Below are 114,493 nucleotides of genomic sequence, written 5' to 3'. Positions count from 1 at the left end.
CCGGCCAGCTAGAAGCCATCGCCACTGCCAAACAGGCTGCCCCCGTCAAACCCGCCGTGAACGAACGATGGAACCAACGCGCCAGCCGGAGGAATTCATCTGAGGCAACGACTGCACCTTCCCGGAGGTATTGACATGAGGCAACAGGGCATCCAAAAAATTGATGGCGCAACCCCCTTTCCGCTGCTAGTCTCGCTCGTGTCAACGGCGGGCACCCGGGAGCCGGGAGGCTATCTACCAGGCGCAACACCAACTTCACCGCAAACGCTGGAGCCTGGTAACCGACGCCGCAGGCTCATCACCTTCCGGTACGGTTCCGGCTTCCACAGCAGAGGGAGTCGCATCATGACTGTCGTCGCCACAGCCCAGTTGTATCTCGCCAGGTCCATCGAGCTGGCCACCGCCAACGTCATGAACAGCGGAGGGCCCTTCGGCGCCGTCGTTGTCACCGTGGACGGACAAGCGTTCGACGGCGTCAACCGCGTCACCGCGACCAACGATCCCACCGCCCACGCCGAGGTCACGGCCATCCGCCGGGCCTGCGCCGAACTGGGCCGGTTCGAACTCAGGGGAGCCACGCTCTACACCAGCTGCGAACCGTGCCCCATGTGCCTGGCCTCCGCCCTCTGGGCCCGGGTGGAAGGCGTGGTTTTTGCCGCCGACCGGCACGACGCCGCCTCGGTGGGATTCGACGACGCCGTGTTCTACGAGTTCTTCGAGAAAGGCCAGCCCTCGGCCGTGATGCCGGTGCGCAAGCTGGCGCTGGAGGGCCCCGAGGCGCCGGCCGTGCTGCTTCCCTTCACCACCTGGACGACCCACCATTCCCGGATCCACTACTAGCTTCCGCGGCGTTTTCGGACAGGCGCTGCGTTTTCAGACAGGCGCTGTGCGGATCCGGGGCGCGGAAGTCCGCAATCGCAGCGGATTTCAGGCGTGCCCGGCCGCGGGGGTCCTTTCCCCGGCCCCCGTTTGGAACGACAATGTGCAGATCATCGCCGCAGGGGAGAAGGGGGTGCAGCAATGCTGGACGTGATGCCCGACGTCGGCTCCCTCCGCGAGTTCTTCGGCCACAGCGCCGCGCACGCGTTCGCCGTCGGGCCCACCTGCGGCATCGGGCTGGAAGTCCACCTCGAACACCAGGAGACGCCATGGACATGAACACCATCGAGGCGGTGGTCCGCACCGCGGATCCGGCCGACTGGCAGCCCGGCGATGCGTGGCTGGCCGGCGGCACCGTGCTGTTCTCCTACGGCAGCTTCGCCTTCGGCGACGAACCGCTCCGGCGTCTCCTGGACCTCGGCTCCACCGGCTGGCCTGCCGTCACAGTGTCCGAATCCGGCATCGAGCTCGCGGCCACCTGCACCGTCGCCGAGCTCTATGCGCTTCCCGCAGGCGACACCGGCCGGGCACACGCGGCCGCCTGGCCCGCGCTGGAGCTGATCCGGCCGTGCTGCGATTCGTTCGTGGCATCCTTCAAGGTCTGGAATATGTCCACCGTGGGCGGCAACCTCTGCACGTCCCTGCCCGCCGGACCCATGATCTCGCTTTGTGCGGCACTGGAGGGCGTGGCCACGGTCCTCGGCCCGGGCGGCACCACCCGCACCGTCCCGGTGGCGGACTTCGTCACCGGGGACGGGCGCAACGCCCTGGCACCCGGCGAGCTTCTCCGCAGCATCCAGCTTCCGGCGTCGGCCCTTGCCTCAAGGGTGGCGTTCCGCCGGCTGTCGCTGAGCAACCTCGGCCGGTCCGGAGTGCTGCTGATCGGACGGCTCGACGCCGACGGCGGACTGGTCCTCACCGTCACCGCCGCCACCAAGCGCCCCGTGCAGCTGCGCTTCGGCTTCGCTGCCAGCGCGGGAGGGAACGGCGGCAGCGGACTAGTCACGGCAGCCGAACTGTCCGCCGCGCTCGACGACGCCATCCCGGGCGCGCTCTATCACGACGACATCCACGGCCTGCCCGTCTGGCGCAAGGACATGACCTACCGGCTGGCCGAGGAAATCCGCGCCGAACTGGCGGCCCCGGCGGGGGCGGCACCAGTCCGCGTTTCCGGCGACTTCTGGCCTCCGCCGCGCACGACGCCGCAGGCTTCAGCGCCGCAGGTTCAGGCACCGCAGGCTTCCGCGCCGCACACGTCGGCACCGCAGACTTCCCCACAGCCGGAAGGAGCCTGAGCATGGGCATCGAGATCAACGGCGCAATAGAGATCAACGGCACAATTACGATCAACGGCACCCCGGCGCAGGCCGAACCGCGGCCGGGGCAGTGCCTGCGGACGTTCTTGCGGGAGCAGGGCAACCTCGGCGTGAAGAAGGGCTGCGACGGCGGCGATTGCGGGGCGTGCACCGTCCACGTGGACGGCGTTCCCGTCCACAGCTGCATCTACCCCGCGGTCCGCGCGGAAGGCCGGGCCGTCACCACCGTCGAGGGGCTCGCCAACACCGCGGCCGGCACCAACGCCAACACCAACACGGAAACCGGCGCTGCCCTCCATCCGATGCAGCAGCAGTTCATGGAGCGGCAGGGCTTCCAGTGCGGCTTCTGCACCGCGGGCATCGTGATGACGGCGGCCACCTTCGACGACGAGCAGAAGGCCAACCTGCCGCGGAACCTCAAGGGGAACCTGTGCCGCTGCACGGGCTACCGGGCGATTGCGGACGCTGTTTGCGGCGACGCCGCGCACGGCACATCCAGTCACCCGGACCCCGCCGGGCAGGAATCGGGGATCGGCGGCGGGGGCCAGCCCGGCCCGCTTCCCGGCCAGCCCGGCCCGCGTCCCGGCCAGCTCGGCGACGACGTCCCGGCGCCAGCCAGCCAGGCGATCGTCACCGGCATGGCGCGCTACACCCTGGACGTGCCCGCGGAGGAGCTCCCCGGGCTCCTGCACGTGAAGCTCCTGCGCTCGCCGCACGCCCACGCCCGCGTGCTGTCCATCGATTCCACGGACGCGCTGCGGATCCCCGGCGTGGAGGCGGTCTTCACCCACGAGGACTCACCCGCGCAGCTGTTTTCCACGGCCCAGCACGAGCTCTTCACCGACGATCCGGACGACACCCGGGTGCTGGACGACGTGGTGCGGTTCGTCGGGCAGCGGATCGCCGCCGTCGTCGCCGTTACCGTGGCCGCGGCGGAAGCCGGCGTCCGGGCGCTGAGGGTGGAGTATCAGGTGCTGGACGCCGTGTTCACCCCCCAGGACGCGATGCGCCCCGGCGCCCCGGCGATCCACGGGGACAAGGACGCCGCCACGGCCCGCATCGGCCGGCCGGAACGGAACGTCGTGGCCGAGCTGCATTCCGAACTGGGCGACGTCGCGGCGGCTTTCGCCACCGCGGACTTCATCCACGAGCAGACCTACCGCACGCAGCGGGTGGCGCACACCGCGCTGGAGACCCACGCCGCCATCGCCTCGATCGACGACGACGGCCGGCTCCAGGTCCGCACGTCCAGCCAGGTGCCGTTCCTGGTCCGGCGCACCCTGGGCCGGCTCTTTGGCCTGCCGGAGGACCGGATCCGGGTCGTGACGGGACGGGTGGGCGGCGGCTTCGGCGGCAAGCAGGAAGTCCTCACCGAGGACATCGTGGCCCTCGCCGCGCTGAAACTCCGGCGCCCCGTGCAGCTCGAGTTCACCCGTAGCGAGCAGTTCACGGCAGCCACCACCCGGCACCCGTTCACCATCCACCTCAAGGCCGCCGCCAGCAACGACGGCACGCTGACGGCGCTGCAGCTGGAGGTCCTGACCAACGCCGGCGCCTACGGCAACCACTCCGTGGGCGTGATGTTCCACGGCTGCGGCGAGTCCCTGGGCGTGTACACGTGCGCCAACAAGAAGGTGGACGCGCACGCGGTGTACACCAACACGGTGCCCTCGGGCGCCTTCCGTGGCTACGGGCTGAGCCAGATGATCTTCGCGATCGAGTCCGCCGTCGACGAGCTCGCCACCGGAATCGGCATGGACCCGATGGAGTTCCGCCGCCGCAACATGGTCCGCGAGGGCGACGACATGCTCTCCACCCACGCCGAGCCGGCGGAGGACGTGCTCTACGGCAGCTACGGGCTGGACCAGTGCACCCGGTTGGTGCAGGACGCCCTGGAGCGCGGCCGGGACCGCTACCGGGACGCCGGGCTCGGCGACCTCGGCCCGGACTGGGTCACCGGGGAGGGCTCGGCGCTGTCCATGATTGACACCGTCCCGCCGCGGGGCCACTTTGCGCATTCCAAAATCCGGGTCCTGCCGGACGGGAGCTACCAGGCGGACGTGGGAACCGCGGAGTTCGGCAACGGCACCACCACCGTGCACGCCCAGCTCGCCGCCACCGCCCTGTCCACCACCGCTGACCGGATCGCGCTCAGGCAGGCGGACACGGACCTCGTGGACCACGATTCCGGCGCCTTCGGCTCGGCCGGGACGGTGGTGGCCGGCAAGGCCACACTGGCCGCGGCCGAGGAACTGGCGGTGCGGATCCGCGCCTTCGCCGCCGGCATCCGGCAGGTCAAGGCCTCCGGGTGCGTGCTGGCGGACGACGCCGTGATCTGCGAGGGAACCCGGGTGCCGCTCGCGGAACTGTACGACGCCGCCGCGGCGGCCGGCGTCGACCTTTCCGGCGAGGGGCGCTGGGGCGGGACCCCGCGGTCGGTGGCCTTCAACGTCCACGGCTTCCGGGTGGCCGTCAACACTGGGACGGGGGAGCTCCGGATCCTGCAGAGCGTCCAGGCCGCCGACGCCGGCGTGGTGGTCAACCCGCGGCAGTGCCGCGGGCAGATCGAAGGCGGCATCGCGCAGGCGCTCGGCGCCGCGCTGTATGAGGAGGTCAGGGTGGACGACGCCGGGCGCGTCACCACGGACATCCTGCGGCAGTACCACATCCCGTCCTTCGCGGACGTGCCGCGCAGCGAGGTGTACTTCGCCGACACGTCCGACAAGCTGGGCCCGCTGGGCGCGAAATCCATGAGCGAGAGCCCGTTCAACCCGGTGGCGCCGGCGCTGGCCAATGCCATCCGGAACGCCACCGGGATCCGGTTCGCGGAACTGCCGATCGCCCGCGACAAGATCTACCTCGCCCTGAAGGAATCCGGCCTGGTCCCGCCCGTCGCGTCGCCGTCCCGGCCTATAGTCGGATGATGGAACAGCGCATCTTGGGCAAAACCGGACGGAACGTCTCCATTGTCGGGCTGGGGACCTGGCAGCTTGGCGCGGACTGGGGCAAGGTGGACCCCGCGCAGGCGCAGGCCATCCTGGCCGCATCCGCGGAAGCCGGGGTCACGTTCTTCGACACCGCCGACGTTTACGGCGACGGCCGCAGCGAGCAGGCCATCGGCAAATTCCTGGCGGACAACCCGGGCCTGGACATCACGGTGGCCACCAAGATGGGCCGCCGGGCGGAGCAACTGCCGGAGAACTACAGCCTGGCCAACTTCCGCGAGTGGACGGACCGGTCCCGGCGCAACCTGGGTGTGGAACGGCTGGACCTGGTCCAGCTGCACTGCCCGCCCACCGCCGTGTACAGCAGCGCCGAAGTCTACGACGCGCTGGACACCCTGGTGGCCGACGGCGCCATCCGGAACTACGGCGTCAGCGTGGAGCGGACCGACGAAGCCCTCGAGGCGATGCGGCACGACGGCACGGCCACGGTGCAGATCATCCTCAACGCCTTCCGGCTCAAGCCCCTCGACGAGGTGCTGCCCGCAGCGGAGGCGGCCGGCGTCGGCATCATCGCCCGCGTCCCGCTCGCCTCGGGGCTGCTCTCCGGCAAATACACCGCGGACACGTCCTTCGCGGCGGACGACCACCGGAACTTCAACCGCACCGGATCGGCGTTCGACGTCGGCGAGACCTTCTCCGGTGTGGACTTTGAACAGGGCCTCAAGGCGGTGGCCGAGTTCGAGGAACTGGTGCCCGACGGCGTCAGCACCGCCCAGGCGGCCCTCGCCTGGATCACGGCGCAGGACGGCGTCAGCACGGTGATCCCCGGCGCCCGGAACGTGGACCAGGCCCGCTCCAACGCTGAAGCGGCGCGGGTCAGCGGGATTGATGCCACGTTCGATGTCGGCGTCCGCGAAATCTACGACCGCTACTTCCGCGCATCGATCCACCCGCGCTGGTAGCAGTTCCGTACGGGCCGCTCATGACGTCACCGTCCATCGACGGCTTTGTGGACCGGCTCGCGGCCGTGGCAACAGGGCCGGCGTGCAACAACTTCTTTGACCACTCCGACCCCGGCAATGCGCAGCGCCGGCGGAACCTGGCGATCTACCTGCAGGAAATGCTGGACCGGCGCCCGAAGGTGCTGCTGGTGGGGGAGGCCCCGGGCTTCCGCGGCATGAGGATCACCGGCGTCCCCTTCACCAACCGCACGATGTTCGAGGGCCCTGCCAACGGATTCGGACTGTTCGGGCCGGCCCAGGGCTACGTGCTGCCGGCGGAAGCCGCGGGAGTTGCGGCCGAGCCGACGGCCACCGTGATGTGGGAGGTGCTGGCCGAACTGGACTTCCTTCCGCTGCTCTGGAGTGCGTGCCCCTGGCACACCCACCGGCCCGGCCAGCCGCTGTCCAACCGCACACCGAATGCCTCCGAGGCAGCACTGGGGACTCCGTTCTGGCAGGCGTTGACGGAGCTGTTTCCCATCGAGACGGTGGTGGCCGTGGGCAATGTGGCGCAGCGCAGCCTGCAGCGCAGCGGCCTGGACGTGCCGAAGATCAGGCATCCCGCCCACGGCGGCCGGTCCGGATTCAAGCTCGGGCTGGAGGAATTACTGGCCGCGGGGATGGAGTAGTAGGCCGGCGGGGGCCCGTCCGGATTCAAACGCGGCTGGAGGAGCTGCTGGCCTCGGGGATGGAGTAGTAGGCGCAGACAGTAGCTTGACCGGGTCAGAGCCGGGCGCCCGTTTCGTCAGCGAGGGTTCGCAGGAGCTGGTCCTGGAACGTGTGGTCATTGACGGCGCGGTGTGGCTGCCGCCTTTGCTGGTGGTACCAGTACCCGCCGCTGGTGAGCGCCTCGGGCTGATCACTTGACGAGAGCCATTCCTGGGTTTGGTGTCCCAATTCCAGATCGTCCGGTGCGCCGGGTCCGCCCATTCTGGTGGGCACCCAGCCGGGGTCCACGGCGTTGCTGAGCAGCTCGGGACGCAGCCGGGCAAGGGCTGCCGCGAGCGTGGTGACGAACAGTTTGCTGTCCGAGTACGACCCGGGCGTCGTGCCCTGCCAATCGACGCCGGCCAGTGAGGGCTGCCCGCCGAAATGCGAACCGCTGCTCAAGTACACGTGCCGCCGCGGCCCGTCAAGCAGGGCCGTGAGGAGGTAGGGCGCGATGAAGTTGACCGGCATGACCGCCCGTCCGCGCCAGACCCCGGCGTTGTGAATCACCGCGTCGAGCGGATCCCGGCCGTTCAGCTCGGCGGCGATGCGCCGTACGGCATCGCGGTCACTGAAGTCGCCCACCACGATGTCCGCACCGCGGTCCACGAGGGCGGCGAGGCTGGCCGCGCGGTCCTGGTTGCGAGCATGCAGGACGACGTCGTGGCCGGCAGATAGCAGGGAATCCGCCGCGGCCCGTCCAAGGCCGTCCGCGGAACCTGTGACAAGGATTCTCATGATTGCTGGTTCTCCTTAGGTTGTGCGGGGAGCTGCGGCTAAATCCAACGCGGGGTCAGATCCCGCCCATGTTGGGCTGTTATTTGGACCGTAGGTGACCCCGCGTTGGGGGTGCTTGGTCAGTCGAGGAGGTGCAGCTGGTCGGGGGTGTCGAGGTCCTCGCCGCCGGAGAGGTCGCTGCAGTCCACCAGATCAACCAGGTCCGCGTGGGCCTGCAGGAAGTGCCGCCCCCCGGCGTCGCCCGTCGCTGATTCTGCAGCCTCATTGCGGAGGGTGGCATCCAGTATCAGGGGATGGCCCCGCTGCAGCCTTCCGTCCGGGCCGCGGTAGGCGGCCGCGGTCACCCGGCCGGGCCGGCGGGCTGCCAGCAGCCGGGCGACTATCTCCGCTGTCAGGCCGGGCTGGTCCACCAGCGCCATAAGTACGTGGTCCGCCGGGGCTGCCGCGGCAACGCCAAGCCGGAATGAGCCGCCCATTCCGGTGGCCCAGTCCGGGTTGTCGATGACCCGGTGCCGGCTGAGGTCGGTGGCGGCGCGGACTGTTGCCGCGTCCGCGCCGAGGACGATCACCACGTCCCGGCAGCCGCCAGCGAGGAGCACGTCGGCGAGAACTTCCACGAGAGTGCGGCCGCGGAAGGGGAGCAGCGCCTTGGGCCCGAGTCCCAGCCGTGTCCCGGCGCCGGCAGCGAGCAGCACCGCCGTCGTTGATCCCGCAGTCGTTGATCCAGCCGTCGTTGTTCCCGCCACAGTGAGCCGTTCCGATGAGTCAGCCATGGCCCCAGCCTATGCACCGAGTTGGCAGTTGACGGCAGTCGCGGGCCGGAACATTGCCGTCAACTGCGCACTCGATGGGTCCAAGGGCGTTGTAGCCCAGCCGCGCTAGAAACCAAGGGTCTGCGCGCCACGTCGAAATCCGGCGGCTCAGCTGCCCCGGTAGGTGGAGTAGGCGAACGGGCTGAGCAGGAGCGGCACGTGGTAGTGCGCCTCCGACTCCACCACGCCGAACGTGAGGATCACCTCGGGGAAGAACGTCTCGGTGGCGCTGGCCGCGAAGTACTTTCCCGTGTCGAAGGCCAGACGGTACGTTCCCGTGGGCAGTCGCTCCGGACCCAGTTGTTTGACGCGTCCGTCGGCGTCGGTGGCGCCCTCTGCGATCTGGACCCAGCGCTCGCCGTCGAGCCTGTGCAGGGTGACCGGGACGCCCGCCGCCGGTTTCCCGGAGCCGGTGTCGAGTACGTGGGTGGTGACGTGGGACATGCTCATTGGCCCATCAGTCCTTCGAGTCGGAGCACTGCGATTTCCCGCAGCTGCTGGCCAATTATTGTCTGTTCTTCCCCGGGCGTGTGGGCGAGCCTGGTGTTGAGCGCGGCCAGGATCTCCTCGCGACTGCGGCCGGCCGACCGGATCAGGAACACCTGTCCGAACTTCTCCTCGTAGGCCCGGTTGCCGTCCGCCAGGGCCTGCGCGACGACGGCGTCCGCCTCGCCGAGTCCGGCCTGCTCCGACTGGGACAGCCTGGCCTCCACACTGTTGCCCGGTGCCCGCTCGCCAATCCGCGGGTGGTGGGCGAGGGCCGCCTCAATCTCCGCCGGACTGAATGGGTCGGCTGCGCCGCGGCCAGCCTCAAGCAGCGCCGCGAGGCCGGAGTACGGCCGCGCGTCAACAAGTTCCTCGATCCAGCGCGGGATGTCCAGACAGGGGCGCAGGGCAGCGGCGGCTTCGGTGCGGCTGGCCGAGTTGAACTGTTCAAGGTGCACGGGACATGTCCTAGTGAGCGGCTGCTGGATTCACGGTCTAGGGCCCACGTTAGTCTGGGAAAGGATTCAATCCACGGACGAAAGGCAGTGTCATGAGTGATCCCAACGAACCGGGCACCGATCCCGCAGACCTCCGCGGGCCGGGCGACCCGGACGCCGTCGAAGCCCGCCAGCCGCACGCCGAACCCGGCCAGGCCGGCAATATCCGCGAGGAACAGCAGACCCAGGCCGCCGGAACGGTGCCCGCCGCCTATGTCGGGTCCGGCGACTCCGAAGCGGAGGACAAGCCGGAAGACGCTGCCGCGGACACCGGCATGTGGGACGACGAGACCTGACCTCAGGGCCCTGCTGGGTGGGGTGACAGCTGATTCATAGCTCCGGCATAGCTGGCGTGGCTAGCTTGGGCAACTATGGAACAGCGCACGCCCCGGCAGCCCAGCCACCGTCGCGGCGGCACTGCGTCCCGGCCGCGCTCCCGCACGTTCCGCCGCACCCGGGCGGTCATCTTCGCGCTGTGCGCCGCGGTGCTGGCGGTGGCGGTGAGTGCCGGCATCCACTCCGCCGCGCAAGCCCGCCCGACGGCGGCCGTCCAGGCGGGGAGCGTGACGGACAGCCAGGTGCCGGTGTCGACGTCGAACGGCCAGGCGCCCGCTGCGGCGGCGGCCCTGCCGGCGGCCACGGAAACCGCCGCGCCGGCCGCGCCGGCCGCGGGAGTCATCGACGCGGAGCTGGACGCCAGGATCAACGCCATCATCGACGCCAACAGCGAGTACCAGCTCGGCGTCGCGCTCGTGGACCTGTCGGACGGCGCTGATTCAACCGCTGTCCACGAATACGGCGTCCAGGCGGCGTTCGTCGCCGCCAGCACGGCCAAGGTCCTGGCCGCCGAGGCGTACTACCACCTCGTCGAAACCGGCAAGGCCTCACTCGACGATACGCTGGGGGCCTACACCGCGGAATTCCAGCTGCAGGCGATGATCCAGCAGAGCGACAACGACTCCTGGTCCCTGATCATGGACGCGGTGGGCTACGCGGAGCTGACGGACTACGCGGCCTCGATCGGGGTGGACTACGCCCCCACCCGCAATACGCTGACACCCGCGGAGATGGCCCGCATCCTGGCCGGGCTGTACTCCGGGACGCTGCTGGAACCCGCGCACACTGCGCAGCTGCTGTCCTATATGCAGGACACCAACTATGAAACGCTCATCCCGGCTGCCGTCCCCGCGGGCATCACCGTCTTCCACAAGTACGGGCTGCTGGCCGGGCAACTGCACGACGCCGGCATCCTCGCCCGGGACGGGCGCGCCTACGCCCTGGTGATCTACACCAAGGGCGCCGGCCTGAGCAGCGTCCCCGAGCGGACGGACGTCATCCACCAGGTCACGGCGGCCGTGGCGGAGGGTTTGTTCTAGGTTATGGGTTGTCCGGCCGCCCTATTGGTCAATATAGAGTCGGCGCATGACGGTAAAGATTCAGGACGGCGCGACGTACACGGTCGTGAAGCGCTCCCACCCTGCTGCCGGGCAGCGGACCTACTACTGGCTGGGTGATAACGGGCGAGAGCTCGAGCTCACGGATGAAGAGGCCGCTGATATTCGATAGGGCTGGACGAACCTGCCCCACGACGCGTCGGCTGCCCGGCGGTCCGGGGGCACTTTGCCGGGGTCCGGCGTCGTAATGGACGACGGCGGCCCGGCGTTTCGCGTCGAAGTGCCCCCGGACGGCGCGGCCCGCTGAGGGGCCTACTTCCCCAGGAACCCGAGCAGCGCCTCGTTGACCTCGGCGGCGTGGGTCCAGAGCATGCCGTGCGGGGCGCCCTCGATCTCCACGTATTCGGCACTGGGCAGTTCCTTGGCGAACCGCCGGCCCGTGGCGTCGATCGGCAGGATCTGGTCCGCGGTGCCGTGGACAATCAACGCCGGGACATCGATCTTGGGGATGTCGGCGCGGAAGTCAGTGAGCCAGGTCGGCTGCGCGGCCACCGACGCCGTCGGGCCGCCCGACGTCGCGAGGTTCCAGCCGGCCCGCATCACTTCCTCGGACAGCCGGGGTGTGCCCAGGAACGTGTCGCTGTTGTAGAAGTTCTTGAAGAACTCGCTGAAGAAGGCGTAGCGGTCGGCGGTGACAGCCTCCAGCAGGCCGTCGAACACGGACTGAGGGACGCCGTCGGGGTTGTCGTCGGTCTGCAGGAGGTAGGGCTCCAGCGAGCCGAGGAACACAGCCTTCGCCACCCGGGCCGAACCGTAGGTGCCGAGGTAGCGGCCCACCTCGCCCGTGCCCATCGAGAAGCCCACCAGCACGGCGTCGTTCAGGTCCAGGGTGGTGAGCAGGGTGTTGAGGTCCCCGGCGAAGGTGTCGTAGTCGTAGCCGTCGGTGGGCTTGCTGGACTGGCCGAAGCCGCGGCGGTCGTAGGTGATGACCCGGTAGCCGGCGCCCAGCAGGGCCGTGGTCTGCTTCTCCCAGGAGGATCCGTCCAGCGGGTAGCCGTGGATCAGGACTACCGGCTGCCCGGTCCCGTGGTCCTCGTAGTAGAGCTCGATGTCGGTGCTGTTCTCGGTTCCAACCTTGATGTATGCCATGTCAGCGGTCCTCTCGGTACGGTTCGGAAGTCAGTTCGTGCAGGAGCGGCGCAGCGCTGGTGCCACTGTACGGAACCAACGCCGGCAGGCAACAGGGTGTTCCCGCGAGAATCCCGCCCGTCCAAGCGACAAGCTGTGGGCGGGCGGGATTCCGGGCGCAGGGGACGCCGCTATGTTGCTATTTAATTGCCGCGCAGACATCCACCTTCGTGCCGGAGGTGCTCTTGAGCGTGAAAATACCGTTGGCGTCGATGGTGTAGACAATCCGGCCCACGTACTGCGTGGTTGACGGCCCTGCAGGCACGTCGAGAGGGAACAGGATCAGCCCGTTGTGGCCGGTGGCTGTGACCGTTGAGACGTTGGTTTCATTGTTGATACTCGTCTTGGTGACTGATCCGTTGCCCTTGAATGAAATCGATTTCTTGGTGTCGTAGTTGGTGTAGGTGAGGTTGAAGCCCTTGCCGGCCTCGATGATCCTGACTTTCAAGCCGTTCTGGTCGAAGAATTCCTTTGTATGGCGTTTGGAGTCAGTGCCCTGCCCGATGAGGCGGAAGTCGCAGCCTTGGCCGGCGGGTAGATCGAAAAACAGGTCGTCGGGCGGTCCGCTTGGCGGAGCTGCGCTCGCGGCCGGGGCGGAGAGGAATGCGGCCGCAAATACGGCCGCCGCTGCCATGCGGGCTGTTCTCGAGTGATTCATCGGGGGTTCCTCACGTGCCAAGGAAGCGAAGCTTCCGGTTGGGGCGCACCGCCAAGAGTGAACGGTGGAGACTGCTCGCCGGGGACGCTCAAAAGTAGGACTCGCCCATAGTGATGTCAATGGGCTTTGGGTTCGCCTGCGGACCCGCCTTGTCCTGCCCTTCACCGATTTCCGCCTCCATACCCCAGGGGGTATATTTAGTGCAGCAGACCCACCAACAAGGAGAACCAGATGTGCCGACAGGTTGCATGCAAGAAGTGCGGAAAGACCACCTGGGCCGGCTGCGGCCAGCACGTTGACCAGGTCATGCGGGGCGTCAAGAGCGCCGACCGCTGCAAGGGTCACGAGGGTGAAGTCAGCACCAAGACCGGCTTCTTCGCCAAGCTCTTCGGCCGCTAGCCCCGGTCCTCCGGCTGAAACAGAGCCCCCGTTGCACAAGGTGCAGCGGGGGCTCGGAGCGTTAACCCGGCCACGGGCCCGGCAAGAAAGCGCCCGCCTACTCCCGCAGCGACCTCGCCACCACATCCGTCAACTGGTGGATCACGGCCAGGCGTTCCTCGCTCTCGCCGTCCTCGCCCCAGGTGTAGATGGCCAGCGCGTAGGAGCGCTCGCCGGAGCTCAGGAGGGCCGCGTCGTGGACGTAGCCTTCCAGCTCGCCGTACTTGTGCTGCACCGTGATGTCCGGGCCGACGGCGGCCGGGATGAGCTGTTCGTTGTTGGTCTGCTGCATGTAGCCGAGCAGCTCCTGCGTGTGCTCCGCGTTCATCAGCTTGCCGGTCGAGAGCTGTTTGAGCACCTCCGCCATCTCGGCCGGGGTCAGCAGGTTCTGCTCCGGGTCATAGCTGATTCCGATTGACGCGGCGTACTCGATCAGCTTCGGGTAGCCGATGTCCTGCATCAGCAGCAGCCACGCATCGTTGCTGCTCGCGTTGACCATTGCCTTGACCTGGAACGCGGCGTCGTAGCTGCCCAGCGGCACGTCCAGGGACTTTTCGCCGGTCTCCACCAGGTGGTAATAGGCGGCCGCCGTGATGATCTTTGCGGTGCTGGCGGCCACGAACTCGGTCCCGTCGCCGTAGCTGCGCGACTCCCCGCCGTGCGTGTCCGCGAGGACGACGCCCACCCGGTAGCCGGGGTTCTCGGCCAGGATCCGTTTGATCTCGGTGTCGACGTCGACGGCGGCCTGCGGGACCGGCGCCGCGGGGGCCGGCGCTGCTTCGGGCTGCCCCTCCCACTGGCTCTCCAGGCTGGCGAGGAAGTCCGTCCTGGGTGCCGGCCCGGTGCGTACGACGGCCGCCGTCACCATGCCCAGCAGCACCAAGACCGTGGCCGCCCAGACCAGAAGCAGCTTCCCGCGCGCATTGAGGGATTTTGCGGCCGGACGGGATGATCCCGAGGTATTCATGGTGCAGGACCTTCCAGGTCAGGAGGCGGAGGGGTCTCCTGCAATGTATGCCCGGCCGCGGGGCATGTCCAAAAGACGCGCGGCGCGGCGCGGAGGTGAGGGCAGACTCCCGGCTGTGCCCGAGGCCGCAGGCGCGTGCGTTTCCCAGTCTCGTTTGCCGGGCGCCGCCGTCACCGCCCGGGCCGCCGGCCGCACTAGGCTGGCAGCTATGCCGAGGAAAATATCTGTGAGCCTGCCGGACCCGACCCTGCGCGAGTACCTGACGCCCCACCCCGATGTCACCGTCCTCGAGTGGGACCTGACCGGGGAGCCTCCCGTGCCGCGCCTCGATATCGTGGTCCAGCCGTACATGGGCGGCACGGAGGTCCTGCGCGCCCTGGAAGCGGTGGACTCCGGGCTGGTGCAGAGCCAGTCGATCGGGTACGACGGCGTCGCGGCCTCACTGCCACCGGGCCGGGTGTTCGCCAATGCCGCCGGCGTCCACGAGACCTCCACCGCCGAACTGACCCTGGCCCTGATCCTGGCCAGCCAGCGCGAGTTCCCGCGGCTGCTGCAGAACCAGCGGGAGGGCCGCTGGGAGACCCGGCCCACCGCCAGCCTCGCCGACCGGCGGGTCCTGATCGTCGGCTACGGCGGCGTGGGCAAGGCGATCGAGGACCGGCTCCTGCCGTTCGAGACCACCGTGACCCGGGTGGCCAGCAGGGAACGGACGGACGCCCGCGGCCACGTCCACGGCATCGACGAGCTGCACACCCTGCTGCCGGAGCACGACATCGTGATCGTCGGGGTGCCGCTGAGCGACGCCACCCGCCACCTCATCGACGACACTTTCCTCGCGGCGATGCCCGACGGCGCCTTGCTGGTCAACGTGGCGCGCGGCCCCGTCGCGGACACCGACGCCCTGGTGAAGCACACCGGCTCCGGCCGGATCCGCGCCGCCCTGGACGTCACCGACCCCGAGCCGCTGCCGCAGGACCACCCGCTGTGGCGGACCCCCGGCGTCATCATCAGCCCGCACGTGGGCGGGGCCAGCTCGGCCATGCGCCCGCGGATGGGGAAACTCCTGCAGCGGCAGATCGACCTCATGCTCGCGGGCGAACCGCCGGTGAACGTGGTGCTGGGCGGCTAAGTTTCGGGCGTCGGTCTACGACGGGGAAGCCAGAGGATACTAGGCAGTTTCTTCCAGAGTTACCGGCTGGACGTTCTCGCGTTCCTCCAGAGCTCCGGTTACTGAGGCTGTGAGGCTGTTGGAAATGTGGGTACGGGCGAGTTCGGCGGCGCCCGCGCCGTCGCCGGCGATGACGAGTTCGAGGATCTGGTGGTGCTGGTCCAGGTCGATCGTGCGGGGCTCGTCCCCGGAGGGGAGCTCAAGGCCGATGCGACGGTAGCGGTCGGACTTGTCCCACAGGTCATCCAGAAGCTTGATCAATACGGTGTTGTGCGAGGCCGCGTAGACGGCTCGGTGGAATTCCCTGTGCACCGTGATGGCTTCCTCCCCCCAAACCCGTGTAACAGGGAGCAGCTTCCCGGCCGCGGAGCGCATCGCGGCGATATCAGCCTCAGTCCGGCGGGAGGCTGCCAATTCTGTTGCTGATGGTTCGAGTGATAGGCGGACTTCAAGGAGTTCTCGTGCTTCGGAAGCGCTCATGGTGGCCACCCGGGAATCCCGATGGGTGTCCATGATGATCAGCCCCTCGCTCGAGAGCCGGCGGATCGCTTCACGTAGGGGGGTGATGCTCATCTGCATGCTGTCGGCCAGTTCGTACTGGGAGATGCGCGAGCCTGGGGCTAGGCCACCGGAGAGGATCAGTTGGCGGAGTTCGTTGTACGCCAGGCTGCCCTTGCTGGAAAAAACGTTCGTGGTGCTCATCTGCCGCTCCGGTTCGGTCGCTGGGGTACTGACCCCGTCACTTCAGTGTAGACCGGGAACATCTTATAAGAAATTCCGGAATGGGCTTGTGCTCCCCATCACGGACGGGCTAGCTTTGAATCCAAGTTCTTATAAGATATTCGCTTCGTGCCTCATGCCATCAATGCCCTGGCATGCTTCGAGACCCAATCTTATAAGAAATAAGATATTGACTCAGGAGAGATTCAAAGATGAAAATCGTTTCCGCCCACGTCGGCACTATCCCCATCAGTTCCTCTATCCGGAACGCGTTCATTGACTTCACCAAGATGGACTGCACGATCATCGCCCTCGTCAGTGACGTGTTCGTTGACGGAAAGCCCCTGGTTGGCTACGGATTCAACTCCAACGGCCGCTACAACGCCACAGGCATCCTGAAAGACCGCATTCTGCCACGCATCATGGATGCACCGTCCGAGGACCTTCTCGATGAGGATGGCCAGCTCTCCCCGGAGAAGGCATGGGACCTGATGATGTCCAACGAGAAGCCCGGCGGCCACGGTGAGCGCTCGGTCGCCGTCGGCGTCGCCGACATGGCCCTGCACGACCTTGCCGCCAAGATCGCCGGGGTGCCGCTCTACCGGTGGATCTCAGACCACTACGGCGACGGAAACCCGGACAAGGACGTCTTTGTCTACGCCGCCGGCGGCTACTACGCGCCCGGCAAGAGCCTGGAAGACCTGCAGAACGAAATGCGCGGCTTCCTCGCCAAGGGCTACGACGTGGTCAAGATGAAGATCGGCGGTGCCGACCTCGCCGAGGACCTCCGCCGCATCGAAGCCGTGATCGAGGTCCTCGACGGCGACGGCTCCCGCCTGATGGTGGACGTCAACGGCAAGTTCGACCTGGAGACGGCGCTGGCTTACGGCAAGGCCATCGACCAGTACGGGCTGTTCTGGTATGAGGAAGTCGGCGACCCGCTGGATTACGCCCTGAACGCAACCCTCTCCGAGCACTACAAGAACCCGATCGCGACCGGAGAGAATCTGTTCTCCCTCCAGGATGCCCGTAACCTGGTGCGCTACGGCGGGATGCGCCCGGATCGTGACTTCATCCAGGTCGACCCGGCCCTGAGCTACGGCCTGACCGAATACCGCCGGATTCAGGACATGCTGTCCCAGCACGGCTGGTCCTCACGCCGCTGCATCCCCCACGGCGGACACCAGTTCTCCCTGCACATCGCAGCGGCACTCAAGCTCGGTGGCAACGAGTCCTACCCAGGCGAGTTCCAGCCCACCGGCGGCTTCACAGACGACGCCGTCATCGTCAACAGCCGCGTGGCCCCGGGCGACCTGCCGGGCATCGGGCTCGAAGGCAAAGCGGAGTTCTACAAGGTCCTGCGCGCACTGCACGACTAGCCAATCCGGTAGTGCCCGGTCCCGGGCAGCATCCCTGCCCGGGACCGCACTTCTCCAAAATTCCCTGTCTGACGTGCAAAGGAGCACCCAAGATGTCGTCCCACACCTTACAGAATCCGCAACATTCCGCCCATCCGCCCAAGCAGTTATCCCGGTTCGGCCGGCTGCTGCGCGAACTCTGGTTCCAAGTCGTCCTGGGTGCCGTCCTGGGCATCGCAGTCGGCTTCCTGCTGCCGGAAGTTGGCAAACAACTCACCCCGCTCAGCGACTGGTTCATCGCGCTGGTGAAAATGATAGTGATCCCTGTGGTGTTCTGCGTGGTGTCCTTGGGCATCGCCTCGATGGACAGCCTGCGCAAAGCCGGCCGCATCGGCGTGAAGGCGCTGGGGTACTTCATCGCCCTTTCGCTGGTGTCAATGCTGATCGGCCTGGTCGTCGCCAACGTCTTCCGCCCTGGCGAAGGCATGAACATTGACCCGGACAAGCTGGACGCCAGCAAGGTGCCGGCGGCCGCTAACAAGGGCTTCGACGGCCTTGAGTTCGTCAACAACATCATTCCGGAATCGCTGTTTGGGGCCCTGACCGGCCACACCATCATCGCCGCGCTGATGGTATCGATCGTGTTCGGTGCCGCCTTGAACGTCTCCGGAGAATCCGGCGCGTTCCTCACCAAGGGCATCCAGGCCCTGTCGGTGGTCATTTTCAAGATCGTCAACTGGGTCATGCGCCTTGCCCCCATCGGTACATTCGGCGCGCTGGCGGCAGTGGTGGCAAACTACGGTACAGCCAGCCTTCAGCAGTTGGGATACCTCGTCCTGTTGTTCACCGCGACGTGCGTCCTCTACGTACTCGTGGTCCTGGGCACCATCGCCCGTGCCTGCGGACTGAACATCTTCACGGTGATGCGCTACTTCAAGGCCGAGCTGCTGATCGCCCTGAGCACCTGTTCGAGCGAAGCGGTCCTTCCGCAGCTAATCAAGAAGCTCGAGGCCATGGGCGTCGGTAAGTCCACCGTAGGCATTGTGATCCCGTCAGGGTTCTCCTTCAACCTCGACGGGTCCGCCGTCTACCTGACCATGGCCTCAGTGTTCCTGGCCCAGGCCGTCGGCATGGACCTCTCCTGGGAACAGCAGCTCGTCATGGTTGGCGTCATGATGCTCACCAGCAAGGGCACCGCGGGAATCGCCGGCGGCGCGTTCATCGTCCTGGCCAGCACCTTGAGCTCGGTCGGCGGAATCCCGCTGGCCGCTCTCGCCCTCATCGTCGGCATCGACCGGCTCCTGAACGAAGGCCGGGTGTTCATCAACGTCCTTGGCAACGTGATGGCAGCCGTCGTCGTGGGCAAATGGGAAAAAGACTACGACCCCGAACAGGCCCGCAGAGCCCTGCACGCCTCAGGCCAGATGAAAAACGAAATCGAATCAAAGACACCGACCGTTGTGCAAGCGGACAAGGTCGACGTCCACTAACACCGCACCGGCAGGGCCGCCGCGTACACCGCGGCGGCCCTGGGCCGCGCGAACCCGACGGCAGCTCATCCGCACCACTGGAATAGGAAGCCACCCGCACGATGGCCCTACGCATCTTGATCACCACCGACTACCTCCACCCGGGAGATACCGTTGACCAGCTCCTGCGCGAACACGGTCTTGAACCGGTCCACTCACCTTCCCGGGGGCCGCGCACCCTTGAGGAACGCCGCTCGTTGTTCGACGGCATATCCGGCGCGATCCTCGCCAGCGAACCAGTCACTGCCAGCATGCTCACCGGCGCTGCCTCCCTGCAAATCATCGCCCGCAGCGGAGTGGGATACGACTCCATCGACGTCCAGGCCGCGGCCGCACAAGGAATCAGGGTCTGCAACGCCCCCGGAACAAACCAGCACTCCGTCGCCGAACTGACCATCGGACTGATCATCATGGCCGCACGTCGCCTCTTGGAGGTCACGACCGCGGTACACCAAGGCCGCTGGCCCCGGGAAGCCGGCCGTGAACTGCGCGGTTCCACCCTGGGCATCATCGGCTACGGCCCCAGCGGACGCGCAACCGCAAGCCTGGGTGTCGCCCTCGGCATGACCGTCCTGGTCAGCACCGCCCACCCCGACCGCGATAACAGCGCGGTGCAGTTCACCGATCTCGACACAGTCATTCGCGACGCCGACTACCTCTCCCTGCACACCCGCGGAGGCCAGGGCATCGGCAAACTCATCGACGCGCCCCGGCTGCAAGAGATGAGACCCACCGCCGTCCTCATCAACACGGCCCGCGGCTCACTAATTGATGAAGAGGCCCTGGCCAAGGCAATTTCTGGCGGCACCATCGCCGGCGCCGCACTGGACGTGCTTGAGAGCGAACCCCTGCCCGGCGACAGTCCTCTACGGGGCTTGGGCAACGTGCTCATCACCTCCCACCTCGCAGGCCAGACAGCCGAAGCCCGGACACGGGCCGGACTGGCCGCCGCGCACGCCGTCATCGACGTCCTCGAAAACCGCGAACCGGCACACCCGGTCGACCGCTAACCCCGAACACCCGACAAAGACGAAGAAGGATCCTGATGTCGAAACCTCACCGCATTGCAGTCATTCCCGGCGACGGAATCGGCACCGAAGTCGTGCCCGAGGGGCTACGCGTTTTGGACGCCGCAGCCTCAGCCTTCGACCTGAACCTCACCTACGAACACTTCGACTACGCCTCGGCTGACTACTACACCCGGCACGGGAAGATGCTGCCAGACGGATGGTTCGAGGAACTGAACCAATTCGATTCCATCTTCTTCGGCGCCGTCGGGTGGCCCGACGTCGTCCCCGACCACGTATCGCTGTGGGGAAGCCTCCTGCAGTTCCGCCGCCACTTCGACCAGTACGTCAGTCTCCGCCCGGTCAAACTCCTGCCCGGCGTGCCCAGCCCCCTGACCGGCCGGGTCCCGGGCGACGTCGACTTCTACGTCGTGCGCGAAAACACCGAAGGCGAATACTCCAGCATCGGCGGGAAGATCTTCGAAGGCACCGACCGTGAAACGGTGATCCAGGAAACAGTCATGACCCGCACCGGCGTGGACCGGATCCTCAAATACGCCTTCGACCTGGCGCAAAGCAGGCCCAAGAAACACCTCACCTCCGCCACCAAGAGCAACGGCATCTCCATCACCATGCCCTACTGGGACGAACGAGTGCAGGCCATGGCCGCCGAATACCCGGAAATCAACGTGGATAAGTACCACATCGACATCCTTGCGGCGAACTTCGTTATGCACCCGGACTGGTTCGACGTCGTCGTCGCCAGCAACCTCTTCGGCGACATTCTCTCCGACCTCGGCCCGGCCTGCACCGGCACCATCGGCATCGCCCCCAGCGGCAACATCAACCCCGAACGCAAATTCCCCAGCCTCTTCGAACCGGTCCATGGCTCCGCCCCCGACATCGCGGGCAAGGGCATCGCCAACCCCATCGGGCAAATCTGGTGCGCCGCCATGATGCTCGAACACCTCGGAGAACCCGAAGCCGCGGCTGCCATCACCACCGCCATGGAAGCCGTGCTCGCCCACGGGCAACAGGCACTCACACCCGACATGGGCGGCAACGGCACCACAGAAGAACTGGGCAAAGCAGTGGCATCGGCCCTGACCGCACGCGCAACCGTGGGCGGGCGCAACCCCAGCTAACGCACGCCGCATCCGCCGGCGGCCAGCCCGCCACCATATAATTCGAGAATGCCAATCACCCGCCTTGACCGAGGCAACATCGTCCAGCCGTCCGCCAACAAGCAGTACGGATGCGGGCTGTGAGCGGCGGTCTGGTCGCCCTGCTGGACGACATCGCAGCCCTGGCCCGCATCGCGGCCGCCTCGGTGGACGACGTCGCGGCCGGTGCGGCCAAAGCGGGGGCCAAGGCCGCCGGCGTCGTGATCGACGACGCCGCCGTCACTCCGCAGTACGTGTCCGGGGCGGACCCGTCCCGCGAACTGCCGATGATCAAGCGGATCTTCTGGGGCTCGCTCCGCAACAAACTGCTGATCATCCTGCCGGCGCTGCTGCTCATCAGCGCCTTCATCCCGGGGGTCATCCCGTTCATCCTGATGCTGGGCGGCACCTACCTCTGCTACGAGGGTGCCGAGAAGGTCTGGCACAAGTTCTTCGGCCACCACGAGGCCGAGGAAGACAAGCCCGCGGTGGACCGGGGCCCCGAGGCGGAGGCCAAGGTCACCAAGGGCGCCATCACCACCGACTTCATCCTCTCCTGCGAGATCATGGTCATCGCCATGAACGAGGTGGCCGCCGAGTCCCTGTGGGTCCGCGCCATCATCCTGGTGGTCGTGGCGCTCGTGATCACGGTGGCCGTGTACGGTGCCGTCGCACTCATCGTCAAGATGGACGACATCGGCATGCACCTGGCAGCCAAGGACTCCGCGGGCTCCCAGCGCTTCGGCGAAATGCTCGTCAGGGGGATGCCCGCCGTGCTGGCCGCGATCACCTTCATCGGGACGATCGCCATGCTTTGGGTCGGCGGCCACATCATGCTGCAAGGGGCCAACGACCTCGGCTGGCACCTGCCGTACGACCTGGTCCACGTCCTCGAGAAACCGTTCGTCGGGATCCCGGTGGTGGGCGGCTTCCTGGCCTGGCTCGTGAACACCCTGTGCTCGGCCGTCCTCGGCCTCGCCTGGGGCCTCGTCGTTATGGCGGTCCTGGTCCTGCTGCTCAAGGTGCTGCCGTTCGGCAAAAAGAAGGGCGGCCACGAAAAGGGCGGCGTCCCCGCCGCCGTCGACGGCCATCAGCCGGCGAAGCACGACGCCGATCCCGCCTCTTAGGTCGTAAACCCCGGCAGAAACGGCCTGCGGCTGTCGTTTCCGGCTTTTCAGGGCTTCCGCACGCTACAGCAGCGCCGCCGTTGACCGCCCGGAACGTCCTGAGTAATGTGAGTCCACTATCCATCCGCGCCGTGGAGGCAGCAATGGGCGGCAAGTCCAGGAGCAGCGCCGACTGCGAGGTCAGGACTGCGTGCGGCGACCTGGACGGTACCGGCAGGATGACAACGCATGACTGACGAAAACAAGGACGAGGTCCTCTGGTTGCCGCAGCCTGAAGAGCAGGATTTTCCGGGCGCCGCGGCTTATCTTTCCTTACTTGCATCCGACGACGTCGTTGCCCCCATTGTCGCGTCCCTCAGGTCCGCGCCAATCCAGCACCGCAAGGCGAAGGATATCCTCCGAGCCGCGAGACTGGAGCTGCTGCCTGATCACAACGCCCACGTGGCCTCGGACCTGAAGAAGATCAAGGAAGGCAAGAAGCTCTCGCCCATCCTGATGGTCAGGGGCGACCTGGCGCGGGGCATTCCCGCGCAGGTGGCCGATGGCTACCACCGGGTGTGCGCAAGCTACTACACGGATGAAAACACCGACATTCCACTCAAGCTGGTTGACGTGCCCCGGTAACCTCCGCAAGCCAACCGCAATGCCGGCTGAAGGAGGAACGTGTCGTTCTATCAGCTCGCCCTGATCGCCGCCGTCGCTCTCCTCGGGCCACTGCTGGCGCTGCCCGTGAAGTGGCACCTTCCCGTGGTGGCGGGGGAGCTGCTGGCTGGTATGGCCATCGGGCACACGGGTCTGAACCTGGTGGATGCCTCGGATCCCACATTCACCTTCGTGGCCGACGTCGGGTTCGCCCTCATCATGTTTGTCGCCGGGACGCATGTCCCTGTGCGGGACGCGGCCATCCGCCCCGCGCTGGGCGGTGGAGCCCTTCGTGCCGGCATCGCCGCAGTGCTCGCGTGCGCCGTCGGAATCATCATTGCCTATGCTTTTGGCACCGGGCATGCACCCCTTTACATCGTTCTCCTCGCTTCCTCTTCGGCAGCATTGGTCCTGCCGATCGTCGATTCGCTGCGGCTGAAGGGGCCAAAGGTCCTGATGACAACTGCACAGGTTGCGGTAGCGGACGTTGCCTGCATCGTGGCACTTCCGCTTGCTGTTGACCCACCCCATGCGCTGAGGGCGGCCCTCGGGGCAGCGCTGGTGGCGGTGTGCGCTGCGGTTCTGTTCTTTGTGCTTCGCTGGCTGGAGCGCAGCGGAACGCGCGGACGGGTGCATGATGTGTCCGAGGACCGGAAGTTCGCCTTGGAGCTGCGGATCCAGCTTGCTCTGCTGTTCGCCCTCTCGGGGCTTGCCGTCGCAGGCCACGTGTCCATCATGCTGGCCGGGTTCTCTTTCGGCCTGGTGGTCGCAGCGGTGGGCGAGCCCCGGCGGCTGGCTCATCAACTCTTCGCCGTCACGGACGGCTTTCTGGGGCCGGTGTTCTTTGTCTGGCTGGGCGCATCGCTCAATCTGCGCGTCCTTGCAGGCAGCCCCAGGATGATTCTCCTCGGGATATGCCTTGGCCTGGGAACCCTGGTGGTCCATGGAAGCCTGCGGCTCCTCGGCCAGCCCCTGTCGCTTGCGGTGCTGGCAGCGTCCCAGTTGGGAGTGCCGGTTGCCGCAGCCACTGTTGGCTCGCAACTGCAACTGCTGGAACCGGGAGAAGCCGCGGCGATGATCCTCGGTGCGCTCATCAGCATCGGGGCGAGCACCATCGCGGGCTCACGGGCGGCGCGCACGTTTTCGCAGCCCGCCGCGGCGCCGGTGGGCAAGCCGCCTGAGGGCGGCCCGGCCGTGGCTGCCTGATTCGCCCAAGTCGGCGGCAAGCGTTGCCGGTGCAGGCAGTCCTCACCACCAAGCACTAACTGCCCGCTCGCCGTGCCCGGCACAAACACACAGGATTCGCCCTGAGAGGAACCCGTTCCACTCCAAGCCTGCGGACGTAAACTGACCTTCGGATTACTCGGCGGAACACGTGGCTGGGAGTACGGATGCTCTGGAAACTGCTGGTTGAATACCTGACACCGCAACGCAGGCTGCTGCTCGCCGTCGTCGTCTTCCAGCTGGCGCAATCCATCGCGTCGCTGTACCTGCCCACCCTGAACGCGGACATCATCGACCAGGGCGTGGCCAAAGGGGACACGGACTACATCCTGCACACCGGCGGCGTGATGCTGCTGGTCACCCTGCTGCAGATCGCCTGCGCCATCGCGGCCGTGTACTTCGGGGCGAAGGCGGCGATGGCGATGGGCCGGGACGTGCGCGGGGCGATCTTCAGCCGGGTGGCGGCCTTCTCCGAGCAGGAGGTCACCCGCTTCGGCGCGCCGAGCCTCATCACCCGCTCCACCAACGACGTCCAGCAGGTCCAGCAGCTGGTGCTGATGTCCGCCACCCTCATGGTGGCCGCGCCCATGCTCTGCATCGGCGGCGTCATCATGGCGATCCGGCAGGACGCGCAGCTGTCCTGGCTGATCGCGGTCAGCGTTCCGGTGCTGCTGGTGGGGGTGGGGCTGATCATCACCCGGATGGTGCCGCTGTTCCGGCTCATGCAGACCCGGATCGACACCGTTAACCGGGTGCTCCGCGAACAGCTCACCGGCATCCGCGTGGTCCGCGCGTTCGTCCGCGAGGACGTGGAGACCGCCCGCTTCGCCCGGGCCAATGAGGACGTCACGGACACCGCCCTGCGCGCCGGCCGGCTGATGGCGCTCGCGTTCCCCGTGGTGATGCTGGTGCTGAACGTCTCGTCCGTGGCCGTGATCTGGTTCGGCGCGTTCCGGATCCAGGACGGCTCCATGCAGGTGGGCACCATGATCGCGTTCCTGAGCTACCTCATGCAGATCCTGATGTCCGTCATGATGGCCACGTTTATGGCGATCATGATCCCGCGCGCGGCGGTCTCCGCGGACCGGATCGGCGCGGTGCTGGGCACCGAATCCAGCGTCCGGCCGCCGGAGCACCCGCTGGATTTCTCCGGCCGCACCGGCCGCGGCGAGCTGGAAATGCGCGACGTCGGATTCGCCTACCCGGGTGCCGAACAGCCGGTCCTGTCCGGGATCACCTTCACCGCCCGGGCCGGGAAGACGACGGCGATCATCGGCGCCACCGGTTCCGGCAAGACCACCCTGGTGAACCTGATGCCGCGGCTCTTCGACGCGACTTCCGGCGCGGTGCTGATCGACGGCGTCGACGTGCGGGAGCTGCACCCGGACCTGCTCTGGGGGCACATCGGCCTGGTCCCGCAGAAGCCGTACCTGTTCTCCGGCACGGTCCGCAGCAACCTGCTCTACGGCAAACCCGACGCCACCGAGGACGAACTCTGGCGGGCGCTGTCCATCGCGCAGGCGGAGGACTTCGTCCGGGAGATGGAGGGCGGGCTGGACGCGCCCGTCTCGCAGGGCGGCACTAACGTCTCCGGCGGGCAGCGGCAGCGGATCGCGATCGCCCGGGCACTGGTGAAACGGCCCGAGCTCTACATCTTCGACGACTCCTTCTCCTCGCTGGACACCGCCACCGACGCCCGGTTGCGGCAGGCGCTCAAGCAGCACACCGCCGGCGCCACACTGGTGATCATCGCCCAGCGCGTCTCCAGCATCGTCGACGCGGACCAGATTCTGGTGCTCGACGGCGGCCGGATCGTCGCGCACGGCACACACGCGGAGCTGCTGGAGACCTCGGAGACGTACGGCGAGATCGTGAACTCCCAGCTCGCGGCGGAGGAGGCGGCATGAGCAAGGTCGAGTCCCAGACCCCCGGCGCCGGGGGCGCGGGCGGCGGCCCCGGCGGAGCCACCAAGGAGGCGCCGCTGCGGATCCCCCGTCCCGCGGGCGGGCCGGGCCGCGGCGGGCCGTTCGCCGGGATGAACGTCCCGGCGGAGAAGGCGATGAACTTCTGGCCGTCCGCCAAACGGCTGCTGGGCCAGCTGCGGCCGGAGCGGCTGTGGCTGGTGCTGGTCCTGCTGCTCGCCGTCGTGAGTGTGACGTTCTCGGTGATCGGCCCGCGGCTCCTCGGCGAGGGGACCAACCTGATCTTCGCCGGCGTCGTGTCCAAGCAGCTGCCCGCCGGGGTGAGCCAGGACCAGCTGATCGCCCAGCTCCGCGCGCAGGGGCAGACACAGCAGGCGGACATGCTCAGCGCCATGACGCTGACGCCCGGCGCCGGGATCGACTTCGCGGCGCTGGCCAACGTGCTGTTGTGGGCGCTCGCGCTGTACGTGCTGGCGTCGGGATTTATGTGGATGCAGGCATATATCCTCAACGGCGTGGTGCAGCGCACCATGTTCCGGCTCCGCGAGCGGATTGAGGCGAAGATCAACCGGCTGCCGCTGCGGTACTTCGACTCGATCCAGCGCGGCGAGCTGCTGAGCCGGGTCACGAACGACGTGGACAACATCTCGCAGAGCCTGCAGCAGTCCATCAGCCAGGCAGTCACGTCGCTGCTGACCGTGCTGGGCGTGCTGGTGATGATGGTCATCCTCTCGCCCACGCTGGCGCTGATCGCGCTGGTCACCGTGCCGCTGACGCTGGTGACGACGGCGGTGATCGCCAAGCGATCGCAGAAGCTGTTCGTGGCGCAGTGGAAGCACACGGGGGAGCTGAACGGGCAGATCGAGGAGACGTACACCGGGCACGCGCTGGTGAAGGTGTTCGGCCGGCAGCGGGAGGTGGAGGAGCGGTTCCGGCAGAAGAACGCGGAGCTGTACGAGGCCAGCTTCGGCGCGCAGTTCGTGTCCGGGCTGATCATGCCGGCCATGACCTTCATCGGGAACCTGGTCTATGTGGGGATCGCCGTGGTGGGCGGCCTGCAGGTGGCCGCCGGAGCGATGCAGCTGGGCGACGTGCAGGCGTTCATCCAGTACTCGCGGCAGTTCACCCAGCCGCTGGCCCAGCTCGGCTCGATGGCGAACCTGCTGCAGTCCGGGGTGGCGTCGGCCGAGCGGGTGTTCGAGCTCCTGGACGAGGCGGAGCAGTCCGCGGATCCCGTGCCTGCGGTGGCGCCGAACGGCGGGCGGGGCCGGCTGGTGTTCGAGAACGTCTCCTTCTCCTATTCGCCGGACAAGCCGCTGATCACTGACCTGAGCCTGGTGGCCGAGCCGGGGCAGACGGTGGCGATCGTCGGGCCGACCGGGGCGGGCAAGACCACGCTGGTGAACCTGATGATGCGGTTCTACGAGCTCGACGCCGGGCGGATCACCCTCGACGGCGTGGACGTCACCGCGATGACCCGCGACGGGCTGCGCTCGCGGATGGGCATGGTGCTGCAGGACACCTGGCTGTTCGGCGGGACCATCCGGGACAACATCGCCTACGGCCGGCCCGGCGCTTCGGAGGCGGAGATCCTGGAGGCGGCGAAGGCGACGTACGTGGACCGGTTTGTCCGGTCCCTGCCGGAGGGCTACGACACGGTGCTGGAGGACGAGGGCTCTAATGTGTCCGCCGGTGAGAAGCAGCTGCTCACCATCGCCCGGGCGTTCCTGGCCCGGCCGTCCGTGCTGATCCTGGACGAGGCGACGAGCTCGGTGGACACCCGCACTGAGGTGCTGGTGCAGAAGGCAATGAGCGCGCTGCGGTCCGACCGGACGTCGTTTGTCATCGCGCACCGGCTCTCCACCATCCGCGACGCCGACCTCATCCTGGTGATGGAATCCGGGCAGATCGTGGAGCAGGGCACGCATGCCTCGTTGCTTGAGGCGGGCGGGGCGTACGCGGCGCTTTACGCGGCGCAGTTTGCGGCGCCTGTGGCGGAGGTCTGACGCATCGCTGGGCAGCCCGCTCTGCAGTCCAGGGGCACATCCACCCCAACGGCTTGAGGCGGACGCAAGGGCAGGCAACCGGCTCGGCATAAGGTGAGGTGTCGGCCAATTGAAATGCCTAGTCAACTTTTATCTGACAAAGGCGGAATCGTAAGAGGCGCGAGTGCGCTCCTCACCTCTCGAAGGATGGAAAAACGCATGATGCCCGCTGCCACCCGGAACGCGCCGGAGCGCACTGCCAGATTCGGCTTCGCTTTCATCGGCGTTCTGCTCATCGCAGTTAACCTTCGGGTGTCCTTCGTCAGCGTGGGACCGGTGCTCGGGAGCATCAGCAGCGACCTTGGCTTATCCAGTGCCGCAGCAGGGTTCCTCACGGGCCTTCCGCTCATTGCTTTCGCAGTCTTCTCCCCGCTGGCACCCGGCTTTGCTTCCCGCTTGGGTCTCGACCGGGCACTGTGGACGTCCCTGCTGATCCTCGCCACGGGCATCGTGCTTCGCTCCTTATCGTTGCCCGGCGTCATCTGGGCGGGAACCGCGCTGATCGGCTTAGCTATCGCATTTCTCAATGTGCTGGTGCCCTCCCTCGTAAAGCGGGACTTTCCGCTGCGGGTCAGCCAGGTCACCGGAGGCTACACCGCAACGCAGGCCGCCTTCGCAGCGATCGGGGCAGCCGTCGTCGTTCCCGTGGCACAAACGTCCTCGGCGGGATGGCGGCTTGCCCTTGGAATCTGGGTCGGACTGGCTCTCATCGCCATGGCGGTGCTCCTGCCGTGGCTGCGCCGGCACAGATCAGGCACCGCGCACGCCACCAGGCCGGAGGTTTCCTTCCGGTCGCCCTGGACCTCAGCCTTGGGCTGGCAGGTGACGATCTTTATGGGACTGCAATCGATCGCCTTCTACGTCCTGATGGCATGGTTGCCCACCATCGAACAAAGCCAGGGGGTTCCGGCCACTACTGCGGGCGTCCATCTGTCCGTATTCCTGCTCATCAGCGTGTTCGCCAGCCTTGCCACAGGGGGAATCCTGCACCGCGGTTCGGACCAGCGGCTTGTATCCTTCACGAGCGGCGGGCTCACGTTCGTGACGTTTCTCGGGCTGGCAGTTGCGCCGGACCTCCTATTGCTGTGGGTCATTCTTGGGGCGATCGGGTGCGGGAGCCTCATTGTCATCGCTCTGTCGCTGTTCAGCCTCCGGACCGTGAATTTCCCGCAGGCAGCGTCCTTGTCCGGCATGGCGCAATCCATCGGCTACGGTCTCGCCGCGGTAGGGCCGGTAATGTTCGGTGGTCTTCGCGACGTGAGCGGGGGCTGGACGCTTCCGCTCCTCGTCACCGCGGGCCTCATGGCGGTTCTCGCCCTGACGGGTCTGCTTGTTGGACGTGACCGGGTGATCAGCGGTTCAACATGATCCGCTCTTTAGCCACGCGTTCAGGAGGTCAGGGTGGACACCGCTTCGCCCAGTGCTCAAGGTGAGGTCATGACCTCGGTCGGTTCCGCGCGGCGGGCGACGACGGCCGACGCCGCCGTCGTTGCGCAGTTGCTTCAAGACTTCAACACTGAGTTCTCGACGCCGACCCCGGACGTTCGCGAGCTTGAATCGCGGTTGACGCAGCTCCTGGCGGGGGACGACGTGGTGGTCCTGCTGATCGGCGAGCCGGCGAGCGGTGTTGCTGTGCTGAGTTTCCGGCCCAACGTCTGGTATCGAGGGCCGGTCGCGATCCTCGACGAGCTCTACGTCCGTCCAGAGCTGCGCGGTCACCGCCTCGGCAGTGCGCTCCTGGACGCGGTCCTCGACCTGGTACGCGAACGGGGCGCTGCCCTCATTGAGATCAACGTCGATGGAGAGGACACCGATGCGCGCCGCTTCTATGAAGCACGCGGGTTCACCAATACTGAGCCCGATCAGACAGACCCAATGTTGTACTACTACCGAGAGCTCTGAATTCGGGCACCCGGTGCACATCCGTAACGGTGCTGCGGGGTTGAGGATGGCCGTCGCGCCGGGCGGCGGATAGCATGCATTTGTGATCCCTCGGCAGCCCGCCGGGCAGTTCTCCAAGGAGGAAAACCATGGGTCTGGGTAACAAGATCCGGAATGCGGCGACAAAGCTGACCGGCAGGGCCAAAGAAGCCACAGGCAAGGCAACGAGGGACGACCGCCTCAAGAACGAAGGCAGGGGCGACCAGGTGAAGGCGGGCCTGAAGCAGGCGGCAGAAAAGGTGAAGGACGCTTTCAAGAAGCACTGACGACCGGTAGTGCCGAGAGCTAGTCCCGCCGGTGGGGATCGCCGTGGTGGGCGGGCTGCAGGTGGCCGCCGGGGCGATGCAGCTGGGGGATGTGCAGGCGTTTATCCAGTACTCGCGGCAGTTCACCCAGCCGCTGGCCCAGCTGGGGTCGATGGCGAACCTGCTGCAGTCCGGGGTGGCGTCGGCAGAGCGGGTGTTCGAGCTGCTGGACGAGGCGGAGCAGTCGGCGGATCCTGTTCCGTCCGTGGCGCCGAACGGCGGGCGGGGCCGGCTGGTCTTCGAGAACGTGTCCTTCTCGTATTCGCCGGACAAGCCGCTGGACCTGAGCCTGGTGGCCGAGCCGGGGCAGACCGTGGCGATCGTCGGGCCGACCGGGGCGGGGAAGACCACCCTGGTGAACCTGATGATGCGCTTCTACGAGCTCGACGCCGGGCGGATCACGCTCGACGGCGTGGACGTCACCGCGATGACCCGCGACGGGCTGCGCTCGCGGATGGGCATGGTGCTGCAGGACACCTGGCTGTTCGGCGGGACAATCCGGGACAACATCGCCTACGGCCGGCCCGATGCTTCGGAGGACGAGATCCTGGAGGCGGCGAAGGCGACGTACGTGGACCGGTTTGTCCGGTCCCTGCCGGAGGGCTACGACACGGTGCTCGAGGACGAGGGCGGCAACGTTTCGGCGGGGGAGAAGCAGTTGCTGACCATTGCCCGGGCGTTCCTGGCCCGGCCGTCGGTGCTAATCCTGGACGAGGCGACATCGTCCGTGGATACGCGCACCGAGGTGCTGGTGCAGAAGGCGATGAGCGCGCTGCGGAGCGACCGGACTTCGTTTGTTATTGCGCACCGGCTCTCCACCATCCGCGACGCCGACCTCATCCTGGTGATGGAATCCGGGCAGATCGTGGAACAGGGGAATCATGCGGAGCTGCTGGCCGCGGGCGGGGTGTATGCGGCGCTGTACGCGGCGCAGTTCGCGGCCCCGGTGGCGGAGGTCTAATGGACATGGAGGACCGCCGCAGGGTGACGGAACTGCTGCATCCCGAACGGATGGGCGTGGTCCTGAGCGATGAGCTGATGCTGCACCCGAAACAGTCCATCGACGCGTTCGTGTTCCACCACCCGGAGGCGAAGTACTTCAAGGTGTGATTTTTGGGTCTGAAACGGCCAAAATGCCTTGACCTGCGCATACACTGCCACCATGGGCGTCTTTGATACTTCATTCGACTACAAGACCGACGAGTCTCGGAAGGCTAAGCGGGGCAAATCCGGCGGCCTGGGCGACCCGGACGCGAACAGCGTGAGGCTCCGGGCGGACCACGAACTGCTGTGGACCAAGGAGTTTTGCTCCGGTGACCGTTTCGCCCCGAGCGCCTCCTTGACCCGTTCCAACGAGTACCTCATCTTCACTGACTCCTCTGGAGCGAGGCATTGCTACGGCAGCGACGCCATCACCGCCTCTTACACCAAATGGATGCGTCCTCAGTCTCTTGTCGACGCCATCGCGGGGCTCAGCTACGAGCAGCGGGCCCGCTACCTCGACCCGCCGTACACCATTGGCAGTGCGATGATTTGGCCCGTGAGGAACAAGGACCGACCCACCATAAATCAGGCACGAGGGACCAGGTCGCTGATCTCTGACCGGATCGACCTGACTCTCGAGTGCATCCGGCGCCACTACGCAGGAGAACCGGAAAGCCCGCTTGCCGATGTCATCAACGCGTACGCGGACTTCTTCGCGCTCTTCGGGCAGCGGGAAAAAGGGTTCAGGTGTTTTGTGGACTTCTTCCACTTTCAGGACCTGGTGACGCCCGACTACGACGACATACGGTTCTTCCTGCCGTTCGACAACTTCCAGCGTCGCGGGACACCAGCCACGACCGAGGAGTACGTGGAGTACCGGGAGAACGTACTGGAGTTCATCAACAAACGAGGGCAGCGCATGGCCAAGTGGGTCGTAGAGAATCACCCCGACATTGAGGTTCGCGAGTAGCGCCTTGTGCTCCGCCAGTAGGTCGGGGACAGCGTGCCAGGGCATCCCCGCAGTGCCATTGGACCCTGAGCTGAAGCCGCCCCGTATCCACAGCTCAACTTTGCCTTTCACTCGGCGGGGGAGCAGGCGGCTTCTTCGCCCACCCCACGCGCAGGCGAAGATCTGGAACGGCGTCCACTGCCCGATCCCGCCCCACACAGCGCTCCGCCTCACCGCCCTCATCAAGGACACCACAGCCTTTTGCGATGAAGGGCTTCAAGGAATCTCTCCTGACGAAGGCCCTCTGCATCGTCGACCCAGAGAGGTACGTAACGATCCTCATGTACACCGGCGTGGCCGGCAAGCGGGAAATCGCACGGTCGCTCTGGGGTCTCGAACCGCCCGATCCCGAATAGGTCACCTGGACTAATGGACGCCTCCTCCTATGGAGCAACGACTTTCTGGTTGCCCTTCTCGGCGACGGATACCGGCACCAGCAGCACGCTGCTGAGTTCCTGTGGTGGGCCAAGGACAAGGCCTAGACGGGGTGCACCGCCCGCGGCTGCACTTGAAGACTGGCGCGGGATCGACCCGCGGCCGCTCAACGCCAACGGCCACTCCGCAACGACCACGCTACGGCCTAAACTCAGAGCTGTGAGCACATATGAACCTGCAGAATTGGCTCGGGAACTCGGCTACACCAACGAGCAACGACCGGGGAAGGTCGTCCGGGACTATCTTCGGAAAAAATACCCAGAGCACCCGAAGTATCAGAGGTGGGCACTCAATGAAGCCCAGGCCGCCGACGTTCGCGTCAACGTCCCCCGGAAGCACTGACAGTTCGCACCTAGGCTGAAGGGCGTCAAACAGTTACTGTTCGAACGTGCCGGCCGTCTCGTCCCCAAGGATCCCTGGCTTGCTGTGGACGGCCGTTGGCCCCAGCCGCCCAACTCGGGCGCTCTGCGGAGACCTCGACTGACAGGTTCCAGCAGTTCCGATTGGCGGTAATGTACTCAGCCAGACGCTAATCAGGGACAGCTGTCCAGAAGCCGTTGCCGTCGGGATCGGCGCCGCCGTGAATTGGGCGTCGCCCCCACGGGTTGCGATGCAGCCTTTGGATTTTGAGGTAGGTAGCACCGACTGCTGCCGATGGGTGATATGTGTGTAGGCGTTTACGCGGTTCACTTGATTCGCTTTCTGATTTTGTGTCGGTGATGTGGACATCTAGGCCGATTCGGGGCATAAAAAAAGACCACACGTCGGTGGTCTGCTGACTGGCTTGCCTAGGGTTAGGCGAGGAATTCTCGCCGCATCATGGCGTTGAAGACGTCAAGCGTCACCTGCACCTGTTCTTCCTTTTCGATGCGACTCTGCAAGTTCTTGTGCATGGCCCGAACCTCCTCATACCGGTTGGCGTGGGACTGTTCTATCGATCGGTATGAGCTGCCGTTCATGTCGGCGTTGATACTCTCGGAGAGCAGGGCGTCTGCCAGCGCTTCGAGGACGATGACTGCGGATCGTGGCCCGAACATTCCTTCCACATCCTGCGGACGAAGCCCTTCGCCGTGTTCGGTGGAGATGGTTGCCCACCCGCCATGAAGCGGCAACGAGTCCAAGTCTCTTGTGCTCAATCCCGTATCTTCGAGCGGAATCGTGAGTCCAGCCACGAGATGCTTGCCGTCTACGCCGAAGGCCGGCTTGTCACCTATCATCCCTACGACAACGACCGGATACAGGTTTACCTCGAGCAAGGGAAGCCCGTGTTCGTCCTCGCCGGCAACCACGAATTCCATCTCAAAGCTGCCGTCGACATGTAGCTGGGGACCGTTGTTCATCTTGTCCTCTTTCATTTGTGGGTGGTGGGTTAACACATGAAGAGGCTCTGCTCGCCATGGCGAACAGAGCCTCTTCATCATCTTGAACTGGAATACGCTTGAGGCAGTGGAGTCAACTTCGTTTGCCTATGGCCCAGTTTGCGAAAGCTTCCGTTTCACATTCAAGTTCGCCTGGGCGGTGTCGATGCCAGCCTTCATTGATCGCTCGTGGCGCCTGTTCCAAGAGTCATGGAACTTCCGTGACACTTTCAAGTTGGTCCGAGAATTCAGTTGAGGTCTGTAGTGGGCGGGTCACAGGTAGCTCTTTACGCTCGCGCGGAGCGCTTCCGTGTGCTCGTAGATCTCTTCCAGTGAGCTAATGGGCACTCGGGTTTCTTCCTTGCTGTCGTCGAAGATGCCGATGTACTTCTGGGTGCGGTTGAAGTGCAGGCGCGCGATCGGCTTGCGGTTGTTGTCGTCCAGCAGCACTGCGAAATAGGACTTTGCATCCCTCTGAACCACGCGGGCGGGCTTCACTTCGCTGCAGACGATGGCCCGCACGATCTGGTAGCCCTCGATTTCCTCCAGCGTTGTCTCCAAGCCGTCAGCCTCGGCCAAGTCCGCTTCAGCCACAGGTGCGCTTGTGACACTGGCAGCCACTGATGCGTCCTCATTTTGGGGGAAGGCCGGAGCGCCCAGAGCCTTCTTCAGCCGTTCGTTCACCTGATCGTTTAGGAACTGCTTGGACGCCTTGGCCACCAACGCGGTGAACTGCTCACGCACTTTCTGGGTGTAAGGGCCCGGATACACCCGGCCGGTCAGGAACTTGACCCACTCATCCTCCGGTTCCTTGAATTGCGCGGCGAGGGTCCTCTTGAGTTCACCAATGTATTTCAGTTCACCTGCCGCGTTGATGATCGAGTCGAGATCAAAGACATCCTTGGACAGTTTTTGCAGCTCCGGAATGAGAGATTCGTCGATGTCGTTCAAATCGAGCACGAGAAATGGCTTGGCGTCCATGCGGTTCGGCGCATCGAGGTCCGTGAAGAACTGGTACACCTCACCGTTGGTAAGGATGGCGATCCTGGCGTTGGTCACCGCGAAGTAACGGAAAAGTTGAGAGGCGTGCTCGATCTTCACGGGTTCCGTGGACTTCTTGCACTCGATCAGAATCTGAACCTCGCCGTCCTTGACGATCGCGTAGTCGATCTTCTCGCCCTTCTTGAGCCCAACATCCGCGATAAACTCCGGAACGACTTCCATGGGGTTGAACACGTCATAGCCGAGAATTGTGGAAATGAACGGCATGACAAAGGCATTCTTCGTAGCTTCCTCCGTTTGAATTACATCCCGCTGCTGGCGCACCTTTGCTGCCAACGCTGAAAGCTTTTCTGCAAACTCCATTTGTCCCCCTGAGAATCGATGATGTTGCCAACCGTAGCGCAGCGCTGTGACAAATGGAGGAAAGCAGCCGTCGTGGGCCAGGACCCGGGGTCCCTGCCCGCGACCGAACGCTTCGGCCCGCTGATGCAGGCAACCGTCGGTGAACCTGATGATGCGCTTCTACGAACTCGACGCCGCGCGGATCACGCTCGACGGCGTGGACGGCACCGCGATGACCCGCTACGAGTTTCGCTCGTGGATTGGCATGGTGCTTTGGGGTGTGATCCCTGCCGTCACCGCTGCTTCCAAGGCATTGTGAAGCGTTCGAGGACAGCGAAGAGCCCGGCGAAACCGAAGCCGAAAAGGGCTGTCACCACCAGGCCCACGTACATTTGCTCCACCTTGAACACCTGCCAGCTATTCCAAATGAGGTAGCCGATTCCACTGGACGCACCGGTGAATTCCACGGCAACAATGACCAGCAGGGCCACGTTCATTCCTAATTTGAGCCCCGAGAGAATGAAGGGGAGCGCTCCTGGTAGAGCGATATCGAAGAACATCATGGTTCGGCTGGCTCCGAAGCTGGCTCCCACCTCCAACTGCGTCCTGTCGATGGCCTTCACACCCGCTGCCGTATTGACCAACACGATGAAGAAGACCGCTACGGCCAGCACCATGTACTTGGAGCCCTCTCCCAGTCCAAAGATCAGGATGAACAACGGGAGAATGGCCAGCTTCGGCACCGGAAAAGTTGCATCCACCAGCGGTTGGACGATTGCCCGGATAACCGCCGAGAGGCCCATGGCGAGCCCGAGCATCACTGCCGGCACGGCCCCGATGAGGAAACCGATCACGATCCGGGAGAGGCTGATTCCGATGTGTCCCCACAACTCGTCTCCCATCAAGCCCTTGGCAAGGGCCAGCAAGACTCCGCTGGGGGCGGGGAAGAACCTCGCGTCGACCATTCCGCTCCGGGACGCCAGCTCCCACAACAGCAGGAGGACCACCGGGGAGGCAATGCTCAGAGCCAGGGTGGCACGCCGGCCCAGCGGACGCTTGCGGACCTTGAGGGTGGGTGCATGGCCGGCCGCCACGCTGCGTATTCCGTTCTTTTCCACGGTGGTACTCATTGTGATGCCTCGTCTTCTTGGCGCAGTTGACCCCAAATGCGGCCGAACATGGATCCGTATCTTTCATCCGACCTGACGTCGGCTACCTTGCGCGGCCGCTGGAATACGGTTGCGACGTCAATAACGTCCTTTACTGCTCCCGGGCGTCCACTCATCACCACGATCCGGTCGCCGAGCACCAATGCCTCGTCGAGGGAGTGCGTTACGTAAAGGACCGTCTTGGACGTTTCCTGCCAAATGCGGAGCAATAGTTCCTGGAGCACCAGCTTCGTTTGCTCATCGAGAGCGGCAAAAGGCTCATCCATCAGCAGCATCTGGGCATCCGTGGCGAAAGCGCGCGCCACCGAAACCCGCTGCCGCATCCCGCCGGAGAGCTGGTGCGGATAGGCCTTGGCGAAGGGCGTGAGCCCAACGCGTTCGATGTATTCGTCGGCAATGGCACGACGCTCCCGCCTGCCCATCCGGCTCGCCTTCAGGCCGAAAGCGACGTTCTCGCGGACCGTCATCCACGGGAAGACACCGTGTTCCTGGAACACCATGGCGCTCTCCGGACGCTGGCCGTCCTCGTCGTCGAAAATCCGGACCTCACCTCCGGAAGATTCCTCGAGTCCAGCGAGGACGCGCAGCAGGGTTGTCTTTCCACAGCCGGAAGGCCCCACGATCACGAGGAATTCTCCACGCCGAATGCTCAGATCGATGCCGTCCAACGCCTTGAAGGCACTGCCGCGCATCTGGAACTCCACTTCCAGACCCCTGATGTCCACCTTGACATCGCTGCTGGTTTTCGTGGCACTTGCGGGTATGACACTCATGCGGGTGCTCCTTGGGTTACAACGGCACTGACGTGGTGCAGCACCATGGTGTTGAAGGCGTCCGGCCGCTCCCAATAAGGGGAGTGGCCCGAGCCGGGGACCACCTCGAAAGCGGCACCGGGCAGTGCCTGTGCCAAGCGGGCGTAGGCCGAAGGCGTGGTGTACGGGTCCGCGTCGCCGGTGATGAGATGGAGCGGAACGCCGTGCTCAGTTGCTCCGCCGGGCTCTTGCAGCCAAGCCAGCCCTCGGAGGCCCCGCGGCGCGGGTGCCGGAGACTGAGGCGTGCGAGGCTGGTGGTCGCCGGCCGCCGTCGGAATCGATTTGGCCACCCACTTGGCGGGGTCGGACACAATGTTTTCCGGCACGCTCTGCTCCACCAGGTCCCGCCAGGCTTGTGTTCCGGCAGGGTTGTCGCCGCGGTAGACGGGGCCCAGCTCGCGCAAGTACGGGGGAAGGGCCAGGAACTCGGGCGGGAGCAACGTTGACGTGCCCTCGGGATAAATATCCGCAGCGACGCCGGCCATGGAACACACCAGGGTCAAGGAGGCAACACGGTGGGGGTGGGCCAACGCGAAGTCGGCGGCCAAGCGTCCGCCCGCTGCTGCGCCCACCAAGTGCACAGGGTTGGAGATCCCCTGCGCCTCCAGCAGGAGCAACAGGTCATTTTCCGGGGTGGCCCGCTTCAAACCATGACGGCCGGAAGGAGTGCTGCCGTGGCCGCGCCTGTCATAGGCAAGGGCACGGTAGCCACGTTCAGCAAACCAAGTCAATTGGTGCTTGAAAGTCCCGAGGTTTCCCACCGCCGAATGCAGGAACACCAGGGTTCCCCGTTCTTCCCCGGTGGCTCCGGTATCGCAGACCCAGGCGGAATCGCCGTCGGAAACCGGGGCGAACTGCCCTCTACTTGCCGGAAACAGCTTTTGCGGGAGTTGCCTGGATTCCGAGGGATCCCCAGTGTTCTGTGGGTGGTCAGTCACGAGCGGTAGTCCTTAGCTGTGGATCAATAATGTGAGCCAGCTTACCCAGAAGCGCATAAGTTTGATAGTCTGCACCTGGTTAGAGAAAAACGTTCCGTGGCGTCACCCGGCGTTGGAGGCAAGATGAATGTTCCCGAGTCGCTGGCTGCCCGGCTGGCGGGAAGCTGGGCGGGATCGGCCCCGCATGCGTTGACCAAGTCCGAATATGCCTATGCGCACCTGCGGCGGAGCATCCTTGAGAATGAACTGACCGCCGGGACAGTCCTGGACCAGGAGCCGCTGGCCAAGGAACTCGGCGTCTCCACAACCCCGGTGCGTGAGGCCTTGCGGCGGCTGGAAGCCGAGCACTTGGTGGTCAGCCGCGCCCACCGCGAAACAGTCGTTGCACCGGTAACCCAGGCCTTCGTGGATGAGATTTACCAGATCCGGTTGGCCTTGGACCCCATGGCGGCACAGCTTGCTACAACGCTGGCCACCGAGGAGGAGTTAGCGCACATTGCCTCCTTCCGGCCGGGGCCGCCCGCCCGTGCAACTGGGCTTGAGCGCTTCCACTTCAGCCGCCATCTGCACCGGGCCATCTACAGTGCCTGCGGAAACAACCGGCTGGTGGACATTCTGGAGCAGTTGTGGGACGTCAGTGACAGGCGGCGGTTCTCCGTTCACAAGTCTCAAAAGGCCGTGGCAGCCTCGCACACCGAACATGTGCGCATCATCGACGCCGTGTTGGACCGCGATTCTGAACTGGCCGGGCGCCTCATGCGCGAGCACGTCAGCAACAGCGGGGCAGCCATTACCACCGAATTGGGCGACGGATGCTGAACATCCTCGACGCCGCCCTGGCCGCATGGCGCACCGGAACGCCGGTGGCGATCACCACCGTCATCAGTACTCGCGACTCCGCGCCCCTTCCGGTGGGATCCTCACAAATGACCACGGTGGAGGGCCAAGTGTTCGGCTCAGTCTCCGGCGGATGCGTGGAATCCGCCGTTTATGAAGCCAACATGTCCTGCGTGCAGGGCTCCGGGCCGGTCAACAATGTTTTTGGTTTCAGTGATGACGACGCCTGGGAGATGGGCCTGACCTGCGGCGGAACCCTCGAAACCCTGACCGAACTCGTGGATCGCACCACGCTTCCGTGGCTTGAAGAGCTGGCGGAGGCCGCCGTCGATGGTCCGCCGGCAGCACTGGTGACTGTAGTTTCCTCAGGCGTTGCGGGCGTCCGGCCCGGAGCCAAGGTGTTCATCCGGCAAGAGTCCCACGCTGGAACACTGGGCTCGACGGCCATGGACGCGTGGGCGGTGGACGCCGCGCGGAAGGCACTGTCCGAACGGCGGCACGGGATTGTGGAATGGGGCGGCACCGCGGGGTTAGGTGACAGCGCCGGCCCAGCAGTTGGTGTCCGGGTGTTCATTGAGGTCTTTTCGGCCAGGCCCCGGCTCATCATCTTCGGTGCTGTGGATTTCGCGGCAGCCCTCGCCGAGGCCGGGGCCTTCGTAGGCTACAGGGTCACTGTCTGCGATGCCCGCGCTGTATTCCTTACCAAGGAAAGGATCCCCGGCGCGCACCAACTGGTCACCCGTTGGCCGCACGAGTACTTGGCTGCCGAGGTTGCTGCCGGACGGATAGACGAGCGTTCGGCCCTGTGCGTGCTGACCCATGACGTGAAATTCGACGTTCCTGTGCTGTCCGTAGCCTTGCGCCTGCCCTGGGGGAACTATGTGGGAGCGATGGGATCGCGCCGAACCCATCAGGACCGGAACCACCGGCTGCTGGCCGAAGGGCTGAGCGCCACCGAAGTCGCTCGCCTGCACAGCCCATTGGGGCTTGACCTCGGGGCCGTGACACCAGCAGAGACTGCAGTGTCCATCATGGCTGAAATCGTCGCCTTTGGTTCAGGGCGAAGCGGGACATCCCTTAGCGCGGCCAGTGGACCCATCCACGGGACAGCGTTAGTGACTGTTTAGGTTTGGTCGCGGTTTAGGGGAGCTCGTGTTTTGGGTTGGTCCCTATTTAGGGCAGCGGCATCCGCACGAGGACGGGATCCAGCATCTGGCCAGCCTGATACTGCCCGCCAAAGGTCTGCACCCCAGCCTCCGTGAGGAAGACACTGTCCGCGGACCACACCAGGTCTTCCCCAAGTGCCTCGTAGGCGCCGCCTTCCAAATGGCACAGCGCCATGCGGTGACCCGCACCGTCGTCGATAGTGAGCATGCTGGTGGTACCGGTGATAGCCAACTGCGGCTGGCGCAGGGCCACAGACAGCATGCCGCCGTGGGCCGTCAGTTCCACTGTTCCCAAGAAAGAGAACGTGCTTGAGCCGACAGGAGAGTCCGCTGTTCCCCTGGTGTCGACCGTGTCGATCGCGCTGCCGGCGAGGGGGAAGTTGAAGGCCCCCATGTCCAGCATGGCTGCTCCGCCCTCAAGGTCCACCCGGGTGTCCTCGAGCGCACCGAGATACCGCATGAAGCTTTGCTTGATTCCCCACGTAAGGCCAGGTGGTGGCCCTTGCTGCGGACCGTGGAGCGCTGCTGTCTGGCTGGACACGGTGGGGCCCCTTACGATCATCGTGCTTGGTTGGGTGGACGGCGCGCAGCTATGTAACTTCTGCGTTAGACGGATCATACACGGACTGCCACTACGTCGGCACCCCCTTCCTGGCCCCTTGCTGGTCCGTTTCCAGGAGGGCGGCCACGCGCAAAGCCAAGTGCAACTCCTGGCGCACCCTGCCGTCAGCCAAGTCCAGACCCGTGGTGGCAGACACCCGCTCCAGCCGGTAATACAACGTGCTCCGGTGAAGGTGCAGCCGCCGGGATGCCTCCACGGCATTTCCGCCGGTAGTCAGGTACGCCTGAAGGGCTTCGATCAGCATGGGTGCGTTGCGTGTTGCCAGGAGCCGACACAAACCGGCCGGAAGGTCATCGTGGCTCATCTCGTCCAGCGGGAGCTGGAGCAGGAGGCGGTCATCGCCCAGATCATCCCATGAGGCGCAGTCTCCATAAGTTGACGGATCCCGGAGCACTCCTTGGATTGCGATCCGGGCTTGCCGGTGCGACCGCCGGATCTCGGCCAGCGAATTTACCACGCCGCCCGCTGCTGCGATCACCCTTTCGGCGCCGCATTCTGCAAGCAGTGCCGCCAAATCAGCAGTATCGATGGCGCGGGGGATGATCACCACGGCCCCGCTGCCCAGAACCACTCCGAGCGCGCGTGTGGAGCCAGGGGCTGCGATCCGGTTCAGGGCTTGTTGCAAGGTCAGGCTCGGCGAGCTGGTGGCGTCACCTTGTGATGCCCGGACTCCCAGCAAAAGCAAGGAGTATTGCTGCGCCGGCGCAAGCAACTGGCCGCCGGCGATCTCGCGGACTGCGTAGTCCCGCAAATGTTGATCAGAACCCAGCATGCCCTCGATCAACTGCCGCACATGTTCTCTTCCGCGGCGGCGGTCGAGTGATTTTTGCCAGAGGCGCTCGCCGAGGCCGTGTGCGGCGGCGGTAATGGCATCGAGTGTTTGTTCCGGGATCCGCTCTCCGTACTGATCCGGAAACGAGAGGTAGCCGGTGACGGTGCCGGAGCTCCGCAGGGTCACCACGATGTGTCCGCGGCCCCCGTTCTTGCCCGGGATCCGCACGGGTTCCGTGGAGTATTTCACCCGGTAGCGCTCAAGGCTCTCGATGGCCCCTGTGGTTCCGCGGCGCGAAACAATCATGGCTATTTGCGCGGCGTCGTGCTCAACGTCCGGGTGGATGCTGTGGGCCACAAGCTCCATGTCCGCGTCCAGCACAATCAGTGGGGCCCGGAGTTCGGTGAAGAGTTCCTGGACTATGGCGTCGACGTACATTGCGCACTTCCTCGTACTAATTGACCAACATCCCCACGGACCCGGCGGTTACGGGACGTTGCGGGCTGCAGGTTCCGACATTTTGTAGGAGATCTGGCTCATAGTTTGCCACACAAGTGCGGTTCTCAATAGCGCACTAGTTGGATAGAGTCGATGCAGGCGGGAACGATGTGGTTCCCGTCACACGATGTGGTGAAGATGGAGTTGATCATGCTGGAAGCGAAAACCGCACCCATGGCGCCGGAGAGCTTCGATGTGCAATTGGTGGACCGGCTGAGGGCTTTGGACAGCTGCGCAGTGTCGGATGCTTTGGATACTTTGGGCCTGCAAGGGGCCGTGACGGGGTTGGCGCCACGGTGGAAGCCGCAGGCACCGGCCGCAGGGCGCGTCCGCACCGTGAAGGCGGCACCCAAATCGAGTGCCGGGCCGGCCACCCATATTGCCACCCCCCTCGTCGCGCAGGCCGAGGCCGGAGACATTGTGGTCATTGACAACCACGGCCGGACCGACGTCTCCTGCTGGGGCGGTCTGCTGGCAGAGGCTGCCAGCCAGCGCGGCATCGCAGGAGTCATCATCGATGGTGCCTGCCGGGACGTGCAGGAATCCGAGGCCGTAGGCCTGCCACTCTTCGCCAGGGCTGCCGTTCCGGTGAGTGCCCGTGGGCGCATCGTCCAGGAATCAATGGACCAACCGATCCAGATCTGCGGGGTGGCCGTGGTCTCAGGCGATTTGGTGATCGCCGACTGGAACGGAGTGGTCTTTGTACCCTTCGCTGAGGCGGAACGCGTGATCGAACTCGCGGAACGCATCGCCCACCGGGAAGCAGGAATGGCCGAAGCAGTGCGCTCCGGCAGGAACGTTGCAGAGGTCATGCACGATTCCCAGTTCCCCGCAGTGGTGGCAGAGGCCGGAGCACGCGCATGAGCGTCGAAGCAGGAATCCTGGACATTGACGCCCTCGAGCTTCTTTCCATGGGATCGGCGACCCTCTACGAGGCATCCAAGAACGACCTTTACCTGGACGCGGCTTTCCGCCCATCCTGGGACGGGGCCCAGATCGTGGGCCGTGCGCTCCCCGTTTCCGCCCGCTTGGGCGACAATCTCGCCCTGCATTGGGGGGTGGCGGACGCCGAGCCCGGCGACGTCCTGATGGTGGACGCCGGCGGGGGAGAATTCGGCTACTGGGGCGAGGTCATGGCCGTAGCGGCGCAGGCCCGCGGCATCACCGGGCTGATCATGGACGGCGGCGTGCGGGACACGCGCGAACTCGCGGCGCTCGGATTTCCCGCTTTCTCCACCTCGATTTCCATCCGCGGTACGGACAAGCAGTGGCCGGGAACTGTGGGACGGCACATCACTCTGCGCGGACGGGTCGTTGCCCGCGGAGACCTGGTGGTAGCGGACCGCGACGGCGTGTGCGTCATCCCGGCCGGGGACGTCTCCCGGGTCATCGAGGCCGCCAGGGAGCGCGTGGCCAAGGAAGACACCTACATGGAACGGCTGCGCAATGGCGAACTCACTGTGGATGTCTACGGCTTCCGCGCACTCGGCTCGCCGCTTCGCGATACCGATTCCCCACGTGAATACCGAGCCGAAGGAGGCCGCTGAGGATGGACCGGAAACCGCCCCTGACTTTCGACCAGATCCCTGGAACCTACGTATTTGATGGCAGACGCTCCCGGATGGGTTACCCGCTCAACAAGATGAGCGCGGCGTTGAACACTCCGGCTGAGCGCGAGGCCTTCCAGGCTGATCCCGAAGCCTTTATGGAGCGCTTCGGTCTGACCGAGGAACAGCGGGAAGCCGTAAGAACCCGGGACTGGCTGAGCATGATCAAGCACGGCGGCAACATCTACTTCGCCTACAAGATCGGCGTCATGGACGGACTCACGGTCCAACAGGTCCTCGCAGCGATGACCGGCACCAGCGCCGAAGAGTTCAAGGAAATGATGAGCAACGGAGGGAGACAGCCCCATGGCTGAAATCGTCGCAGGAATCGGCATCTCGCACGTACCGGCCTTGGGCCCTGCAGTGGAAGCTGCGGCCACCGGGCAGGACAGCAACCCGCAGATGAAGGCGTTCACCGACGTCGGAAGCTGGCTCTCCGAGACCAAACCCGACGTTGTGGTGGTCATCTATAACGACCACGGCGCATCCTTCTCTTTTGACCTGGTTCCCACCTTCGCGATCGGTGCGGCGGAGTCGTACATGCCGGCCGACGAAGGTTTCGGACGTCCCCAGTTGCCCGAATACCAGGGTGACGCGGAGCTGTCCTGGCACATCATCGATTCGGTTGTCCCGGAAGGCTTCGACCTCACGGTGTGCCAGAGCCTGGACGTGGATCACGGCTTTTCCACCCCCATGAAGGTGCTGTTCGGCACGCCTGAAGCGTGGCCGGTCAAGGTCATTCCGTTGGCAGTGAACGTCGTCCAGCAGCCGACCCCCAGCGCGCAGCGCTGCTACGACCTGGGACAGGCCATTGGGCGGGCGCTCCGTTCATACCCCAAGGACACCCGCGTAGCAGTGATCGGCACCGGTGGGATGAGCCATCAGCTGCAGGGTGAACGGGCGGGCCACATCAACCCGGACTTCGACCAGCAGTTCCTCACGGACATTGTGAACGATCCTGAGAACCTCGCCTCCCTGAGCAATCCGGAGTACATCAACCTGGCCGGCTCCGAAGGTGCCGAACTGGTGATGTGGCTGATCATGCGCGGAGCCCTCGACGCCGACGTCGAGACGGGCCTCAGCGGCTACGTCATCCCCGTGGCAAACACCGCCGCCGGTGTGGTGGCCATGCAAAACGCAGGATAGCGCCGGGCACTCCGGGCGCCTCATTACAACTTGTCTGTGAAAGGACGAACCACATCATGAACAAGGCTCTCTTGGGCATGCGCCTCGCGGCGACAACGGCGGCCATCGGCCTGCTGGCACTCACCGGCTGTGCCTCGACGGGCAGCAGCGAGGCTGCCAACGGCCTGGCGAAGCACGCCAAAATCAAGGTGGCCTCACTCTCCGCTGCCGCAGACATTCCCCTGTATGTTGCCCTCGAAAACGGCTACTTCGCAGAGGCCGGCCTCGACGTCGAGCTGGTGCCGGTGAAGTCTTCCTCCGATATCCCCGCGCTTCTGGTCTCCGGCGGTGTGCAATTCGGCACGGGACAGCCGAACGCCACCTTCTTCAACGCGGCAGCCTCGGGTATCAAGGATCCCGTCATCCTGGCAACCAACGTGTACTCGGCGGACACCAAGATCCCAGGCCTGGTGATCCGCAAGGACCTGGCTGACGCAGGGAAGGGACCCGGGGATCTCGCAGGTGCGAACGTGGCAATCGTGGGCCCGTCCACCAGCAGCGAGTACTTCGCCAAGTCCGCGATCAAGGCAGCAGGCGGGGATCCCGCAGCCAGCCAGTTCACCGTGATGGGCCTCCCGGACATGCTGTCCGCACTGTCCAACGGCAAGGTGGACGCGGCCTGGATGTTCGAACCCCTGGCCTCGGTGGCAGTGAGCAAGGGAATCGCTGTCCGGGCAACCGGCGTAGGCACCGTTGCGGCAGGCTTCCCCACCTGGCTCCAGGCCTCGGAGAGCATCGTGAAGTCGGACCCCGAGGCAGTGACGGCGTTCTCCGCAGCTACCCTGCGGTCCCTGAAGTACTACGACGATGCGCTGGCCACCGGCAAGCGGGCCGACGTCGTAAAGATCCTCACCAAGTACACCAGCATGACTGACGCCGAGGACTGGACCAACGTGGAACTGCCCACCGTGAAGACCGATGGCCTCTTCGATGAGAAGGCCGTCCAGGCATTCCAGGAATACCTGGTGGCCGGCAAAGTCACGGAGAAGGTCATACCGGCCAGTGAGTTCGTGAACGACACCTTCCGCGCCAAGGCCTTTGATTCCTTGGCCGAGTCCAAAAAATAGCGGCCCAACCGCTCAATCACCCTTCCCCTGAACAGCTAAGGAAATTACCATGAGCACCGAATTGCTCGATGCCAAAGATCTTGTCGGCGCTGACCTGACGTCCCTCTTTTCCCCGGAAAACGTTGTGATCATCGGCGCGTCCGATCGCGGCCCAACGGACAAGGCACACAAGGACCTGACCAAGCTGGGATTCGCCGGCAAGGTCTACCCGGTCAATCCCCGCCGCGAGGAACTCTGGGGCGCCCCCTGTTTCAAGTCTATTGCCGACGTCCCCGAACGTCCGGGGCTCGTCATTATCTCCGTACCGGCCGTCATGGTTCCCGCCGCCTTGCGTGAAGCCATCGCCGCGGACGCCCGGGCCATCGCCATCCACGCCGTCGGCTTCGGTGAAGGCGGGGACCCGGCAGGACTCGCCCTGGGCGCTGAAATACGTGCCATCGCTGAAGAAACCCAGATCCCGATTGCCGGCCCGAACTTCGGTGGCCTGTTCCGCCTGGACTCGGCAGTGATGACTATCGCCCTCACCCGTACAGGTTCCGACGGCGGCTCGAAGGTCGCGCTGGTAGGCCAGAGTGGCGGCGTCCTCATGTTCACCTACGAGGCCCTGATGGACCGTGGCGTGGAACCGTCCACCCTGGTGGCCTCCGGCTCTGAGATGTCGCTGAGCTGCGCTGAGTACATCAAGCATCTGGCCACTGATGACCGTACCGACGTCATTGGCTGCTTCATCGAATCCATCAAGGACGTTGACGCCTTCAGCGAAGCCGCCCAACTGGTACGTGCCCAAGGCAAGCGCCTGGTGGTGCTCAAAGTTGGTGCTTCCCCGGAGGGCCGCAAGGCGGCCCTTGCCCACACCGGGTCCGTCGTCGGATCCCTGCGTGCCTTTGAGGCCCTGGCCGCTGAGCTGGGCGTCGTAGTGGTCCACACGCAGGACGAACTGGTGGACGCGATCGAGCTGCTCCTCAACGCAGGCACGCTGCCCGGCCCCCGCATTGGCGTTGTTTCACACTCCGGCGGTTTGAAAGACCTCCTCATGGACTACGCCTCCGCCCAAGGAATCACCTTCCCCAAGCTCGAGGCCTCCACAGCCGAGGCGCTGGACGCGATCCTCGGCGCCGGTTCCTCGGTGGGCAACCCGCTGGACTCCGGATTCCCGGGCCTCTCTAACCCCGAGATTTACGAAAAGTGCGTCAGGCTCATGGCCGCGGACCCCAACATCGATGTTGTGCTGGTGCAGGAGGAACTGCCGCGCGGCCCGCACAAGGTCCGGGAGGAAAAGTACCTGCGCAACCTTTCGGCCATGACGTCGGGGGAGAACCCGCTGGGAAAGCCGGTTGGCTCCATGTCGCTCTCTTCCTACTCACTGACCGATCATGCCCGCGCCGTGCGCAAGGAACTGCCCGGCATCTTTGTGTTGCAGGAAGCCAGCCGTGCCCTCTCGGTGATCACCAAGGCGGGCCGCGCCGCCGCGACGGCCCGCACCCGTCCCGGCCACGAACCGCATCCCGAAGCGGCACGCATCCGCGCCGAACTTGCCGCCAAGGCAGTGGCAGGCGAAGCAACGAGCCTGTCCGAATTTGAGTCCAAGGCGTTGCTCCGCGAATACGGCATCCCCACCACGTCCGAGCTTCGCGCCGGCAGTGTGGAGGCGGCCGTGGCGGCGGCCGAGGAAATCGGCTACCCGGTAGTGCTGAAGATCAGCTCAGAGACCCTCACCCACAAGTCGGATATTGGTGGAGTACTGCTCAACCTCAAAGACGCGGAAGCAGTACGCACCGGCTTTACCACCCTGGATAAGAACCTTGCTGCGGTGCAGCCAGGGGAAGCGCTTGAGGTGCTGGTGGCCGAGTTCGTCTCCGGAGGCACCGAGCTGATGCTCGGCCTCGCCCAGGATGCCGAAGCCGGACCTGTGGTGGCTGTCGGTTCCGGTGGGGTGACTGTTGAACTTTTCGACGACGTCGCCGTCGGCTTGCCGCCCCTCAACCGCGAGACAGCCGCTGAAGTGCTGGCACGGACCAAGGCCGGAACCCTGGTGACGGGCTTCCGCGGCAGTTCCCTTGACCATGAAGGCGTGCTGGCAGCCATCCAGGGCCTGGGTCGCCTCGCCATTGACCTGGACGGACTGATCGAGGCCATCGACATCAACCCGCTGAATGTCTCCAAGGACAGGGTCATCGCCCTGGATGCACTCATCGTCCTGGCCGCCCGCTAACCGGCACCCACTACAAGAGCAGAAAGAACCTCATGGAAACTTTTGTCAATCACCGTATTGAAGACGGCGTTGGTTACCTGACGCTTGCAGACCCCGCACGCCGCAACGCCATGACCCAGGACATCGTGGATCAAGCCATCGCAGTCCTGGATGAGTTTGCCGAAGCCGGCGTCAAAGTCGGTGTGCTGGACGCACTCGGCCCCGTGTTTTGCGCGGGTGGGGACCTGAAAGCCAAGCGCATCCCCGGCGTTCCGCCAGCAGGCGTCCGGCTCATCCAGGCCTTCGACGATTCACCCCTGATCTGGTTCGCCGCCGTCGAGGCACCAGCCTTGGGCGCCGCGCTGCACCTCCTGACCACCTGCCCCAGGGTGATCATGTCCACCACCGCCTGGCTGTCCATCCCCGAATTCCTGCACGGCCGCTTCCCCCGGCCCATCGTGGCAGCCCTGGCCGAGGTCATCGGCCCCCGCAAGGCCCTGCGCCTGGCCATGACCGGAGAACGCGTCACCGCTGCAGAAGCTTTGGATCTCGGACTCATCGAGGCTGTGGTGGAGCCCGGCACTGCCCTGGAAACAGGCACGCGTGAGGCGAAGGCGCTGGCCCAGATCAACGTTGAGGCACTGGAGAACGGGCGCCGCTCCTGGACCTCCCGACTGGAAACCCGGACGGCCTGATCATGCAGGCTCCGCAGCAGCTTTACCCACTCACCCTGACCGTCAACGGCACTGAGGTCCGTGCCCAGGTGCCCGCAAAGCGTCGGCTGGTGGACTTCATCCGTGAGGACTTGGAACTGACCGGCACCAAGGTAGGTTGCGAGGTTGGCTTCTGCGGAGTCTGCTCGGTCATGCTCGACGGCGAGCCAGTGGCCGCCTGCCACATGCTGGCGTTGCAGGCCAACGGCCGGGACATCACCACTATTGAGGACCTCTCGGCGCGTCCGGCCTGCGCGAGGCTGCAGGACGCTTTCAAGGAAGAGGGCGGCTTCCAATGCGGCTTCTGCACCTCTGGCCAACTGGTCATGGGCACTGCCCTGCTGGAGAACCACGATGTCTGCACTATGGAGACCGCTGAGATCGCTGTGGAAATGGCAGGCACGTCCTGCCGTTGCACCGGCTACTACGGTATCCACCGTGCCCTGCGAAAGGCCGCACAATGAGCACCACGTATGCCACACCGGACACCATCGCCGAAGCCTGTGCACTCCTGGAAGCTCCCGGAGCGTACGCACTGGCCGGAGGCGTCGCCTTCACCATGGCGTTGACCAAAGGACAGATCGACCCCGCGTCGATCGTTTCCCTGGCAAGGATCGACGGCTTGCGCGGGGTCACGGCTGAACCCGCCGGTGGATTGTCCATCGGAGCCCTGGCCACCCACGGGCAGCTGCTGCGCGAAGAACGCATCGCGGCCCACGAGCCACAACTGCGGGAGATGTTCGCCGACGTTGGCAACGTCCGCGTGCGCGCAGTTGGTACCTTGGGTGGCAACCTGGCTTATGCCGATCCCCGGCACGATCCCGCGCCGCTGCTCGGGGCCTTGGGTGCCGAGGTAGTGATCGAGTCGAGCACCAGCAGGCGGACGGTGCCGGTTGTGGACTTCGCCACGGGATCCTTCGCCACGGTCCTGCAACCCGGGGAATTGCTCTGCAGCATCAACGTCCCCGCGCGCTCGGCCGGGACCCGCATTGGGTGGTGCAAGCTCCAAACCAACTCCCTTGACGACTACGCCACGCTTTCTCTCGCACTGGGTTTTGAGGAAAGCAACGGCCGCATCACCCAGCCCCGCATCCTGGTGGGCGCCGCGGACACACACGTACGGACGCAACGGGCGGCGGCCCTGCTGGATGGGGCCGACGTCGACGCCGATGGCCGCGTGGCAGCCGAACTGATCGAAGAAGTAGCCGACGCCCTGGCCGCCGACGTCAAGCCGTGCTCAAACCACCGTGGCAGTGCCATGTACAAGCGCGACCTCGTACGCGTGGCGCTCAACCGCGCCATGGTACGGACCGCGAAGCCCTCCCGCGCCGAAGGTTGCTCCCGGTGACAAAGAACCCAGCCCCCGTCACCGACGACTCACAGGATCGCGTCACAGGACGTGCCCGTTTTGCCCAGGACATCCCCGCGGACGCGCTGCACATGGCAGTGCTCCGCTCACCGTTCCCACACGCGGACATCGTGGGCATCGACACCGCCCGGGCGCTCGCCGTCCCCGGAGTCCACGCGGTGCTTCACGCCGGAGATATTGGCGTGAGGCGCTTTGGACGGTTCACTCGGGATTACCCGGTGTTTGCCGTGGACAAGGTGGTCTTCGCCGGGCAGCCGGTGGCCGCCGTCGCAGCTGATGATCTCGCAACCGCCCAGCGGGCAGCAGGACTGATCACCGTGGAGTACGTGGAGCGTGCTCCGCTCCTGAGCCCGGAGGAGTCGTTGTCGGATGCCGCCGAAGCGATCCATCCCGGCTACACGGAGTACCTCAACGCCGTTCCGGTCCGCAGCCACCACAACATCCAGGGCGAAGACGCGCGCGTCACTGGCAATCCCGAGGCCGCGTTCGCCGAGTGTGACGAGGTCTTCGAGAACACCTTCACTTGGCAACGCAGCTCCTCCGCACCCATGGAAACGCACGGCGCACTGGTGGACGCTTCCGCCGACCGCGTCATCGTCCACGCCTCGCACAAGGAACCCTACAAATTGAGGCGCGACCTCGCAGCCCTCGCCGGCCGGCCGGAAGAGGACTTTGAAGTTCTCCCCGTCAAGATCGGGGGCGACTTCGGTTCCAAGGGAAACCCCTTCGTGGAGTCCATCTGCTACTTCCTGTCGGTCCACAGCGGCCGCCCGGTCCGGGGTCGGCTCTCCTTCGCGGAGACCCTGGGGGCTACCGGCGGACGCCATGCCGGCTCGCTCACGCTGCGAACAGGACTGGTCAACGGCCGCATTCATGCACACCAATCGCGATTCGTCCTGGACGGCGGCGCTTTCGTAGCGCCGAAGCCGATGCCGAAGGGCATCCTGCCCATGCTGGGGTTGCCGTTGGGCGCTTACGACGTCGGCAACCTGGACGAAAGCGCTGTTGGCGCTTACACCACCACCATGCCCGGATCGCATGTCCGCTCGCCCGGTGAGTTCCAAACGATCTTCGCCTCCGAGTCGCATCTGGAAATGATTGCCCGTGAACGCGGCGAGGATCCCTTGGAGTTCAAAAGCCGCCATGCACTGCACGGCATCTCCAGGAAGCTCATCGAAAAGGTGCGCAGCGAATCCGCGCTCTGGAAACGTGGTGGTGAGGGCTCAGGTGACTCGGTGCTTGGAACCGGATACTCCCTCTTCCATCGCAGTGCCGGACCCGGAGATTCCACCGTCAAACTTAGTGCCAACCGGCAACGCGTGGTGTTGGAACTCGCCGTTCCGGACCAAGGCGCAGGCAGCTTCGAGGCCTTTGGCAAGCTCGTGGCCAACCGACTCGGCCTGGAAAGGTCCCGCATCGAAGTCCTGGGACGTGGCACAGGCAGCGGGCTGGTTGATCTGGGCGCCGGAGCAAGCCGTGTGACCGTCGTCGTCGGACGAGCCTGCGACGACGCCGCGGTCAAGCTGCTTGCCGCCCTTCAGGTGAACGCGCCGGGACAGCCTGGGGTTTCAGGCCCGTCCGGGGGCTATTGGATCGCAGACGCACTGCGGGCCGTGGGACGCTCCAACCTCGTGGTGGAGGGCCAAGGTTCCGTGGGTCGCGACGAGGTGGAGGGGCTGGGACACGCGCATGGCGCCCTGGCGGTCCAGGTCGCCGTCGAACCTGACACGGGAATCATCCGGGCGCGGCGGGCGGTCCTCGCCGTCAACGTGGGGCCCGTGCTGAACCCCGTGGGGCTGCGCGGCCAACTCGAGGGCGGTTTCGTCTACGGGCTGAGCCAGACGCTCTTTGAGGACCTTCGTCCCCAGGGCGGCCGCATCCAGCTGGATTCGTTCAACGACTACAAGATTGCCTCCGGCGTGGACATCCCGGAACTGGCCCTGTACCTCGTGGACGAAACCTCCTTGCCGGCGCAGGGACTCACGGGCGTTCGCGCCGTAGGAGAACTGGTCAACATCGGGGTGCCCGCCGCAGTGGCCAACGCGATCGACGACGCCGTGGGCGTACGCCTGACAACACTTCCGTTGAGCGCTGAACGTGTGCTCAGCGGCATCAGGAAAAAGGCCTCCCTGGCCGTGGTTTCGCGCTAAGGGAAACCTCTTCAAACCTTCAAAGCTACATAAGTTCCATACAACTCAAGGAGAAAACCATGACCGAGAAAGTTCTGCTGGAAAAGCGCTACGACGACAAGGTCGCCGTCATCACGCTGAACCGCCCTGAGAAGCACAATGCGCTGGACGGCGACATTCTTGACGGCTACATCGACGCACTCGAGGAAGTCCGCGACGACGACGGCATCCAGGTGGTCCTGACCCGAGCCAACGGTCCGTCCTTCTGCTCTGGAATGGACCTGCACTACCTGAAGGCGTTCCGCGCCGAATACCGCCCACTTTACGACTGGGCCAAGTGGAAGACCCCCGCCCGCCTGTCGCTGGCCGTCAGTGACTACCCGAAGCTGACTGTCGCCTCCGTGCATGGTTACTGCCTCGGTGGCGGCTTCTCCCTCATGCTGGCCCACGACGTTGTGATTGCCGCTGAGGACGCACAGATGGGCATGCCGGAGGTACTGCGCGGAAGCTTCGGCCAAGGCGTCACCGCCCAGGTGGTCAAGTCCGGCATCCCGCGCAAGAAGGCAGTGCTGCTGCAGCTGCTTGGCCGCAACATCAACGGAATCGAGGCCGAGAAGATGGGCCTGACCACGCTTTCCGCACCTGCAGCGGAGCTGGACGCGGAGGCCTACCAGATTGCCAAGGAACTCGGCAGCCGCAACCCTACGGTGCTCGCCCACGGCAAGATCGCCATGCACCTGGATGAGCACCTGCCGCTGAACCACGCGATGTTCTCCGACGACATGGTGGCCGCCCGCATGCGCATGTCGATCGATCCGCTGGGAGACGTGGACGCCTACCTGAAGTCGCAAAAGGGCGGCACCAACAAGGAATACGTACGCAACGCCTAACATCCTTCGTCCGGCAGGGCGCAGTCCGCGTCCTGCAGGCAAACAAGACGGCCGGCGTGGTGTCATTCTTGGCACCGCGCCGGCCCAGGTCTGGAGAGAAACAATGAGTCGTCTGAAGATCAGTGCGTGCCTGTCCCGCAATCCCATGACAACACCGCTGGCAAACCTTCAACCCGAGGGTATCGACTGGCATTTGAGTTATGTGCACCCCTCGGAGATGTTCTGGCGGCAGCTTAAGTTCGCGGACTTCGATGTCTCGGAAATGTCGCTGGCCACGTTGCTGATCGGCTGGGCCCAAGGCAAGCGCGACTGGGTTGCTTTGCCGATCTTCACCACACGGCGCTTTTTCCACACCAGCATCGTGGTGCGCCGCGGCGCGGGTATTGAGACTCCGGCCGATCTCCGCGGCAAACGCGTCGGCGTGCCCGAGTACCAGCAGACGTCGGCGTTGTGGTCGCGGGCGGTGCTGCAGCACGACTTCGGCGTCTCACCCGGCGAGATGAAGTGGTTCATGGAGCGGCCGGCGGAGCTCAGCCACGGCGGCTCAACGGGATTCACACCGCCCCCCGGAGTCGACTTCAGCTATGTCCAACCGGGGGAGACCCTGGCGGGCATGATGGGCCGCGGAGAGCTGGACGCCTCCTTCGTGCACCTGACCGAGAACAATCTCATCGACCGTTCCACCGGTGCGGCCGACCGCAAGGCCGACGTGATCCCGCTCTTCCCCGATCCTCGTGCGGAGGGTCAGCGCTACCTTGCAGCGCATGGTTTGCTGCCCATTAATCACTGCGTCGTGGTGCGTAGGGAACTTGTTGAGCAGTATCCGTGGGTTGCACTGAATCTCTATTCCACTTTCGAGCAAGCCAAGCGCAGCACCTTGGCCAGTGCCGTGGAACTGTTCGGGCTCTACGAGACTGCCGGAATCGTGGACGGAAAGGCCGTGAATCAGGCAGTTAATGGCGATCCTGCGCCGTATGGCTTCCAGGGTGCGGCCGCGGCCTTACGAGCGGCCTCGGGCTATCTGGTGGAACAAGGCCTCCTTGAGAAAGAGGTCGATGTCCGGCAGGTTTTCGCTGACCAAACGCTGCAGTTCTAGCCTTCGCCTGCACTTCCCCCTAAAAAATCGCCGTATTGCGGCGAAAATCTGTTGCATTCTATAGAACGCTCGCCTAGCATCGACAGTGACGCACTTCTCAGTTAGTAGTGATTGAAGTCACGGTTTTTGGAGTCTCAACGATGAGGCACCCAGCAAAGATAGGACCACCCACATGAGCAACGAACTGATTCAGCGGCTCGCGGTTTTGGATACACCAGCAGTCAGTGATGCTTTGGACAAACTGGGCATCGTCGGCCAGTGCGCCGGCATCATGCCGCTGGACCGAAGCTTCAACCTGGCAGGCAAGGCGTTCTGCATCAAATACGTTCCGGCCAACGAACTCGGTGGCACTGTGGGGGACTTCGTGGACGATCTTGGTCCGGACGACGTTGCCGTGATCGACAACGCGGGCCGCCTTGATGCCACTGTGTGGGGGGACCTGATGACCACGGTTGCCAAGAAGCGCGGAGTAGCCGGAACGGTGATCGACGGTGTGTGCCGGGACCTGGACCGGGCCCTGGAGTTCGATTACCCGCTCTTCAGCCGTGGAAATTGGATGCGGACCGGCAAGGACCGCGTGCAGCTCGAAGCGATCGGCGTTCCCGTCATCATCGGCGGAGTCACCGTACGGCCGGGCGACCTGCTACGCGGCGACATCAACGGCGTCCTGGTTGTTCCGGCCGCTCGCGCAGAGGAAGTCATCGAAGCGGCAGAACGCATCCAGGACATCGAAGACAGCATCAGGGCAGGCATCAAGCAGGGCGCAGGATTGCGCGAAGCCCGCGAGCGCGCCGGCTACCACCGGCTTCAGACCCCGGTTTCGTAAGGGAGTTCATCATGAGCACGCAGACACTGGAAAAGGCGGCAGCGGCCGAGGCCGTCATGGAATTGCGGGTTCGCCACGTGAAGTGGGAAGCCGACGGCGTCCACTCGCTGACCTTCGTGGATCCTTCGGGCAAGGACTTGCCGGCCTGGACGCCGGGTGCCCACCTGGAAATCGAGCTTCCCTCGGGGCTGGTGCGCCAGTACTCGCTCTGCGGAAACCCGAACGACAGCTGCCGCTACAAGGTTGCGGTGCTCCGCGATCCTGCCGGGCGCGGAGGCTCGGCAGAGATCCACGACACCGTACTCACCGGACGGATGTTGAAAGTGCGCGGGCCGCGCAACCGCTTCGAGTTGGCTTACGCCTCCAACTATGTGTTCATTGCAGGAGGCATTGGCATCACCCCCATTCTTGCGATGGTGCAGGAACTGCGGGACAGGAAGCCCTGGCATCTGTTCTACGGCGGCAGGACGCTGGAGTCCATGGCCTTCCGGGATGAGCTGACCATGCTGGGGGAGAAGAATGTGACCCTGGTTCCCCAGGACACCGCGGGCATCCTTGACCTGGATGAAGCGTTCTCCCGCCTTGATGAGTCCACGGCCATCTACTGCTGCGGGCCGGAGGGGTTGCTCAGCGCAGTCCTGGCCAAGGCGGAGGCTCTCGGAGTGGCGGACCAGGTGCACTTTGAACGCTTCGGTGCCGCGCCCAAGCCGCAGGTAGCCGATGCGAGCAATACTCCCGCGGAGGCTTCGGCCGGTGGCTTTGAGGTCACGCTGGAGCGTACCGGCACCACCATCCAAGTGGCGCCCGAAGAAAGCGTCCTCGAAGCCATCCGCAAGGTCCGCCCGGGTATGCCGTCGTCCTGCGAAGAAGGATTCTGCGGCACGTGTGAAACCCGGGTCTTGTTCGGAGAGATCGAGCACCGCGACCAAATCCTCAGCAAGGCCGAGCGCGAGGCCAACGAATCGATGTTCGTCTGCGTCTCCCGTGCCAAGTGCCCCAAAATCGTCCTCGACCTTTAGCCCCCTGCATTGCCAGGGAAGGAGTCTCCATGACAGTCATCGATATTCACGGCCACGTCTCGTCACCGGCCGAACTCTACGCCTACCGCTCCATCCTGCTTGCCGGCCGCGGGGCGCACGGGCGCTCCGGGGTCAAGCTTCCCAAGGACAAAGTCCTGGCAGCCGCCGAACGCCACGTCGGCCTGCTCGATGCCGTAGGCACCGACATCCAGCTCATCTCCCCGCGTCCATTCCAACTGATGCATTCGGAGGAACCGGCGGACATCGTCAACTGGTGGACCCGCGCAACCAACAACGCGGTGGCGGACCAGGTAGCTGCTTTCCCTCAGCGGTTCCGCGGTGTGGCGGCGCTCCCGCAGGCAGTGGGCACCTCCCCGGAAGCATGGGTGGAGGAACTGGAACGCTGTGTGGAGGAACTCGGTTTCGTTGGTGTATTGATCAACCCTGATCCCGCCGAGGGCCAGGAACTGCGGGTCCCGCGCATCGGACACGAATGGTGGTACCCACTCTTCGAAAAGATGGTGGAGCTCAACGTCCCCGGACTTGTCCACTCCGCTGGTTGCAAGAGTTGGCGTGAGTCGTACAGCGAGCACATGATCACTGAGTCCAGCCGTAGCGTCATCTCACTCGCGGAGTCCCGTGCCCTGCGCGACTTCCCGGACCTCAAGCTCATCATGAGCCACGGGGGCGGCTCGGTTCCTTACCAGATCGGGCGCTGGCGCTCGGCCCGGTACCTGGAGAACACCGAGGTGGAATCGTACGATTCCAAAGAGAAGAGCGACGTTCCGATCGAGAGCTTCGACGAATCGCTCGCCCGGCTTCACTTCGACTCGCTGGTACATTCCGGCCCCTCCCTTGAACTGCTGATCAAGCTCGTTGGCCCCGGCAAGGTGCTGTTCGGCACTGAAGTGCCCGGCAGTGGGTCTCCGATCAACCCGGATACCGGCCGCAGCTACGACGACCTTCTTCCCCTGATCAACAGTTTCGACTGGCTGGGCGCGGCTGACCGCTCGCTCATCCTGGAAGACAACGCGCGCGCGCTCTACAAGCGCCTCTAGCACTACTCGCCCGCCGGGATACCAGCGAGCTCACTCCCGCCGGCATCCCGGCATGACTTCCCCCTTTCCACTGTATTGCTGCATCCCCTCAGGAGGCCTCTGTGCGCATCACCCCAGAACTTAACGAACGACTCACCCGCGTGGGCCCGGGCACGCCCATGGGCGAACTCTTCCGCCGCTATTGGATCCCGGCCTGCCTCAGCGAAGAAATTCCGACGCCGGACTCACCGCAGGTGCGGGTCCGCATCCTGGGCGAAGACCTGATTGCTTATCGCGACAGCTCCGGTGCGGTTGGCCTGGTTGACGCCTTCTGCCCGCACCGCAAGGCCCCGATGTTCTTTGCCCGCAATGAGGAATGCGGCCTGCGCTGTGTTTACCACGGCTGGAAGTTCGACACCCTGGGCAATTGCGTGGACATGCCCACCGAACAGCCGGACAGCAAGTTCCGCTACCGCGTGAGCATGAAGGCGTATCCCACCTACGAGGCCGCCGGAATCGTGTGGACCTACATGGGTCCGCAGGAGCACACTCCCGAGGTCCCGGACCAGGAATGGATGCGGGCACCTGAGACCCACCGCCGCGTCTCCAAGTCCGGTGAGCATTGCAACTTCCTCCAGGCAATCGAAGGCGGCATCGACACCGCGCATTCCTCCTTCGCCCATAACAACGACCTCGAGAACCCGCGCCTGCTCCGAAACCTGGACCGGCACCCGAAGCTCGACGTCGACTTCACCGACTACGGTTTCCGCTACGCCTCCGAACGAAACGTCGGCGATGAGACCACCTACCTCCGCATCTACCAGTACCTCCTGCCGTCACAGCAGTGCCGCGGATTCCTGGTGGGCCTGGACGGTAAGACGCCGGAAATGCCCGGCTTCTACGGACACATCTGGGTTCCCATCGACGACGAGAATGTCATGGTCTACAACACCTTGGCCTCCGCGGACCTGGACTATCCCATCACCGACGAATGGTGGGCGGCACACGAGTCCGAAATGGGCCGCGGCATTCCTGAACGCATTCCCGGCACTTACTGGCTCAAGCGCAACCAGTCCAACGACTACTTCATTGACCGCGAGGTCCAGCGGACCAAGACGTTCACGGGCATCGAAGGTGTGAACACCCAGGACTACGCCATCCAGGAGGGCATGGGCGCGATCGTTGATCGTAGCACCGAGGCCTTGGGCAGCACCGACCGGGCCGTGCTGGCCTGCCGGCGCATGCTGCTCAAGCTCATGGACGAGATCGAAGCGGGCAAGGCTCCCCTCGGTACCGAGCCGGAAACCTACCGCGACATCCGTGGCGCAGACGCGTTGGTGCCGCACGGCACCGACTGGCGTGAAGCAGCAGAGAAGATGACGCTCGCTCAGTGGTGACTGCCAGTGGCAAACCCAACCGATTGCACCCGTGCACGTGAAGCTTAAAGGAGTAGTACCCACCATGCAGGAACACCATGTTGTAGAGGTTCGCGCCACCGGTTACACCCCGGAATCGGTGGCCCAGAAAGTCCAGGAAGAACTGGACCAACACGACGCCGAGGGGTGGTCGCTGGAAAGCATCCAGCCGATCATCTACAACTCCTCCACCACCGGTTACCTTCTCCTTGTCTTCGCACGCGCCAAGAACCATGCGGCCTGAGCCTTCGGTGGCCTTGGCGCCGGACGGGCGGCAGGCCGCCGTCGTCAATGACGCCTACTCGGTGCTGGCTTCCGTGACGGTGGACGCCAAGCGGAACGAGCTCCGCAGCTTCCCGCTTCCCCACGTTGGTGCGGATGCGGCGTTGCTGCGGATCGAGGCCGCCGGGGTCTGCGGCTCTGATGTGGACTCCTACGGCCGTGACCTGCCGCCAAGGATCATGGGGCACGAAAACGTCGGGACGCTGTTTTCGGTAGGGGAGCTGGCGGCCGCGCGCTGGGGCGTGGGAGATGGCGACAGGGTGCTCCTTGAGGAGTACCTGCCGTGCGGCCACTGCGCCTTCTGCCGCAGCTCTGAGTTCAGGTCCTGCCTCGCCTCCGACACCTCGGCAAATCCGGATGCGCTGCGCTTCGGTTCCACCGGAATCGACGTCGGCCACGGGCTGTGGGGAGGCTACGCGGAAGTGATGTACGTCCATCCGAACTCGGTACCGCACAAGGTCCCCGACGGCGTCTCGCCCGTCCTTGCCACCTTGGGCCTGCCGCTGGGCAACGGTTACCAATGGGCATACCTCGACGGCGGTACGCGGCCAGGTGACTGCGTGGTCATCATGGGCCCCGGACAGGCGGGCATCGGCTCGCTGCTTGCCGCCCGAGAGGCGGGGGCCGGGGCCGTCGTCGTCATCGGTCTGGAACGGGACCAACAGCGGTTGGCGATTGCGCGGGAGTTCGGTGCGGACGCCACACTGGTTCTGGACGGACCCAACCCGGACGACGCCGTGGCAGTCGTTTCGGACCTGACCAATGGTGCGGGCGCGAACCTCGTCATCGACGCCGCTGCTGGTGCGGATGAAACGCTGGGGCTGGCCATCGACGTGGTGGCCAAGCGAGGCCGCATCATAATGGCGGCCGCCTCACGGACGCCGCTGCGTAACTTCCCGGTGTGGAAACTTTCGCGAAAACACCTGGACCTGCAAGCGGTTCGCGGCCACAGCTTCGAATCCGTTGAATGGGCGCTCCGTCTCATTGCTTCAGGCAAGTATCCTCTTGAGAAGATGTCGAACTTCGTTGGGGGACTGGACGACGTTGACGCCGCGCTTCGCGCGACAGGCGGATGGGATGCGAACCCTATTTTGCACGCGACCATCGTGCCGTAAGCGCTCGCAAATACTGCGACCCAACAATGAGGAGTGCAAAGGTGAACGACAACCTGCAAAAAACCGGCTGGTCCCCACCGCATTGGGACCACGAAGCCGATCTGCTCGTCGTGGGCTATGGGGGCGCTGGCGCCACCTTCGCAGCCACCGCGGCCGGCCTCGGCCAGGATGTCCTGGTGCTGGAGAAAGCTGAACAGGGCGGCGGAAATTCCGTCTGCGTGGCAGGATCCCTCCTCACGTACCCAGTGGACGATGTCAAGGCCAAGCAGTATCTGGACTGGATGTGTGCCGGCCAAACCGAGGGCGATGTGCTGGATGCCTTCATCCAGGGCATGAAGGAAATCCCTGAGTTCCAGGCCCAGCTGGGCTTTGACCTGAAAGAGAATCCTCAGCCGTTCAGGGCCGACGGGTTCTTCCCTGAATACCCCGGCGCTCCCGGAGCTGAAGGGCTGTTGGGGTTGAGCGTGATTGCAGCACCCGGTGGTGCGGCACTCTATGAGTCCATTGCCGCCCTGGCACAAGCACGGGGTGCGAGGATCCAGCATTCCACCCGGGTGGTGGACCTGATCCAGCACCCGATCACCAAGGAAATACTGGGCGTGACAGCCCAGACTGCCACCGGCGAGGTGCTCAATATCGCCGGCCGCAAGGCAACGATCCTGGCAACGGGCGGCTTCGAGTTCAATGAGCGCATGCGCCGGCAGTACCTGACGCACTGCCCGGTCCTGTTCCTGGGCAGCCCGCAACTCACCGGGGATGGAATCGAACTGGCCCAGGGGGCCGGGGCGCAGCTCTGGCACATGAACTCGGTGTCCGGCCCGCTGTACTGGGGGGTGGAGGTGGAACCGGGACGCGTTTACGTGACCTACGACTTCATGCGCATGTCCGGCTTCGGCCACCGGGCGCCTGCGTTCAAGGACGGCGGCGGGATTATCTGGGTTGATAAGAATGCCCGCCGCTTCCACAACGAGACCACCGAAACCGGGGATGTGCACCACGGGTACTCCAACCGTGAGAGTTGGTTCAGCCTCGATGTGGACTCCGCCGAGTTCAACCACGTTCCTGCTTTCCAGATCATGGACGCCAAAGCCTTCAACGCCGGCGCGGTGATGACCACCCTCAATTCACGCACGCCCGTCTGGAGCGATGACAACCTGGCCGAGCTGGAGAACGGCTGGGTCCTGAAGGGTGACACGCTTGAGGACCTCGCCCTTAAGTGCGCCTACGCAGAAGTTGTTGGCTCCTACCGGGGCGGTCATCTGGACCCGGAAGCGTTGGCCGCCACCGTTGACGAGTACAACCGCCGGATCGCCGCGGACGAGCCGGATGAGTTCGGGCGCAATGACTACCGTGTGCAACTCGGTGAAGGACCCTACTACGCGGTGGGTCCCATGCTTCCTACGTTCATCAATACCCACGGAGGCCCCAAGCACAACGCCTCCCAGCGGGTTCTCGACCACCGCGACCGTGAGATCGGCCGGCTCTACGCAATCGGAGAATGTGGTTCCATGTGGGGTCCTTATTACAACTCGATGGGTGACATTGCGGAATTCCTGGTCTCCGGCCAGCTCGCCGCCCGCGACGCCGCGGACTTGGAGCCTTGGAAAGATCACCAGAAGCCCGTGAAGCACCAGGAAATCGTGAACAGGGAAGGGGCCTCGGTGTGAACACATTGCTTGCACCCGCCGTCTTCAGCCATCCCCCCGAACTACGCGCGGAAATCGCTGCCGGACGCTGGGACGGAAACCTTGCCACCATTCCGCAGGGGTACACGCAGTCATCGGTGGTGATCCTGCCCTCGTCCTACGCGGCGGACTTCCTGAAGTTCTGCCAGCTGAACTCCAAAGCCGCCGGGTTGCTGCATATGGGTGCCCCCGGGGATCCTGATCCGGGTCCGCTTGCCGTAGGTGGTGACATTCGCCGTGACCTGCACAGCTACCGCATCTGGCGGGACGGGGAATTGGTGGGCACTGCCGCGGATGTGAGCGATTTATGGCGGGATGACATGGTGGCGTTCTACCTGGGCTGTTCGCTCACTTTCGAACACGCCCTGACCCAGGCCGGGGTGGTTCGGGGCGAAGGCCGCGTGTACACCACCGGCATTCCCACCACGCCGGTGGGAAACTTCGCAACCAACCTGGCCGTGACCATGCGTCCCATGGACACGCCAAATGCCATCCGGGCCATCCAGGTCACGTCCCGGTTCCCGGCCACCCATGGTGGGCCGGTGCACTTCGGGGACCCGGGAAAGCTGGGTTTACAGGACCTTGCCACCCCGGACTTCGGGCCTCCGCCGACTTTGGGTCCGGACGAGCTTCCTGTGTTCTGGGCCTGCAGTGCCACCGCCGTTCTGGCCGCCCAGGCTGCCAAGCCGGACCTCATGATCACCTTTGATCCTCCGTACATGCTCATCACGGACCGCAGGGTAGAAGAAACCGCAGTTTTTTAGGAATTATCCTTCCCGGTCCGTTCTCCGTGGGCCGGAAACTTTGAAAGGAACACCAGCATGCGCAAGGCACTTGTTTTATCCGCTGTGGTAGCCCTGGGGCTCACAGCGTGTGGGGCACCAACCCAGCTTGCAACGCAGGCACAGACCACCGAATACGCCAACCTCCAGGACCTCGTCACCGCTGCCGAGGCCGAAGGAAGCGTTCGTCTTTACACCAGCTTGCTGGAACCCGACCTGGTGAAGCTCGTTGCCGGCTTCGAGGCCAAGTACAAGATCGACGTCGAGGCTGTCCGCTTGGGCGGTACCGACGCGATGAACCGTTTCGACTCCGAAAGCGCAGCAAGGGCGCGCTCGGCCGACGTCGTTCTTGTCAACGACACGTCCTACTTCGGTTCCGCAACGGACAAGGGCATCATCACGCCGCTGGACCAAACGGGAGTCTTGAAGCTGGTTCCTGAGTTCCCCAAGAACATGCTGTTGGAGAAGGAAAACACGGCCGTGCTGACCGTGACCAACAACGGACTCGCTTATAATAGCGACCTCGTGGACGCGAAAGACGTGCCCAAATCATGGGAAGACCTGCTGGATCCCAAGTGGAAGGGCAAGATCCTGATGGTCACCCCGGACGCGTCCCTGGCGAACGTCCTGACGTGGGACATTGTCAGCAAATCCCAGGGCGAGGGCTTTCTGAAGAAGCTCGGCGCGCAAGTTGCCCGTTACTACCCCAACCTGGTGCCCATGCATGAGGCATTGGCCGCCGGTGAGGGACAGATCGCCCTGCCCAGCCCCGAGTTCTTCGCAGCTGCCCAAAAGGCCTCCGGAAAGCCGTTGGGCTTCGGTTCACTCTCCCCGAACTACTACCCGGCCCAAGCCGTCGGCGTGGCCGCCGCAGCCCAGCACCCGGCAGCGGCGCGCCTGTTGACCCAGTACCTGCTGAGTGAAGAGGGCGTTGGGACCATTACCGCGGGCGCTGGCGTCTTCTCGCCGTACGACAAGGACATTCCCGCCGATTTCAAGGTGCCCAGCGCCGATGAGATCAAGGAGGTCCAGTCCCGGCAGGAGAAGATCGCCGCGGAATTCAAAGGCTAGCCTTTAGTCCAGTAGCCGGGTCCGTCGCTCAAGGGTGACGGGCCCGGCTACTGGCATGAACGCCGTCGACGATTTTTGATCGATTCGGTGACGAGTCTCGGGTTGTAGAGGTAGATATTGTGGCCGCTGCTGGATTGCGTAATGGTCCCCGCACCCAGCTTCTTGACCATGGCCAGCCAATCGGCATACGTCGTGTGCTCGCCCTTGCTCATATCGGGAGCCTCCTGGAAGGGCTTATCGGACACGAGTACGATTGACGGCACCGTTGGCATTGGCCCCGCAGCATTGATCTGCGCAAAGGCATCCTTGACCATCACGCCCTAACGCACAACGCTGTTAGTTGCTGCATTGACGTTGTCCCACCAGTCGAAGGGGCCCGGTGCGACCAGGTGCCATCTCCTATCGCGACGAGCAGCGCGTGTAGGTCGGTGACGTCCAGATCCACTGTGTGCGGCTGCTGCCTAGGTGTGGTCACCTCGCCGGTGAACCGGACGTCCGGCCGGTCGTAGGCGCAAATCCGGGTAGTTCCTGCGACTGCCCACCAACCCGGCGAAATCCTCGTGCACGTAGCTGGGCTGCGGCCGCGTGGACGATGTTCGGGTGACGGGCTGGCTCGGGGTTGATTGGGCTTGGGTTGATTGGGCCTGCCGGGGATCCGCAACTGACGCGGCGAGGATAAGACTGCAAGCAATAACAAGCCCTGCCGCGATCCGCAGCCGGCGGCGGCGCGGTCGCGGCGGATAGCCACTGCAGGAGTTGCGTCCATGAATCCGGCTCCTGTCCGGGTGCCTGTCAATGACACAACGGTACGCCTTTCACGCCCCGGAGCGGAGGCAAAATTTTTTGCGTATATCAGCAGACATTAACGCATCTATTCGTTAGAGTGACCATAAGTGACCCGCGCCACATCCACCCGTGGTCACGTCCCCGGAGTTTCCAAGGTTTCAATGCCCTGCGCTCCGCTATCGAGAGGAACACCATGAGCAAAGCATCCAGAGTGGCAATCGTTACAGGGGCGGCTCAAGGCATGGGACAGGCGTTCAGCCGCCGGCTCGCAGAGGATGGCGTGCACGTCATTGCCGTGGATCTGCGTGAATCATCGGAAACGGTCCAGCAGGTTCGCGAAGCAGGGGGGAGCGCGGAAGCGAGGGTCGTGGACATCACGGATCACGCTGCGGTGGGTGAACTGATGGAGTCTGTCCACGATGAACACGGTGGTGTGGACATCCTGGTCAACAACGCTGCCCTGCACGGCAATCCGCTGACGCATGTCGTGGACATGGACTTCGCCACATGGAAGCGCATCATGGCAGTGAACCTTGACGCGCCTTTCCTCCTGACCCAAGCAGTGCTGCCGGGCATGATGAAGAAGCGGTGGGGCAGGATTATCAATATGTCCTCATCCTCCTTGAGCTCCATGGCGCCCGGCGGCATGACCCACTACATCGCCTCCAAGGGCGGCGTGGTGGGATTCACGCGCGGACTTGCCAACGAACTCGGCGAGTATGGGATCACGGTCAACGCGATCGCCCCGCATGGGGTTAATTCACCCGGCGCGGCGGCTTTCGAGGGCGCCGAGGAAATCAACAAGATGGTGGTGGCTGGCCAAGCCATCAAGCGACTCACCGAGCCCGAAGAAGTTGCCGGGACGGTGGGATTCCTGGCGTCTGACGAAGCGGGCATGATCACAGCCCAGGTCATCCACGTGGACGCAGGAGTGGTCCGCGCGGGCTGATCCTCCCCGCACCTTCCTTATTTCCTTCTGCTTTACTCTCTGAGTTTTACCTCCCTGAGGAGCCCGGCTGCCGGGGCACCCCAGGGACGTTACAAACGGCCGCCCGCAAAGAAGCGTGCTGCGCCGGGCAAGAACAACTCGCTGCCGAGCCCGTCTTTCCGCGCCGGCAATTCTGCAAAGGAACCCTATGCGTAAGTTGCGTGTTCTCACAGCCGCCGTCTTGGCGCTTTCCCTGGTTGGCTGCGGGGGAGCCAGTCAAGGATCAACCCCGTCTGAAGGCTTCAAAGTGGGGACCATGGACGAACTAGTCGCAGTCGCCAAAGCTGAGGGCGAGGTACTGCTCTACACCACGCTCACTGAGCCGGACGTCGAGTCGCTGTCCAAGGACTTTGAAGCGAAATATGGCATCAAAGTGAACACTCTGCGGCTTGGCTCCAACGATGCGATATCCCGCTTCGATTCCGAATCAGCGGCGAAGGCGCCCTCCGCAGATTTGCTGCTTGTGGCTGAAACCCGCTATTTCGCTGATGGAGTGGCCAAAGGCTATGTCGTGCCACTGGAAGAAAGCGGCGTGCTGGATCTTGTTCCCGACTACCCCAGGAAGTATCTTGTTCCGGACGCGGGGACAGCCATTGTGAACATCACGAACGCCGGTTGGGTATACAACAAGGAGAAAGTATCGCCATCTGAGCTGCCCACCTCCTGGGAAGACTTGCTGGACCCGCGCTGGACCGGCAAGCTCGTGGGTCCTCCGGCCTCTGACGAAATCAACAACCTTATGACGCTGAACCTGGTGGCGGAACAGTACGGCGATGATTTCCTCACCAAAGTCCACGCACAGCTCAAGCGCGAATACCCGGATCTGGTGCCCATGCACGAGGCCGTTGCCTCCGGTGAAGGAGACATTGGGCTGCAAAGCATCGAGTTCTTCGTGAACGCGCTCGCCGCAGGCGGGGCGCCGTTGGGCTTCGTCAGCGTGCCGCCAGGATACTACCCCGTCCATGCCCTCGGTGTGGCTGCCAATGCGAAGCATCCAGCGGCCTCGCGCCTCATGGCTGAATATCTCCTGTCCAGGGAAGGGTCCGAATCTGTGGCCAAGGGTGTGGGCGTCTACACCCCTTACGACGACCGCATTCCGGCCGACTTCGTTGTTCCGGAAATCAAGAAAATCAACGAAGTGGAAGCCAAAAAGGAAACCATCCAAAAGGCCTACAAGTAAACAGTCTCCCCAACGCCCAAGACAGGAAGCGGCCGTGACAACCACCATGCCCACCTTGAACATCGGCAATGCCCGAATTGATGTAATACCTGAATATGAAGGCAATCCCATGCCACTGTCCGCGGCCATGCCCGCGGTGACGGATAGCGATCTGCTGGCCGCCCGGGAGTGGCTCAACGACCCCGGCTTCGCCCTCGCCGCGGCGGACAGCGTCCTCACCCTGAGCTGGCACAGCTATTTGGTTCGCACCAAGGAACATACCGTCATCATCGATACGGGCTTGGGCAACAACAAGAACAGGCCTGACCCCATCGCCTTTGCCCACCGCAGGGCTACTGATTTCCTCGGCGCTCTACGGGACCATGGGGTTTCGCCGGAGGACGTGGACCTGGTGGTCTGCACCCACCTGCACTTTGATCACGTGGGGTGGAACACCACCTTGGATGGTGAAAGGTGGACTCCCACATTTCCCAACGCCCGCTATGTCTTCAGCAGGGCCGACTACCACCACTTCCGAGCGGAGAGCGAGCATGATCCGATCAACGGGCCAGCTTTTCGGGACAGCGTGGAACCCGTTGTGGACGCCGGGCTTGCGTGGTTCGTCGAACCGGGAGTGGCGCTCTTCGAGGAGGGACAGGTGCGGCTATGGCAGGAAGCCGCCGCAGGTCACTCACCGGGCAGCATCGTAATTTGGCTGACTGACGGGAAGGGAAAAGCCGTCTTCACCGGGGACGTCATACATCACCCCATCCAACTGGTGCGACCCGATATCTCGCTGGCTTTCGAGGAGGCACAGGATCTGGCCAGTGCTACACGCCGGCGCATCCTCCAGGGGTTGGCCGAGGACGGCAGTTTGATGCTGCCCGCACACTTCACCGGCCACCCGGCGGGACGGGTACGGGAAACCGACACCGGATTCGCATGGGCACCTGTTGGCGAAGTCTCTACCATTACCAGGGATGTGATGGCCCGTGGCTGAAACACTCATGGAGACGCAGGCAGGACTCTACGTTCAGGGGAAATGGCGCCCCGGTTCCGGCCGGATCGAGGTAGTTGATCCCACTACTGAAGAAGTCATCGGCACAGTAGCCGAAGCCACCGCCCAGGATGCAGCGGAAGCCGCCGCTGCTGCCCGCGCGGCACAACCCGGCTGGGCAGCCATGAGGCCACAACGCCGTGCAGAGATCTTTCACCGTGTGGCAGAGCTTGTCACCGAGCGGGCAGACATGCTGATCGAACTCACCATGCGCGAAGGTGGCTTCACCCGATCCATGGCCAGTGGCTTCGCCATACGGGCCAACGAATGGTTCACCGCGGCAGCCGAAGCCACGGTTTGCAGCCTGGACGTTCCCACCCCGCCCCAGCTGACCAACAAGCCGGATGGAACGGTGGAACTGCTCAACGGGCAGATCCAACGCCGCCCCGTAGGCGTCGTCGCAGCCCTCATCCCTTTCAACGGGCCCCTCTTCGGCGCATCTATGAAGTCAGCCCAGGCGCTGGCGATGGGCAACACCGTGGTGCTGAAGCCGGCACCGCAAAACCCATTGGCTGTGATTGAGCTCTTCAAGATCTTCGAAGAAGCCGGAATGCCGCCGGGTGTAGCCAACCTGGTGACGGCGGCGGACCCGGAGGTCGGGGCAACACTGACCCGATCCCGCGACGTGGACCTCGTGAGCTTCACGGGCAGCACCGCTGTAGGTCGCGCGGTTTACGCTGCCGGCTCCCAAACCATGAAGCGAATGGTCCTCGAACTCGGCGGCAAGGGCGCTTGCCTCGTCTTCGAGGACGCAGACCTTAAAGCGGCCGTAAGGGGAATATCCAACACCTGGACCGTCAATACCGGGCAAATCTGCTCCGCGCCCACCCGTGCCATTGTGCACCGATCAGTGTACGAGGAGGTGCTGCAGCGGCTTGAGGCAGCGGCGCGTGCGGTCGCGGTAGGGTCGCCCTTCGATCCCGAAACCGTGGCGGGCCCCGTTATTTCCGGCGTCCAGCGCCAACGCATCGAAGCCCTGGTGGACAGCGCCAGGGGAGAGGGGGCCACCATTGTCGCTGGCGGGACGCGTCCCGACGTCGATCGTGGCTACTTCGTCTCACCCACGCTGATCGCCAACTGCACCAACCAGATGCGCGTGGCAAGGGAAGAAATCTTTGGACCAGTGGTCTCTGTCATCCCTTTCTCCACGCAGGAAGAAGCAGTAGCCATCGCCAACGATTCGGATTTCGGCCTCTCCAGCTACATCTACAGCCGGGACATTGCACGTGCCTACCAAGTGGCTGGACAACTGCAGGCAGGAACCATCCAGATCAACACCACCTCCATGAAGCTGGACCTACCCCGCGGAGGCGTGAAGATGAGCGGCATCGGACGTGAGGGCGGGCAGGCGGGCCTCGAAGCCATGACCGAGCTCCACTGCGTCGTGTGGTCTTAGGAGAAATCATGGAAAACACTGATTACCTGATTGTCGGGGCCGGATCGGCAGGAGCGGCGCTCGCCGGCCGCTTGGCAGAGGCCGGGGCCGAAGTGCTGCTCCTGGAAGCCGGGATCGACTGGGGCCGCGACGGCGCCTTGGCCGAGCGGCTGCGGCACGCTACGGGCTTATTCAACTTTGACGCCTACAACATCCTGCCGGAATACTACTGGCAGGGATTGGAAATGCGGGCCCGCCCCGAGCGTGAGCCTGCCCGGTACCTGAGAGGCCGTGGAGGGGGTGGCAGCTCCTTAGTTAATGGCTGTTATGCCATCCGACCCCCGCTGGAGGAATTCGACAGCTGGGGCTTGCCCGGCTGGACCGGCACAGAGGTGGCGCCCTACTTCAACCGCCTGGAAAATGACCTTGACTATGGTCATCTTCCGTACCATGGAGACTCTGGTCCGACGCCTGTGCGCAGGTTCGCAGCCTCAGGCTGGGGCACCATGGACGAGGCTTTCGTGGCTGCCGCCCAGAATACCGGGCTTCCGTGGGCGGATGACCACAACGCTCCCGGCGCCTGGGGCGTCTCGCCGTTCGCCGCGAACATCGTTGACGGGATCCGGGTCAGTACCGGCGAGGCCTACCTTCAACCGGGCCGTGCCACCGGCCGACTCCGGATCCACGGTGGTGTCCTGGTGGACAAGGTGCTGCTGGAAGGCGACCGTGTCGTGGGAGTGAGTGCCCTTGTAGGAGGAGAGGTCCGGGAGTGCCGCGCCTCCACGGTGATCCTGTCCGCAGGTACGCCGTTGAGCCCCGGCATCCTGCAACGTTCGGGAATCGGTCCCCGCAGGGTGCTCTCGGCCTTGGGCATCCGGACCGTGGTGGACCTGCCGGTGGGCGAATCAGTGCAGGACCACCAGGGGATGCTCCTGGGCCTCGGCCTGAAGCCCGGGGCCAAGCCGTCCGATGCCGGACAGCGATCGAACACTATGGCCCGTTGGAGCACCGGCATGGCTGGCGCAGGGTTCGGGGACGTTATGGCGTGTGGAATTAACATCAGTCCAACCCCGGAGGTTCCCGGTTCACGCCCCGCCTCACTGTTGGGCGTTCTGAACCACGTCTTCTCCCGAGGAACCGTGCACATTACCTCCGCGGACCCCACGGCGCCTGTCCGGCTGGAGATGGACTTCCTTTCCGATGAGCGGGACCTTGTCCGGTTCCGTGAGCTGTACCGTAGCCTCGGCCGCTTCATCCGCCAACCCTCGCTGAGCAGCATCGTGGAACGGGTCCACGATTCCCAGGGCAACGACGTGGATCTTGACCTGGACGGGCCTGAACTGGATACGCGGCTGTTGTCCTTAGTGCAGGACACAGCGCATGCGGCCGGTTCCTGCAGGATGGGTTTCGCAGGCGATCCGGACACCGTGGTGGACGAGAGGTGCGCGGTACTCGGCCTGGAGGGCTTGCACGTGGTGGATGCCTCAATCATGCCCACCATAACGCGGGCCAATACCAATCTTGCCACCATCATGATCGGGGAGCGGGCCGCGGATCTGCTGCTGGCTTCGGCCCGTCCGGCGGAGTCAACTGCGGTCAGCGGTTCCAGATAACCAGCGGTCAAAAAACGACGGCGGCCACGGTACTTCATGTGAAGAACCGTGGCCGCCGCTGTGCCGGCAGTCGTTCGCTAGCTAGCGCGTATCTCCAAGGGTTGGTAGCCGTTCCTGGCGCTGAGCAGCCCCGCAAGCTGGTTGACGTCCGGAACCTTCTCGAGGTTGAGGACCATGTCTTGAACCCTTGCCGCCGCTTCTTCTCCAAGGGGTCCATCGGCGAGGCTGTGGAATTTGAGGATGACTTCATCCTCATCCATGGGCCGGGCCATGCTCCCCAGGGCCTGGCTCACGTGGGCAGAAAGTTCGGTTCCGTCGTGGAGTTCAAACGTGACTTGGGCCGGGCCGTCGCCTGGGAGCGGCGAGTCTGCCGGCGTCCGTTCATAGGCAACCTTGCGCGCCACTTCGAGGATCTGCTTGTCGTCGAGGGAAGCTCCAAGATAGTCCCCAAAACCGTTTCCGCCCTTCACCAAGCGGAGGCCGATCCCGAAAGCAGCGCTGAACTGTGCACCCGTGATGTCTTTTGGTTCAACGATCCTGCCAACCACGTCCACTTCCCGGGGATTTTGCAGGACGCGGATCCTCCGAAGCGAGGACGCCGTCAAATCGGGCGTCCTGGATTGCAGCTCGGCCACAGCATCGAGCACGCTGTGCTGGCCGGCGCAACAGCAATAAGGTTTCAGCCCGGTGGTCAGCATCTCGTAGTGCTCTCCGAGGCCGCGGGTGACGGAATCCGGATTGGCAGTGTCAGAGACCGCGGCGAAAAGTCCCCGAGGTCCTTCGAGGGCAGCCGTGGGTGCAGTGACACCCGCGTTGGCCAAGGCCATCGCTTCCACCCCCGATTGGGCCGCGAAACCTGCGTGAATCCGCTTCACGGATCCGCCGGACGCAGAGTACTCCGTGATTCCCGAGGCCTTGCTTGCCGCAATCCCCAAGCCGTGGGCTGTACCTTCAGCGGAGAGCTGCATGATCGCCGCGGAGGCCGCTGCAGCGCCGAAGACCCCTGCCACTGCGGTGGTGTGGAAACCCCGCCGCATCATGCCCACGCTGCCCAAGCCCACGCGGATCATCACTTCGTAGCCCACTGACACGGCCCGGAGGAAGTCCGCGCCGGAGGAAGGCCGGGCCTGGCCGGTGGCCAATGCTGCCGGGACCACCACCACTCCAGGATGGCTCGCCGTGCGCATTTCGGTGTCATCCATTTCGAAGCCGTGTCCGAAGCTTGCATTGGCGAAAGCCGCGATTTCCGCAGGCACCGGCGTGCCATAGTGCACCAGGTTGGCCGGTCCGGACGAACGGCCCGTTACCGCGTAATCACGGACTTGCCTGGACCATGGCAGCGCCGCGAAGGCAATCTGGCATCCCAAGGTGTCCAGTATGTGGAGCTTGACCTTCGCTCCAACGTCTTCCGGCATTGCCAGCTCCGGCTTGGCAATGAACGTGGCCAACTCCCGTGTAGTTGAGGTATCTGCTGTGTGAATCATGTCCGTGCCTATCGCTTGCCGGTAGCACGTGGGACCATCCGCAAACTGCGGATGGTCCCACGTGCCACTGCCGGAGGGTGCTAACTGTTGATGGTGATGCCCAGGGGTTCGGTAAAGGCCTCGATGGCGTGCCGTCCGCCCTTGCGGCCGAAACCGCTCAGTTTGCGTCCACCGAAAGGCATCTCCTCGATGCCGTTGCCGCCACCTTGCCAACCGTTGATGTTCACCAGGCCGCTCACCAGTTGTTCCGCTACGGCGGATGCCCGCGCAAGGTTGTTGGAAACCACGTAGTTCACCAGCCCGTAGTCGGAGTCGTTGGCCAGGGCAACAGCTTCGTCGTCAGTCTCAAACGTCATCAGCGCGATGACCGGGCCAAAGACTTCCTCGCGGATAATTTTCATGTCCGGGGTGCAGTCCGTAACGAGCGTGGGTGCAGCATAGAAGCCGGGTTCCAGGTCCGGCCGCTTTCCGCCGGTTGCCAAGGTTGCCCCCTCCTGGACTGCCGAGGCAATGAATCCCTCGATGCGTTCCCTGTGCTGTGCCGAGATGATTGGTCCCATGACAGCCTCCGGGTCATGGCTGGGCCCGACCTTGAGGGACTCGGCCAGCGTCGTCAGGCGTGCAACAAGTTCATCCTTCAGTGACGAGTGCACAATGGCGCGGCTCGGTGCACCACAGATCTGGCCGGAGTTAAATGTCCAGGTCAGCGAGAGAACTTCCACTGCGCGGTCCAGGTCGGCATCCTCCAGGACCAAGCAGGCTCCTTTGCCGCCCAGCTCCAGCAGGAGCGGCTTGAGCGACTGCGCGCAGGATGTGGCGATTTCGACGCCGACTGCAGGGCTTCCGGTGAAGCCGACACCATCAACTCCGGGATGACGGACAAGTTCCCGGCCAATCTCCGGGTTGCGCCCGTTGACCACGTTGATCACGCCCGCAGGAATGCCGGCTTCTTCGGCAATCCTTCCCAGCTCCAAGACGCCCAGGGGATCCTGGGGAGCGGGTTTGACCACCACTGTGTTTCCGGTCAGCAGGGCAGGACCCGCCATGCTGGAGAAATTCACGTACGGAGCGTTGTACGCGGTGATGATTGCCACGACGCCTACCGGCTTGAGCTTAGTTACACCAAAGAGCGCCCGGTCTTTGATTCCCGGTCGCGGACTGTAGGTCTCGCCAAGTTCCTGCTGGCCCAGCCGGGCGTTGATACGGAAAGCCTTGACGGCCATGGCCACGTTCATTCCCGCAGTACCTTTGGCGGCAGCTCCCATCTCCGCAGCCAGCAGCGAGGCCAGAACTCCATGCTGTTCTTCAAGCCGAACGGCAAACGCTTCAAGGAGGCGGACCCGCTCTGCTTGGGGGAGGGCTGCCCAGCCCGGCTGGGCAGCCCGCGCGGCATCAACAGCCAGCCGAACATCGTCGAGCGATGCTTCAGGCGCGAAGCCAACAACTTCCTCCGTGGAGGGGTTGATGACCTCGTAGCTGCCGGCCGAGGCCGGGCGGTAGGTGCCCCCGATGAAAAGCTCAAAGGTGCGAAAGCCGATGAGAGTCTGCGTCACAGCTGCATCTCCTGGGCGTCATCATCGTGCAGCTTCGCGCCGCTCCTGAATTCCTGCAGGCTGAAGATGCTGGTTGAGTCGATGTGGCCAAGTCCGCGCGCCATCAACTCAACGGCGGCCTGTTCTGCCATGTTCACCATGGGCATCGGCACGTTGAGTTCGCGTCCCAGGGCAGTCGCGAGCGCCAGATCCTTACGGCCCAGGGCCAAGGCGAAGGTAGGAGGATCATAGGCATGCTTGAAGGCGATGTTCGGAAGCATGTGTGTGAGAAACACGCCCTGGCCATAGGCGCCGTTCTGGAGCACCTTAAGAAGGGTTTGGTGATCGATGCCGGCCTTCACGCCAGCGCTGATGACCTCGGATAGCAGGACAAGCGTTGTCAGGCCAGTGGCGTTGTTCACCAGTTTGGCCACGGCACCGGCGCCTGCCGGGCCAACATGGATGAGCACTTTGGCGAGGTGCTCCAGAATCGGCTGTGCAGTTTTGAAGTCCAGCTCAGTACCACCCACAAGAACCGTCAGCGAGCCGTCGCGGCAGTTGAACCATCCTCCGCTGACCGGTGCGTCGAGGACACCCACACCCTTTTCCGCGAACTTCTTGCCAATGCGCTGGATCAGTGTTGGGGAACTGGTGGATACGTCAACGTAGACGGATCCCTCCCGAATCCCTTCGAAGATGCCATTGGGGCCGAGTGCAACGGCCTCCACCTCGGGCGGGCCTGGCAGCGAGGTCAGGATGACGTCGGTCTGTGAGGCAACCGCTGCCGGCGAATCGGCCCAGGTGGCGCCTGCTTCAAGCACGGCGGTGGCCGCCTCCTTGTTGACGTCCGTGACGATCAGTTCTTCGCCTTCGTCCAGGAGGTGGAGTGCCATGTTGGCCCCCATTTTGCCCAGACCGATAAATCCAATTTTCATAATGATTCCATTCGTGGGTTGAGTCGGAGAGCGTTGAGTTGGGAAGTTTTGTGTCACGGTCTGCGCAGCCTGTGGGCTGCGTGACTCGTGAACCGGCGCATGCTGGCCTCACCGGAAGGGAAGATTCGCGACCTCCTGTGGTGACGCGCATCACTTGCCGGGACTCTATCGCATAAGTTTGGTAATGTCATGGGCTGTTGCAAAGAAAATCCTCGCCGCGGGCGCGCTCCGGATCGCGCGATTGCCCGCCAACACGCTTGATTCCCAGGTGGGACGGTCCAAAAGAATCTGTTGCTTCTAGCGAAACAGTGCCCTAGTATCCAGAGTACGTTCGTACCGGAGGATCCACCCGTACGCTCGGCATGACCACCTCCCCACACCGCACACGACCAAAGAAGGACGGGAGCCCGGCGAGGTGGTCAATCTTCCAAGCCAATCCCACCTCAATCATTCGCTCTATGAAGACCCACCGTACTTTCCACAGCGAAGTGAAAGTCCAAAGTGAAAGAGTGTCCAATGCAAAAGAAGACCCTTGCCGCGGCCGTCGCGGCTACCTTTTTGCTGTCCAGCTGTGCCGCTCCCCAAATCGCGGCAGTAGCTCCAGCAGCGGCTGAAAAGGTAACCAACCTCGACACCCTCATCGAGTCGGCGAAGAAGGAGGGCAGCCTGCTGCTCTACACCTCGCTGACCGAGCCCGACATGAAGGCGATGACCGCTGGGTTCACCAAGAAGTACGGAATCCAGGTCCAGGCGCTGCGTCTGGGCGGGACCGACGCCGCAACGCGCTTTGACACGGAGACCAGTGCAAACGCACCGAGCGCCGACCTGATGGTGCTTGCGGATCCGCTGTACGTCGGCAGCCTCACCAGCTCCGGCAAGGCCGTTCCCCTCGAGGACACGGGCCTCTATTCCCTGTTGGACAATATTCCCAAGCACCTCAAAGCCCCCGAGATCGGCTCTGCCGTGGTGCAGATCGTGAACGCGGGTATCGCCTACAACACGGACCTGGTGAAGCCGGCGGATGTTCCGAAGACCTGGAAGGACCTGCTCGATCCCAAGTGGAAGGGCAAATTGATCAACACGCCTGTTGATTCGTCAGTCAACAACCTCGTGGTCTGGGGGCAGCTTTACGACGAGTTCGGGGAGGACTACGTCAAGAAGATGGGCGAGCAAACCAGTCGCATCTACCCCAACCTGGTGCCATTGCACGAGGCACTCGCAGCCGGTGACGGCGAGATCGCCCTGCAGAGCGGGCAGTTCTACGTGGAAGGCCTGAAGAAGGCGGGCAAGCCCGTAGGATTCGCCAACTTGAGTCCCTCGGTGTACCCGGTGAACGTCCTGGGGATCTCCGCCAGGGCCAAGAATCCCGCAGCAGCCCGCCTCTTCAGCTACTACCTGATGACCAAGGAGGGCAGCGGGACCATCACCAACCCCGCAATAGGCTCGTACTCTCCCTATGACGAGGACAAGATTCCGGCTGACTTCGCAGTGGTTTCCAAGGCTAAAAAGGACCGCTACGACGGCATGAAGAAGCAAATTATGGACGCCTACGGCAAGTAGCCGGAGAAACCAGCCATCGCAGGGACGGTGGCCGCCAGCCGACGGGACTCCGTTGGCCGGGCGGCCACCGTTTTTGCGTTTCCTGCCTGGAGGTCATTCGGAGCGCAAGTGCTGCGCCTTCAGGGGCTCAGCGAACGTGCACAATCTGCACTGCCCGATCCGCTGCCCGATGTGCACTGTGTCCCCGACGTTTGCAGAGGAACCCCGGCGCAAGTGTGCGGCCAGGACGTGCGGCCCGCTCGTGCCCAGGGCTATGACTACGTGATTGCCGGCGAGGGCGCCCGCGTCGCCTTGAAAGCGCCGTGCCTGGCCCGCCATGTACGTGCACTACTGGAAGCGGCTGCTTCTGAGAACTGCGAGGTAGTAGGTGATGGCCATCAGGGAAGTCGTGGCCAGCATGGCGGTGCCCATGGCGATGGCGGTAGCGCCTGCCAAGGAGACCAGCGGGCCCATGAGGGCTCCCAATCCAAACTGCATGAGGCCAAGGAGTCCGGAAGCCGTTCCCGTTCGTTGCCCTTGGTTGCGCAGGGCCAGCGCTTGGCAATTGGGGCTGATGAGTCCGCCACTGGAGATACAGAGGAACAGCGATATCGCCACAGTCCATGCCGGAGCGCCGAAGGCGATTGCCACCAGCTGGGCGACGGCGCCGACAAGGGCTATCGATACCCCCCAGCCCATGACGACGGATGGGCGGCGCCTCCCGGCTGCCCAGGCGCTGACACGGCTGAATGAGACGATGCCGACTGAGATGCCGGCAAACAGCAGGCCGTAGGCCTGCGCATCCAAGCCGTAGTGTCCTTGGAAAACAAATGCGCTCATGCCAATGAACGTGAACATTCCTGCACCCATCAGGCATTGGACTGCGGCTGCCCCGCCGAAGACCGGATCGCTGAATACCAACCGGGCTTGCTGCAACCAGCGGATGAATCCTCCGGTGTGGCGCTGGCTCTGCGGGAGTGATTCCGGAATGCGCCAGATGGCTGCGAGTAGCAGGCCGCTGACGATGATGGCCAGGGTGGCGAACAAGCCGCGCCAGGTGGTGACGAGGAGCAGCTGCCCACCGAGCACCGGGGCAGCAATCGGGGCGACCCCTGCGGCCAACATCAGAAGTGAGAACGCACGGGCTGAGTTAGTGGGACCATACGTGTCCCGGACGATGGCTCTTGCTATGACCATGCTCGATCCCCCGGCGATTCCCTGGAGGAACCGGAAGGCGATGATGGCCTCGATGGTGGGCGCCAGCGAACATGCCAGAGACATGGCAACGTATGCGGACAGGCCGGCAATCAGCACCGGCCGACGTCCCAGCCGATCGCTGAGTGTCCCGGCCAGGGCTTGGCCGAGCGCCAGTCCCACCATGCACGCGGACAGTGTCAGCTGCCCCATTGAATCGCTGCTGACGAGATTCGCCGTCAGGGTAGGCAGTGCGGGGAGGTAGAGGTCCAGGGACAGCGGTCCGAAAGCGCTCAGAAGGCCCAGGAGCAACAGGCTGATAGGCCGTGGAGATGCGTTCGCCGACTCTGCGGCGTCCGGCTCCACAGCCTCTGAAGGCGTCCGGGAGGGCTCCGTCTGATTTTCCATGACCTGCTCCTCTGTGTGCAGTTCTCGATACTAGTACACTAATTTGCTAGGCAGACATCAAACGCTTGTCAGATGCACTAAGTAGAACCCTCGAAAATGGGCGTGGAACCATGAATCCAAGCAGAAGTCGGCGCGCCGGGGGTTTCGTGGCCCCGGGTGGTCAGCGGGCAATCGGGAGAATCTGGGGCGCTGATGCCCCGACTGGCCCCAATTTTTCCGGCGTCGTACTAAACTGCATAACAACCCTTGCCACTAGTACATAATTTCATTAGTCTGTTTGTAATGCAAGTCACATAGAGGTGTCTTGCCAGTAGAAGGTGAGTTCCATGGTTGTATGTCTGTCGCCCAATGGCGCCGCAGTCTCAAAATCCGACGAACCGGCCACGAAGGTCCTCGTTGGGACCATCCGAGGCGTTGTCCATTTCGAACGCGATTCCGCTGACCTGCCCTGGAAGGAGGTCAAACGCAGCATCGAAGACGTGCACGTCAGCTCAGTCCTCTTTGAGGAAGTCACTGGTTCGATTTTCGTAGGTGGACACGGCCAGGGCGGCCTCTGGTACAGCCCGGATAACGGCGAAACCTGGGAGCGGCGCCAGAACGGTATTGAAGAGAATCACATCTTCCATGTCGCTGCCCAAAACCGCGACGGCGGCATCCGGCTCTTGGCGGGCGTCGAGCCGGCGTCGCTGTACTTCAGCGACGACCTGGGGCTGAACTGGACCAAACTTCCGGCGCTGAACAAGGTCCCCGGGACTGAGAAGTGGACGTTCCCGCCGCCTCCGCACCTGGCCCACGCCAAGAACGTCTCGTGGCACCCTTCCGATCCCGACACTTTTTACGTCTGCGTAGAGCAGGGCGCACTCCTCAAGACCACCGATGCCGGTGAGAGCTTCACCGAGCTCGCTTCTTATGAATCACCCAAGGATCTCTGGTACCACGACACGCACAGGATCGTGATCCGTGAACGCAACGCGCAGGAGATGTTCCTGGCCAGCGGCGAGGGAATCTACTACAGCTCGGATGCCGGGGAGTCCTGGAAGCACATTCAGACCCGCGATGATCGACTGGGCTATCCCGATGCCATGGCCATCGATCCGCACAACGAAGACACGATTTTCATCGCAGGTGCCGGCAATCCTCCGCGGACCTGGGTGGATCAGCAGGAGGGAACCTCCAATGCGGGAGTGATCCGCAGTGATGATGGCGGACAGACCTGGTACGAGGTTTCCAACGGCCTGCCGCAGCCGCTGAAAGGCAACATCGAGGCCATGTCCCTGGCCTCGCACCCGGACGGTGTGGAGCTCTTCTGCGGAACCGCTACCGGCGAGGTGTATTCCAGCGCGGACCGCGGCGCCAACTGGACGGAGATCGCCAGGAACCTCCCGCCGGTTTCGAAGGTCCACCACTACCGCTGGTTCCTGCCCAAGGAAGAGCGGCTGCGGATCGAGGAACTGGCCCGCGCAGGTTTCTAGGGGCCGGCACGGCTCAGCGCATCACGACTTTTGTACCTATGAAAGGCAAGTAAATGACGACGGAAGTACAAGCCCCGGAGGTGATCCGGCCACTCCCGCAGGTCCTGGACACCCGTGAGGCAGCCTTGGAGGTTGCCCGGGTGCTGGGGGCCAGCATCGCGCAGCGAGCCCAAGCAACGGAGGAACTTCGCTCAGTCCCTGAGCAGAGCATTGCCGAAATCCTGGACTCAGGGCTCTTTGGGGTGGTAACCCCCCGTCGCTGGGGCGGCTCCGAACTGGGCTTTGGCACCATGTTGGAAGTCCAGACAGAGTTGGCCTCCGCCTGCACCTCCACTGGCTGGGTATATGGGGTGCTTGCTGGTCATACGTGGCTTGCCTCCCTCTTCCCGGAAAAGGCGCAGGAAGAAGTTTTTGAGGATCCACGCTCCTTGATTGCTTCACTCATCCGGCTCGGAGGCCAGGCTCCTCAACGTGTGGACGGTGGGTTCCGTTGGCAAGGCGGGACCGGAAAATTCTGCAGCGGCATTGACCATTCGAACTGGGTGCTGGTGGGAGGCCAAGTCACCGAGAATGATGGCACGGCGGAGGCCTGGTACTTCCTGATTCCCGCCAGCGACATCGAGATCATCGATGACTGGCATGCCGTGGGGTTGAAGGGTACTGGAAGCAAGTCCCTGGTGGTCAAGGATGCCTTCATCCCGGAGCACCGAGCCGTGCGATTCAGCGATCTTGGTGCCGGCAGGGCGCCAGGGGCAGCGCTCCACGAGGCAGGTCACTACACATTGCCCTATGACACCGTGTGGCCGTTGTCCCTCGCCGGCGCGCCGATCGGCGCGGCAGTGGGTGCCTTAAATGCATTTATTGCCGCCACCACCGCACGGGTGGCTGCCCTTCCTGCCACCGTCCAAGCGGGCAATGCCACGGTGTTCGCCCGCATCGCGGAAGCGGGAGCCAAGATCGATGCCGCCCGCGCGCTCCTGCTGCGCGACGCTGCCACAGCCGACGACGCCCTCCCCGGCACCACGTTCACCAGGTTGGAAAAGTCAACACGGTCCAGGAACCTTGCCTTCGCCATCCAGCAGTGCAGGGAAGCCGTCAACACGCTGTATCAGGCAAGTGGTGGCAGCGGCGTGTACCTTTCCGGCGACATGCAGCGGTGGTGGCGCGACGTCAATGCGGCCTCGCAGCATGTAGCTTTCACCTGGGACCTCGCCGCGGTCTCCTACGGTCGAGCCGTTGCAGGGCTCGAGGCCCTGGGCGGTCCCGGCGCGGGCAAGCCGGGTCCGGGTGCGGCGGCTGCCGGCAAATAACCGGGCGTAGCCAAGCAGGGCAGCTCTGCAGAAACGAAGGAGCCGATCGGTGGCACAGCCGCCGATCGGCTCCTTCATTTCACGTTCTTTGAGTGTTATTGGGCTTTGTTGCGGGCGCTGATCACCTTCAGCGTGCGGTCCGCCCACGCGATCTTCGCTTCCGTGACGGCAATGATGTTGTCGATGGCAAGTTGGCGGCCGAACACTTCATCGGGCGCCCAACCATCCGGCGCGCCGTACTCCTCCTTGAGCACCCGCAAGGACGTCCGCTGGTGTTCCAAGGACTTCTGCCATTGCTCGCGAGCCTGGATTATGAATTCTTCGAAGGTGCCGGGAGGAAACAGGTCCGCCGTCCAGACCCTCAGGCTCAACTCGTCCTTGATCTTGGTCAGGTCCAGGTCCGAGGTCAACCACTCGCTGAGGGATTCGCGGCCATCCTCGGTAATCGTGTAGAGCCTGCGCTGGGGGCCGGAGCGGCCCTGAGCCACCTTACCGCTGACAAAGCCGGCCGCTTCCAGCGACTTGAGCTCGCGATAGATCTGCGTGTCGTAGGCGTGCCATCCATGGCCGACCGAAGTAAAGAACCTCTTCTTCAGGTCGTATCCGCTGGCCGCATTCCTTGTGAGCAGCTGCAGAATAGCGTGACCCAGGACGCTGGGACGCCGGGACTCGGCGGGAAGTGACATCGATGTACCTTCTCAAATTTGACCAAGGTTAAGTTCGCCCCAGCATCCCACAAGTGAACTAGTTTATTCTTCATTAACGCAGCGTCAGCCAGTCCCTGCCCCAAGTGGCGCCGGTGATGCGGTGCTAATGCTCCGCTTGGTACGCCGCGTCCTGCGAACGTGGAGCCGTTGAAACTCAACATACCCTGCTGGTTTCCCTGCGTACAGGCGTCGCAGGCTTAACAATTCGCGTGCAAAAGATCAATGCGGGCATATCCCTTGTAAGAGATGCACTTGTGCGTTAGTGTCATACGTGTTTCACATCACAATGCAAACAAAGGCGTGAGCATGAGCGATCAGCTAGACAACATGGTGGACTTCGACCCCATGTCTCCCGAATTCATCCAGGATCCCCACAGCGTCCTCCACAAACTGCGCGACGAGGCTCCCATTGCCCGTTCCGACCGCTGGGGAGGATTCTGGGCTGTGACCAAGCGTTCCGATGTGGTGGCAATCGCCAAGAACCACAAACAATTCGTCAATTCCGTCACGCACATTGTCCCGGGCGGAATGGCTGGCAAGACACGGCCGTTGATGCACGCTGACCAACCGGAGCACACCGATTTCCGCGAGGCAATGCTGCCGGTTTTCAACGGACCCCTGGGCGAGCGCATTGCGCCGGAGATCCGGGCTTATGCCGAGGAACTCGTGGCCCAGCTGGTTGCCAGCGGGCAAGGCGATCTCGAACGCGACTACGCGGGGCCACTTATGGCCTATACCCTGACCCGCTTCTATGGCATGGAAAATGTGGACCCGCGGGATTTGGACCGCTGGCTCTACCAGTACTTCGCGGGCGGACAGAAACGCGAGCAGGGCGAAGTTTCCGAGGCGCACGCTTCCATGATGAAGGTGGTGGTTGACCTCGTGGAGGACCGCAAGGTCAATCCTCGTGATCCGGAAACCGATCTGACCACCGCATTACTTCAAGCCCGACCACACGGACGCCCGCTGGATGAAGAAAAGCTCCTCGGAGCCGTCCGCCAGCCGTTCGTCATCGTTTGGCTCGCCACCTCCCACAGCGTGGGCAATATGCTTACGCGCCTGGTCGAGGACACCGAGCTCCAAGACAAGCTGCGCCGCAACCCCGAACTGATCGCCCAGTCCCTCGAGGAATTCCTGCGCCTGGACATGCCGCAGTTGGGCTTCGCACGCACTTCGGCCGGCGATTTCGAGTACAAGGGGAAGCAGTTCAAGGACAAAGAACCGATCGCGCTGGTCTTTCCCGCCGCGAACCGGGATCCGGAGGTGTTCGAGAATCCCGACGAATTCCGCATCGGGCGCTCCCCGAACCCACACCTGACATTTGGCGCCGGACTCCATGCTTGCCCCGGAAAGACCATCGCACGCGCTGTGGTGCTCGCTGCCATGGAGTCCGTCATCATGGGAACCGGCGATCTTCGTCTCAACACCGAGATCGAACGGGAGCACTGGCCATTCCGAGCCTCACGGCATATCCACGTCGATATTGCGGCGCCGGGAATTTCGGCATCCGCTTCCGACAATCTGGCCACGGTGAGCTGACGTGAAAGTCTGGGCCCTGGACCATAGGGCAGGCCGAACACACTGCACAGGGCAACCTAGTCCGCGAAGCGGTCGATACTTGAAAGGCGGATGTCAGCTGTGACTTCCACAATTAGTGTCCGTGAGGACAAGGCGCCACCGCCAGGCGAACCGGAAAGCAACGGTCAAGCGCCCAATAACTGGCGTGGGAGAAAGGGCCGGAAATCCGGCGGCAAGAAAATCTCGCCGTTCAACATCATTTCCCTGGTAGTGGCCGTGGGCTTCATCGCCCTCACCGTAGTGCCACTGTGCACTGTATTGATGCGGCTCTTCATCGTGAACGGACAGCTCACGCTGGCTCCGTTGCAGGAGACGCTCGAGCAGGACATCCTCAAGCTGGTGGGCAGCACCCTGATTGTGGTGCTCGCCAGCACAGTGTTCGCAGTGCTGATTGGCGGTACCCTCGCGTGGCTGAATGAACGCACCGACGCGCGAATGGGCCTCTTCTCAGACTTGTTGCCCATGATCCCTTTCCTGCTGCCCCCGGTAGCGGGTTCGGTGGGATGGATCCTTTTGCTCGCACCTACGGGCGGCTACATCAACGGTGCGTGGATCAAGCTGATGGAGTTCTTCGGAGTGCCGGACGCCTCCCCACTCATGGACATCTATAGCTGGGGCGGGCTGATCCTGGTCTTCACCGTCTACGGCGTGGCCTTCACCTACATGATGATCGCCCCGGCGCTGCGGGTACTCGACGCCAACCTTGAGGAACAGAGCCGCGTCACGGGTGCGAGCACCATGCGCACTCTCTTCAAGGTCACCCTTCCCGCGATTCTGCCGGCCGTCGCGGCCGGCGCGCTGCTCTGGGTCTGGGTCGCGTTCGCCACGGTGGACATCCCGTCGATGATCGGCACGGGCGCTGACATTTCCATGCTGTCCCAGCGCATCGTCAACCTGCTGGTATTCTCCTACCCGCCCAAGCAAGGTGTGGCTGTTGGCCTGTCCCTCATCATCTCTGTGGTGGTGCTGGGTGCTTGGTTGCTGCAGTCCAAAATCCTGCGCTCCAACAAATTCGCTACCGTAGGCGGCAAGGGTTCGCGCTCCACCCCGATGCGCCTCGGCAAGTGGCGCGTCGTGGCACGCGGCGGCATGATCGCCTACGTTGGCGTGACCACGGTGCTACCGTGCCTGGCGCTGCTGACCGTGGCCCTGACGGGTTCGTGGCGGCAGAACGTGGACTGGGCTTCCTTCGGCTTCCAGCATTTCGAAAAGATCTTCACTGATCCCTACGCAATGAAGGGCTTGGCCAACAGCTTCACGCTGGGCGTCGTGGCAGCCACCATCGTGGTGGTGGTGGCCGCACTGGTCTCGCTCTTCGTAGCTCGATCCGGCCGGGTGTTTGGACGCGTGATCGACGTCGGCATCAAACTGCCGGCGACCCTCGGCGCCCTGGTGATTGTGGTGGGCATGGTGTTGCTCTTCACCGGTCCGCCGTTCTACCTCAGCGGAACTACGTTCCTGTTGCTGCTTGCATATTGCGCGCTGTGCCTGCCCAATGCATCGATCTCCGCGGATGCAGCCGTAGCCGGCGTAGGCGGGGAGCTCACCGAGTCCTCGCGCATTTCGGGGGCCTCCGAGAGCAAGACCTTTATTAAGGTCATCCTGCCGCTCATGATTCCTGCGCTGGTGGGTGCTTGGGCCCTGGTGTTCGTCAGGGTCCTCTCTGACCTCACAGCTTCCTCGCTCCTTGCCGGCGCCAACAACCCGGTGATCGGTTTCCAAATGCTGGAACTGAGCCGCTATGGCTCCTACACCGATCTGTCAGTCCTGGCCTCGATCCTCGCCGTTGTCTCGACCGTCACAGTCCTGGCCGCCGTCTGGTTCGGGCGATGGTCCTCCAGGTGGACCCAGGCGCCCAAACCAAACCGCCGTCGTCGTCCTGTCAATCTGCGCTAGAAGAACTCGGAGAATCACATGTCAACCCCCCAGATGGCAGCCTTGAAGACAAAGATCCACGAGGCCCCGGAATCCACTCCCGCCGTGCCAGCACCCACCCAACCCCGTGAAGTCCTGACGATCACCAACGTCTCAAAGTTCTTTGAGCGGGCCAACGGAACTATGGTCCCCGCCGTCGATGGCGTGAGCCTGTCCGTGCGGTCCGGCGAGTTCCTGGTGTTGCTTGGCCCCAGCGGTTGCGGCAAAACCACTCTGCTGCGCTGCATCGCCGGCCTGGAGCAGCCCGACGCGGGACACATTGAGATCGACGGCAAGACCGTCTACAGCTCGGTGGACCGGATTGAACTCTCGGCGCAGCAGCGAACGCTCAGCATGGTTTTCCAGTCCTATGCGTTGTGGCCGAACATGTCCGTGTTCGACAACATTGCCTACCCCCTGCGGAACCGTAAGGTCCACAAAGCCCAAATTACCGAAGACGTTCATCGGATCGCCAAGCTGGTTGGCATTGACGAGATCATCGGCCAGTTCCCCAACCACATCAGTGGCGGCCAGCAGCAGCGTGTGGCACTCGCCCGTGCGTTGGTAAGCGGCGATGCCCTTGTCCTCTTTGACGAGCCGCTTTCCAATGTTGACGCCAAGGTCCGTAAGGACCTGCGCATCGAACTCACCGCACTCCAGAACCGCTTTGGCTTCGCTGCTGTCTATGTCACACATGACCAGGAAGATGCCATGGAGCTGGGCACCAAGATCGCGGTGCTGGAGAGGGGGAAGGTGGCCCAAGTCGCCTCACCCCGCGAGGTCTACCAGAATCCCGCCTCCCGTTATGTTGCAACGTTCATCGGTTCCACCAATGAACTTGAGGGCACTGTTGTCTCCGTGGACGGCACAGGCGTGGACATTGAAACCCCGCTGGGTGTGATCCGCAGTGAGCGTCCTCATGGCGGCTTTGCTCCGGGTGACGAGGTGGTGGCGATCTTCCGTCCCGAGCACGGTTACTTGACGCCCGAGCGCTCTGATGCCGTCAATTCCCTTAAGGCCACGTTCCGCATGGAACTTTTCTCCGGCAGCCATGCCGAGCAGGTGCTGACCCACAACCATAAGGTTTACCGCGTGTGGCACGGACAAGAACAGGAACACGCGTCGGAGGCATGGATAAGTGTTTCTCCCGAAAAGGTCCACGTCTTCGAACGCTAGGCCAGAGGCTTGCAACACAGGGGCGGCCCATGACGGGCCGCCCCTGTGGTGTTACCAACGGGGGACATCGAAGGAGTGCCGGTGGAACGGATCTGGGACTATGTTGTGGTGGGGGCGACCCCGGCCGGCGTGGCACTTGCCACGGGTTTATCTGCACGAAGTGACCTCGCAATCCTGTTGTTGGAGCTGGGGGAATCCGCCACGCTGCCGTCAGCCGCGGTGCGGCCACACGTGCTTGAGTTTGACGAATGGAGGGCCTTAGGCGCCAGCGGGTGGGCACCGGAAGCGGTGCTTCCCCATTTCAAGCGCGTCGAGACCGACGACGACTTCGGGTCGTTGCGCTATCACGGCAGCGAAGGCATGCAGCGGCTCGGACGGAGCCCCGAAGCACGATGGACCGCCCTTGATCAAGGGTTTCGCGTCGCCGCGCTGGAACAGGGCCACCCCTGGGCGCCGGACCACAATGAGCCGGGGGCCCTTGGCGTCTCCCCGCTGGCGTGGTCAGTGGAGGAGGACGGGCCGGCAGGACCGACTGTTTCCATGCTGAGGGCCCTTAACGCCGCGGCCAATGTCGAAGTCAGGCGCATCGACGAGGTTGATCGAGTTCTGTGGCAGGGTGACCGTGCGATCGGACTGCGGATTCGCAGTGATTCGACGTGGCTGGAAATTGACGCTACCGAAATCTTGTTGTGCGCCGGAGGAATCGCTTCCCCGAGCATTCTTCAACGTTCCGGCATTGGCTCCACCGAGCTTCTGCGCTCTGTAGGCATCAAGCCGCTGCTTGACCTGCCCGTAGGACAAGGGCTGCAGGCTCATCCCCAATTACGCATGCTCAATGCCTTTGATACGCCGGTGACGGCCGGCTTCAACGGTGGAATGCTGGCTCGCTGGAACACGGGTCTGGAGGGAACCTCAAGCGGGGACCTCATGGCCTGGACAACGAATGGGTCAAACGCACGAGATGGCGGCCTGGTCGGTGCCCTTGCCCAAGTGTTTTCACGCGGTAGTGTTTTGGTCTCCGGACCCGATCCCGGAGCGGCCCCGCTGGTGGAGGCCCAAGCACTCTCAAATTCGTTGGATGGCTACCGTTTCCGGCTGCTCTACCGGCATCTCTGCGACCTGGCAGCTCGGCCGAGCCTTGCCCGACACCTTCACGCGGCGCATGACATCAACGGGGAGCCGTGGGTCTTGAATCGAAGGGAGACTGAGCTGGAGAACTGGCTCAAATCGGTAGTGGAACCCATGGACGACTATGCCGGAAGTTGTCGTATGGGTCAGCCCGGAGACCCTGCTGCCGTTGTGGATGGCGGGGGAAAGATTTTCGGGGCCCAAGGACTGCGGGTCGCCGATTCTTCAATTTCACCGACTCTGGTGAGGGCCGCCCCATTGCTCACCGATGTTGTGATTGGCAGTCGGATGGCTCAGCTGATCATCGAGGAGCGATCGGCCTTGCAGGGGTAGGCAAAACTCTCAACTAGTGCAATACTGCGATAGTAGGCTTTCGAAGAAGGAGCAGTCTTGAGCATCGAATTCGCACAGTTGGCCACGGCAGTGGAAGTCAACCCTGAGTCGTTCAAATCCTTCGTCGGGAGCTTTCCCACCGGAGTAACAGTGGTCACCTGGAGCGACCCCGAACTTGGGCAGGGGGGCATGACAGTCAATGCCTTTGCCTCGATCTCCATGGATCCGCCGCTGATCATGGTCAGTCTCGCCGATGGTTCCCGCGCCATCGACCCCGTCCTGCGGCGAGGATCCTTCGGGGTCAACATCTTGGCGGGCAGCAGCTCGCGGGCTGCATTGGCCTTCGCCAGGCGGGATACCGCGCTGTGCTCCGAATTCGGCATGAGAACCGGCCTGTTGGGAAACCCGCTGCTGGTGGACGACGCGGTTGCAATGGCTGACTGCGAAGTCGAGCAGGCGATCGTCGCGGGTGATCACACCATCATTATTGGGCACGTGCGCCAGGCTTCACATACGGAGCAAGCCCCTCTGGGTTACTTGCGGCGGACCTTTGCGCCCTGGGTGTAGACCTCGAATCACCAATCGCTACGCCTCCGCTGGTAGCCCTCAGCAACTGATGCTGCCATCGGCGTATGCCGCAGGGAGTCTCAGTGCTGTACAGCGGCGCGATCGGCAGTGGAAGCTCGCATACGGTTCTACGCAAGGCCGGCTATTGGCTTCTGCCTGAAAACTCACAGGCCATCATCGTGACAGTCCTCTTCTCCGGAAGCGTCCTCGTTATTGCGCTGCTGGCATGCCAATTTTCAAATGGCGATTCATTCTTACGCCCAGGATCTTTGTCCATGGCGTCCGCACCATCGCCTCGGGCCATCGTTCGCCTGGGGGAGGGCGTCCGTATTGGTCGTCATTGGCGACCTCCGGCCAATTGACGAATGCGGCTCGGTTCCATCCCTGGCCGCTCTAATGCCTGTACGTTCGCGCGTCAGGCATCCACTCGCCGCTGAGTTCATTTATTTCCCTGTCCATTGATCTGAACAGGGACAACGTTAAGCCCTGCTGTCACGGGCCGTCCAGAACATTGACAAGCTGTGTCCGCTGTCACTAATCTGGCACAAGTGTCGTACGAAATGCGTAATGATCGTACGGTATGCGTACACAACGGAGTGAAGACATCCTCAGGAGGATCCAATGACGGTAGTGGCAAAGAAGCCGCCGGGCAGTGATACTGGCAACCGTGCCCGGCATGCGCCGAGCACCGACCGCCGGCTTGGGGGAAAGAAAGTTCTTGGCGTCCTGGTGAAGGGAGCCGGCCTCCTCGTCTTCACGTGGCTGTTCGTCTGGCCGCTTGCCATGCTGATCTTTGGGGCCTTCAAGTCATCGCCGTTGGCAAAAAACCAGCGATGGACGACTTCAGGTTTTGAGAAGGTCTTCTCCGACCCCGACACCTACGCCGCCCTGGGCGCGACGATGCTTTACTCCATCGCCATCACAGTGCTGTCCATGGCCGTTGCCGTGTTCTTCGCAACGGTGACAACCCGGATGGATGTCGCCTTCCGGCGCTGGATCACCCCGGTCATGGTCATCCTTGTGGCCATGCCGACGGTGCTTTATGCACTCAGTTGGGCAATGCTCGGGGCAGGCGAGTCAGGGCTGATCAACAAATTCCTGGACGCCATCGGATTGGATGCTTTGGCCGCCGTCTTCAATACCCGCAGCTGGTTCGGCCTGATCATCGTGACAGTGTTCAAGGCCGCGGCACTGGCCTATCTTATTATTTTGGGCGCGTTCCGTAACCAGAACGCGGCGTTGGAAGAGGCCGCCCGCATCAGCGGCGCGGGCCGGCTGCGGGCATATTTCGGTATTGAACTTCCCGCGTTGCTTCCGGCTTTGATGGCCGCCAGCCTCTTTGTCTTCGTGAAGGGCCTGGAAGCGTTCGAAACACCGGCTGTGCTCGGCCTGCCGGCCGGCATTACCGTCTACGCCACCCACATCTACGACTACCTGCGGGGCGGATTCGAAGCTGATTACCCGGCCGCCTCCGCATCCTCACTGGTCATCGTCGTCATCCTTGCGGTGCTGGTCCTGATGCAGCTGAAACTCACCGGGGGCGGGAAGACCTACACCTCGGTGGGTGGACGTTCGAAAGACACCGGACTGCGTACTCCGGGGAAGTGGACCGGTCTCGTGATAGCGGCGATGCTGCTCTACTTCTTCATCGCCCTGGTCCTGCCCGTCCTCCAGGTATTCCTCAGCGCTTTCCAGCCCTACCTCGGTTCCCCGGAGCTGTCGACACACAACATCGAGCAACTCCTGAACACTCCAAACGTCATGCAGGCACTGAAGACCACAATCATCGTCTCAGTCCTGGGCGGGCTGCTCACCGTGATACTCGCCTTCGTGGTCAGCTACGCCTTCGTGCGCATGAGGGGAGTACTGGGCCGCTACATCCAGCTCGCCTCTTGGGTCCCGGCCGCCATGCCGGGCCTGGTGCTCGGCCTGGCCTTCCTGTGGTCGGTACTGACCACCCCGGGCGGCCGCAGCCTGTACGGGACAGTATGGGTACTCATTCTCGGTCTGGCCGTAGCCACAGTTCCACTCGCCACCCGAACTATCGAAGGGGCCCTCGCCCAGATCGGAGTGGATATGGAAGAAGCGGCGCGCGTATCCGGGGACACCTTCCTGCGGGCCGTGGGAACAGTTACCGTGCGTCTGATGACGCCGAGCCTGATCGCGGCATGGTTCCTGGTCGCCATCACGATGTCCGGCATCCTCGACGTCCCTGTCCTTCTGGGCAGCACCAAAACCGAAATGATTTCCACCATCAGCTTCGGCTACCACAACAGCGGCGAAACCGTCCTCGCCTCGGCCCTGTACGTCATCTTCACAGCGGCGATGATCGGGCTGGCACTGGCCGGGACCCTCATCATCCTCATCCTCCGTTTTCTGGCCAACAAGGCCCTGCGCAAAAGCCTGGGACGCCAGGACAGCACCTCACCAGCACTTCCCAAAGGAGCCTCCAAATGACCGGAATCAGCATCCAAGGACTGCATAAGTCCTTCGGCGGGCGCACCGTCCTGGACCATGTCAACCTCACGGTGGAAGACGGCGAATTCGTCTGCCTGCTCGGGCCCTCCGGCTGCGGAAAATCCACGCTCCTGCGGTCCGTCGCGGGACTGGAAACCCCCGAGGGCGGTTCCATCAGCTTCGGCATCGACACGGTCTTCGACCGGTCCGCAGGCATCAACCGGACCCCCGAGCAGCGCCAACTCGGCATGGTCTTCCAGAGCTTCGCGCTTTGGCCGCATAAGAGCGTGTTCGACAACGTCGCCTATCCGCTCAAGCGCGCCAAAGTGGGCCGTGCCGAGATCCAGGACAGGGTGCAGGAAGCCCTGATGATGGTGGACCTCTGGGAACACAGGAGTTCCTACCCCGGAACCCTCTCCGGAGGCCAGCAGCAGCGCGTTGCCCTCGCCCGCGCAGTCGTCGCCCGGCCCCGTCTTCTGCTCCTCGATGAACCGCTCTCCAGTCTGGACACCAACCTTCGTGCCCAGATGCGCCGCGAAATCCGCCGCATCCAGCAACACATCGGCGCCACCGCAATTTACGTCACCCACGACAAGGAAGACGCCGGCGGACTCGCCGACCGGGTTCTGGTGCTGCAGGACGGCCGAATCGTTCAGGAGGGCGCTCCCCGGGATGTCTTCGTAGGCCCGAAGACAGCATTCGTTGCCGAATTCGTGGGCTTCGACAACTTCTTCACTGCCACAGTCACCGAGTCGGGCAGCACGCTCGCCACGATCGAAATCGGCCGCGGCAACTACCTCAGCGCAGCGACCACGACACCCGTCACGGCCGGCCAGCAGGTTACCGCAGCCATCCGGTCACGTCTGGTCCGGGTGCACCCGCACAACGGCGGACCGGTCCCCGAAAACACGGTCGCGGGCACCGTCACCTCCAAAGCCCACCTCGGCGACGACGTCGAGGTCGTTATCACCAGCGGGGGAGTGGACCTCGTGGCCCGCGTCCGGCCCGGCTACGCACAGGACATCCACGTCGGGCAACAAGCGCTGGCCCAGCCACCCGTCGGAACCGTCGTCATCGTCGAAGGCACCCGAAAGGGCGGCCAAGGCCAATCGGCATCCGCCGCACAGTCCGCGCCGGCACCCCAACTCACCGCAAACCACTAAGGACACGCACCATGCGATTCAAGAAGACAGCCGCGGCTTTGGCCGTAGGCTCCCTGCTCGCCCTGACAGCCTGCGGCACCGACGCCCCTGAGGCGTCTGGATCGTCCGCGCCCACCACGATGACCGGCCTGTATGAGGCGGCCAAGACCGAAGGCGCACTGCAGATCTACGGCCCCACCGAAGACCTCTACAAGGCCGTCTACGACGATTTCACCAAAACCTACCCGGGCATCAACATCACCACAGCGGACATCTTCGGCCAAGAACTTGATGCCCGCCTCGAGGGCGAGCAGGTGGCAGGCGGCTTCGCCGCGGACCTTGTTCACATCGGCGTCTCCGACATGGGCCGCTATGCGACAAAGGAATACCTCGCCCCCTACAAGCCCGTGGAGGCGGATGCCCTGGACGCAAAATTCCGGGGGACCGACGACCAGTGGTCCGTGGCCTCCCGACACCTGTACGCGACGGCCTACAACACCAAGACCCTCACCGCCGAGCAGGTCCCGACCACATGGGCCGAACTGATTGATCCGAAGTGGAAGGGCGCGCTGGGCGTGGCCAACCCCAAGCAGAGTGGCGTCACCCCACAGGTTTTCTCGGCCGCGCTGGAAGCCGGAGCGATCGATGAAGCCTGGCTCGATACCTTGAAGAAGGATATGGCTCCGGCGGTCTACCCGTCGGTGGCCACCGCGCTGCAGGCCGTCGTTACGGGCGAAAGTAAACTCTCCCTGGTCGCCGGTTACGGCAGCTACATGCGACAGGCCAAGCAGGGCGCCCCGGTCGGATTCGCCACCATGAAGGACGGTGCCTACTACTCCGACGTCGCCTACGGGCTCCTTAGCGGAAGCAAACACCCCAACGCAGCACGGCTTCTGGTGGCCTGGATGTTTAGCGCCGAAGGCCAGGCTTCCATTGCCAAGAACGTCTACGAGTTCGGCACCATGCCGCAGGCGCCCCTTCCGGAAGGTGCCGACAAACTGGGCAAATCCGCAGAGATCGATTACCCGGGCGCGGAAAAGTACCGCGCCACGCTGGACCTGCTGAACGCCAAGTTCTAACAAGCGTCCCGCAGGGCAGTCCCCCCTCTGCCCTGCGGGCATCCCATACTTCCGAAGGAACATAGTGAAAACCCAGGTACTCATCGTCGGGGCAGGCCCCTGCGGCGACACCATCGCCAATCTCCTTGGCGTCTACGGCATCCGCACGCTCATCATTGACCAGGCTCCCGACATCATCGACTACCCCCGAGGCGTCGGAGTGGACGACGAGTCGCTGCGCGTGTTCCAAGCCTGCGGCCTGGGGCAGCAGGTCCATGCCGACATGATTCAGAACCAAGCCCTCATCTGGTTTGACTCCAACGGAACCAAACTCGCCGAAATCGCCCCCTCCGGCCAACCGTACGGCTGGCCCCGCCGCAATTCCTTCCTCCAGCCGCTCCTGGAAAAACGACTCCGCGCCGGGCTGGACCGCTTCGAACACGTTGAGATGCGGATGGGCCAGGAACTGGTCAACCTGACCCAGGACGAGCAGGGCGTCACCGCCACCATCCGCGCGGCTGACGGGACCGAGACCGTCATCGAAGCCGACTACGTCGTGGGCGCAGACGGCGGACGCAGCACCGTCCGCAAGCTCACCGGTGCGGTCCTGGACGGCACCACCCTGCCTGCCCGGTGGCTTGTGGTGGACCTGAAAGACTCTACGTACCACGCCCCGTTCTCCGGAAACTACATCAGCAGCGACCGGCCCTACGTCTCGATCGATCTGCCTTACGGCTACCGGCGCTTCGAATTCCGCCTCGCAGACCAGGAAACGGACGAACAGATGGTCCGTCCGGAAGAAGTGGAGAAGCTCATCCGGACCCACTTCAACTGGACAGGACCCATGCCCGGGGTCGACCGAGCCCGCGTCTACTCCCACCACTCCAGGGTCGCGGACCGCTTCGGCATCGGACGTGCTTTCCTCGCCGGAGACGCCGCCCACCTCCAGCCACCTTGGTTTGGCCAAGGAATGAATTCCGGTATCCGCGACGCAGCCAATATCTCCTGGAAACTCGCCGCGGTCCTTGCACATGGCGCAACACCGGCCGTTCTGGAGAGTTACGGGCAGGAACGCCGTGGCCACGCCAAAGCACTGGTCGAGCTGGCCACCACCCTCGGGAAGGTCTACGGGCCCAAAAACAAGGCCGGCGAGAAGGTCCGCAGCTATGGGTTGCGCGCCATGGGTTACGTTCCGGCAACCCGGGACTATTTGCTCCAAATGAAATTCAAGCCGATGCCCTACTACGCGGAGGGCATCGTCGTGGACGCTTCACCCAAGGCGCCCATCGGTAAAATGTTCATCCAGCCCGATGTCGAGACGTCCGCAGGCGAACGCATCAAACTCGACCAGGCACTCGGCGACTGGTTCGCTGTCATCGGCATTAACACCGATCCGGCCGACCACCTCGACTCCGAATCCCTCGCCTACTGGAAATCGCTGGGCGCAAAGCTCATCCGGGTCAACCGCTCGCGCGCCGGTGGACACCTCAATACCCATAGCGAAGACACGGTGCTGCTCGACGACGTCGCTGGAGGCTTCCGGGACTGGGCCCGCGGGCGCAAAGACCGCGAGATCGTTGTCGTCCGCCCGGACCGGTACCTGGCCGCCGCCTGTGAACGCGGGCACGCCAACACCATGACACGACGCGTCGCAGCAGTCCTGCCCGTCAGAACATCCATCGGCACCGGAAACTAAAAGGAAAGCAGCAATGGCAAACATCGTTGGCTACATCGCCATGTCCCACTCTCCCTTCTGGGATGGAAACTTCGAGGTCGAGGGACCCGGCGCGGCATTCGCTGCCGCCGCCGGCCAGATGAAGGAAAAGGTCGCAGAACTCAAGCCCGACCTGATCGTCATCTTCGGGCCGGACCACTTCCGCAACTTCTTCTTCGACCTGATGCCGGCTTTCTGCATCGGCACCGGTGAAATTGAAAGCTTTGGCGACTACGGCGGATACAAAGGTCCGTTGCCCTTCAAAAACGGGGCCGGCCTGCAAATCATTGAAGCCGTGCGCGAGGCAGGGTTCGACCCGGCGTTCTCACTGCGCATGGGCGTCGATCACGGCATCGTCCAGCCCTACGAAGTGCTCATCCCGGGACTGGATATCCCGGTCGTCCCGGTCATGGTCGACTGCAGCGCCCCGCCCCGGCCCTCGATGCGCCGCTCCTACGACTTCGGATCCGCCGTCGGCGACGCCATCCGTGGCCTGGATAGCGATCTGAATGTCCTCGTCCTCGCTTCCGGTGGGCTGTCCCACTGGGTGCGGCCCATGTCACCGTACGACGAGGCAACGGACGACGATACCCGTGAGTTTCTCATCGACGGCCGGGACCAGGTCATTGAATACAACAAAGCCCGCGAAGAGAACCTCGCGCAGCGCATCGCCAACCACCACGAGGGCAAAATCAACGAGGACTGGGACCGCTGGTTCCTGGACCGCCTGGCCAACGGGCCCCTCGAAGACCTGTTGTCCATCGATGCCGAAAAGATGGAAGAAATCGCCGGCAACGGCGCCCACGAAGTCGCCTCCTGGATCGCCGGACTCGGCGCCTGGCAGGGAGCGGTCGAAACAGTTGCCTATGAGCCGGTTCCACGCTGGGTCACCGGCATGGGCCTGGCCGCAGGATTCGATACCAGCGAATCCAACGGCGCAGCCTCGGCCCGGACGAGCACCGAAGGAAACACCCATGACTGAACTCCACAGAATCCCACCGGCCACTGACGCCTTCTTCGGCCTGGAAGACCGGTGGCTCGACACCGCCCCTGGGGAAATCACCCACTACCACGAGACCGGCACCGGGACGCCGCTGCTCTTCCTGCACGGCTCCGGCACCGGGGTTTCGGCCGCAGCAAACTGGTGGCTGAACCTGGACGATATCGGACAGGACAACCGTGCCATCGCCATCGACCTCATCGGATTCGGCCAAACCCTCGTCCCCGACGGAACGGTCTACGGCATCAAGGCCTGGGTTGAGCACACAGTCCGGGTCCTGGACGCACTCGGGATCGAGAAGACCTGGCTCGTCGGCAACTCACTCGGGGGGTGGGTAGCCTTCCAATTCGCCATCGACCACCCCGAACGCCTCGCAGGCATCATCGCCATGGGAACAGGAGGGGCAAAACGCACCAAGGCCCTCACCAGCCACGCCACGCCCGAGATCACCGTCGAAGGAATCCGCCGCACACTCACCGACTTCGTGGTGGACCACTCCTTAGTGACCGACGAGCTCGTCCAGGCCCGCTACCGGGCGTCTAAAACCGATCAGGCCTCGACCCGCTTCAAAGAAGTCATTATGGCCAGGGACCATGACAGGGAACAGCTGCCACTGGACTTCGACGTCCTGGCCCGCCTGCAGGTTCCAGTGCTGCTGATCCACGGCCGCGAAGACGCCGTGATTCCGGCCAGCCGCAGCCTGGACCTAGCAAACATCATCCCGAACGCCGATCTGCACTTGTTCTCCCAATGCGGGCACTGGAGCCAGGTGGAGCGGGCAGCCGACTTCAACACCGTTGTGCGGGGCTATTTGGCAGCCCACGGAAGAGCGGGCCGGACGCCATGACAGTTCGCGGAGAGCTGCGGCATGCCCAAGCCGGTGACGAGGCCGCACTGGGGGAGAATGCCAGTATGGAAATCAGCACGCCGACGATCCAACGTGACGGCGACTTCGTCCAATCCCTCGAAAAAGGGCTGGCGGTACTGCGGTCTTTCTCAGACGAGCACCAGGAGATGACGCTCTCTGACGTCGCCCGGCAAACAGGGTTGTCAAAGCCCAGCGCACGACGGCTCCTGCTGACCCTGCAAAAACTCGGCTATGTCAGCAGCAAGGCCGGGGCCTTCCGGCTTCGTCCCCGGGTGCTGGACATCGGCTACGCCTACCTTTCCTCCGTCGAGTTGCCTGCCGTGGTGGAGCCATTCCTCAACGAGCTAAACGCCGAACTTCGGGAAGCCTGCTCCGTCGGAGTCTTCGACGAAGACCGGATCTATTACATCGCCCGCGCCTCGACGCAGAAACGCCTGATGACCTTCAACGTCAGGGTGGGCACCCGGATCGACCCGCTGCCCACCGCCTTGGGCCGGGTCATCCTCGCACACCTGCCCGAAGCCGACCTGGACGCCTACCTCACCATGCGCGAGGAAGCCGGAGACCTGGACGGGGCCGGACGCGACCGGGGAACCTTCATGGGAATCCTTTCCGACGTCCGGTCCAAGGGCTGGTGCCTGGTTGATCAGGAAGTCGAGGACGGGGTACGCACCATCGCCGCCCCCATCCACGACGTCAACGGAAAAGTCATCGCCGGGATGAACGTGGCGGTACACACGGCTCGTGTATCCATGGAAACCCTCCGTGAGGATTTCCTTCCCCGCCTGCTCGAAGCCCGGAACAAGATCGACGAAGCCATCGCCTCCTACGGACCAGCAGCGAACTTCTCTTAGACGGCAGTCACGCCGAAAGTCGGCCATGGCAGCCGCGGCCCTAGATGGCCCCGGCGGCTATGACCCAAGGATCGCTCGTCTCCTACAGGCATGCCCTGACCGGCCCGAGTTCCTTTGCTGTCCCAGGAGCGCTTGGCGATAGCGCCTGCACAGAAGACACACAGATGTACGACAACAGACTTCAAGACTGGAGTGCGACGCATGCTTGACCAAAAGACGATTGAGTCAATCGCCGATGAGCTGGTGGAGGCCGCCCGGACCCGGACCCCGCTGCCGCGGCTGACGGCCCAGTACCCGGACATGACGGTGGAGGACTCCTACGCCGTGCAGCGCCTCTGGCGGCGCCGGAACGAGGACGCCGGCCGGACGCTGGTGGGCCGAAAGATTGGCCTCACGTCCAGGGCGATGCAGGCCGCCACGGGTATCACCGAGCCGGATTACGGCGCGATCTTCGATGACATGGTGCTCGAGACCGGCTGCTCCGTGGAGTGGGACCGCTACACCCATCCGCGGGTGGAGGTGGAGCTCGCGTTCGTGTTGAAGAAGGACCTGTCCGGGCCCGGCTGCACCATCTTCGACGTCCTGAACGCCACCGACTACGTGGTGCCGGCCCTGGAGATCCTGGACTCCAGGATCGAGATGGAGGGCCGGACCATCGTGGACACCATCTCGGACAACGCCGCGATGGGCGCCATGGTGGTGGGCGGAAACCCGGTAAAGCCAGACGCCGTGGACCTCCGCTGGGTGTCCGCCATTCTGTACAAGAACCAGACCGTGGAGGAAACCGGCGTGGCCGCAGGGGTCCTGGACCACCCGGCCAACGGCGTGCACTGGCTGGCCAACAAAATCGCCGCCCACGGCGATGCGATGAAGGCCGGCGACATCATCCTGGCCGGTTCCTTCACCCGCCCGATGTGGGTCTTCAAGGGCGACACCGTCCACGCGGACTATGGGCCCCTGGGGAGCGTGACATGCCGTTTCGAGTAGAGCACACCTTCCGGGATGCCCTTGCGGAGGCGGACCGGCCCCTTGCCGGGATGTGGGTCTGCTCCGGCAGCACGCTGATCGCCGAAATCTGCGCCGGCGCCGGCCTGGACTGGCTCCTGATCGACGCCGAGCACAGCCCCAACGGGCTCGAATCCATCCTGGCCCAGCTCCAGGCCACCCACGGCTACCCCGTCCACTCCCTGGTCCGGCCGCCGGTGAACGACACCGTGGTGATCAAGCAGTACCTGGACCTCGGCGTGCAGAACCTGCTGATCCCCATGGTCAACTCCGCGGCAGAAGCCGAAGCCGCAGTGGCCGCCACCCGCTACCCGCCGCAGGGCGTCCGCGGCGTGGGCTCCGCCCTGGCCCGGGCGGCCCGCTGGAACCGGGTCCCCGACTACCTCGCCCGGGCTTCTGAAACCATCTGCGTCACCGTGCAGATCGAATCCGAAGCTGCGGTTGCCGCGGTGGCGGAGATCCTGGCGGTGGACGGCGTGGACGCGATCTTCCTGGGCCCCTCCGACCTCGCCGCCTCCATGGGGCTGCTGGGACAGCAGGAGCATCCGGCGGTGTGCGCCGCCGTCGAACACTGCCTTGCCGCTGCCGCAGCGGCCGGCAAACCGGCCGGGGTGAACGCCTTCAACCCGGAAACGGCCCGCGCCTACCTGGCTGCCGGTGCGGCGTTTGTCCTGGTGGGCGCCGACGTCGCCCTCCTGGCGCGCGGCTCCGAGGCCCTGGCCACGCAATTTGTCCAATCCGCCGACGGCGACGCCCCGGCCAGCTACTAGACCACTTCCTAAGGATCACTGATGACAGTTACACCTGCTGCGCCCGCCTTTGCGATTTCGCCGGAGCGCGAAGCCGCCCTCCTCGCGTCCGTGCCGACCGGACTGTTGATCGGGGGTGAGTGGGTGGACGCGTCCAACGGCGGCACGTTCGATGTGCACGACCCTGCTACCGGGGAGGTGCTCGCCACCCTCGCCTCAGCCACGAGTGATGACGCGGTCGCCGCGCTGGACGCGGCGGATATGGCTCAGGAGTCCTGGGTGCGGACCGCGCCGCGGGTGCGGGCCGAGATCCTGCGCCGGGCCTTTGACCTGGTCACTGAACGGGCCGAGGACTTCGCCCTGTTGATGACGCTGGAGATGGGCAAGCCGCTGACGGAGGCCCGTGGCGAGGTGGCCTATGGGGCGGAGTTCCTGCGCTGGTTCGCCGAGGAATCGGTCCGTGACTACGGCCGCTATCTCACCACCCCGGAGGGTAAGAACAAGATCCTGGTCCAGCACAAGCCAGTTGGCCCGTGCCTGCTGATCACGCCCTGGAACTTCCCCCTCGCCATGGCCACCCGCAAGGTCGCCCCCGCCGTCGCCGCGGGCTGCACCATGGTCCTCAAACCAGCCAAACTCACCCCGCTCACCGCCCAGTACTTCGCACAGACCATGCTCGACGCCGGTCTGCCAGGCGGCGTGCTGAACGTCGTCGCCTCCTCCAGCGCCTCTGGGATCTCCGGGCCCCTGCTGGCCGACCCGCGGCTGCGGAAAATCTCCTTCACCGGGTCCACCCAGGTGGGCAAACGCCTCATAGCCGACTCCGCACAGAACGTGCTGAGGACCTCCATGGAACTCGGCGGGAACGCCCCGTTTATTGTGTTCGAGGACGCCGACCTGGACAAGGCCGTCGACGGGGCGATGGCCGCCAAGATGCGCAACATGGGCGAGGCATGCACCGCCGCGAACCGCTTCCTCGTCCAGGAATCCGTCGCGCAGGAGTTCACCGCCAAGTTCGCCGCCGCGATGGCCGCCCTGACCACCGGCCGCGGCACCGAACCCGGCACCCAGGTGGGCCCGCTCATCGACGCCGCTGCCCGCGACGACGTGCACGCCCTGGTGGAAGCCGCCGTCGACGCCGGAGCCACCGCCGTCACGGGCGGCGCACCCGTGGACGGCCCCGGCTACTTCTACCCGCCCACCGTGCTCGGCGGCGTGCCGAACGACGCCGCCATCCTCGGCCAGGAAATCTTCGGACCCGTCGCGCCGGTGACCACGTTCAGCACGGAAGACGACGCCATCCGCCTCGCCAACAGCACCGAGTATGGCCTCGCGTCCTACCTCTATAGCCGCGACTTCAACAAGCTGCTGCGCGTTGCCGAACAGATCGAGTTCGGCATGGTGGGCTTCAACGCCGGCGTCATCTCCAACGCCGCCGCACCCTTCGGCGGCGTCAAACAATCCGGCCTCGGCCGTGAAGGCGGCTCCGAAGGCATCGCCGAATACACCACCACCCAATACATCGGCATCGCCGATCCCTACGCCAACTAAGCCAACAGCCGGCCCGGCCGGGCACTGTGGCGGTACTCCGAGAGGAAATAAGAAAAATGACGCAGATCATTGCTGACTTAAAAGTCGAACGAAAAGCAGAGTTGTACGACAGGCTGGATGACGCAGTCGCAGCCGCACATACCGTTGCACGGGCTGACGGGACGCACGGCATCCTCGTGACGCGTCACGATTTCGGTCATTTCTCCGTCACCCTCACACCTGATGTTCCGTTCGGACTCGTTCAGGAGGACGACCAGGCCCGCCGAAACTGACCCGCTAAGAATCACGTCCGAAGTGCTCTTGCTCCCTGTCGGAGAGCCAGGAAAGTGCGGCAACGACGTGGGCCTGGACGCCTATGGACAGGGTCGGGTCGATCACGGGGGCGAAGAACGGGGAGTGGTTCGCCGGGATATCCCGGGCCACGGTTCCCTTCGCGGCCGCGGCCCGGTACGTATTTGGGTCCGCACCGCCGAGGAGCCAGAACGTGTAGGGAACACCGAAGGCGTCCAGCAGCGACCGGCACGACAACGCGAGCATTAGCGGTACTCGAGTCAGCGAACTCCGCAGGGTTGGCAAAAGTTCCACCATCGGCGTCGAGAGGCTGGAATTCGTGTTCGCCTTCTCACACGAGCGGCCACGGGTAGCGCATGCCGGTGCGGTCAACCGGCAGGACCCCCGCGTGCAGCAGGCGTTGGACACGGTGCTGCAGGGCGGTTACCTCGTCGTCGTCAAGCAGATCGGCCACCTCGGGAGGTACGGCCTCGGCGAGCGGCTCGATGTCTTCGAGCAGGGCATCGGGGATGGGTTCGCCGGCGAAGTCCCAGATAACGGTGCGCAGTTTGAAGACCGCGGAGAAGCACAGCCCGTGGTCGATGCCCCAGATCCGCCCGTCGTCGCCGCGGAGCACGTGGCCGCTCTTGCGGTCGGTGTTGTTGGCGACGTAATCGAACAGGGCGATCCGCGCCAGCTCGCGGTGGGTTTCGGGGGCGTCCTCGTACAGGGTGAAATAGTGCTCCTGGAAGTCGCATTCGATGAACCACTGCAGCGACCCGACTCCCAGGGGCACTTCCTCGCGGATCGCGGTCGGCGGCACGAAGCCCCAGCCCAGGGATTCGCTGAGCAGGTAGGCGGCGCGTTCGCGCTTGTACAGCCCCGGCTCGAAATCGGACAGCGGCTGTTCCCCGGCCTCCGGCTTGTAGACCGCACACGCTTCGTCCTCCCGGCAGGAGACCTGGACGAGGAACGTCTGGTTGCTGCTGCGCGGGATGCGGCCGAGCAGCTCGATACTGCCCTCGCTGAGCAACGTCAGTTCCCGGCCGAACACCGGCTGCCCCATGTCACGGCGCCCTCAACCCGCTGAGCGGTTCGGACGTCGAGTTCACCATCAGCACGGCGGGATCCTGGCCCTCCACAAAGGAGATAGCCGAAACCGAGCCCGGGCTTATGACGATGCGCTGGAAGAGGTCCAGATGGGTGCCCAGAGCGTGGGCCACAGCGGCCTTGATGGGATCGGCGTGGGAGAAGCACACCACCACCCCGCCGGCGTGGGCAGCACACAGGGCCTCCAGCGCTGCGACGATCCGCGCCTGCATTTCCGGAAAGCTCTCGCCGTCCGGGAATCGGAACGCGGACGGATTATGCTGGACGGTCTGCCACTCGGGGAGGGCCGCCAGGTCGGCGATCGCGGCGCCGGTCCACTCGCCGAAATCACACTCCAGCAGCCCGTCGTCGTGCTTCACCGCCAAACCGGTGCGCGCCGCCGTCGGCTCCGCCGTCTCGCGGGCGCGCTCGAGCGGGGAGGAGTAGAGAGCGTTCACCGGTAAACCGGAGAGCCGTTCAGACACCCGTTCCGCCTGGGCCCGGCCGCGCTCGGACAGGTGCAGTCCCGGAGCCCGTCCCGGCAGCACCGTGCCCGTCGTCGGCGTCTCCCCGTGGCGCACCAGAAGCAGGAGCGTGCCCTGCTGTGGGGGCTCCGCCGAACGCCCAGGCGTTGCTGCAGTCATCAGGATCCAGCGTAGGCCGCACCCCGCCCCAAAGAGCAGGATTCTCAAGAAATCCCTCGATTCCCCGCCCAGCACAGGTCTACGGTGGAGGAGTGAGTGATCGCCCCGATATCTTCACTGTTGGTGAACTGCGTGCCTCCGGCCACGTGCACAAGGACCTGCGCCGCGAAATCCGCGACAACCTGCTCGCCGCGCTCGCCGCCGGCCGCGATCCCTGGCCCGGGATGTTCGGCTTCAGCCGGACTGTCCTGCCCCAGCTCGAGCGCGCCCTGCTCGCCGGGCACGACGTCGTCCTGCTCGGCGAACGCGGGCAGGGCAAGACCCGGCTCCTCCGCACCCTGGCCGGGCTGCTGGACGAGTGGTCGCCGGTGATCGAGGACTCGGAACTGAACGAACACCCCTACGAACCCATCACCGAGCATTCCCGCGCCCGTGCCCTCACCGAGGGGGATCGGCTGCGGGTGGCGTGGCGGCACCGCTCGGAACGGTACGTCGAAAAGCTCGCGACGCCGGACACGTCCGTCGCGGACCTGATCGGCGACGTCGACCCGATGCGGGTGGCCGAGGGCCGCCGCCTCGGCGACCCGGAAACCATCCACTACGGACTGGTCCCGCGCTCCAACCGCGGCATCATCGCCATCAACGAGCTGCCCGACCTCGCCGAGCGCATCCAGGTCTCCATGCTCAACGTGATGGAGGAACGCGACATCCAGATCCGCGGCTACGTGCTGCGGCTGCCGCTGGACGTCCTGGTGGTCGCGTCCGCCAACCCGGAGGACTACACGAACCGCGGCCGGATCATCACGCCGTTGCGGGACCGCTTCGGCGCCGAGATCCGCACCCATTACCCGATCGAGCTCGACGACGAGGTGGCCGTCATCCGGCAGGAAGGGCACCTGGTGGCCGGCGTCCCGCCCGTCATCCTCGAGATCCTGGCCCGCTACACCCGGGCGCTGCGGCAGTCCCCGGCGGTCAACCAGACCTCCGGGGTGTCCGCGCGGTTCGCCATCGCCGGTGCCGAGACCGTCGCCGCGGCGGCCCTGCGCCGGGCCAGCGTGCGCGGCGAGGACGAGGCCGTCGCCCGAATCATCGACTTGGACGCCGCAGTGGAAGTGCTCGCCGGGAAAATCGAGTTCGAATCCGGCGAGGAAGGCCGGGAACAGGACATCCTGGACCACCTCCTGCGCGTGGCCACCGCGGAAGCCGTGCGCGCGCACTTCCACGGCATCGACATGGGCGAACTCGTGGCCGCGCTGGACGGCCACACCACCGTGACCACCGGGGAGCTGGTCACCGCGCGGGAATTCCTCGAAAACCTCCCGTCGCTCAACGGATCAAGCCTCTACGGCGACATCGGTGCGCGCCTGGGCGCGACGAACGACGGGCAGCGCGCCGCCGCCGTCGAACTCGCACTGGAAGGCCTCTACCTTGCCCGGCGGATCGCCAAAGAGTCCGACGACGAGGCCACGGTCTACGGTTAGGCGCCGTTACGGCCAAGGAGGGCCCATGACCGCTCACCACCGCTCCCGGTACAGCCGGTACAGGGGAGGGCCGGATCCGCTCGCCCCGCCGGTGGACCTGGCGGAGGCGCTGGACGCCGTCGCCGAGGACGTGATGGCCGGCTACTCGCCCCGGCACGCCCTGCAGGAATACCTGCGGCGCGGCGGCCGCAACCGGGAAGGCCTCGACGACCTCGCCGGCCGCGTCCAGCAGCGGCGCAGTGAACTGTTGGGCCGCCACAAGCTGGACGGCACCCTCAACGAGGTCCAGAAACTGCTGGACACCGCGGTGCTGGAGGAGCGCAAACAGCTGGCCCGCGACGCCATGATGGACAACACCGACCGCGCCTTCCGGGAGATGCAGCTGCAGAACCTGCCCAAATCCACGGCGGCCGCGGTCAACGAACTCGCCTCCTACGACTGGCAGTCCAGCACCGCCCGGGAGGCCTACGAGCGGATCAAGGACCTGCTGGGCCGCGAAATCCTGGACCAGCGGTTCGCCGGGATGAAGGAGGCGCTCGAGAGCGCCACGGAGGAGGACCGCGCGGCCGTGGCCGAGATGCTGCAGGACCTCAACGGGCTCCTCGACAAGCACCGCCGCGGCGAGGACACCGACGCCGACTTCCAGGAGTTCATGGCCAAGCACGGCCAGCTCTTTCCGGAGAACCCGCAGTCGGTCGAGGAGCTGGTGGATGCGCTCGCCCAGCGCGCGGCCGCCGCCCAGCGGCTGCTGCAGTCCATGTCCGCCGAGCAGCGCGAGGAGCTGATGCGGCTCTCCGCCCAGGCGTTCGGCTCGCCGGAGCTTATGGCACAGCTGGGCCAACTCGATGCCAACCTGCAGGCTTTGCGCCCCGGCGAGGACTGGTCCGGCTCCGAACGCTTCGACGGCGAGGAAGGGCTCGGGCTCGGCGACGGCACCGGCGTGCTCCAGGACCTCGCCGAACTGGACGAGCTCGCCGAACAGCTCTCCCAGTCCTACAACGGCTCGCGCCTGGACGACTTGGACCCGGACGCCCTCGCCCGCCAGCTGGGACAGGACGCCGCGGTGTCGGCACGGACCTTGGCGGAGATCGAGCGGGCCATGCACGACGGCGGCTTCCTGCAGCACGGCGCCGACGGCGACCTCAGACTCTCCCCGCAGGCCATGCGGCGGCTCGGCCGGGCGCTGCTGCGGGACACCGCCAAGCAACTCTCCGGCCGGCAGGGCCGCCGGGAAACGCGTGTTGCCGGGGCGGCGGGGGAGCAGACCGGCTCCAGCCGGCCATGGGAGTTCGGCGACGCCGAACCGTGGGACGTCACCCGGACCATCACCAACGCGATCCGCCGCACCATCGCCGACGGCGGCGACCCGCGCCACGGACTCCGTCTCGCCGTGGACGACATCGAGGTCACGGAGACGGAAGCGCGCACGCAGGCCGCCGTCGCGCTGCTGGTGGACGTGTCCTTCTCGATGGCCGCCCAGGGGCGCTGGGTGCCGATGAAGCGCACCGCGCTGGCCCTGCACCACCTCGTGTCAACCAAGTTCCGCGGCGACCGGCTGCAGCTGATCAGCTTCGGCCGCTACGCGCGGACCATGGACATCGGCGAGCTCACGGCCCTGCCGGCCTTCCGGGAACAGGGCACCAACCTGCACCACGGGCTGCTGCTGGCCGGCCGGTTCTTCCGCCAGCACCCGTCGATGCAGCCGGTCCTGCTGGTGGTGACCGACGGCGAACCCACTGCGCACCTGCTGGCCGACGGCGAATCATGGTTCGCGTATCCGCCGGACCCGGAGACCATCCGCGTGACGGTGGCCGAGCTGGACCGGCTGGGGCGCACCGGCACACAGGCCACGTTCTTCCGGCTGGGCGACGACCCGGGCCTGGAACGCTTCGTCGCCCGGATGGCCCGCCGGATCGACGGCCGCGTCGTGGCGCCAGACACCGGGGACCTGGGCGCCGCCGTCGTCGGGGAGTACCTCCGCGCGCACTTCCGCGGGCGGGCGTACGGCGAGGATGACTGGGCGAAGTAGGCGAAAGTACCGCACCCGCCGGATGGGGCTCAGTACCTCCTGCGCCCCAGCTCGGATGCCGCACGAGGAACCCCGAGTATCCCGCAGCGCCAGCGGCCGCGGGGCCGCGCAAAACCCGTTGACATCCAGGGTGAAGGGGGTCTATTGGTTGGCATATCCAACACATTCAGACCGGCCTAGGAGCAGAAATGGAAGCCGCGCCCTACGGAGTCGTGCACTTTTTCGCAGGAGCCACGAAGGACCAGTACGAAGCCTCAATAGCCGCTGTTCACCCGGGTGAGGGGCTGCTGCCCGAAGGCCAGATCTTCCATGCCGCCGGCGCGTCTGCCGGTGGCTGGACGATCATGGCTATCCATGAGTCGAAGGAGAGCTGGGAGAAATTCCGCGACGGCATCCTGCTTCCCCAGATGCAGCAGGGGATCGAGGGAGGATTCTCGTCGCCGCCCGAAGAGACCGTCATCGATCTGTACAAGGTCCTGCCTTAGTGTTGCGGGAGGGCGCCGCTGACCGGTGTGAATCGCCGCGATGGGTGGTGTCCCCACATCCCGTAAATCGTGCGTCGGCCGGCCGGCGGATGCTCGGCGATGCCGTCGGCTTAGGCTGTAACTATGAGCCAACCGCTGGACGAGGGTCCGTTCTTTCACGGCACGAAAGCCAACCTCCGGGACGGTGATCTCCTGCGGCCGGGTTTCAGGTCGAATTACCGTCCCGAAGTGGTGATGAACCACATCTATTTCACCGCTCTGCCGAACGGTGCGGGACTGGCTGCGGAACTCGCGCCGGGTGATGACGCCCCGCGGGTCTACGCTGTCGAACCAATCGGGGCATTCGAAAATGACCCGAACGTGACCGACAAGAAATTCCCCGGCAACCCCACCCGGTCCTATCGCAGCAGCGACCCGCTCAGGGTCGTCGGCGAAGTCACCGATTGGACCCGGCTGGAGCCCGAGGCGCTGCAGGCGTGGAAAGAGCGCCTGGCAGTACTCCTTGCGGACGAGCGAGGCGAAATCATCAACTGACGGCCGACCGGCGTCGTACCTCGCGCTACGCGGTGGCACAGCGGCTGGATTCTCCCGCCGTCGGTCTTGAGCCGTTGGGTTCGATCACCATAGGGTGATGCCAACAGCAAGCACTTCAGGAGATGACATGTCCCTCGTTCGCGTGCATAACTTCTCGGTCTCCCTCGACGGCTTCGGCACCGGCGAGGGCCAGCAACTCGACGCTCCGTTCGGTCACGCAGGCTCACGGCTGATGGAGTGGGCTTTCGAGACGCGCACCTTCCGCGAGATGGGCATTCACGGGGAATCAGAGGGGACCCTCGGCGTCGACGAGGCGTTCGCCGGTGCGTGGGGGCCCGGAATCGGCGTGGAGATCATGGGGCGCAACAAGTTCGGCCCGCAACGCGGTCCCTGGGAGGACGAGGAATGGAAAGGATGGTGGGGCGATAATCCTGTCTTCCACACCCCCGTCGTTGTCCTGACCCACAATCCCCGGCCGGTACTGGAGATGGAGGGCGGAACAACGTTCCATTTCGTTGACGCCGACCCTGTCTCCGCGCTCGAGCAGGCCCGCGCCCTGGCCGGCGACCGCGACGTCCGGATCGGTGGCGGCGTCAGCACGATTCGGCAGTTCCTCGAGGCCGATCTGATCGACCACATGCACATCGTCCTCGTGCCGATCGTCCTGGGCCGGGGCGAACGGCTCTGGGATGGACTCGAAGGGCTCGAACAACGTTTCGACGTCGAGGCGACCCCGTCCCCATCCGGAGTTGTCCATCTGATCTTCACCCGTCGCGCGGGCCGGTAAGCCGGCCTGGGGGTCGTCGGACAAGGCAAAGCATCGGACTGCATGCCGGAACCAAGGAAGGCGGGTTTCTGAATGGCGGTAATGCCACCAGCCACGCTGGAAGTGAACGACACCGTCGTCCAGCGCCTCGTCCGCGACCAGCGGCCCGACCTCAGCGATCGTCCTCTAGCGCGGGTTGCGAACGGCTGGGACAACGCGACCTTCCGGCTCGGTGACGGCCTGGCCGTCCGGTTGCCGCGCCGGGCGGAGGCCGTGCCGCTGATACTGCATGAGCAGCGCTACCTCCCCGACATAGCCCGCCGCTCCCCGGCTGCGGTTCCTGTCCCCGTCCACGCCGGCAGGCCGACGCGGGACTTTCCCTGGCCGTGGAGCATCGTGCGGTGGGTCCCCGGAGACGCTGCGGCCGACGTCGGCCCGGAAGGCCGCGGGCCGGCCGCCGAAGGGCTGGCCGGTTTCCTCCGCGCCCTGCACGTGCCCGCCGACACCGGCGTCCCGGTGAACCCTTTCCGCGGCGTACCGCTGCTGGACCGTGACTCTGCGGTGGTGGAACGGCTCGGGGACCGCGACCGCTACCCGCAGGCTGCGGCGCTGAAAGCGGTGTGGGCGCAGGCCCGTGCCGCTCAACCCTGGGACGGTCCGCCGATGATGCTCCACGGGGACCTACACCCGGGCAATGTCCTGCTGGCGGACGGCGGCTCGCTGGCCGGCGTCATCGATTTCGGCGACGTCGGGGCAGGGGACCCGGCCGTCGATCTTGCGGTGGGATGGCTGATGTTCGACGCCGGCGCCCGCCGCCGCTTCATGGGCGCCTTAGGCCCCGAGGTGGACGGGGACACCTGGCTGAGGGCCCGCGGCTGGGCTCTCATCCTGTCCACCGCCCTGCTGAGCAACTCCGACGACAACCCGCGGATGTTTTCCGTGGGAGAGTTCGGGATCAGGCAGCTCCTGGAAGGCTGACTTTGCCTGTGACTCTGACACCGGCGTTAAATGTCGGTGGCTCCTGCCAGGCTGTGGGCATGGAAGGCAGAGCAGTTGCCGAGACGTTGGAGGCCATGGAGGTCTCCCTCGCTGCGATGGCTGCATTTGCCGGTCGCGGAGCCGTGTACGAGGCCCCGGCTGGCGCTGACCCTCTTCGGGACGAAGCGGACGCGTGTCTGGACGGCATGGCTGAGGTGGGCCGCATGGAAGCCAGGCTTGCGGCGCTGAAAGTGCACTTCGCCGCCGGATTCGCCCGTGCTGCCGCCGCCGTGGCGGCCCAAGCCGCTTCCCCGCAGGAGCGCACCGCCCAGATCATGGCGGTGACAGCCGAGGTGGCCTGTGTCCTAACCGTGAGTGAAAGATCGGCGACGGCGCTCCTGGCGGAGTCAGCAGCCCTGACCACCGAGTTGCCCCTCACACTGTCTGCACTGCAGGCCGGAAGCATTTCATGGCAACACGCGCGGGTGATGTGTGACGAAACGTCCGGCCTGGACCCCGCCGGGGCGGCAGCTTTGGAGGCTCATTTCTTGGACCCCGACGCTGCCTTTGCCGCGCGTGGCTGCCCGGCGGGGGAGTTGGTTCCGGGCAGGTTCCGGACCAAAGCGCGCCGATGGCGTGAGCTGCACCATCCTGTAAACATCGAAGCGCGCCACCGCAAGGGTGTGGAGGACCGGCGGCTGGAATATGTGCCAGACCGCGACGGCATGGCCTGGCTCTCGGCCTATGTGGCTGCGGATGTGGCGGTGGGCGTATGGTCCCGCGCCACGGAGGCGGCGCGTGCCATGCAGGGGCCGAATGAATGCCGGACCCTGACCCAGCTCCGTGCGGACGTCGCCGCTGACTGGCTGCTGGCGGGGGTGGCGAAAGGATCTCCGTCACCCAAGGCGCAGGTTCTGGTGACCGTGCCGGCGCTGTCTCTTTTGGGCGCCGCGTCGGAGCCAGCCACGCTGGACGGGTATGGTCCCATTCCTCCGAGCATGGCCCGCAGGCTTGTGGGCGATGGCGCAGATTCGTTCCTGCGTGTCCTGACCGATCCGCGCAATGGAGCGCCGCTGGAGATCGGACGGACCAGCTACCGGGTTCCGAAAGCGATGCGCCAATGGTTGCGGCTTCGGGACGGCCGGTGCCCTTTTCCGGGCTGCCATAACCATTCTCTGGACAACGAAGCGGATCACGTGTTGGCCTGGTCCGAGGGAGGCGGCACAGGCATCACCAACCTTGGCCAGCCATGCCGCCGGCATCACCGCCTCAGGCACACCACAGCATGGAGGCCGGTTGACGCCACCCGGGACCAGCCACCCGGGTGGATCTCGCCTGCCGGACGCTCGTACCCCAGCGAACAACAAGACTGGGAACCTCCAGACTGGCCGCGGTACCTCGGCGCTGCGGGTGAAGGCTGGGAGTTGGAACCGCCCGACTGGCTGGACGAAGGTGCCAGTGCCGTCGGACCCGAAGATACCGGGCCGGCATTGCCAGCGGATCCCTTTCCTGACTGGGCACTATTCATCGCGGCGTAGGATCGCGCTCCGTGTTCCAGCCGGATGTCCTCCGCCCTCCGTAACCTTCCTGCTCACCGGACGGCGGCGGGCTCCCGCCTCACCCAAACGCCAGCCAACGACGGCGAGACATCCCGCCGTCGTTCGCTGCGCAAGGGCTATCAAGATATCCGTGCTACGTGCCCGGGATCTCGGCCGGGCGGAGTCAAGCTAGTGCCAGAGCCCCAGTGCGAATTCTGCGATCACGGTGGAGAGCAGGAAGGACGCGGTGATGGCCACCAGGCCTACGGGGATGATCTTCCAGCCGATCGTCTTCAGCAGCGGAATGTCTTTGCCCAGGGACAGGCCCGCGAGCGTCAGCATGACCGTGGCGATGGACAGGAAGTCCACGGACTTGATGATCGTGGTGAGGGCTGCCGCGCCGAAGAACCACGGGCTCGAGATATAGGCGCCGATGGTGGTGATGTAGACGATCGCCGAAATCTTCTTAGTGACCTTCGCCAGTGCGATGCTGACCAGGACCAGGGCGAGCATGATCGCGTACCCTTCGACGATGGTCAGGCTGAAGCCCTTGGCCGCCACCGAGGCGGTGCCGATGCCCAGGACCGTGAGGACGGACAGTGACAGCCACAGCGGAAGCCTGATGGGTGCCGCGGACTCGGCTACCTGCTCGCGGAACCGGCGGTTTTCTTCGGCCTGCGCCTCGTCCCGCTCGACGTCAGCCTGGCCGCGCTCCGCGGGGGCTCCTGCTGCCGCGGCCCCTGCGGCGACGGTCGCGGTTTCGCGGCTCTGCTTGCGGGTAAGGACCCGGTAGAAACGGTCGGCCAGCGGCAGGGCGATGTAGATTCCGACGTACACGCCGAGGATGGTGGTGATCAGGTTGGACACTGCCGCCATGCCGAGGATCGCGTCCTGGTCGGCGGGGTAGGCCGCGATGATGCTCGCCGAGGACGCCGCCATCATAGAGCCGGACCCCACGCCGGCGCCCATGGCCAGGGCCAGGGGATCGAAGATCTTCCAGTTGGCCACCAGCGAGGTCAGCAGCGTGATGAACACGGCGCCGAAGAGGGTGCCGAAAACGTACATGGCCAGCACGCCCCGGTACTGGTCCGAGTCGGGACCGTACTTCTCGGAGACCATGGCGAAGGACGGTTCACGGTCCAGGGAGAACGTGGCCCCTACCGTTGCCTTGCCCATCCGGAGCAGGACGGCCAGGGGGAGGGCCAGCGCGATGGTGCCCAGCAGGTGGCCCACTTCCTGCAACAGCAGGGCGGGCCCGGCATTGAGCAGGCTGGGAAGGCTGGGGCCGATGTTGAACGCCAGCCTGGCCACCAGGAGCAGCACGGCCACGCCCACCAGGGCCGCGGCGACCCGCTGCAGGTCCAGGCCCAGGGGCTTGAACTTCTGGATCGAGACCAAAAGGCCCAGGATGAGGCCCCAGACCATGGGGAAGATGACGATCGCGCCGATCCCGACGTCGATCTTGGCCTGGCCGATCAGCTGGACGGCGACGGCAATGACGAAGGCCAAAGCGGCGATCGGAAGCGTCAGCCGGGCACCAGCTTTGTCTATCCGCGCGGTTCCGGTGCTGGTAGTCATGATGTGCCTTCCTGGGTGAATGTGCGACGGCGGTATGCCGCTTGGGTGAAGCGCGCCCGTTCGGTGGGGTTTGAGGCTGCGCCGGCGACGGTCCAGGCCAGCGCGGTGGCTGCCTCGAACATCACCGCGTACGCCTCCGGGGAGTCGGCAAGTGCGGCGAACGCGTGGGAGTGGATGGGCACGTCCGCGCCGGGAATGCTCAGCCAGGGATGCAGGGACGGGATGACCTGGGAGATGTTGCCCATGTCGGTAGAACCGCCGCTGAGGCCGGCCGAGGGCGAGATGTCCTTGCCAAACGTCTCCATCGCCTCGGTCCAGTGGGCTGCCAGCGCGTTGTCCTGGAGCAGGGGTTCGTAGAGGGGTTCCGTTGACTCGATGGCCAGCGTGGTGCCGGTGGCGAGGGCTGCCCCTTCGAAGCAGCGGCGGACGCGCTCCAGCAGAGCCTCGTACTCCGGAAGTGTGAAGGCCCGGCACTCGAACTGGACCACGGCGCGTTCCGGAATGATGTTGGTGACGTGGCCGGCCTCGGCGACGTACAGGGCCACGCGGTGGTCGCTGGGGATCTGCTGGCGCAGCAGCCCGACGGCCACCTGGCTCAGCACGGCCGCGTCGGCGGCGTTCACGCCCTGGTGCGGGGCTGCTGCCGCGTGCGCCGCCTTCCCGGTGAACGTTGCCTTGTACCGGCCCACGGCCTGCGCGCTGGTTCCCGCCGGGTTGTAGGTCACGCCGTCCTGGACGGGATGGACCATCAGAGCCAGGCCGACGCCGTCGAACGCGCCCTGTTCCAGCAGGATCGCCTTGCCGCCGCCGTGCTCCTCGGCCGGTGTTCCGATCGCCTTCAGCGTGATGCCAAGCTGGTCCACGTAGGGCTGCAGGGCAAGGGCCGCGGCGACGGAGGCACCCGCAATGAGGTTGTGCCCGCATGCGTGCCCGATGTTGGGGAGCGCATCGTATTCCACGCACAGGGCCACCGTCAGGTCGCCGTTGCCGGCGCTCGCGGTGAAGGCTGTGGGCAGGCCGCCGGTGCCGCGTTCAACCTCGAAGCCGCCGGCTTCCAGTAGCGCCGCCGCCGCTTCGGCCGAGCGGACCTCCTCGAAGGAGATCTCCTTGGCGGCGTGGATGTCCCGCGCCAGGGCCAGGACCTGCGGTTTCCAGTCGTCGACGCCGTCCGCGAGGGTGGCGCGGAGGGCCGCCAGGGCGGCGGTTGTGTCTGTCAGTTCCATGAGTATCTGCCTGCTCTAGTAGGGCACTGTGGTGGGTCGCGTTAGTAGGACAGCGACGGGAAGGGCGAGCCGGCCGCCCGGGTGGGGACCCAGATGGCCTTCGTCTGCGTGTACTCGTCCAGGACTCCGGGACCGGACGAACGGCCGTGGCCGGAATCGCCGAATCCGCCGAACGGAACCGCCACGTGGATGGTCTTGTAGGAGTTGATCCAGAACGTTCCGGCCTTGACCTCGCGGGCGATGTGGTGCGCGCGGGAGACGTCGGAGGTCCACACGGCTCCGGCCAGGCCGAAATTGGTGTTGTTGGCGCGGGCGATGGCCTCCGCCTCGGTGTCGAACGCGTCGGCGCCCACCACGGGGCCGAAGACCTCCGTGGTTTCGAGGCGGTTCTCCGGCGTCACGCCGTCGAGCAGGGTCGGCATGACCCAGTGCCCGCCGGCCAGCCCGGACCCGGCGACGGCATCCGGAAGCGTGGCCCCGGTAACCCGGCGTCCGCCGTCGCTCAGTCCTGCCTCGATGAGGGAGGTGACGGTGGCGAACTGCTGGGCTGTGATGATGGGGCCCACCTCAGTGTCCGCGCTCAGGGGGTCGCCGACGCGCAGCAGCGCGGCCTTCCCGGCCACCAACTCAACGAAGCGGGCGTGCACGCTGCGCTCCACCAGGAGCCGTGATCCGGCGACGCAGGACTGGCCGGCGCCGGAGAAGATTGCGGAGATGGCGCCGTCGGCGGCGCGGTCCAGGTCGGCGTCGGCGAATACGATGTTCGCGCTCTTGCCGCCTAGTTCCAGCAGCGCGGGGATCCCGGCCTGCGCGGCCGCGACGGCGACGCGGCGCCCGGTGGGGACGGACCCGATGAAGCTGACTTTGCCGACGCGGCGGTCGCTGGTGAGGGCGGCGCCCACGGTCTGGCCCAGTCCCGCCGCGACGTTGAACACGCCGGCCGGCAGGCCTGCTTCGTGGGCCAGCTGGGCGAGCCGGATGGACGAGGCCGGGGTGAATTCGCTGGGCTTGATGATCACGGCATTGCCGGCGGCCAGCGGCGCGGCGGAGTTCCAGCCCGCGGTGAACAGGGGGGCGTTCCACGGGGTGATGGCGACGACGACGCCCCACGGGACGCGTTCGGTGTACGTGTGCCACGCCCCGGGAACGGGAATGGTCTGACCCGTCAGCTTGTCCGCCCAGCCGGCGTAGTAGCTGAACATCTCGGCCACCTTGGCGGCTTCGACGCGGGCGTCCCGGATGGGCTTTCCCGTGGTGGCGGACTCGAGGATGGCAAGTTCCTCCGCGTGGGCTTCCACGGCGCGGCTGACGTTGCGCAGGATGGCGGCCCGTTCGAAGCCGTTCATGCCGGCCCAGACGGCCGCGCCCGCCGTCGAGCTTTCCAGGATGGCGTTGGCGCCCTCGGCTCCGGGGTCGGCGTAGCTGGCAAAAGGTTCCCCCGTGGCCGCGGCCGTGAGCGTGATGCTCTCTCCGCTGCCGGTAACGGTCCTGCCGTCAAGGAAGGCGCCGAGGCCGGACGGGAAGGCCGAGTCCAGGACCGCCCGGGCGGTGGCGGCCGAGGAAGAGGCGGGTGCTGTGGTGATGCTCAATGTGGTGTTCCTTTGGGGCTAGGGGGCTAGGGGGC

107 protein-coding genes and 3 pseudogenes are annotated in these 114,493 nt (G+C 64.6%); 83 read left to right on the top strand and 27 right to left on the bottom strand.

From position 1 onward, the window contains the following. The first annotated feature begins 345 nt into the window (after positions 1–345). The 6 genes from AC1DC5_RS11990 (at position 346) to AC1DC5_RS11965 (ending at position 6,770) form a co-directional block, all read left to right on the top strand. Positions 346–840, top strand: a complete 495-nt coding sequence (locus AC1DC5_RS11990) for a nucleoside deaminase (protein ID WP_476865288.1) — start codon at positions 346–348, stop codon at positions 838–840. Positions 841–1,020: 180 nt separating this feature from the next. Further along, complete coding sequence (locus tag AC1DC5_RS11985; RefSeq protein WP_476865287.1) at positions 1,021–1,158, top strand: hypothetical protein; 138 nt, start codon at positions 1,021–1,023, stop codon at positions 1,156–1,158. Beyond that, complete coding sequence (locus tag AC1DC5_RS11980) at positions 1,149–2,174, top strand: FAD binding domain-containing protein (RefSeq protein ID WP_476865286.1); 1,026 nt, start codon at positions 1,149–1,151, stop codon at positions 2,172–2,174. Before AC1DC5_RS11985 ends, AC1DC5_RS11980 begins: the two co-directional genes overlap by 10 nt. Before the next feature lie 2 nt (positions 2,175–2,176). Continuing rightward, positions 2,177–5,119 (top strand): molybdopterin-dependent oxidoreductase, encoded by a 2,943-nt coding sequence (locus tag AC1DC5_RS11975; protein WP_476865285.1) that lies wholly within the window; start codon positions 2,177–2,179, stop codon positions 5,117–5,119. Continuing rightward, positions 5,119–6,102: an aldo/keto reductase gene (locus AC1DC5_RS11970; RefSeq protein ID WP_476865284.1), complete on the top strand. Its 984-nt coding sequence runs from the start codon at positions 5,119–5,121 to the stop codon at positions 6,100–6,102. Before AC1DC5_RS11975 ends, AC1DC5_RS11970 begins: the two co-directional genes overlap by 1 nt. Before the next feature lie 20 nt (positions 6,103–6,122). Further along, positions 6,123–6,770, top strand: a complete 648-nt coding sequence (locus tag AC1DC5_RS11965) for a uracil-DNA glycosylase (RefSeq protein WP_476865283.1) — start codon at positions 6,123–6,125, stop codon at positions 6,768–6,770. Positions 6,771–6,864: 94 nt separating this feature from the next. Here AC1DC5_RS11965 and AC1DC5_RS11960 read toward each other — a convergent pair whose 3' ends face one another. The 4 genes from AC1DC5_RS11960 to uraD form a co-directional block, all read right to left on the bottom strand. Next, a complete protein-coding gene (locus tag AC1DC5_RS11960; protein WP_476865282.1) occupies positions 6,865–7,587 on the bottom strand; it encodes an SDR family NAD(P)-dependent oxidoreductase in 723 nt (240 codons plus the stop codon). A gap of 119 nt (positions 7,588–7,706) precedes the next feature. Then, complete coding sequence (gene nboR, locus AC1DC5_RS11955; RefSeq protein WP_476865281.1) at positions 7,707–8,360, bottom strand: nicotine blue oxidoreductase; 654 nt, start codon at positions 8,358–8,360, stop codon at positions 7,707–7,709. Positions 8,361–8,507: 147 nt separating this feature from the next. Further along, positions 8,508–8,849, bottom strand: a complete 342-nt coding sequence (gene uraH / locus AC1DC5_RS11950) for a hydroxyisourate hydrolase (RefSeq protein WP_476865280.1) — start codon at positions 8,847–8,849, stop codon at positions 8,508–8,510. Then, a complete protein-coding gene (gene uraD, locus AC1DC5_RS11945) occupies positions 8,846–9,343 on the bottom strand; it encodes a 2-oxo-4-hydroxy-4-carboxy-5-ureidoimidazoline decarboxylase (RefSeq protein ID WP_476865279.1) in 498 nt (165 codons plus the stop codon). The genes uraH and uraD overlap by 4 nt, the downstream gene beginning before the upstream one ends. A gap of 92 nt (positions 9,344–9,435) precedes the next feature. Between uraD and AC1DC5_RS11940 the strand changes: the two genes are divergently transcribed. The 3 genes from AC1DC5_RS11940 (at position 9,436) to AC1DC5_RS11930 (ending at position 10,948) form a co-directional block, all read left to right on the top strand. Further along, a complete protein-coding gene (locus AC1DC5_RS11940) occupies positions 9,436–9,678 on the top strand; it encodes a hypothetical protein (RefSeq protein ID WP_476865278.1) in 243 nt (80 codons plus the stop codon). A gap of 75 nt (positions 9,679–9,753) precedes the next feature. Beyond that, complete coding sequence (locus tag AC1DC5_RS11935; RefSeq protein ID WP_476865277.1) at positions 9,754–10,758, top strand: serine hydrolase; 1,005 nt, start codon at positions 9,754–9,756, stop codon at positions 10,756–10,758. Between the two features lie 46 nt (positions 10,759–10,804). Further along, on the top strand, positions 10,805–10,948 hold the full coding sequence (locus tag AC1DC5_RS11930) for a hypothetical protein (RefSeq protein ID WP_476865276.1): 144 nt from the start codon (positions 10,805–10,807) through the stop codon (positions 10,946–10,948). A 140-nt stretch (positions 10,949–11,088) separates the two neighbouring features. On the opposite strand, the gene AC1DC5_RS11925 is transcribed toward AC1DC5_RS11930, so the two are convergent. Together AC1DC5_RS11925 and AC1DC5_RS11920 are read right to left on the bottom strand one after the other, a co-directional pair. Next, positions 11,089–11,925, bottom strand: coding sequence for an alpha/beta fold hydrolase (locus tag AC1DC5_RS11925; protein ID WP_476865275.1), 837 nt, complete (start codon positions 11,923–11,925; stop codon positions 11,089–11,091). Between the two features lie 178 nt (positions 11,926–12,103). Continuing rightward, complete coding sequence (locus AC1DC5_RS11920; protein ID WP_476865274.1) at positions 12,104–12,598, bottom strand: hypothetical protein; 495 nt, start codon at positions 12,596–12,598, stop codon at positions 12,104–12,106. Between the two features lie 255 nt (positions 12,599–12,853). On the opposite strand from AC1DC5_RS11920, the gene AC1DC5_RS11915 reads away from it, so the two are divergent. Further along, positions 12,854–13,021, top strand: coding sequence for a hypothetical protein (locus AC1DC5_RS11915; RefSeq protein WP_192815714.1), 168 nt, complete (start codon positions 12,854–12,856; stop codon positions 13,019–13,021). A 97-nt stretch (positions 13,022–13,118) separates the two neighbouring features. Here the strand turns inward: AC1DC5_RS11915 and AC1DC5_RS11910 are convergent, their stop codons facing one another. After that, the gene (locus AC1DC5_RS11910; protein ID WP_476865273.1) at positions 13,119–14,027 is read right to left on the bottom strand and encodes a serine hydrolase; all 909 of its coding nucleotides are present in this window, start codon (positions 14,025–14,027) and stop codon (positions 13,119–13,121) included. Positions 14,028–14,235: 208 nt separating this feature from the next. Between AC1DC5_RS11910 and AC1DC5_RS11905 the strand changes: the two genes are divergently transcribed. Beyond that, positions 14,236–15,156, top strand: coding sequence for a 2-hydroxyacid dehydrogenase (locus AC1DC5_RS11905; protein WP_476865272.1), 921 nt, complete (start codon positions 14,236–14,238; stop codon positions 15,154–15,156). A gap of 39 nt (positions 15,157–15,195) precedes the next feature. Here the strand turns inward: AC1DC5_RS11905 and AC1DC5_RS11900 are convergent, their stop codons facing one another. Beyond that, positions 15,196–15,897 (bottom strand): GntR family transcriptional regulator, encoded by a 702-nt coding sequence (locus AC1DC5_RS11900; RefSeq protein ID WP_476865271.1) that lies wholly within the window; start codon positions 15,895–15,897, stop codon positions 15,196–15,198. 230 nt (positions 15,898–16,127) lie between these two features. Between AC1DC5_RS11900 and AC1DC5_RS11895 the strand changes: the two genes are divergently transcribed. The 17 genes and pseudogenes from AC1DC5_RS11895 (at position 16,128) to AC1DC5_RS11815 (ending at position 32,948) form a co-directional block, all read left to right on the top strand. After that, positions 16,128–17,294, top strand: a complete 1,167-nt coding sequence (locus AC1DC5_RS11895) for a mandelate racemase/muconate lactonizing enzyme family protein (protein WP_476865270.1) — start codon at positions 16,128–16,130, stop codon at positions 17,292–17,294. 92 nt (positions 17,295–17,386) lie between these two features. Further along, positions 17,387–18,763, top strand: a complete 1,377-nt coding sequence (locus AC1DC5_RS11890) for a cation:dicarboxylate symporter family transporter (RefSeq protein ID WP_476865269.1) — start codon at positions 17,387–17,389, stop codon at positions 18,761–18,763. A gap of 101 nt (positions 18,764–18,864) precedes the next feature. Further along, positions 18,865–19,812, top strand: coding sequence for a phosphoglycerate dehydrogenase (locus tag AC1DC5_RS11885; RefSeq protein ID WP_476865268.1), 948 nt, complete (start codon positions 18,865–18,867; stop codon positions 19,810–19,812). A 35-nt stretch (positions 19,813–19,847) separates the two neighbouring features. Further along, positions 19,848–20,954, top strand: coding sequence for a tartrate dehydrogenase (locus AC1DC5_RS11880; RefSeq protein WP_476865267.1), 1,107 nt, complete (start codon positions 19,848–19,850; stop codon positions 20,952–20,954). 119 nt (positions 20,955–21,073) lie between these two features. After that, positions 21,074–22,099, top strand: coding sequence for a DUF808 domain-containing protein (locus tag AC1DC5_RS11875; protein WP_476865266.1), 1,026 nt, complete (start codon positions 21,074–21,076; stop codon positions 22,097–22,099). Positions 22,100–22,327: 228 nt separating this feature from the next. Then, positions 22,328–22,723 (top strand): hypothetical protein, encoded by a 396-nt coding sequence (locus AC1DC5_RS11870; RefSeq protein WP_476865265.1) that lies wholly within the window; start codon positions 22,328–22,330, stop codon positions 22,721–22,723. Between the two features lie 39 nt (positions 22,724–22,762). Beyond that, positions 22,763–23,947 carry a cation:proton antiporter gene (locus AC1DC5_RS11865; RefSeq protein WP_476865264.1) on the top strand — a complete coding sequence of 395 codons (1,185 nt, stop codon included), beginning with the start codon at positions 22,763–22,765 and terminating at the stop codon, positions 23,945–23,947. A gap of 185 nt (positions 23,948–24,132) precedes the next feature. After that, positions 24,133–25,872 carry an ABC transporter ATP-binding protein gene (locus AC1DC5_RS11860; RefSeq protein WP_476865263.1) on the top strand — a complete coding sequence of 580 codons (1,740 nt, stop codon included), beginning with the start codon at positions 24,133–24,135 and terminating at the stop codon, positions 25,870–25,872. Further along, entirely contained in the window at positions 25,869–27,893 is a 2,025-nt protein-coding gene (locus tag AC1DC5_RS11855; RefSeq protein ID WP_476865262.1) for an ABC transporter ATP-binding protein, read from the top strand. The genes AC1DC5_RS11860 and AC1DC5_RS11855 overlap by 4 nt, the downstream gene beginning before the upstream one ends. 198 nt (positions 27,894–28,091) lie before the next feature. Continuing rightward, positions 28,092–29,300, top strand: coding sequence for an MFS transporter (locus tag AC1DC5_RS11850; protein WP_476865261.1), 1,209 nt, complete (start codon positions 28,092–28,094; stop codon positions 29,298–29,300). A 69-nt stretch (positions 29,301–29,369) separates the two neighbouring features. Then, positions 29,370–29,834, top strand: coding sequence for a GNAT family N-acetyltransferase (locus AC1DC5_RS11845; RefSeq protein WP_476865260.1), 465 nt, complete (start codon positions 29,370–29,372; stop codon positions 29,832–29,834). Positions 29,835–29,962: 128 nt separating this feature from the next. Continuing rightward, entirely contained in the window at positions 29,963–30,139 is a 177-nt protein-coding gene (locus tag AC1DC5_RS11840) for a CsbD family protein (protein ID WP_476865259.1), read from the top strand. Between the two features lie 31 nt (positions 30,140–30,170). After that, positions 30,171–31,139 (top strand): annotated as a pseudogene (locus AC1DC5_RS11835) (ABC transporter ATP-binding protein); the annotation flags it as partial. Further along, positions 31,139–31,288: pseudogene (locus tag AC1DC5_RS11830) on the top strand (vitamin B12 dependent-methionine synthase activation domain-containing protein); the annotation flags it as partial. The pseudogenes AC1DC5_RS11835 and AC1DC5_RS11830, both read left to right, overlap by 1 nt. Before the next feature lie 52 nt (positions 31,289–31,340). Beyond that, entirely contained in the window at positions 31,341–32,132 is a 792-nt protein-coding gene (locus AC1DC5_RS11825; protein ID WP_476865258.1) for a DUF6994 family protein, read from the top strand. A 245-nt stretch (positions 32,133–32,377) separates the two neighbouring features. Further along, entirely contained in the window at positions 32,378–32,527 is a 150-nt protein-coding gene (locus AC1DC5_RS11820; RefSeq protein WP_476865257.1) for a hypothetical protein, read from the top strand. Between the two features lie 238 nt (positions 32,528–32,765). Next, the gene (locus AC1DC5_RS11815; RefSeq protein ID WP_476865256.1) at positions 32,766–32,948 is read left to right on the top strand and encodes a hypothetical protein; all 183 of its coding nucleotides are present in this window, start codon (positions 32,766–32,768) and stop codon (positions 32,946–32,948) included. Positions 32,949–33,400: 452 nt separating this feature from the next. Here AC1DC5_RS11815 and AC1DC5_RS11810 read toward each other — a convergent pair whose 3' ends face one another. Then, the gene (locus AC1DC5_RS11810; RefSeq protein WP_476865255.1) at positions 33,401–33,961 is read right to left on the bottom strand and encodes a hypothetical protein; all 561 of its coding nucleotides are present in this window, start codon (positions 33,959–33,961) and stop codon (positions 33,401–33,403) included. Between the two features lie 276 nt (positions 33,962–34,237). Next, a complete protein-coding gene (locus AC1DC5_RS11805) occupies positions 34,238–35,329 on the bottom strand; it encodes a type I restriction endonuclease (RefSeq protein ID WP_476865254.1) in 1,092 nt (363 codons plus the stop codon). A 139-nt stretch (positions 35,330–35,468) separates the two neighbouring features. On the opposite strand from AC1DC5_RS11805, the pseudogene AC1DC5_RS11800 reads away from it, so the two are divergent. Then, a pseudogene (locus AC1DC5_RS11800) lies at positions 35,469–35,582 on the top strand (ABC transporter ATP-binding protein); the annotation flags it as partial. 19 nt (positions 35,583–35,601) lie between these two features. Here the strand turns inward: AC1DC5_RS11800 and AC1DC5_RS11795 are convergent. Genes AC1DC5_RS11795 through AC1DC5_RS11785 form a run of 3 tightly spaced genes read right to left on the bottom strand, consistent with a single transcriptional unit; the run spans position 35,602 to position 38,227 of the window. Further along, a complete protein-coding gene (locus AC1DC5_RS11795; RefSeq protein WP_476865253.1) occupies positions 35,602–36,438 on the bottom strand; it encodes an ABC transporter permease in 837 nt (278 codons plus the stop codon). Beyond that, entirely contained in the window at positions 36,435–37,250 is an 816-nt protein-coding gene (locus tag AC1DC5_RS11790; protein WP_476865252.1) for an ABC transporter ATP-binding protein, read from the bottom strand. The genes AC1DC5_RS11795 and AC1DC5_RS11790 overlap by 4 nt, the downstream gene beginning before the upstream one ends. Continuing rightward, positions 37,247–38,227, bottom strand: coding sequence for an alpha/beta fold hydrolase (locus AC1DC5_RS11785; protein WP_476865251.1), 981 nt, complete (start codon positions 38,225–38,227; stop codon positions 37,247–37,249). Before AC1DC5_RS11785 ends, AC1DC5_RS11790 begins: the two co-directional genes overlap by 4 nt. Positions 38,228–38,350: 123 nt before the next feature. On the opposite strand from AC1DC5_RS11785, the gene AC1DC5_RS11780 reads away from it, so the two are divergent. Then, the gene (locus AC1DC5_RS11780) at positions 38,351–39,046 is read left to right on the top strand and encodes a GntR family transcriptional regulator (protein WP_476865250.1); all 696 of its coding nucleotides are present in this window, start codon (positions 38,351–38,353) and stop codon (positions 39,044–39,046) included. Next, on the top strand, positions 39,040–40,191 hold the full coding sequence (locus AC1DC5_RS11775) for an XdhC family protein (RefSeq protein WP_476865249.1): 1,152 nt from the start codon (positions 39,040–39,042) through the stop codon (positions 40,189–40,191). Before AC1DC5_RS11780 ends, AC1DC5_RS11775 begins: the two co-directional genes overlap by 7 nt. A 46-nt stretch (positions 40,192–40,237) precedes the next feature. Here AC1DC5_RS11775 and AC1DC5_RS11770 read toward each other — a convergent pair whose 3' ends face one another. Together AC1DC5_RS11770 and AC1DC5_RS11765 are read right to left on the bottom strand one after the other, a co-directional pair. Further along, the gene (locus AC1DC5_RS11770) at positions 40,238–40,792 is read right to left on the bottom strand and encodes an HtaA domain-containing protein (RefSeq protein WP_476865248.1); all 555 of its coding nucleotides are present in this window, start codon (positions 40,790–40,792) and stop codon (positions 40,238–40,240) included. A 70-nt stretch (positions 40,793–40,862) separates the two neighbouring features. Next, complete coding sequence (locus AC1DC5_RS11765; protein ID WP_476865247.1) at positions 40,863–42,062, bottom strand: PucR family transcriptional regulator; 1,200 nt, start codon at positions 42,060–42,062, stop codon at positions 40,863–40,865. A gap of 210 nt (positions 42,063–42,272) precedes the next feature. On the opposite strand from AC1DC5_RS11765, the gene AC1DC5_RS11760 reads away from it, so the two are divergent. The 21 genes from AC1DC5_RS11760 to AC1DC5_RS11660 all read left to right on the top strand — a co-directional run bounded on the left by AC1DC5_RS11760 (position 42,273) and on the right by AC1DC5_RS11660 (position 63,601). Further along, entirely contained in the window at positions 42,273–42,986 is a 714-nt protein-coding gene (locus AC1DC5_RS11760; RefSeq protein WP_476865246.1) for an RraA family protein, read from the top strand. Beyond that, entirely contained in the window at positions 42,983–43,669 is a 687-nt protein-coding gene (locus AC1DC5_RS11755; RefSeq protein WP_476865245.1) for an RraA family protein, read from the top strand. The genes AC1DC5_RS11760 and AC1DC5_RS11755 overlap by 4 nt, the downstream gene beginning before the upstream one ends. 2 nt (positions 43,670–43,671) lie before the next feature. Then, positions 43,672–44,043 (top strand): protocatechuate 4,5-dioxygenase subunit alpha, encoded by a 372-nt coding sequence (gene ligA / locus AC1DC5_RS11750; protein ID WP_476865244.1) that lies wholly within the window; start codon positions 43,672–43,674, stop codon positions 44,041–44,043. Continuing rightward, entirely contained in the window at positions 44,036–44,875 is an 840-nt protein-coding gene (locus AC1DC5_RS11745; RefSeq protein WP_476865243.1) for a class III extradiol dioxygenase family protein, read from the top strand. Before ligA ends, AC1DC5_RS11745 begins: the two co-directional genes overlap by 8 nt. 56 nt (positions 44,876–44,931) lie before the next feature. Next, a complete protein-coding gene (locus AC1DC5_RS11740) occupies positions 44,932–45,981 on the top strand; it encodes an ABC transporter substrate-binding protein (RefSeq protein ID WP_476865242.1) in 1,050 nt (349 codons plus the stop codon). Between the two features lie 49 nt (positions 45,982–46,030). Next, entirely contained in the window at positions 46,031–48,193 is a 2,163-nt protein-coding gene (locus AC1DC5_RS11735) for an acetate--CoA ligase family protein (protein WP_476865241.1), read from the top strand. Between the two features lie 32 nt (positions 48,194–48,225). Beyond that, positions 48,226–48,867: an enoyl-CoA hydratase/isomerase family protein gene (locus tag AC1DC5_RS11730; protein WP_476865240.1), complete on the top strand. Its 642-nt coding sequence runs from the start codon at positions 48,226–48,228 to the stop codon at positions 48,865–48,867. Between the two features lie 2 nt (positions 48,868–48,869). Continuing rightward, positions 48,870–49,349: a (2Fe-2S)-binding protein gene (locus AC1DC5_RS11725; RefSeq protein ID WP_476865239.1), complete on the top strand. Its 480-nt coding sequence runs from the start codon at positions 48,870–48,872 to the stop codon at positions 49,347–49,349. Next, positions 49,346–50,233, top strand: coding sequence for an FAD binding domain-containing protein (locus AC1DC5_RS11720; protein ID WP_476865238.1), 888 nt, complete (start codon positions 49,346–49,348; stop codon positions 50,231–50,233). Before AC1DC5_RS11725 ends, AC1DC5_RS11720 begins: the two co-directional genes overlap by 4 nt. After that, positions 50,230–52,404, top strand: coding sequence for a xanthine dehydrogenase family protein molybdopterin-binding subunit (locus AC1DC5_RS11715; protein WP_476865237.1), 2,175 nt, complete (start codon positions 50,230–50,232; stop codon positions 52,402–52,404). The genes AC1DC5_RS11720 and AC1DC5_RS11715 overlap by 4 nt, the downstream gene beginning before the upstream one ends. A 59-nt stretch (positions 52,405–52,463) precedes the next feature. Next, positions 52,464–53,273 carry an enoyl-CoA hydratase/isomerase family protein gene (locus AC1DC5_RS11710; protein ID WP_476865236.1) on the top strand — a complete coding sequence of 270 codons (810 nt, stop codon included), beginning with the start codon at positions 52,464–52,466 and terminating at the stop codon, positions 53,271–53,273. Positions 53,274–53,376: 103 nt separating this feature from the next. Then, the gene (locus AC1DC5_RS11705; RefSeq protein WP_476865235.1) at positions 53,377–54,369 is read left to right on the top strand and encodes a substrate-binding domain-containing protein; all 993 of its coding nucleotides are present in this window, start codon (positions 53,377–53,379) and stop codon (positions 54,367–54,369) included. A gap of 172 nt (positions 54,370–54,541) precedes the next feature. After that, on the top strand, positions 54,542–55,195 hold the full coding sequence (locus AC1DC5_RS11700) for an RraA family protein (protein WP_476865234.1): 654 nt from the start codon (positions 54,542–54,544) through the stop codon (positions 55,193–55,195). Positions 55,196–55,206: 11 nt separating this feature from the next. Next, complete coding sequence (locus tag AC1DC5_RS11695) at positions 55,207–56,214, top strand: PDR/VanB family oxidoreductase (protein WP_476865233.1); 1,008 nt, start codon at positions 55,207–55,209, stop codon at positions 56,212–56,214. A gap of 29 nt (positions 56,215–56,243) precedes the next feature. Continuing rightward, positions 56,244–57,272 carry an amidohydrolase family protein gene (locus AC1DC5_RS11690; protein WP_476865232.1) on the top strand — a complete coding sequence of 343 codons (1,029 nt, stop codon included), beginning with the start codon at positions 56,244–56,246 and terminating at the stop codon, positions 57,270–57,272. Between the two features lie 101 nt (positions 57,273–57,373). Beyond that, positions 57,374–58,648, top strand: coding sequence for a Rieske 2Fe-2S domain-containing protein (locus tag AC1DC5_RS11685; protein WP_476865231.1), 1,275 nt, complete (start codon positions 57,374–57,376; stop codon positions 58,646–58,648). Between the two features lie 64 nt (positions 58,649–58,712). Next, positions 58,713–58,910 carry a DUF4177 domain-containing protein gene (locus AC1DC5_RS11680; protein WP_476865230.1) on the top strand — a complete coding sequence of 66 codons (198 nt, stop codon included), beginning with the start codon at positions 58,713–58,715 and terminating at the stop codon, positions 58,908–58,910. Then, on the top strand, positions 58,900–60,063 hold the full coding sequence (locus tag AC1DC5_RS11675; protein ID WP_476865229.1) for a zinc-dependent alcohol dehydrogenase: 1,164 nt from the start codon (positions 58,900–58,902) through the stop codon (positions 60,061–60,063). The genes AC1DC5_RS11680 and AC1DC5_RS11675 overlap by 11 nt, the downstream gene beginning before the upstream one ends. Before the next feature lie 41 nt (positions 60,064–60,104). Beyond that, on the top strand, positions 60,105–61,730 hold the full coding sequence (locus AC1DC5_RS11670; RefSeq protein ID WP_476865228.1) for an FAD-binding protein: 1,626 nt from the start codon (positions 60,105–60,107) through the stop codon (positions 61,728–61,730). Beyond that, complete coding sequence (locus AC1DC5_RS11665; protein ID WP_476865227.1) at positions 61,727–62,512, top strand: D-glutamate cyclase family protein; 786 nt, start codon at positions 61,727–61,729, stop codon at positions 62,510–62,512. Before AC1DC5_RS11670 ends, AC1DC5_RS11665 begins: the two co-directional genes overlap by 4 nt. A 57-nt stretch (positions 62,513–62,569) precedes the next feature. Next, on the top strand, positions 62,570–63,601 hold the full coding sequence (locus tag AC1DC5_RS11660; protein WP_476865226.1) for an ABC transporter substrate-binding protein: 1,032 nt from the start codon (positions 62,570–62,572) through the stop codon (positions 63,599–63,601). Positions 63,602–63,648: 47 nt separating this feature from the next. On the opposite strand, the gene AC1DC5_RS11655 is transcribed toward AC1DC5_RS11660, so the two are convergent. Beyond that, positions 63,649–63,918 (bottom strand): hypothetical protein, encoded by a 270-nt coding sequence (locus tag AC1DC5_RS11655; RefSeq protein ID WP_476865225.1) that lies wholly within the window; start codon positions 63,916–63,918, stop codon positions 63,649–63,651. Between the two features lie 662 nt (positions 63,919–64,580). On the opposite strand from AC1DC5_RS11655, the gene AC1DC5_RS11650 reads away from it, so the two are divergent. From AC1DC5_RS11650 to AC1DC5_RS11630, 5 genes are all read left to right on the top strand, one after another. After that, complete coding sequence (locus tag AC1DC5_RS11650) at positions 64,581–65,336, top strand: SDR family NAD(P)-dependent oxidoreductase (RefSeq protein ID WP_476865224.1); 756 nt, start codon at positions 64,581–64,583, stop codon at positions 65,334–65,336. Positions 65,337–65,631: 295 nt separating this feature from the next. Next, positions 65,632–66,555 carry an ABC transporter substrate-binding protein gene (locus AC1DC5_RS11645; protein ID WP_476865223.1) on the top strand — a complete coding sequence of 308 codons (924 nt, stop codon included), beginning with the start codon at positions 65,632–65,634 and terminating at the stop codon, positions 66,553–66,555. A 34-nt stretch (positions 66,556–66,589) separates the two neighbouring features. Further along, a complete protein-coding gene (locus AC1DC5_RS11640; protein ID WP_476865222.1) occupies positions 66,590–67,534 on the top strand; it encodes an MBL fold metallo-hydrolase in 945 nt (314 codons plus the stop codon). Next, positions 67,527–68,987, top strand: coding sequence for an aldehyde dehydrogenase family protein (locus AC1DC5_RS11635; protein ID WP_476865221.1), 1,461 nt, complete (start codon positions 67,527–67,529; stop codon positions 68,985–68,987). The genes AC1DC5_RS11640 and AC1DC5_RS11635 overlap by 8 nt, the downstream gene beginning before the upstream one ends. A gap of 8 nt (positions 68,988–68,995) precedes the next feature. Continuing rightward, positions 68,996–70,579 carry a GMC family oxidoreductase gene (locus AC1DC5_RS11630; RefSeq protein WP_476865220.1) on the top strand — a complete coding sequence of 528 codons (1,584 nt, stop codon included), beginning with the start codon at positions 68,996–68,998 and terminating at the stop codon, positions 70,577–70,579. Between the two features lie 77 nt (positions 70,580–70,656). Here the strand turns inward: AC1DC5_RS11630 and AC1DC5_RS11625 are convergent, their stop codons facing one another. From AC1DC5_RS11625 to AC1DC5_RS11615, 3 genes are all read right to left on the bottom strand, one after another. Further along, complete coding sequence (locus AC1DC5_RS11625; protein WP_476865219.1) at positions 70,657–72,063, bottom strand: MmgE/PrpD family protein; 1,407 nt, start codon at positions 72,061–72,063, stop codon at positions 70,657–70,659. Between the two features lie 80 nt (positions 72,064–72,143). Beyond that, on the bottom strand, positions 72,144–73,616 hold the full coding sequence (locus AC1DC5_RS11620; protein WP_476865218.1) for an aldehyde dehydrogenase family protein: 1,473 nt from the start codon (positions 73,614–73,616) through the stop codon (positions 72,144–72,146). Then, the gene (locus AC1DC5_RS11615; RefSeq protein ID WP_476865217.1) at positions 73,613–74,587 is read right to left on the bottom strand and encodes an NAD(P)-dependent oxidoreductase; all 975 of its coding nucleotides are present in this window, start codon (positions 74,585–74,587) and stop codon (positions 73,613–73,615) included. Before AC1DC5_RS11615 ends, AC1DC5_RS11620 begins: the two co-directional genes overlap by 4 nt. Before the next feature lie 459 nt (positions 74,588–75,046). Here AC1DC5_RS11615 and AC1DC5_RS11610 point away from each other — a divergent pair, with 459 nt between their 5' ends. Further along, positions 75,047–76,090 carry an ABC transporter substrate-binding protein gene (locus AC1DC5_RS11610; protein WP_476865216.1) on the top strand — a complete coding sequence of 348 codons (1,044 nt, stop codon included), beginning with the start codon at positions 75,047–75,049 and terminating at the stop codon, positions 76,088–76,090. A 327-nt stretch (positions 76,091–76,417) separates the two neighbouring features. Here AC1DC5_RS11610 and AC1DC5_RS11605 read toward each other — a convergent pair whose 3' ends face one another. Further along, positions 76,418–77,671, bottom strand: coding sequence for a multidrug effflux MFS transporter (locus AC1DC5_RS11605; RefSeq protein ID WP_476865215.1), 1,254 nt, complete (start codon positions 77,669–77,671; stop codon positions 76,418–76,420). Positions 77,672–77,997: 326 nt separating this feature from the next. Between AC1DC5_RS11605 and AC1DC5_RS11600 the strand changes: the two genes are divergently transcribed. Next, complete coding sequence (locus tag AC1DC5_RS11600) at positions 77,998–79,143, top strand: VPS10 domain-containing protein (RefSeq protein ID WP_476865214.1); 1,146 nt, start codon at positions 77,998–78,000, stop codon at positions 79,141–79,143. Positions 79,144–79,196: 53 nt separating this feature from the next. Next, the gene (locus AC1DC5_RS11595) at positions 79,197–80,453 is read left to right on the top strand and encodes an acyl-CoA dehydrogenase family protein (protein ID WP_476865213.1); all 1,257 of its coding nucleotides are present in this window, start codon (positions 79,197–79,199) and stop codon (positions 80,451–80,453) included. A gap of 95 nt (positions 80,454–80,548) precedes the next feature. On the opposite strand, the gene AC1DC5_RS11590 is transcribed toward AC1DC5_RS11595, so the two are convergent. Next, a complete protein-coding gene (locus tag AC1DC5_RS11590) occupies positions 80,549–81,139 on the bottom strand; it encodes a PadR family transcriptional regulator (RefSeq protein WP_476865212.1) in 591 nt (196 codons plus the stop codon). 327 nt (positions 81,140–81,466) lie between these two features. Here AC1DC5_RS11590 and AC1DC5_RS11585 point away from each other — a divergent pair, with 327 nt between their 5' ends. From AC1DC5_RS11585 to AC1DC5_RS11510, 16 genes are all read left to right on the top strand, one after another. Beyond that, positions 81,467–82,699, top strand: coding sequence for a cytochrome P450 (locus AC1DC5_RS11585; protein ID WP_476865211.1), 1,233 nt, complete (start codon positions 81,467–81,469; stop codon positions 82,697–82,699). Between the two features lie 99 nt (positions 82,700–82,798). Further along, complete coding sequence (locus tag AC1DC5_RS11580) at positions 82,799–84,634, top strand: ABC transporter permease (RefSeq protein WP_476865210.1); 1,836 nt, start codon at positions 82,799–82,801, stop codon at positions 84,632–84,634. An 18-nt stretch (positions 84,635–84,652) separates the two neighbouring features. Beyond that, positions 84,653–85,828, top strand: coding sequence for an ABC transporter ATP-binding protein (locus AC1DC5_RS11575; protein ID WP_476865209.1), 1,176 nt, complete (start codon positions 84,653–84,655; stop codon positions 85,826–85,828). Positions 85,829–85,909: 81 nt separating this feature from the next. Then, positions 85,910–87,289 (top strand): GMC family oxidoreductase, encoded by a 1,380-nt coding sequence (locus tag AC1DC5_RS11570; RefSeq protein WP_476865208.1) that lies wholly within the window; start codon positions 85,910–85,912, stop codon positions 87,287–87,289. A gap of 57 nt (positions 87,290–87,346) precedes the next feature. Continuing rightward, positions 87,347–87,856, top strand: a complete 510-nt coding sequence (locus tag AC1DC5_RS11565) for a flavin reductase family protein (protein WP_476865207.1) — start codon at positions 87,347–87,349, stop codon at positions 87,854–87,856. Between the two features lie 621 nt (positions 87,857–88,477). Next, entirely contained in the window at positions 88,478–90,313 is a 1,836-nt protein-coding gene (locus AC1DC5_RS11560; RefSeq protein WP_476865206.1) for an ABC transporter permease, read from the top strand. Beyond that, positions 90,310–91,476, top strand: coding sequence for an ABC transporter ATP-binding protein (locus tag AC1DC5_RS11555; protein WP_476865205.1), 1,167 nt, complete (start codon positions 90,310–90,312; stop codon positions 91,474–91,476). The genes AC1DC5_RS11560 and AC1DC5_RS11555 overlap by 4 nt, the downstream gene beginning before the upstream one ends. A gap of 11 nt (positions 91,477–91,487) precedes the next feature. Continuing rightward, entirely contained in the window at positions 91,488–92,534 is a 1,047-nt protein-coding gene (locus AC1DC5_RS11550) for an ABC transporter substrate-binding protein (RefSeq protein WP_476865204.1), read from the top strand. 64 nt (positions 92,535–92,598) lie between these two features. Then, on the top strand, positions 92,599–94,209 hold the full coding sequence (locus AC1DC5_RS11545) for a bifunctional 3-(3-hydroxy-phenyl)propionate/3-hydroxycinnamic acid hydroxylase (protein ID WP_476865203.1): 1,611 nt from the start codon (positions 92,599–92,601) through the stop codon (positions 94,207–94,209). Between the two features lie 13 nt (positions 94,210–94,222). Then, on the top strand, positions 94,223–95,209 hold the full coding sequence (locus AC1DC5_RS11540) for a DODA-type extradiol aromatic ring-opening family dioxygenase (RefSeq protein WP_476865202.1): 987 nt from the start codon (positions 94,223–94,225) through the stop codon (positions 95,207–95,209). Next, complete coding sequence (locus AC1DC5_RS11535; RefSeq protein ID WP_476865201.1) at positions 95,202–96,074, top strand: alpha/beta fold hydrolase; 873 nt, start codon at positions 95,202–95,204, stop codon at positions 96,072–96,074. The genes AC1DC5_RS11540 and AC1DC5_RS11535 overlap by 8 nt, the downstream gene beginning before the upstream one ends. A 65-nt stretch (positions 96,075–96,139) precedes the next feature. Then, entirely contained in the window at positions 96,140–96,949 is an 810-nt protein-coding gene (locus AC1DC5_RS11530; protein WP_476865200.1) for an IclR family transcriptional regulator domain-containing protein, read from the top strand. Between the two features lie 201 nt (positions 96,950–97,150). Further along, positions 97,151–97,936 (top strand): 2-oxo-hept-4-ene-1,7-dioate hydratase, encoded by a 786-nt coding sequence (hpaH, locus tag AC1DC5_RS11525; protein ID WP_476865199.1) that lies wholly within the window; start codon positions 97,151–97,153, stop codon positions 97,934–97,936. Then, on the top strand, positions 97,921–98,724 hold the full coding sequence (locus AC1DC5_RS11520; protein WP_476865198.1) for an aldolase/citrate lyase family protein: 804 nt from the start codon (positions 97,921–97,923) through the stop codon (positions 98,722–98,724). The genes hpaH and AC1DC5_RS11520 overlap by 16 nt, the downstream gene beginning before the upstream one ends. A gap of 21 nt (positions 98,725–98,745) precedes the next feature. Then, positions 98,746–100,254: an NAD-dependent succinate-semialdehyde dehydrogenase gene (locus AC1DC5_RS11515; RefSeq protein ID WP_476865197.1), complete on the top strand. Its 1,509-nt coding sequence runs from the start codon at positions 98,746–98,748 to the stop codon at positions 100,252–100,254. Positions 100,255–100,310: 56 nt separating this feature from the next. After that, entirely contained in the window at positions 100,311–100,526 is a 216-nt protein-coding gene (locus AC1DC5_RS11510) for a hypothetical protein (RefSeq protein WP_476865196.1), read from the top strand. 4 nt (positions 100,527–100,530) lie between these two features. Here the strand turns inward: AC1DC5_RS11510 and AC1DC5_RS11505 are convergent, their stop codons facing one another. From AC1DC5_RS11505 to AC1DC5_RS11495, 3 genes are all read right to left on the bottom strand, one after another. Next, a complete protein-coding gene (locus AC1DC5_RS11505; protein ID WP_476865195.1) occupies positions 100,531–100,791 on the bottom strand; it encodes a hypothetical protein in 261 nt (86 codons plus the stop codon). A gap of 85 nt (positions 100,792–100,876) precedes the next feature. Then, positions 100,877–101,590: an SCO1664 family protein gene (locus tag AC1DC5_RS11500; protein ID WP_476865194.1), complete on the bottom strand. Its 714-nt coding sequence runs from the start codon at positions 101,588–101,590 to the stop codon at positions 100,877–100,879. A 1-nt stretch (position 101,591) separates the two neighbouring features. Beyond that, a complete protein-coding gene (locus tag AC1DC5_RS11495) occupies positions 101,592–102,257 on the bottom strand; it encodes an MSMEG_4193 family putative phosphomutase (protein ID WP_476865193.1) in 666 nt (221 codons plus the stop codon). Positions 102,258–102,349: 92 nt separating this feature from the next. Here AC1DC5_RS11495 and AC1DC5_RS11490 point away from each other — a divergent pair, with 92 nt between their 5' ends. The 7 genes from AC1DC5_RS11490 to AC1DC5_RS11460 all read left to right on the top strand — a co-directional run bounded on the left by AC1DC5_RS11490 (position 102,350) and on the right by AC1DC5_RS11460 (position 110,068). After that, positions 102,350–103,738 carry a sigma 54-interacting transcriptional regulator gene (locus AC1DC5_RS11490; protein ID WP_476865192.1) on the top strand — a complete coding sequence of 463 codons (1,389 nt, stop codon included), beginning with the start codon at positions 102,350–102,352 and terminating at the stop codon, positions 103,736–103,738. Positions 103,739–103,763: 25 nt separating this feature from the next. Beyond that, the gene (locus tag AC1DC5_RS11485; RefSeq protein WP_476865191.1) at positions 103,764–105,767 is read left to right on the top strand and encodes a vWA domain-containing protein; all 2,004 of its coding nucleotides are present in this window, start codon (positions 103,764–103,766) and stop codon (positions 105,765–105,767) included. Between the two features lie 188 nt (positions 105,768–105,955). After that, positions 105,956–106,252, top strand: coding sequence for a hypothetical protein (locus AC1DC5_RS11480; protein WP_476865190.1), 297 nt, complete (start codon positions 105,956–105,958; stop codon positions 106,250–106,252). A gap of 123 nt (positions 106,253–106,375) precedes the next feature. Then, positions 106,376–106,786 carry an NAD(+)--rifampin ADP-ribosyltransferase gene (gene arr / locus AC1DC5_RS11475; protein ID WP_476865189.1) on the top strand — a complete coding sequence of 137 codons (411 nt, stop codon included), beginning with the start codon at positions 106,376–106,378 and terminating at the stop codon, positions 106,784–106,786. A gap of 127 nt (positions 106,787–106,913) precedes the next feature. Beyond that, entirely contained in the window at positions 106,914–107,573 is a 660-nt protein-coding gene (locus tag AC1DC5_RS11470; RefSeq protein WP_476865188.1) for a dihydrofolate reductase family protein, read from the top strand. Between the two features lie 81 nt (positions 107,574–107,654). After that, positions 107,655–108,530, top strand: coding sequence for an aminoglycoside phosphotransferase family protein (locus AC1DC5_RS11465; RefSeq protein ID WP_476865187.1), 876 nt, complete (start codon positions 107,655–107,657; stop codon positions 108,528–108,530). Between the two features lie 59 nt (positions 108,531–108,589). After that, complete coding sequence (locus tag AC1DC5_RS11460) at positions 108,590–110,068, top strand: HNH endonuclease signature motif containing protein (RefSeq protein ID WP_476865186.1); 1,479 nt, start codon at positions 108,590–108,592, stop codon at positions 110,066–110,068. Positions 110,069–110,257: 189 nt separating this feature from the next. On the opposite strand, the gene AC1DC5_RS11455 is transcribed toward AC1DC5_RS11460, so the two are convergent. From AC1DC5_RS11455 to AC1DC5_RS11445, 3 genes are read right to left on the bottom strand one after another with little or no spacing between them, the layout of a single operon-like run. Then, positions 110,258–111,646: a DUF3100 domain-containing protein gene (locus tag AC1DC5_RS11455; RefSeq protein ID WP_476865185.1), complete on the bottom strand. Its 1,389-nt coding sequence runs from the start codon at positions 111,644–111,646 to the stop codon at positions 110,258–110,260. Further along, positions 111,643–112,869, bottom strand: coding sequence for an amidohydrolase (locus tag AC1DC5_RS11450; protein WP_476865184.1), 1,227 nt, complete (start codon positions 112,867–112,869; stop codon positions 111,643–111,645). Before AC1DC5_RS11450 ends, AC1DC5_RS11455 begins: the two co-directional genes overlap by 4 nt. Positions 112,870–112,910: 41 nt before the next feature. Then, a complete protein-coding gene (locus tag AC1DC5_RS11445; protein WP_476865183.1) occupies positions 112,911–114,458 on the bottom strand; it encodes an aldehyde dehydrogenase family protein in 1,548 nt (515 codons plus the stop codon). Positions 114,459–114,493: the final 35 nt, after the last annotated feature.

This window comes from Arthrobacter sp. 10L424 (genome assembly GCF_056395325.1).
This window is presented reverse-complemented; position numbering and strand designations above follow the sequence as displayed.

Bases quoted from the DNA above. Each gene is read 5' to 3' on its own strand.
- AC1DC5_RS11990 (WP_476865288.1), top strand. From the start codon at position 346: ATGACTGTCGTCGCCACAGCCCAGTTGTATCTCGCCAGGTCCATCGAG.
- AC1DC5_RS11985 (WP_476865287.1), top strand. From the start codon at position 1,021: ATGCTGGACGTGATGCCCGACGTCGGCTCCCTCCGCGAGTTCTTCGGC.
- AC1DC5_RS11980 (WP_476865286.1), top strand. From the start codon at position 1,149: ATGGACATGAACACCATCGAGGCGGTGGTCCGCACCGCGGATCCGGCC.
- AC1DC5_RS11975 (WP_476865285.1), top strand. From the start codon at position 2,177: ATGGGCATCGAGATCAACGGCGCAATAGAGATCAACGGCACAATTACG.
- AC1DC5_RS11970 (WP_476865284.1), top strand. From the start codon at position 5,119: ATGGAACAGCGCATCTTGGGCAAAACCGGACGGAACGTCTCCATTGTC.
- AC1DC5_RS11965 (WP_476865283.1), top strand. From the start codon at position 6,123: ATGACGTCACCGTCCATCGACGGCTTTGTGGACCGGCTCGCGGCCGTG.
- AC1DC5_RS11960 (WP_476865282.1), bottom strand. From the start codon at position 7,587: ATGAGAATCCTTGTCACAGGTTCCGCGGACGGCCTTGGACGGGCCGCG.
- nboR (WP_476865281.1), bottom strand. From the start codon at position 8,360: ATGGCTGACTCATCGGAACGGCTCACTGTGGCGGGAACAACGACGGCT.
- uraH (WP_476865280.1), bottom strand. From the start codon at position 8,849: ATGAGCATGTCCCACGTCACCACCCACGTACTCGACACCGGCTCCGGG.
- AC1DC5_RS11940 (WP_476865278.1), top strand. From the start codon at position 9,436: ATGAGTGATCCCAACGAACCGGGCACCGATCCCGCAGACCTCCGCGGG.
- AC1DC5_RS11935 (WP_476865277.1), top strand. From the start codon at position 9,754: ATGGAACAGCGCACGCCCCGGCAGCCCAGCCACCGTCGCGGCGGCACT.
- AC1DC5_RS11930 (WP_476865276.1), top strand. From the start codon at position 10,805: ATGACGGTAAAGATTCAGGACGGCGCGACGTACACGGTCGTGAAGCGC.
- AC1DC5_RS11925 (WP_476865275.1), bottom strand. From the start codon at position 11,925: ATGGCATACATCAAGGTTGGAACCGAGAACAGCACCGACATCGAGCTC.
- AC1DC5_RS11920 (WP_476865274.1), bottom strand. From the start codon at position 12,598: ATGGCAGCGGCGGCCGTATTTGCGGCCGCATTCCTCTCCGCCCCGGCC.
- AC1DC5_RS11915 (WP_192815714.1), top strand. From the start codon at position 12,854: ATGTGCCGACAGGTTGCATGCAAGAAGTGCGGAAAGACCACCTGGGCC.
- AC1DC5_RS11910 (WP_476865273.1), bottom strand. From the start codon at position 14,027: ATGAATACCTCGGGATCATCCCGTCCGGCCGCAAAATCCCTCAATGCG.
- AC1DC5_RS11905 (WP_476865272.1), top strand. From the start codon at position 14,236: ATGCCGAGGAAAATATCTGTGAGCCTGCCGGACCCGACCCTGCGCGAG.
- AC1DC5_RS11900 (WP_476865271.1), bottom strand. From the start codon at position 15,897: ATGAGCACCACGAACGTTTTTTCCAGCAAGGGCAGCCTGGCGTACAAC.
- AC1DC5_RS11895 (WP_476865270.1), top strand. From the start codon at position 16,128: ATGAAAATCGTTTCCGCCCACGTCGGCACTATCCCCATCAGTTCCTCT.
- AC1DC5_RS11890 (WP_476865269.1), top strand. From the start codon at position 17,387: ATGTCGTCCCACACCTTACAGAATCCGCAACATTCCGCCCATCCGCCC.
- AC1DC5_RS11885 (WP_476865268.1), top strand. From the start codon at position 18,865: ATGGCCCTACGCATCTTGATCACCACCGACTACCTCCACCCGGGAGAT.
- AC1DC5_RS11880 (WP_476865267.1), top strand. From the start codon at position 19,848: ATGTCGAAACCTCACCGCATTGCAGTCATTCCCGGCGACGGAATCGGC.
- AC1DC5_RS11870 (WP_476865265.1), top strand. From the start codon at position 22,328: ATGACTGACGAAAACAAGGACGAGGTCCTCTGGTTGCCGCAGCCTGAA.
- AC1DC5_RS11860 (WP_476865263.1), top strand. From the start codon at position 24,133: ATGCTCTGGAAACTGCTGGTTGAATACCTGACACCGCAACGCAGGCTG.
- AC1DC5_RS11855 (WP_476865262.1), top strand. From the start codon at position 25,869: ATGAGCAAGGTCGAGTCCCAGACCCCCGGCGCCGGGGGCGCGGGCGGC.
- AC1DC5_RS11850 (WP_476865261.1), top strand. From the start codon at position 28,092: ATGATGCCCGCTGCCACCCGGAACGCGCCGGAGCGCACTGCCAGATTC.
- AC1DC5_RS11845 (WP_476865260.1), top strand. From the start codon at position 29,370: ATGACCTCGGTCGGTTCCGCGCGGCGGGCGACGACGGCCGACGCCGCC.
- AC1DC5_RS11840 (WP_476865259.1), top strand. From the start codon at position 29,963: ATGGGTCTGGGTAACAAGATCCGGAATGCGGCGACAAAGCTGACCGGC.
- AC1DC5_RS11825 (WP_476865258.1), top strand. From the start codon at position 31,341: ATGGGCGTCTTTGATACTTCATTCGACTACAAGACCGACGAGTCTCGG.
- AC1DC5_RS11820 (WP_476865257.1), top strand. From the start codon at position 32,378: ATGAAGGGCTTCAAGGAATCTCTCCTGACGAAGGCCCTCTGCATCGTC.
- AC1DC5_RS11810 (WP_476865255.1), bottom strand. From the start codon at position 33,961: ATGAAAGAGGACAAGATGAACAACGGTCCCCAGCTACATGTCGACGGC.
- AC1DC5_RS11805 (WP_476865254.1), bottom strand. From the start codon at position 35,329: ATGGAGTTTGCAGAAAAGCTTTCAGCGTTGGCAGCAAAGGTGCGCCAG.
- AC1DC5_RS11795 (WP_476865253.1), bottom strand. From the start codon at position 36,438: ATGAGTACCACCGTGGAAAAGAACGGAATACGCAGCGTGGCGGCCGGC.
- AC1DC5_RS11790 (WP_476865252.1), bottom strand. From the start codon at position 37,250: ATGAGTGTCATACCCGCAAGTGCCACGAAAACCAGCAGCGATGTCAAG.
- AC1DC5_RS11780 (WP_476865250.1), top strand. From the start codon at position 38,351: ATGAATGTTCCCGAGTCGCTGGCTGCCCGGCTGGCGGGAAGCTGGGCG.
- AC1DC5_RS11775 (WP_476865249.1), top strand. From the start codon at position 39,040: ATGCTGAACATCCTCGACGCCGCCCTGGCCGCATGGCGCACCGGAACG.
- AC1DC5_RS11770 (WP_476865248.1), bottom strand. From the start codon at position 40,792: ATGATCGTAAGGGGCCCCACCGTGTCCAGCCAGACAGCAGCGCTCCAC.
- AC1DC5_RS11765 (WP_476865247.1), bottom strand. From the start codon at position 42,062: ATGTACGTCGACGCCATAGTCCAGGAACTCTTCACCGAACTCCGGGCC.
- AC1DC5_RS11760 (WP_476865246.1), top strand. From the start codon at position 42,273: ATGCTGGAAGCGAAAACCGCACCCATGGCGCCGGAGAGCTTCGATGTG.
- AC1DC5_RS11755 (WP_476865245.1), top strand. From the start codon at position 42,983: ATGAGCGTCGAAGCAGGAATCCTGGACATTGACGCCCTCGAGCTTCTT.
- ligA (WP_476865244.1), top strand. From the start codon at position 43,672: ATGGACCGGAAACCGCCCCTGACTTTCGACCAGATCCCTGGAACCTAC.
- AC1DC5_RS11745 (WP_476865243.1), top strand. From the start codon at position 44,036: ATGGCTGAAATCGTCGCAGGAATCGGCATCTCGCACGTACCGGCCTTG.
- AC1DC5_RS11740 (WP_476865242.1), top strand. From the start codon at position 44,932: ATGAACAAGGCTCTCTTGGGCATGCGCCTCGCGGCGACAACGGCGGCC.
- AC1DC5_RS11735 (WP_476865241.1), top strand. From the start codon at position 46,031: ATGAGCACCGAATTGCTCGATGCCAAAGATCTTGTCGGCGCTGACCTG.
- AC1DC5_RS11730 (WP_476865240.1), top strand. From the start codon at position 48,226: ATGGAAACTTTTGTCAATCACCGTATTGAAGACGGCGTTGGTTACCTG.
- AC1DC5_RS11725 (WP_476865239.1), top strand. From the start codon at position 48,870: ATGCAGGCTCCGCAGCAGCTTTACCCACTCACCCTGACCGTCAACGGC.
- AC1DC5_RS11720 (WP_476865238.1), top strand. From the start codon at position 49,346: ATGAGCACCACGTATGCCACACCGGACACCATCGCCGAAGCCTGTGCA.
- AC1DC5_RS11710 (WP_476865236.1), top strand. From the start codon at position 52,464: ATGACCGAGAAAGTTCTGCTGGAAAAGCGCTACGACGACAAGGTCGCC.
- AC1DC5_RS11705 (WP_476865235.1), top strand. From the start codon at position 53,377: ATGAGTCGTCTGAAGATCAGTGCGTGCCTGTCCCGCAATCCCATGACA.
- AC1DC5_RS11700 (WP_476865234.1), top strand. From the start codon at position 54,542: ATGAGCAACGAACTGATTCAGCGGCTCGCGGTTTTGGATACACCAGCA.
- AC1DC5_RS11695 (WP_476865233.1), top strand. From the start codon at position 55,207: ATGAGCACGCAGACACTGGAAAAGGCGGCAGCGGCCGAGGCCGTCATG.
- AC1DC5_RS11690 (WP_476865232.1), top strand. From the start codon at position 56,244: ATGACAGTCATCGATATTCACGGCCACGTCTCGTCACCGGCCGAACTC.
- AC1DC5_RS11680 (WP_476865230.1), top strand. From the start codon at position 58,713: ATGCAGGAACACCATGTTGTAGAGGTTCGCGCCACCGGTTACACCCCG.
- AC1DC5_RS11675 (WP_476865229.1), top strand. From the start codon at position 58,900: ATGCGGCCTGAGCCTTCGGTGGCCTTGGCGCCGGACGGGCGGCAGGCC.
- AC1DC5_RS11660 (WP_476865226.1), top strand. From the start codon at position 62,570: ATGCGCAAGGCACTTGTTTTATCCGCTGTGGTAGCCCTGGGGCTCACA.
- AC1DC5_RS11650 (WP_476865224.1), top strand. From the start codon at position 64,581: ATGAGCAAAGCATCCAGAGTGGCAATCGTTACAGGGGCGGCTCAAGGC.
- AC1DC5_RS11645 (WP_476865223.1), top strand. From the start codon at position 65,632: ATGGACGAACTAGTCGCAGTCGCCAAAGCTGAGGGCGAGGTACTGCTC.
- AC1DC5_RS11630 (WP_476865220.1), top strand. From the start codon at position 68,996: ATGGAAAACACTGATTACCTGATTGTCGGGGCCGGATCGGCAGGAGCG.
- AC1DC5_RS11625 (WP_476865219.1), bottom strand. From the start codon at position 72,063: ATGATTCACACAGCAGATACCTCAACTACACGGGAGTTGGCCACGTTC.
- AC1DC5_RS11610 (WP_476865216.1), top strand. From the start codon at position 75,047: ATGCAAAAGAAGACCCTTGCCGCGGCCGTCGCGGCTACCTTTTTGCTG.
- AC1DC5_RS11605 (WP_476865215.1), bottom strand. From the start codon at position 77,671: ATGGAAAATCAGACGGAGCCCTCCCGGACGCCTTCAGAGGCTGTGGAG.
- AC1DC5_RS11600 (WP_476865214.1), top strand. From the start codon at position 77,998: ATGGTTGTATGTCTGTCGCCCAATGGCGCCGCAGTCTCAAAATCCGAC.
- AC1DC5_RS11595 (WP_476865213.1), top strand. From the start codon at position 79,197: ATGACGACGGAAGTACAAGCCCCGGAGGTGATCCGGCCACTCCCGCAG.
- AC1DC5_RS11590 (WP_476865212.1), bottom strand. From the start codon at position 81,139: ATGTCACTTCCCGCCGAGTCCCGGCGTCCCAGCGTCCTGGGTCACGCT.
- AC1DC5_RS11585 (WP_476865211.1), top strand. From the start codon at position 81,467: ATGAGCGATCAGCTAGACAACATGGTGGACTTCGACCCCATGTCTCCC.
- AC1DC5_RS11575 (WP_476865209.1), top strand. From the start codon at position 84,653: ATGTCAACCCCCCAGATGGCAGCCTTGAAGACAAAGATCCACGAGGCC.
- AC1DC5_RS11560 (WP_476865206.1), top strand. From the start codon at position 88,478: ATGACGGTAGTGGCAAAGAAGCCGCCGGGCAGTGATACTGGCAACCGT.
- AC1DC5_RS11555 (WP_476865205.1), top strand. From the start codon at position 90,310: ATGACCGGAATCAGCATCCAAGGACTGCATAAGTCCTTCGGCGGGCGC.
- AC1DC5_RS11550 (WP_476865204.1), top strand. From the start codon at position 91,488: ATGCGATTCAAGAAGACAGCCGCGGCTTTGGCCGTAGGCTCCCTGCTC.
- AC1DC5_RS11540 (WP_476865202.1), top strand. From the start codon at position 94,223: ATGGCAAACATCGTTGGCTACATCGCCATGTCCCACTCTCCCTTCTGG.
- AC1DC5_RS11535 (WP_476865201.1), top strand. From the start codon at position 95,202: ATGACTGAACTCCACAGAATCCCACCGGCCACTGACGCCTTCTTCGGC.
- AC1DC5_RS11530 (WP_476865200.1), top strand. From the start codon at position 96,140: ATGGAAATCAGCACGCCGACGATCCAACGTGACGGCGACTTCGTCCAA.
- hpaH (WP_476865199.1), top strand. From the start codon at position 97,151: ATGCTTGACCAAAAGACGATTGAGTCAATCGCCGATGAGCTGGTGGAG.
- AC1DC5_RS11520 (WP_476865198.1), top strand. From the start codon at position 97,921: ATGCCGTTTCGAGTAGAGCACACCTTCCGGGATGCCCTTGCGGAGGCG.
- AC1DC5_RS11515 (WP_476865197.1), top strand. From the start codon at position 98,746: ATGACAGTTACACCTGCTGCGCCCGCCTTTGCGATTTCGCCGGAGCGC.
- AC1DC5_RS11510 (WP_476865196.1), top strand. From the start codon at position 100,311: ATGACGCAGATCATTGCTGACTTAAAAGTCGAACGAAAAGCAGAGTTG.
- AC1DC5_RS11505 (WP_476865195.1), bottom strand. From the start codon at position 100,791: ATGCTCGCGTTGTCGTGCCGGTCGCTGCTGGACGCCTTCGGTGTTCCC.
- AC1DC5_RS11500 (WP_476865194.1), bottom strand. From the start codon at position 101,590: ATGGGGCAGCCGGTGTTCGGCCGGGAACTGACGTTGCTCAGCGAGGGC.
- AC1DC5_RS11495 (WP_476865193.1), bottom strand. From the start codon at position 102,257: ATGACTGCAGCAACGCCTGGGCGTTCGGCGGAGCCCCCACAGCAGGGC.
- AC1DC5_RS11485 (WP_476865191.1), top strand. From the start codon at position 103,764: ATGACCGCTCACCACCGCTCCCGGTACAGCCGGTACAGGGGAGGGCCG.
- AC1DC5_RS11480 (WP_476865190.1), top strand. From the start codon at position 105,956: ATGGAAGCCGCGCCCTACGGAGTCGTGCACTTTTTCGCAGGAGCCACG.
- arr (WP_476865189.1), top strand. From the start codon at position 106,376: ATGAGCCAACCGCTGGACGAGGGTCCGTTCTTTCACGGCACGAAAGCC.
- AC1DC5_RS11470 (WP_476865188.1), top strand. From the start codon at position 106,914: ATGTCCCTCGTTCGCGTGCATAACTTCTCGGTCTCCCTCGACGGCTTC.
- AC1DC5_RS11465 (WP_476865187.1), top strand. From the start codon at position 107,655: ATGCCACCAGCCACGCTGGAAGTGAACGACACCGTCGTCCAGCGCCTC.
- AC1DC5_RS11460 (WP_476865186.1), top strand. From the start codon at position 108,590: ATGGAAGGCAGAGCAGTTGCCGAGACGTTGGAGGCCATGGAGGTCTCC.
- AC1DC5_RS11455 (WP_476865185.1), bottom strand. From the start codon at position 111,646: ATGACTACCAGCACCGGAACCGCGCGGATAGACAAAGCTGGTGCCCGG.
- AC1DC5_RS11450 (WP_476865184.1), bottom strand. From the start codon at position 112,869: ATGGAACTGACAGACACAACCGCCGCCCTGGCGGCCCTCCGCGCCACC.